Below are 115343 nucleotides of genomic sequence, written 5' to 3'. Positions count from 1 at the left end.
AGGCACACCTAACCCCAACAAAGGAAGTACTAAGTTTGAGGGAATATTGCCCTGAACAGCTGCGCCCAGAATGTCTATCGACTTCTGGCTAAAAAAGATTAGCATCAATACAAAAAGTATGGCTAACTGACTTTTCAGGGTTTCCCGTACCAAATATCTAATAATGATCACGCTTATTACGCCTGTGAAAACTTGTCTTTTGGGAAGAAAATGGCTAAGTTCGTTAAATGTCTGCCATTTACTAACATATACTCTGGTTTATTGTATGGCTAGAATGATATAAAAGCATTCTCTATACTGATTGAAATATCAGAACATGCTTAATATTCGTGAAACCAGATATACTTGCCATACTTCACGTTGTTTCGCGATAAACAGCATACAACGTGAGTTATTTCGCGTATAGATGGTTAGTTTAACATAAAGAGTTTATTCTCTATGAGGTAGATCATGCGAAACGCTAATTTTAGCGGGAGCATCGGCCTTTGTCTTTAAGATTCAGGAGAACGCATGGAGTTTAGTGTAAAAAGTGGTAGCCCGGAGAAACAACGCAGCGCATGTATCGTTGTCGGTGTCTTTGAACCACGCCGTCTGTCCCCAATTGCTGAACAGTTGGACAAAATCAGTGACGGATATATCAGCGCCCTGCTGCGCCGTGGCGAACTTGAAGGTAAAGTAGGTCAATCCCTGCTACTCCATCATGTGCCTAACGTTCTGTCTGAACGCATTCTACTTATCGGTTGCGGTAAAGAACGCGAGTTAGACGAGCGCCAATTTAAACAAATTATTCAGAAAACAATTAGTACTCTGAATGAAACAGGCTCAATGGAAGCTGTGTGCTTCCTAACTGAATTACATGTAAAAGGCCGCAATAACTACTGGAAAGTCCGTCAAGCCGTCGAAACTGCAAAAGAATCGCTGTATGTGTTTGATCAACTGAAAAGTAATAAAACAGAACATCGCCGTCCACTGCGTAAATTGGTGTTTAATGTACCAACTCGCCGTGAACTGACCAGCGGTGAGCGTGCAATTTCTCACGGTCTGGCTATCGCCTCGGGTGTTAAAGCCGCTAAAGACTTGAGCAATATGCCGCCAAACATCTGTAATGCGGGTTATTTAGCGTCTCAAGCACGCCAATTAGCAGACCTTTCAGACAGCAAACTGACCACTCGCGTGATCGGTGAAGAACAAATGAAAGAATTGGGTATGAATGCCTATCTCGCAGTGGGTCAAGGTTCACAGAATGAATCCCTGATGTCCATCATGGAGTATAAAGGCAATCCAGACCCAGAGAGCAAACCAATCGTTCTGTTAGGCAAAGGCTTAACCTTTGACTCAGGCGGTATTTCAATCAAACCTGCCGATGGCATGGATGAAATGAAATACGATATGTGTGGTGCCGCGTCTGTTTACGGTGTGATGCGCTTTATCACTGAGTTACAGTTGCCTATCAACGTGATTGGGGTACTGGCTGGCTGTGAAAACATGCCAGGTGGCCGTGCTTATCGCCCTGGTGATATTCTCACAACCATGTCAGGCCAAACAGTTGAGGTGTTAAATACCGATGCGGAAGGTCGTTTAGTGTTATGTGATGCGCTGACCTACGTTGAGCGTTTTGACCCAGAATTGGTTATCGATATCGCAACCCTAACAGGTGCGTGTGTGATTGCTTTAGGTAGCCACTACACCGGTTTGATGTCGAATCATAATCCTCTGGCGCATGAGCTGTTAAATGCCTCTGAGCAAGCAGGTGACAGAGCATGGCGCTTACCGTTAGCGGATGAGTATTTTGACCAAATCACGCCGAACTTTGCGGATTTAGCGAATACGGGTGGGCGTCCAGCGGGTGCGATCACTGCGGGCTGCTTCCTATCTCGTTTTGCGACCAAATATAACTGGGCGCACCTCGATATCGCAGGAACAGCATGGCGTTCAGGCGCAGCGAAAGGGGCAACAGGTCGCCCTGTTTCCATGTTAGCGCAGTTCTTATTGAACCGTGCTGGCTTAAATGGTGACGAATAATCCCGTTTAGGTGAAATCGCTGTACTTCGTCCATAAAAATATCCCGATGAGCAATAGCGATTCGGGATATTGTTTTTTTGGTTTTCGCTACACGCATAAAGCCATTTTGAGGCAGCCACAAAAAAGGATATAATTCAGCATAGATATCATCTTGCGCTAGGCGACTTAAAAAGTGTCGCCAACACCCCTACAAATTTAAGTATGGCATTTTTAGCTATACCCTAAATAATTGAATTTGTAGGTAGGCGGCAAGGGCTTGAGGCCTTAGGTGCAGACAAAAGACTGTGACTAAGGCGAAAGCGCGAAGCCAACACCCCTACAAATTTAAGTATGGCATTTTTAGCTATACCCTAAATAATTGAATTTGTAGGTAGGCGGCAAGGGCTTGAGGCCTTAGGAGCATACAAAAGTATGTGACTAAGGTGAAAGCGCGAAGCCAACACCCCTACAAATTTAAGTATGACGGGTATAACGGGTATTATGAAAAAAGGTACATTCTATCAACTTGACCAGCCCTCCCCACAAGCTGAATACGAAGCCCACGAATGGTTAGCGTGTGAGCTTGCCGCACAAATGTGGCGTCATGGGAAGCGGGTTTTGATTGCTTGTGAAACACAGCAGCAAGCCGAAAAGATTGATGAAGCTTTGTGGCAACGTGACCCTCATCAGTTTGTGCCGCATAATTTGGCTGGAGAAGGCCCTCGTTATGGTGCACCCATTGAAATTTGTTGGCCAACAAAGCGGGGTAATACGCCGCGGGATATTTTGATTAATTTGCAGTCGAAGTTCGCAGATTTTGCAACAGCTTTCCATGAAGTGATAGACTTCGTACCTATTGATGAAACTTTAAAACAGTTGGCGCGTGAACGGTATAAAACATACCGTAGCGTCGGCTTCAATTTGACTATGGCGACGCCGCCAACTTACTGAATATAAAGACGATGGAAAAGAAACCAGATAGCCCAATGAATGAGCCTTCGCTCGATAAAACCTATAACCCCGCAGAGATTGAGCAAAACTTGTATGCTCATTGGGAGAAAAGCGGTTATTTTAAACCTAATGGGGATACCACCCAGGACAGTTTCTGTGTCGTCATTCCACCACCGAACGTCACGGGTAGCCTGCACATGGGGCACGCTTTCCAACAAACTATCATGGATACCATGATCCGTTACCAGCGTATGCAAGGTAAAAATACCTTATGGCAAACGGGTACTGACCATGCGGGTATCGCAACCCAGATGGTGGTTGAGCGTAAAATCGCGGCAGAAGAAGGTAAAACTCGCTACGATTACGGTCGTGAGCCGTTCATCGACAAAATTTGGCAGTGGAAAGCAGAATCAGGCGGCACAATTTCCCAACAAATGCGCCGTTTAGGTGACTCTGTTGATTGGGATCGCGAGCGCTTCACCATGGACGAAGGTCTGTCCAAAGCGGTTAAAGAAGCTTTCGTACGCATGTACAAAGAAAACCTGATTTACCGTGGCAAACGTCTGGTTAACTGGGATCCCAAACTGCATACCGCGATTTCTGACCTTGAAGTCGAAAACCGTGAAATCAAAGGTTCCATGTGGCACCTGCGCTACCCTCTGGCTGATGGCGCAAAAACGGCTGAAGGCAAAGATTATTTAGTGGTTGCAACCACTCGCCCTGAAACCATGTTAGGGGATACGGGTGTTGCAGTTAACCCCGAAGATCCACGTTATAAAGATTTAATTGGTAAAGAAATCATTCTACCAATTATTAATCGCCGTATTCCAATTGTGGGTGACGAACACGCAGATATGGAAAAAGGCACAGGCTGCGTGAAAATCACCCCAGCTCATGACTTTAATGACTATGAAGTGGGTAAACGCCATCAGTTAACCATGATTAACATGATGGACTTAGACGGTAACGTTCGTCACGAAGCGGAAGTTTTTGATACTAACGGGCACCCATCTACCGCGTACAGCTGTGAAATTCCTGAAAACTACCGTGGAATGGAGCGTTTTGCTGCACGTAAAGCCATCGTTGCTGAATTCGATTCACTCGGCTTATTAGTTGAAGTTAAACCACACGATTTAACCGTACCTTATGGCGACCGCGGTGGTGTTGTTATCGAACCAATGCTAACTGACCAATGGTACGTGCGTACTGCACCTTTAGCGAAAGACGCTATCAAAGCCGTTGAAGATGGCCGAATTCAATTCGTCCCACGCCAATACGAAAACATGTATTTCTCTTGGATGCGCGATATTCAAGACTGGTGTATTTCTCGCCAATTATGGTGGGGTCACCGCATTCCTGCATGGTATGATGAAAAAGGCAATGTTTACGTCGGTCGCGATGAAGACGAAGTTCGCCGTGAAAATAATTTATCGGCAGATGTTGCACTGCGCCAAGACGAAGACGTGCTGGACACCTGGTTCTCATCAGGCCTATGGACGTTCTCGACACTCGGCTGGCCAGAAAATACCGATGCCCTGAAAACATTCCACCCAACAGATGTATTAGTCAGCGGCTTCGATATCATTTTCTTCTGGATTGCCCGTATGATCATGATGACCATGCATTTCATCAAAGATGAAAACGGCGAGCCACAAGTACCATTTAAAACCGTCTACATGACAGGTCTTATTCGTGATGAAGAAGGCCAAAAAATGTCGAAATCCAAAGGGAACGTGATTGACCCATTGGATATGATTGACGGGATTTCACTGGAAGACCTGCTAGAAAAACGTACGGGCAACATGATGCAGCCACAACTGGCTGAAAAAATTGCTAAACGTACTCGCAAAGAATACCCAGAAGGTATCGAAGCTCATGGTACTGACGCCCTGCGTTTCACCTTAGCGGCACTGGCTTCAACGGGTCGTGACATCAACTGGGATATGAAGCGGTTATCTGGCTACCGTAACTTCTGTAATAAGCTTTGGAACGCAAGCCGTTTCGTGCTGATGAACACAGAAAATCAAGATTGCGGCCAAAACGGGGGCGAAATGAGCTTCTCATTAGCCGATCGCTGGATCATGGCAGAGTTTAACCAAACGGTTAAAGCTTACCGTGAAGCGTTGGATACCTATCGTTATGATATCGCAGCGAATATCCTGTACGATTTCACATGGAACGAATTCTGTGACTGGTACTTAGAGCTGTCTAAACCTGCGGTTCATAAAGGTAACGAAGCCCAAGTTCGTGCAGCACGTTTCACGCTGATTGAAGTGCTTGAAGGCTTACTGCGCCTTGCACACCCTATCATTCCGTTTATCACTGAAACTATCTGGCAGCGGGTGAAAGTGGTTAAAGGCATCGAAGCCGATACCATTATGTTACAAGCGTTCCCTGAATTTGATGCGGCGAAAGTGGATGAGCTAGCGCTCAACGACCTTGAGTGGATCAAAGAAGCGATTATTGCAGTACGTAATATTCGTGCTGAAATGAATATCTCCCCAGGTAAACCACTGGATGTCATGCTGCGCGGCGCTTCAGCAGATGCACAACGTCGCGTTGAAGAGAACCAAAACTTTATCAAATCGATGGCTCGCCTTGCAACAATCCGTGTTTTAGCGGACGGTGAAGAGGCTCCTGTGTCTGTGACCAAACTGGTTAACGGTGCAGAGCTGTTGATCCCAATGGCGGGCTTAGTCGATAAAGACGCAGAATTAGCACGCTTAGATAAAGAGCTGGAAAAAGTCACGAAAGAAATCGACACTATCGAAAGCAAGCTGGCCAATGACGGTTTTGTCAGCCGCGCACCTGCTGCGGTTGTCGAAAAAGAACGTGAGCGCCTCGCTGCCAATATTGAAGCGAAAGCGAAAATTGAAGCGCAGAAAGTGACGATCGCCTCTTTATAATCATTGATTAATCAATCAGTTTGAAAGCCCTTATTCGTTCGCGGATAAGGGCTTTTTCTTGCTGACTAATTCGCGTATCATTAAAAGACTGCGTTCGCAGTTCTCAGATTGAAGTGCCCTTCAGGTTCTCTCTACACTGAGTTGTACACAATAATAATCAAGAGTTTCACATGACAACACAAAACTACAAAGTTCGTCTTATCGAGCAACAAGACAATGCAGGGATTGCCTCAGTAATCCGTGAGGTTTCTGCAGAACATGGTTTAACCGCGGACAAAGGCTTCGCAGTGGCTGATCCTATTTTAGACACCTTATTTGAAGTTTATAGCCAACCACGTAGCGCTTATTGGGTGGTGGAAATGGATGGGGAGATTGTCGGGGGTGGCGGCGTGTCACAACTGGCAGGCGGTGATGATAAAACAGCTGAACTACAAAAAATGTATTTGTCTTCGGTTCTACGTGGCAAAGGTTTAGCGAAGCAAATTGTGTTGATGTCATTAGAGTTTGCCAAATCACAAGGCTATACTCGCTGCTATTTGGAAACCACAAAAGAACTACAAGCAGCCATTAAGCTGTATGAAAAGTTAGGCTTTGAATTTATTGATGAAGCTCTCGGAAGCACAGGCCATAGCGACTGTGAAATTCGCATGTTGAAGGCGTTATAGTTCTATCATAAACAAAAAAGGATAGTTTTTAGCTATCCTTTTAAGTATTTGAACGATGTGACTAATAATTAATGAACGCGGTCTTCTGGTTCGATATCGTCACCGTCTTCATCATCATATTCGGCATCTGGATCTTCAAAATAAGTGCCCCAACCATCGTAGTTGACGCCCATTTTTTCAGCCAGTTTCATTAATTGCTCAACTTGTGCATCAATTAATTCTGCATTTAATGCACTTTCACTGATTACATCACAGCACATTAATGTTTCACCCGTTTCGATTTCGAGCTCTTCTGCGTCTGTCACTTCATAGCCCAGTTTGAACGCTTCAACCGCAGCTTTTTCTAATAACGCAAAGTTATCCGCTGAAAAGTGATGCTCAATGGCATACAATGCGTCAGGATCGCTGCCATCTTCCAGTAATTCTTCGATAATTAGACGAGTTTCTTCGTACTGCGCGTCGAGTTCCGCTTTATCAACCATATCCACACCCCTTATTCCATTATCGCTATTCTCTGCGCCATTCTCCCATAGGGTTAACAGTGAAACCATACTTTTCAGAATAATTCTTTTTCATTGGGGGTTGATTTTGAATTTTTATGAATATAAATTGAATATTAATTCAATCAAAAAAGGCTGCATTTTATGAATCCCCTCTATAGTAAGCATTTTCTAAGATTATTAGATTTCACCTCTAACGAAATTCATTCACTGTTAAAGCTTTCAGCATGGTTAAAATCAGAAAAAAAAGCAGGTACAGAGCAACCTCTGCTTGCGGGGAAAAATTTTGCTCTGATCTTTGAAAAAGACTCCACTCGTACCCGTTGTGCTTTCGAAGTCGGTGCCTTTGATCAAGGGGCTAGAGTCACCTATTTAGGGCCTTCAGGCAGCCAAATTGGCCACAAAGAAACCATGAAAGATACTGCAAGAGTCCTCGGTAGGATGTATGACGGTATCCAATATCGGGGCTTCGCACAAAGCACCGTTGACGTACTAGCCGCACACTCGGGAGTGCCTGTATGGAATGGACTAACTAACGAATTCCATCCCACACAGTTATTAGCCGACCTACTTACCGTACAAGAACACCGACCAAACACCCCATTTTCTGAAATCAAATTTGCATACTTAGGCGATGCACGCAATAACATGGGTAACTCTATGTTAGAAGCTGCCGCACTGACGGGGTTAGATTTACGTTTAGTGGCGCCTAAAAGCTGCTGGCCTGAGCAAGCGTTGATTGATACTTGCCTAGACGTTGCCAAAACCACAGGGGCAAAAATCACGCTCACGGAAGATGTTGCCGAAGGGGTTAAAGGTGCAGACTTTATTTACACGGATGTGTGGGTGTCGATGGGTGAAGCCAAGGAAGTTTGGGCGCAAAGAATTAACCTGTTAAAACCGTATCAGGTCAATATGGATGTAATTAAGTTAACAGGTAACCCGAATGTCAAATTCCTACATTGCTTACCTGCATTTCACAATGAAGACACCAAACTCGGCGCGCAATTGGCGAAAGAATTCAATATGTACGGCGGTTTAGAAGTCACCGAGGACGTGTTTGAATCCCCTTATAGCATTGTTTTCGACCAAGCAGAAAACCGTTTACACACGATTAAGGCCGTGATGGTAGCAACATTAGCACCTGAGTTACCTAATAATATTTTCTAAACTCCCCCCCCTCAACGCCAGCTATTGGGTTGAGGGGATAACAACAACCGCATTAGGTCAAAAATCCCCTCTAAAAAAACTATAAGGTTTTTGCATTCTATTTTAATATCGTTTTCAGTTTAAATAAATTAACACATTTAACTTATTTTAAATAACCCATGAAAATTAACCATAAAAGATAAAATAATACTTACGTAATTAAACGTGCAATTTAAAATTAAATTATTAAATTAAAAAAATATCATTAAGTACTTATGCTAGAAATTTAAACCAACTAATCTACTACAGTTTAAAAAAAGAATTTAACCTTGTATTGCTCATTAAACCAAAAATTATATCTTTATTTTCACTATCTCTCTTCAATAAAAATAATATATTGACTAAAATATTTAATCTTAATATTAATTAAAAGGAATTTTTTCATGAACTTGCTAAAAAAAAGTGGTTTAGCATTGCTTGTCTGTGTCTCTTTACCTGCTCTATCCGCTGTTCAAAATATGCCAATTAATATTAAAGGCACATTCTCTAATGTTACCCAACCTTGTACTGATGCTAAGCTTGAAAGTACCACTGCTTTCGGCGCGATTAACACGCTAGAAAAAGTGGGTGATGAAACATCCTACAGAAGCTCAGGATATTTAAACTTTACCTGCGAATTTCCTGCCAACGCAAAGTTAACGTTCAGTGCCAATAATGCACCAAATGCACCTGATGTATTTAAAACATCGAGTGATGCTTTTGGTGTTAAATTAAAATACAACAGCACTGAAGTAAAACCTGGTCAGTCTAATGATATTAAAATTAGTCAAGGTACTAACCATATTACTTTCCAGACAAGTATGAAACGCTTATCTGCCAACAGTCCAAATGATTTTGGTAACCATACTTTTGATATCATCGGTAATTTAGCTATTACTTACCAGTAATATATCATCTCTACATTTTGAACTGAGTAACATTATCACTCAGTTCAAAATGTTTGATACTAATAAATGAGTAATAACGCTTATTTTATTTGAGATATTTATAATGCATGCCATTAAATTAAAAATATTTATTCCATCTATATTATTATTCGGTATTACACCTTACTCTTTATCTGCAACACAAAATATGCCTATCCGTATTAATGGAACATTTTCAAATGCCCCATTATTGTGTCAAATTACCGATAACTCTTCTTTTTCAAATTTTACTCATGGGCCTATTTCCTCTAAAAAAATGGGGCAAGAAACTGGAACACACAAAATTCCGCTTTCGATTGACTGCAGAACAACAATGAGTGCGCAGTTATCATTTACAGCCCCTGCAAGTGTCCATTCTAGTCAGCTATTCCAGACTTCGAGTAAAGCGCACGCCGTCAAACTGAGTTGGCAGGGAGAGGCAATCCTACCAAATAAAAGCATTGCTATTACGATGACTCAAAACCAAAAAATTTATTATCTCGATGCAGCACTCGTGAGAATCGCTCCAAATACTGTTGGAGATTATGGCGAACACTCGTTTAACCTCGCAGGAAATTTGGCGATAGATTACCCATAAATAATTCCCCGACTATAACGACGGCGGAAATTTTTCCATCTTGCTGATTTTTAATTTTTTATCTGCTTGCTTAATTTTCAATCTAAAAACAAAAAATAAAAAAAATTTATTTTTCTTTATGCAAACGCTTGCGTCAGCGAGAGACATGCGTATAATGCGCCACAATTTGTCGGGAGAAACCATGAACGCTGCTGTTGTATTTTTTACACAGAACACCTCCAACGCACTGCCTTCGAGCGGTCTGGACAGCCTGTTTTTCCCCTCCGTATTCATAAAAAAGCCCCTCATTGAGGGGCTTTTTTTTGGCCTATAGACCTAACATGTCTTGCTGACAAAGGAGAACAACCATGCCGAATCCTTTATATCTTCGCGATATTATTTCGATTAACGATTTAGACCGCTCAGACCTTGAGCTTGTGCTCAACGTGGCTGCGTCATTAAAAAAACAGCCACAACCTGAATTTCTAAAACATAAAGTCGTTGCGAGTTGTTTCTTTGAAGCATCAACGAGGACCCGTTTATCATTTGAAACGGCGATCCACCGCTTAGGTGCTTCAGTCGTAGGGTTCTCTGATAGCACAAATACATCGTTGGGGAAAAAAGGCGAAACGTTAGCGGATACGATTTCGGTTATCAGCCAATATGTTGATGCAATCGTGATGCGTCATCCTCAAGAAGGTGCGGCACGTTTAGCTAGCCAGTTTGCTGGCAAAATCCCTGTTATCAATGCGGGCGATGGTTCTAACCAGCACCCCACACAAACGCTACTGGATTTATTTACTATCCAAGAAACACAAGGCCGCTTAGAAAACTTACAAGTGGCAATGGTCGGTGACCTAAAATATGGCAGAACAGTACACTCACTGACGCAGGCTTTATCTAAGTTTGAAGGCAATCACTTCTACTTTATCGCACCAGAAGCACTATCCATGCCAAACCATATCTTGCATATTTTGGAAGAAAAAGGGGCGACTTACAGCCTGCACAATAACATTGATGAAGTCATGCCAGAGTTAGATATTCTGTATATGACTCGCGTCCAAAAAGAGCGCCTCGACCCATCTGAATATGCCAATGTAAAAGCGCAATTTATCTTGCGTGCTGAAGACCTGCACTCGGCAAAATCGAATCTAAAAGTCTTGCACCCACTACCACGTATCGATGAAATCACAGTCGATGTTGATAGCACCCCTTATGCGTATTACTTCCAGCAAGCAGGTAACGGCATCTATGCACGCCAAGCGTTGCTATCACTGGTTTTAAATAAAGAATTGGCTATCTGAGGAGGACAACACCATGACACACGACCATAAACTACAAGTTGAAGCCATTAGCCACGGTACGGTTATCGACCATATTCCTGCTCAAATTGGTTTTAAGCTACTGAAATTATTTAAATTGACCAAAACAGATGAGCGCATAACTATTGGGCTAAATTTACCCTCTAGTAATCTGGGTAAAAAAGACATTATCAAAATTGAGAATACCTTTTTAACCCCTGAACAAGCCAACCAATTGGCGATGTACGCGCCTGAAGCGACCGTAAACCGTATTGAAGATTACCAAGTTGTTGAAAAATTAGAATTAACGTTGCCAGAGCATATTGATAACGTACTGGTATGCCCAAATAGCAACTGCATTAGCCACAATGAACCCGTTTCAAGCAGTTTCCGCGTGAAAAAAGTGGGCAAAGAAGTTGCTCTGACTTGCCGTTTCTGTGAAAAAGAGTTCGATAGAGACGCCGTGATCAATAATCAATAGGTTATTTCAGCGTAGACTTCGGTGTTGTCTGGGCGCAATCCGTGTTTTAATAGCGCCTAATAGCCATAAAAATGTGGCTCAGCCTAGGTTATATTAGGTGAGTCGCTTCTCTTACGTGATGAAACGGAGTAATTATGTCATACGAAATCAATACAGAAAACGCACCCGCAGCCATTGGCCCATACGTTCAAGGCGTTGATTTGGGTAGCATGGTTATCACTTCAGGCCAAATCCCTGTTGATCCAAAAACAGGGGAAGTGCCTGAAGATATCGCTGCACAGACTCGCCAATCACTGGCTAACGTCAAAGCAATCTTAGAAAAAGCAGGCTTAACCGCAGCAGATATCGTTAAAACCACTGTATTCGTTAAAGACTTAAATGACTTTGCAACAGTCAATGCAACCTATGAAGAATTCTTCAAACAACACAACGCACCATTCCCAGCACGTTCTTGTGTTGAAGTTGCTCGTCTGCCAAAAGACGTGAAAATTGAAATTGAAGCCATTGCCGTTCGCAAATAACGCTTAATTCAATATAGACACCCCATGATATCTGTGGGGTGTTGTTCTCCCCAATCCCCTTATTCCTGCTTATTGCCTTTCTCAAATACTACGTCACATCCATTAACCGCATCGAAACTTAAGTGAAACTTTTTTATTACCCACAAAATTATTTATTTTCAGCGCCGCTTTGGATATTCAGGTACTTAATTATTTTCTTTGTTTTGGATCAAACTAATGTCAGCTAAAAAAAAGCAATAACCTATATATTGTGCTTTAATTACCAACATAGACACAATATGTAGTATTTATTCACATTTTATCCACAGAAAAACGCTCAGTAGGAAGATAACGGATAACGCCGTTATCACTGTGGATAACTTAAAAAGGAGAGAGACAGTGGGAACGGTTGTCATTAAAAGAGATGGTTGTCAGGTCAATTTTGACCTTCCGAGGATTCAAGAAGCCGTAAAGCGCGCTGCCGCTGCGGTGGATGTTAAGGATGACGATTATTGTCTTCAAGTTGCCTCTATCGTCACTGAGCAACTTTGCAACCGTAGCCAAGTGGATATTGGGGAGATCCAAGACGCTGTCGAAAACCAACTGATGGCAGGGCCATACAAAGATTTAGCCCGTGCCTACATCGAATATCGCCATGATAGGGACAGTGAGCGTGAAAAACGCAGTCAACTAACCCATGATATTCGCGGATTGATTGAACAAAGTAATGTTTCCTTACTCAACGAAAATGCCAATAAAGACAGTAAAGTAATCCCAACTCAACGAGACTTACTCGCAGGGATTGTGGCAAAGCATTACGCCAAACAGCATATTTTACCTCGCGATGTCGTTCTAGCTCATGAAAGAGGCGAAATTCACTACCATGACCTCGATTATGCGCCATTTTTCCCCATGTTTAACTGTATGCTTATTGACCTAAAAGGTATGTTAACTGATGGATTTAAGATGGGAAATGCAGAAATTGAGCCTCCTAAATCTATTTCAACTGCAACAGCGGTAACAGCACAAATTATTGCTCAAGTTGCTAGCCATATTTATGGCGGTACAACCATCAATCGAATTGATGAAATTTTAGCCCCTTATGTGGCGATCAGTTACCAAAAACACTTAGAAGTCGCACAAGAGTGGGGAATTGCAGATGCAGAAGGTTACGCGCAAAGCCGTACCGATAAAGAATGCTACGATGCATTCCAGTCTTTAGAGTATGAAGTAAATACGCTACATACTGCTAATGGCCAAACGCCATTCGTTACATTTGGCTTTGGGTTGGGTACGTCAAAAGAAGCGCGTTTAATTCAGCAATCTATTCTAAAAAACCGTATTGCGGGCCTAGGTAAAAACCGCAAAACCGCCGTGTTCCCTAAACTGGTTTTCGCTATCAAAGATGGCCTAAACCACAAACTTAGCGATCCAAATTATGATATTAAGCAATTAGCATTAGAGTGTGCCAGCAAGCGCATGTACCCCGATATTCTCAATTATGATCGTGTTGTTGATGTCACTGGCTCATTTAAAACGCCAATGGGTTGCCGTAGCTTTTTAGGGATTTATGAAGAAAATGGCGAACAAATTCATGATGGCCGCAACAATTTAGGTGTCATTAGCCTGAACTTACCGCGTATCGCTATTGAAGCACAAGGTAGTGAAGATGCATTCTGGGCACTCTTAGATGAGCGCCTCGCTATCGCGAAAAAAGCCTTAATGACACGCATTGCCCGCTTAGAAACCGTAAAAGCCCGCGTAGCTCCTATCCTATATATGGAAGGTGCGTGTGGTGTAAGATTAAAAGCAGACGACAATGTCGCTGAGATTTTCAAAAATGGTCGAGCGTCAATTTCCTTAGGCTACATTGGGTTACATGAAACGATCAATGCACTATTCGGTTCAGAAACCCACGTGTATGACAACGAAAAGTTACGTGAAAAAGCAGTCGCTATTGTCGCTCGCTTACGCCAAGCAACCGATGAGTGGAAAGCACAAACAGGCTACGGCTTCAGCTTATATAGCACGCCGAGCGAAAACTTGTGTGACCGTTTTTGCCGCATCGATACCGCGGAATTCGGCGTCATTAATGGCGTCACAGATAAAGGCTACTACACCAATAGCTTCCATTTAGATGTTGAAAAACAAGTCAATCCGTACGACAAAATTGACTTTGAAGCGCCGTACCCTGCAATCGCGAATGGCGGTTTTATCTGTTACGGCGAATACCCGAACTTGCAACATAATGTCAGAGCGCTAGAAGACGTGTGGGATTATAGCTATCAACACGTTCCTTATTATGGCACCAACACACCGATAGATGAATGTTATGAATGTGGCTTTTCTGGCGAGTTTTCTTGTACCAGCAAAGGGTTTACCTGCCCAGCTTGCGGTAACCATGACACCAACCGCGTTTCAGTGATCCGCCGTGTATGTGGTTATTTAGGTAGCCCAGATGCACGCCCGTTTAATGCAGGTAAACAAGAAGAAGTAAAGCGCCGTATCAAGCATTTAGGCAATAGTCAAATAGGTTAATGGTATGAATTATCACCAATATTACCCTGTTGATGTGGTTAATGGCCCTGGTACCCGCTGCACACTGTTTGTCGCGGGGTGCGTCCACCAGTGCCGCGGTTGCTACAATCAAAGTACGTGGCGAGTGGATTCAGGTGTGCCATTCACTCAAGAAATGGAAGACCAAATCATTCAAGATTTGCAAGATACCCGCATCCGCCGACAAGGGCTCTCCCTTTCTGGCGGAGACCCTCTGCACCCAGCTAATTTGCCAGCGGTGCTCAAGTTAGTGAAGCGAGTGAAAGCGGTTTGCCCAGATAAAGACATTTGGTTATGGACAGGATACATATTGAGTGATTTGACGCTTGAACAACAAAAAGTGGTGAGTTTAGTTAATACCGTGATTGACGGTAAATTTGAGCAGGATTTACATGACCCGCGCTTAATTTGGCGCGGCAGTTCAAATCAGGTGATCCACAAACTACGTTAAATTTGCTGTTCCCAATATAGCTTGGTGCCAAAACCTAATTTATTATCGACCATTTTAATATTCTGCAAGTGAAGCTGCCAAACAGGCAGTTTCGCTACTAATGCCACAGGGAAACGACGCCAGTAAAAACCGCGGGCAAGCCGTTCTTCCTCACCTTCTAATATTTTAATTTCACCTGTAAATTGAATACCTTGTATTGCATTAACAGCTTTGGTCTGCGCTGATATTGTGCCAGCAACTTGCGGGTTAGCCACCATCAATTGCCCATGCCTTGAATTCGGGTCTGTCATTAAAATCAGACACATCGTTTTCGCATCAAATGCATAGTAACAACTGGCAGGCCAAATATCATTGTTATGATGAGTAAAAAGAGAGAAAACGTGTTGGCGGGCAATATAGCGTTGGATGTGTTTTAAAGTTTGTTCAGGCGTCATAGCGGTTTCCATATAAACCCGTTCAGAACAAGCTTTTGGGGGATTCCCCTTAAGCTTGCTTAAACTGTTCTGAACGTAGGCATAAAATTCGCTATTACTATACTCTAACTAGCTGAAATATTAACCTAAATATTTTTAGGTCTATACGCCAACTAAATTCGAGTATTTATTCTAAATAATTCGTGGTACAGCTAGGCGGCAAGTGAACGAGACGCTAGGAGCATACATAAGTATGTGACTAGTGCGAGTAAACGTAGCCAACAACGCTGTAACGTGAATTATGACGAATAAAATTATTTATAAATAGCTGCAGTACCACTCATAGAATTCTCACCGCCAGCAGAAATCACACGGAAAGAAGTTGCACCAGCTTCATCAGCTTTTTTGGCTAATTGTGCTGTTAGGTCATTTACGCTAACTGCACCAGTAACTGAGACATAACCCGCAGCTGGTTGACTAGAATGTTGAACTTCATCAGCCGCCATTGAACCAAATGATGCAGCACCCAAAGCTAAAGCAGCAGCAAATAATGTTGATTTTTTCATCGTATGTTCCTTTTTGTAAACTTGATTTTTAATCGGGGTTTTTACTGTCCCCCTGTGATATGGATCATATTATGCGCTTTAAATTAGAATGAAAATTAGCATATTTTGCTATAGTTGTTCAAATAAACTGAATGATAACCTATGTTGAGGTTACAGCTTTGTGACAACTTTATTGCCTTTTTTATTTATATATTAATGTGTTATAAATAACTCCCTTAACGAATATATTCGTCTTTAACCCATTGTTTTTAACTAAAAAAGCAGCACAAAATGACAAATATCACCTCAGAAAAAAGCGAGCTAAAGCAAAATAGCTGGTATATCTACCTAGTGCGAGAGAAAAATAACGCACTTTATTGTGGGATCACGACGGATGTGCAGCGCCGGTTTGAGCAACACAAAGCAGGAACGGGGGCAAAAGCATTGAGAGGGAAAATGCCATTAACATTAGCATTTTCATGTCTGATCGGTTCGCGTTCAGCCGCATCCCAAATGGAATATAAGGTGAAGCAACTGAGTAAAAAGACAAAAGAAAGGCTGGTCATCGACCAGCCCAGCGATTTGACCGCTTATTTAACTCAGGTCAAATTATCAAAATGTGAAGAATAGACCACATCACCTTGCTGCTCGCCTATCCCACCATTTTCTAACCCACAAATTAAAAAGTGAGCTTGTAGCTCTGGCCATTGGCAACGAATATGATGTTTAGAAGCAGGGACAAACCCAAAGCGTGAATAGTAACGTTCATCGCCAAGCACAACGACTGCAGCATAACCAAATTCATTCAGGCTATCTAACCCCTCATAAACCAGTTTCTCTGCAATGCCTTGCCCTTGATGAGCTTTATTAACAGCTAAAGGTGCCAACCCTACCCACTGTACATCTTCACCATTTAGGTCAACAGGCGTGAAACCAACATAACCTATCACTTCGCCATTATCATTCGTGGCAACAACCCCCAATGTCAGCAAACCATCTTCACGTAAATGCTGAACAAGGTTAGCCTCCGCTTCAGTTGGGAAGGTTTCACGCAGCAATCTATCAATGCCCATGGCATCAACAGGAATTTCAACCCGAATTAGCATGAGGTCAACACAGGCGTTTTATGCTCTGCGTCCTCGTTGTCTTGTACCGTTTTTATCACTCCAGCGAGTTGCAATAATGCAAACCGCAATGGCGCTGGCATATTTTCGAGCTCAAAAGCATCCATCAAGTTTTTCACGTATAACCCTAACTCGGTATCCCCTTCAATTACCAAACGGCGTTGAAAAAACAATGTATCTGGGTCTTCTTTGCGAGCCGCGATCAGTACTAAATCATTGGCATTACCGCTGACGCTGACATCTTCTTCTGCATGTTTCTTAACCACAAGCTGGCCGTCTTGCAAGCTGATAAACCACACCAACGCTAAATCGTAGATCTCGACTTTGAGCCATTTATCTTCTAGAAAATCAAGCTCCCCTTCTTTTACTGACTCACGAAACTGCCAACTTAACAGTTGTTCAAGTACCTGACGCTGCACAGCAAATGGGGTCACTTTTAAAGGCAATTTCAAAAGTGAAGGGCCTTTTGTGATGAGTTGAGAACGAATTTTACCTAACACAATACTGACTCCCGTATTCATTGTCTGCCCGTTTTCGTGTAACTACCTAATCAGAGTAGCAGCTCGAAGTAATTAGGGTAACATGTTGTCTATACACACAATTTAAAAAAATTCTAACAATCAATAATCACATTCATTGATATTATTGATGCGTTATTTGGGTTATGATAAGTATCTTGCCAAAAAATAGGGTCATGAGTCTGATCCTATATCAATTTTTGCCCATCTCGCCAATATTTATTTTTTATCTACCTGTTTTGCTATTTGCTTAACGAATACAAACATCCATTAACAATTTCTCTGCTCTAAATCAAAATCTATAACAGTTCCCTTGACTAAAATAGCGGCTATCAAAATTTATACAGGGATAGGTCAATGGAATTACTCTGCCCAGCAGGAAATTTACCTGCTTTAAAAGCCGCCGTGGATAATGGGGCTGATGCGGTGTATATCGGGCTAAAAAATGATACTAACGCACGCCATTTTGCAGGTTTAAATTTTACGCAAAAAAAACTGCATGAAGCAGAACGTTATATTCACAGCCGCAATCGCAAACTACATATCGCCATCAATACATTTGCTCACCCAGATGGCTACCAAAGGTGGCAAGATTCGGTAGATCTTGCCGCTGACCTTGGCGCTGATGCCCTGATTATCGCCGATATCGCGATGCTAGAGTACGCCGCCACTAAATATCCGCACATTGAAAGACATGTTTCTGTTCAAGCCTCTGCAACCAACACCGAAGCGATCCGCTTTTACCAACGCAACTTTGATGTTCACCGTGTGGTGCTGCCTCGCGTACTCTCGATTCATCAAGTTAAACAGCTGGCAAAAAATAGCCCTGTTCCCCTCGAAGTGTTTGCATTTGGCAGCCTGTGTATTATGGCTGAAGGGCGCTGTTATTTATCCTCTTATCTAACGGGAGAATCCCCAAATACCGTTGGAGCCTGTTCCCCTGCCCGCTTTGTGCGTTGGCAACAAACGGCTGATGGCATGGAATCACGCCTAAATAATGTACTTATCGACCGCTATAAAGCCGATGAAAACGCAGGTTACCCCACTTTGTGTAAAGGGCGCTATTTGGTGGATGAGCAGAAATACCATGTTCTCGAAGAGCCCACCAGCTTGAATACGATTGAATTATTACCTGAGCTAATGGCGGCGAATATTGCCTCCGTGAAAATTGAAGGTCGCCAACGTAGCCCCGCTTATGTTTCTGAAGTGGCACGTATTTGGCGCCAAGCCATTGACCGTTATAAAGCCAACCCCGATAACTTTGTCACCGATCCTAAATGGATGAAAGCGCTAGGAAAGCTTTCTGAAGGAAGTCAAACCACATTGGGTGCTTATCATCGCAAATGGCAATAATTAAAAGGTAAAACTATCATGCAGTACTCTTTAGGATCAGTGCTTTATTACTGGTCAAAACAGACATTAAACGACTTTTATCAACTCGCTATGCAAAGTGAAGCTGATATTATCTATCTCGGTGAAATGGTGTGTAGCAAGCGCCGTGAAATGAAACCCAATGATTGGATAGATCTTGCCCAGCAATTAGCTAAAAGTGGCAAGCAGATTGTATTGAGCTCCCTTGCTCTACTGCAAGCACCTTCAGAACTAAAAGAAATAACAAAATTAGTCGATAACGGCGAGTTTTTACTTGAAGCGCACGACTTTGGCGTGATTAACATGTTAGTGGATAGAAAACTGCCATTTGTGGCTGGGCATGGCCTCAACTGCTACAACGCCCAAGCGCTGAATATTCTACTGCGCCAAGGAATGACCCGTTGGTGCATGCCTGTTGAGCTCTCCCGTGATTGGCTGATTAACTTACTCAATCAATGTGAAGAAATCGGTATTCGTCATAAATTCGAGGTGGAGGTCATGAGTTACGGTCATCTTCCCCTTGCCTATTCTGCACGCTGCTTTACCGCACGTTCAGAAAACAAACAAAAAGATGATTGTGAAACCTGCTGTATTAATTACCCTCAAGGGCGCAAGGTGCTTTCCCAAGAGCAACAACAAGTGTTTACCTTAAATGGTATCCAAACACTCAGTGGTGACTGCTATAACCTCGGGAATGAGTTGGCATCGATGAAAGGTTTGGTGGATATTGTGCGCATTTCCCCTGAAAGCGTTGAGTCCTTAGATATACTTACTCAGTTTAAAGCCAATGAAGATGGCATGGTGCCATTGCGTATTGAAAACCAGAGCTGTAACGGCTACTGGCGACAAATTGCGGGCTTGTCTATGGTGTCTTAGTTAAATCATATTCGCACACATAAAAAGTAATGCACTTGCATTGCACAATGCATTTGCATTACACTCTTTGCAGAATGAAATGCGATGAGGTAAATAAAATGATTGATTTAAACCCAGCTACGGTATCGCTGCGTGCCAAATCCCGCCTGACCGAACGCAGCCAAACAACGATCCCCGCCGCTATACGTGATGCTCTACACTTAAAACCCGGTGAAACCATTGAATATTCGCTACTTGCGGATGGTAATGTCATTATGTCTCGCCAAACTGAGCCACAAGACGACCCAATTGTCTCTCAATTTTTGGCATTCCTTGAGAAAGACATGAGAGAAAACCCACGACATATCTACCCTGCCCCTGTAGCATTATGGAATAAGATCAATGAACTGACCGCTAATATAAATATTGATTTAGATGCGCCACTGACTGACGAGTAAGATGAGGTAACAGGGAAATGTTAGAAATTAATGGATGGAAAATTTTTTTTCACGCCTGTTTTTTAGAGCAGCTAGTGGCATTAGTCAGCACAGTTCAATCCTTAAAAATTGCCGATCCAGCAGGCTATAAAAAGAAAGCACCAACCAAATTATTGGCTGCAATCAATAAGGTCATTGAAGAGCGTATAGCCGTTAACCCACTCGACCCGATGTTTTACCAAGGAAACACGTTAGGTACAGAACATAAACATTGGTTTCGAGCTAAATTCTTACAGCAATTTCGCTTATTCTTCCGTTATAGTGAGAAGAATAACACTATCATCATTGGCTGGGTGAACGACTTCAGTACATTACGTGCTTATGGCTCAAAGAATGATGCCTACAAAGTCTTTTCCACCATGCTGAAAGCTGGGGATCCCCCCGATGACTGGGAAACATTAAGTAAAGAGGCTCAAATGGTGTCTCAAACCATCGAGCCTCACATTATGGCAGGCTTATTTTCGAATGAGTAGAAACCTAGCGGTGGTGCCGACGCCAGCGGTTAAACGAGTGAGTTAAATGACGTAACTCCCCATCACGCAGCATACCAATAAAGACCCCGATGACGGTATAAATCACGCCTAGCGTCAGCATCATCACAATATCCATAAGTACATCACTAAACGGTAAGCCCATTTGGTTAAGGCCAGCCATGGCATTTGTTGCCCATGTAGACGGCAGTGCAGAGGCTATCATTCGCACCCAATCGGGCATGGCTTGTAACGGCCAAATCGTACCTGACATATAAAACACGGGTGTAGTGATAAACGCCAATGTTAAGTAAATCATTTCCACACTGCGTAAGCATTCCGTGACCAACTTGCCAAGGCCAAGCACAGCTAACAAGAATGGGAAAGTAAACAACCAAATCACATACAGTGGCGCTTCTTGTCGGAACCCCAATACCCATGGCCAAAGGGCAAAAAATACCGTTGATAAAAACAGCCAAATCGGGATCAACGCCGATAATGCCCCTAAATAAACAGCTAACGGCGGTTTTCCTTTAGGTGTAGAACGAACAGCAATACTGACTCGCACGCAAGCAATCAACAAGGAGTGTTGTAACAGCATAACCAACAAACCTGGGAAAACAATCGCCGCAAAGCTAACACCTGGGTTATACAAGGGCTCTGTTTCACTACGCACAGGGGTAATAATGACCTTGGCTTGTTCTTGGCTATAACCCGCTTTGGTTAATAATTGCGTGTTATAGGCATTAAGCAATGTTTGGTACGCCTTAGAAAGCTCCTGCTGAATTTGCCCACTCGCCAAGCGGTTTGTTGCATCCCCATACACAGGCACGGTAATATTTTTACCACTTAATAAATGTTGTTGAAAATCTGTTGGAATGATAATTATCGCAAATAATTTTCGAGCAATCATATCTTGGCGAGCTTGCGCAAGATTATCATAACCGTGCAACTGCACTTTAGGGGTCGCATCTAAATCACGGATCAATTCACGGCTCGCCGTGCTGTGATCCATATCAATCACCGCAACGGGTAAGTCCCATAATACGGGTCTCGCATACACCAAACTCATCACACACAGTGAGACCAAAAGGAGCAGCCACATAGGTTTTTCTAGCATCCCAAGTAACACTTTCCGGAAGGTCGCAAAATACACAGTCATTATGCAGCGCCTCCTTGGGTTTCCAATCGTTTCACCAAACGCTTACGCACTAAAAAAGCGGTAACAACAGGGTAAATCAGTAAAAACAAACAGACTTCGACTATCCGACCAAACGAAATTTCTCGTAAGAAAATATCAAACATGGCATTAAGCGTATGAGTTAACGGCTCGATATTCGAAATAATCTGCGCAGGCAAAATCATCGCTAATTCAGGCACAGCCATCCCAGAGAAAGCTAATGCGATACTCACTAGCATCCCGATTAAGCTGTAAGCCATGATGGCGCTCGAGGTAAAGCTAAAGAGCAACAACCCGATACTTTGCGCCGCTATCACATAGAAGAAACCAACCACAATCATATACAGCGGGTTCCCTATCACTTTGGCGTCAAAAATTGTGACTAATGCTGCCAGTTCAATGGATAATAATGTACTGAAAAATAACGTATAAGGTGCCATTTTACCTAACAAAGCAGTGGCAAAAGGCTTGACACTCTGCAAAGTCGTACCGCGCGACATCGTGTAAATTGTCGCCGTTACTACAAACAGTTGGAGCATATGGATTGTCGCGGCAAACTGTTGATAATAAATATAACTGCCACTTGGATTGAACAAGCTGTCATAGGAAAGTGTCACTTGCGCTAACGGCGGCAAGGCTTTTCCCATCGACTTTGCCATTTCTTGACGGTATTTCGCATTGAGTTCTGCCACCAGCCCACTAAAGTCCTGAATAGCGTAACTCCCTGACGCGTAAAATAATGCATTGTAATACATCCGTAATTCAGGCTGACGCCCGCGAAGAACATCCTCTTCGAAATTATGGGGAATATACAATAATGCGTAGTCTTTTGAGCTCCCCAGCCTTTTAATGGAGGTACTGAGGTTATCGTCCACCGTTTTTACATCTGCATGAGGTCCCGCATTCAGATCGCGAATAATTTGCCGAGACACTGGGCTATGGTTATCATCCACCACCGAAACAGGCAGATCCATCAAAGTTCCCTCAGAAAAGTTAGCGCTAACTAACGTAAACAACATCAGCGGGAACAACCAGCTCAACCAATGAAAAACAGGGCTACGGATAGCCATTTGTGTTTCGCGGCTAAAAGCATGTTCAAAGCCGTGCCAAGCGAACTTTAATTTCATGGCAACACCTTTACTTATCCCAGTGCCATAACACACTCATACCAGGTCTTAACCCATCGATTGGCTCAACAGGATATAAACGAATTTCAAAGGTTTTTAAGTCAAAATCCCCTGTTGCACGCGTCGCTCGTTTCGTCGCATAATCCCCTTTTGGTGCAATATAACGAATTTCTGCCTCAACCATTTTATTACCTAAAGCGGGGATATCGAGCTGAACTTTATCGCCTTTTTTCACACCCACTAAAATATCTTCGCGCAGATTATAAATAAAATATGCTTGCGGTAGGCGGATCAGTGATACCAGCGGGCTCCCCGCATTGAATAACTCACCAATTTCGGCAGGAATGGGGCCAACTTCACCATCGACAGGGGCTTTGACCTGTAAATCATCAATTTGTACTTGGATCTCAGCCAGTTTTTGCTCTGCTTGCTGTAAAGCCGCCTCATATTGGTGACGCTGCTCAATACGGTCCCCATGTTGCCCTTCATCTAAACGGGCTTTTGCCCCTTGGACTTGTGAGAAAGCAACCTCTTTGGCTTTACGTGCATTATCCAGCTCATTTGCTGAAACATAGCCTTTGCTTTTTAAATTACTTAAACGCGCATATTCTCGGGATGCATTTTGGTATTGCGAATTGGCTTGCGCTAACGATGCTTGTAAGTCGCGAATAGTTTCCGCTCGTGTCCCATTTAGAGATTGGTCAAGTTGTGCTTTGGCTTGGTCTCTTGCTGCTTTGGCAGCTTCATACTGTGCTTGCAGTTCAGGGCTTTCAAGGGTTAACAATAATTGTCCCTGTTTAACATCATCGCCACGCTCTACATGCCGTTCCATCACACGTCCTTTGGCTTTTGAAGTCACAATCACTTCAGGCGCATCCACTTCTCCCTGTAACAATAAATATTGATTATGGGAATGAAACAACGCCGCTGCTGCAATTAAGATAAGCATCAGCAAAATCAGTACTATTGTTCTTTTTTTCATTATTTATGCGAACCTTAAATAATAACGGGGGAAACTATCATCCCTAGAGTATGACAAGAAAATTAGGTATAGCGTTAATATATTCGTGCGCAAGATCACGAAAAGGCAGGTCTTTGTCTAATATTGAATCGATTTTTTTCTTATGTCAAATAATGATGAAACACCCTAATTCAAATGTCGATTACTTAACCAATGACTTACGGTATAATTACGAAGAAAATAAATATTAAAAATAGATAGCCCAAGTGAATAATTCCACTCATACACAGCGCTAAAAAGTCTGTCGTGAAATCGCCGAATTATCCACTTACCACAATGCAAAATTTAACGAGCCATGCTCTAAATAGTTCGCATTGTGGGTAGGCGACCAGAGAGGATATCTTGGGAACATACACCAGCATGTGACCCAAGTAGCCGAGTGCGGTCAACACCCCCGCAATGTGAAACACGACGAGCCATGCTCTAAATAGTTCGCATTGTGGGTAGGCGACTAGAGAGGATATCTTGGGGAGCATACATCAGTATGTGACCCAAGTAGCCGAGTGCGGTCAACACCCCCGCAATGTGAAACACGACGAGCCATGCTCTAAATAGTTCGCATTGTGGGTAGGCGACCAGAGAGGATATCTTGGGGAGCATACATCAGTATGTGACCCAAGTAGCCGAGTGCGGTCAACACCCCCGCAATGTGAAATATGACGAGCATATGACAAGCATGTACGAATTTGATTTAATTTTACTATTACTCCAACAAATGTGCGTCTATCTGGTTATTGCTTGGGCCCTTAGCCGCACTCCGCTCGTCATTCCATTATTAAAGGTCACTATCCGCTTACCTCATAAGGTGATGTGTTACCTGATTTTCTCTGTGTTTTGTATTATTGGGACGTATTTCGGCCTGCATATCAATGACTCCATCGCTAACACTCGTGCTATTGGTGCGGTATTAGGCGGCTTACTTGGTGGCCCTGCTGTTGGATTTGCTGTCGGTTTTACAGGTGGGATCCACCGCTATTCATTAGGGGGAATGAGTGCATTTGCCTGTATGGTTTCAACGATTGTGGAAGGGCTAATTGGTGGGTTGGTGCATCGTTACTATATGAAACGCGGTGAAATTAATAAAATTTTTAACCCTGTTACCGCCAGTTGTGCCACGTTTGTTGCTGAAGTCCTTCAGATGCTCATTATCCTGTTATTGGCTCGCCCCTTCGATGAAGCGGTTGAACTGGTGAGAAGTATTGTTGCACCAATGCTGGTCGCGAATACCATTGGCGCTGCCATGTTTATTCGTATTCTGCTCGACAGACGTGCGATTGTGGAAAAATACACCACTGCCTTTTCTGCACAAGCCCTTAAAATCGCCTTAACCACTGAGGGTATTTTACGCAAAGGCTTCAATGCAGATAACAGTATGAAGGTCGCCAAAATTATTTATCAAGAACTCGAAATTGGCGCGGTTGCAATTACGGATCGAGAAAAAATACTCGCCTTTATTGGTATCGGTGCAGACCATCACCGACCTGGCACACCAATCTCATCCAATCAATCCAGACAAGCCATTGATAATAACGAAGTTGTTTATGCTGATGGCAATGAAACACCCTATAAGTGTTCTCTGTGCCCAACGTGTAAACTCGGTTCTGCTCTCGTCATCCCCTTGCGGGGTGAAAATGACCGAGTCATTGGCACCATAAAGCTTTATGAGGCCAAAAATAGCTTATTTAGCTCAATTAACCGTACATTAGGCGAAGGTATTGCCAGCTTGTTTTCTGCACAAATCTTAGCGGGTCAATACGAACGCAATAAACAGTCACTACTGCAATCGGAAGTGAAACTACTCCATGCCCAAGTGAATCCTCACTTTTTGTTTAATGTACTCAATACGTTGCAGGCCGTGATCCGCAAAGACAGCCAACAAGCGGGGCAGTTGGTTCAATATATTTCGACCTTTTTCCGTAATAACCTCAAACGTCCAGAACAAAGCGCTACCTTGGGTGAGGAAATCGAACATATCAATGCCTATTTGCAGATAGAAAAAGCGCGTTTTCAAGATAGCTTGCAAATCCATATTGAAATTCAAGAAGAAGCTAAACACGTCGAACTGCCCGCATTTACCTTGCAACCCCTTGTTGAGAATGCAATTAAACACGGCACCTCACAGTTATTAGAGACAGGATATATTACAATACGCAGCTATATCGGCAGTGAACATGTATATATCGAAATAGAGGACAATGCGGGGTTATATAAACCAGCAAAACAAAGTGATGGTCTTGGGATGGGCTTGGTCGATAGACGCCTGCGCTTAAAATATGGCGAACAATATGGCATTAACGTAGAACATGAACCAGAAAAATTTACCCGAATGAAAATCCGTCTGCCGTACTTGGCGGCACCCTAATAATGATAATGTAACCCTATGAATGTATTAATTGTTGATGATGAACCCCTTGCGCGGGAAAACGTCCGTTGCTTACTCGAAGAACACGATGATATTGACATTATTGGTGAATGCGCGAACGCCATCGAGGCAATAGGCATCATTCATAAAAAAAAGCCTGATGTGGTCTTTCTTGATATCCAAATGCCGCGACTAACAGGCTTAGAAATGGTGCGCATGTTGGATCCCGAAGACCGCCCTTATATTGTATTTCTGACCGCCTTCAATGAATTTGCCATCCAAGCATTCGAAGAACATGCGTTTGATTACCTGTTAAAACCCCTTGAACCTGAACGACTCGAAAAAACCTTAAATCGCTTACGCCAAGGTAAGCAAAAGCAGAACCTTGAACTTCTGGGCAACAATGAGCCGCTGAAATTTATCCCGTGTACAGGCCATAGCCGTATTTACTTGATGAAGCTTGATGAAGTTTTGTATGTCACATCGCGTATGAGCGGTGTTTATGTGATGAGCACACAAGGACAAGAAGGTTTTACTGAGCTGACACTACGCACATTAGAGATGCGTACCCCGCTGGTGCGCTGCCACCGACAATATTTGGTGAATATGACCCAACTGAATGAAATTTTGTTTGGTGATAGCGGGCAAGCCGAGTTGGTGCTCAGCTCTGGTGAACATATTCCTGTCAGCCGCCGCTACCTAAAGCCGCTAAAAGAGGCGCTGGGGTTGGTTTGAGTGACACTTCAACTTCCTACGCACAAACTTGGTGTATAAATTAATAATAAATTTGTACATCTAACTGATTTTTTCTATAATCAGAAATATAAGTTCAAAAAATACACAATACGTTATTCTGGGTTGTGTGTTCACTATTTATAGGAACAAAATATGTCTAATACAATGTCGCAAAAAGCAGCACGTGAAGGCCTTGGTAACCCTGAGCTCTTTAAGGGCGGCGTTTTTGTAACAAAAAATGGGCAATCTGAGCTGTTTATCCAAACAAGTGAAGAACGTGAAATAGAGCTAAAAGAAAGGGAAAGAGAGCGCCAAGCAAATGCGCTGCTAAAATTGGTGATGGCAGCAAAAGATGATGTTAAAAATAAAAGAACCTTATCACCAGAAGAAGCGCTAGAAAAATTACGTGCAGCAAGAAAATAATGAAAGGAAATTGTGATGGAACACCCCTATACGGTCACCCTCGCAGAAACTGCATTATGGTCACTACAGGATGTAGAATCGTTTAAAATCAATTTTATGAGCAGTGTTCAAGCAGCCGCGTTTGTTGATGAGCTACTTTTATCATCCGTTAGAGCAATATCAGAAGATCCTAAGTGTTATCGCCCAAATCAAATGTTAGCCGATAATGGTCTACTAATTCGGGAGCGAATCGATATAACTAGCCAGTATCGTTGTTTATATGAATTTGATATGCAAACAAATCACGTTGTTATCCTACTTTTTATCAGCACAGCACAAGATTTAGAAAAAACGCTTTATCGCTACTACATACTTAGGTAAAAATGGCTAACAAAAAACCCGCATTTCCAAGAAGTGCGGGTTTTCATTTTATTAGGGAATAACTTCCCTAAAACCTAGCAATTACGCGTTATGACTGCTGCTACGACGACGAGGTGCCGCATTCGGGCCATCTTGGCGTGGAGCGGAATTACCACGGTCACGGTTACCACCACCACGACGTTCACCACCACCACGGCGCTCACCGCCACGGTCATTACGACGACCTGCACCGAAACCACCTTCGCTACCACCTTCACGGCGTGGGCCACCACGACGCTCACCGCCACCGCGGCGTTCGAATGGCTGTGCATCACCGATCAGTTGCATTTGCGTTGGTTTATTCAAAATACGCGCACGGCTTAAGTGAGTTAGCACATCTGTTGGCATACCTTTTGGTAATTCAATTGTCGAGTGAGTTCCGTACAATTTGATATTACCGATATAACGGCTGCTGATATCCGCTTCGTTAGCAATCGCACCAACAATGTGACGAACTTCCACACCATCATCACGACCCACTTCGATACGGTACATTTCCATGTCACCAACATCACGACGCTCACGACGGCCACCACGTTCGCCACGCTCTGCACGGTCAAAACCATTGCCATTGCTATTACGGTCACGACGGTCACCACCACGGCGGTCATCACGGTCATTGAATTCACGACGTGGACGACGCGGTGCATCTGGTGGCAGGATTAGAGCACGTTCACCTTGAGCCATCTTCAATAATGCCGCAGCTAACGTTTCCATATCCACATCTTCTGATGGAGACATTTTCGCTAACAGTGAACGGTATTGGTCTAAATCACTACTTTCTAATTGCTGTTGAATTTTCTCAGCAAATTTCGCCTGACGACGTTGGCTCAGCAGATCAGCATCTGGCAGCTCAACCTCAGGAATAGTCAGCTTCATGGTACGTTCAACGTTACGCAGCAGACGGCGCTCACGGTTCTCAACGAACAGTAATGCACGACCTGCACGACCTGCACGGCCAGTACGACCGATGCGGTGAACGTAAGACTCTGCATCCATTGGGATGTCGTAGTTAACCACTAAGCTAATACGCTCAACGTCCAGACCACGCGCTGCAACGTCAGTCGCGATCAAGATATCCAAACGGCCATCTTTTAAGCGTTCTAAAGTTTGTTCACGCAGTGCTTGGTTCATGTCACCGTTTAGTGCCGCACTGTTGTAGCCATTGCGTTCTAACGCTTCAGCGACTTCTAATGTTGCATTTTTGGTACGCACGAAAATAATCGCTGCGTCAAAGTCTTCTGCTTCTAAGAAACGTACTAACGCTTCATTTTTACGCATGCCGTACACAGTCCAATAGCTTTGAGCAATATCTGGACGAGTTGTAATGCTAGCCTGAATACGAATTTCTTTCGGGTCTTTCATAAAACGACGTGTAATACGACGAATTGGCTCAGGCATTGTTGCAGAGAACAGCGCAGTTTGGTGTTCTGCTGGAATTTGGCTCATGATGTTTTCAACATCTTCAATGAAGCCCATACGCAGCATTTCATCAGCTTCGTCTAAGACTAAGCCTTTTAATTTAGATAAATCTAACGTGCCACGTTTCAGGTGATCAAGCAGACGACCTGGTGTACCCACAACAATTTGTGGCCCTTGGCGCAATGCACGTAATTGCACGTCATAACGTTGACCACCATACAGGGCAACAACGTTCACGCGGTTCATATGTTTAGAGAAATCGCTCATTGCTTCAGCAACTTGTACAGCCAACTCACGAGTTGGTGCAAGCACTAAAATTTGCGGAGCTTTCAAGTCTGGGTCAATGTTTTGCAGTAATGGCAAGCTAAATGCAGCGGTTTTACCACTACCTGTTTGTGCCATACCTAATACATCGTTGCCATCCATTAACAATGGAATACATTGTTGCTGGATTGGAGAGGGTTTTTCGTATCCCAGGTCGTTCAGTGCTGTCAAAATAGATGCTGATAAACCTAACTCAGCAAAAGAAATATCGGTCTCAGTAGTCATGTAAAGGTGCCTCATACATAGTGGCAGCCAGTTTACATAACCATCGGAAAATCATTTCGGTCATTTTCATTTAAAATGTGAACTGGCTCAAATTGTGTTTATTAAACGAACAAATAGGCCTTCACCCCGAGGGATGATGACTTAAAAATTTTTCAATGAAATGTTCGTCAGCTATTGCTGGCCCGATTCTAAAAGGTCGTCTTGTTCTTGGCCTAACAGCGCCAATTCCAACAATGCATAGCGGTGTTCAACAAAGCTGTGAGCGTTGTTAGCTACCGTCAGTTTGAATAACGCAAGTGCGCTATCCTTATCCCCCAGACTTAGGTAATGTTTACCTAAATAGAAGTTAGTTTCACTGAGATGCTCAGCGAGCGAAGTGTTATCCGTAGATGTTTCTTTCAAACGCGCCATCAATGTATTTTCATTGATATTGCCAAGATAGAATTCTACGATATTCCAGCCCCATTGCCCTTTCTCCGCTTGGTTGTAGCGGGCAGCAAGATTATCTTGCGCCATACGCGGGTCTATGTCTTTCTCGACGAGATAAAGCCACAGAGTACGAAAAGGATCATTTGGATCTATCTGATAATACGCCAGCAGATCATCCTGCGCTAGTTTGTACCGTTCACCGTAATATAATGCGATGCCACGATTCATCCGCGCGAAATTGTAAGTTGGATCAAGCTCTAAAACAGAATCAAACGCTTCATAGGCAGCATCATAATTGCCTGCCTGCGTAAAATATATCCCTAAAAAATTAAAAACTTCAGGAATATCAGGACGTATGGCTAACGCAGTCGAAAAATCGTTACGTGCCAGCGCCCTTAAACCGAGACTATCATACAACACACCGCGCTCATATAAAAGCTGTGCGTACTCATCATCGGTTAAAGATCGGCTCGCAAGGATTTGTTCCATACGAGCCAATATCACTTCTTGCTGTAATGAAGGTTGAAGAGGAACGGCAAATACCTCGTTCTTTCGCCAATCTTTGCTACTACATCCAATAATAACAAAAAAGATAAGCGCCAAGAGCACACGCGGGAGCGTGCGATAATCTCTCATCCGAAGACAGATACTGTTCAGCATACTCCGTCCTTACATTACCACGCTTTACAAATTATGGTTTCAGCCAATTGGCCGATAGCACCCTACAATGTAGGGTGCTGTTTTTTAGGTCAGCTTACTCTGCTGAGTCCTGTGGCTGTGCACCTGACTCTTCAGTTGGTGCAACGGCTTCTTTCATGCTCAGGCGAATACGGCCTTGACGGTCGATTTCTAATACCTTAACAGGAACTTCTTGACCCATTTGCAGGTAATCAGTCACTTTCTCTACGCGTTTATCCGCGATTTGAGAAATATGTACCAAACCTTCTTTACCGCCACCGATTGCAACAAATGCACCGAAATCAACGATACGCGTCACTTTACCTGGGTAAATGCGACCGACTTCAACTTCAGCGGTGATGTCTTCAATACGACGAATTGCTTCTTTCGCTTTCAGGCCATCAGTTGCTGCAATCTTCACAGTACCATCATCTTCGATTTCAATCGTTGTGCCAGTTTCTTCCGTTAATGCACGGATCACTGAACCACCTTTACCGATGACATCTTTGATTTTGTCTGCATTAATTTTGATTGTATAAATGCGTGGTGCAAATTCAGAGATTTCTTCACGTGGACCATTAATCGCTTGTTCCATTGTACCAAGAATGTGCAGACGCGCACCTTTTGCTTGGTTCAGAGCAACTTGCATGATTTCACGTGTGATACCTTCGATTTTGATGTCCATTTGCAGTGCACTGATACCTTCACGGCTACCTGCAACTTTAAAGTCCATATCACCTAGGTGGTCTTCGTCACCTAAGATGTCAGACAGAACAACGAAATCGTCACCTTCTTTCACCAGGCCCATTGCAATACCAGCAACAGCGGCTTTGATTGGTACACCTGCATCCATCAGTGCTAATGATGCACCACAAACAGACGCCATTGATGATGAACCATTGGATTCAGTAATTTCAGAAACAACACGGACTGTGTATGGGAAATCAGCGTGATCTGGCATCACCGCTAACACACCACGCTTCGCTAAACGACCATGACCGATTTCACGACGTTTAGGTGAACCTACCATGCCTGTTTCACCAACAGAGTATGGAGGGAAGTTGTAGTGGAACAAGAAGCGATCAGTGTATTCGCCCATTAATTGGTCGATAACTTGCGCATCACGTTCAGTACCCAGAGTTGCCGTTACCAGCGCCTGAGTTTCACCACGCGTAAACAGTGCGGAACCGTGAGTACGTGGTAAAACACCCGTACGAACGTCCAGTGCACGAACCATGTCTTTCTCACGACCATCGATACGCGGCTCACCACGGATAACACGAGTTCGAACAACTTGCTTTTCTAAGTTAGCTAAAATATCTGACACTTCAGATACATCAACGTTTTCGTCTTCCGCAACTAATACTGCAGTGACTTCTTCTTTGATTAAATCAACTTGTGCGTAACGTTCTTGTTTCTCAGTGATACGATAAGCATCACCCATGCGGCTTTCTGCTAATGCAGCCACGCGATCATGCAGGGCTTGGTTAACTGGCTCTGGCTGCCAATCCCATTTCTCTTTGCCCGCTTCTTTAACTAATTCATTGATGTTCTGAATAACAACTTGCTGTTGGTCATGGCCAAATACCACTGCACCTAACATTTGCTCTTCACTTAACAGCTCAGCTTCAGATTCAACCATCAATACTGCGTTGTCAGTACCTGCAACGACTAAATCTAAGCGGCTTTTTTTCAGTTCATCAGCCGTTGGGTTCAGAACATATTGGTCATCGATAAAACCAACACGCGCAGCACCGATTGGGCCATTGAATGGAACACCTGACAGTGCTAATACTGCAGATGCACCGATCATCGCAACGATATCTGGGTTAACTTGTGGATTAACAGACACAACGGTTGCAATAATTTGGATTTCGTTCAAGAAACCTTCTGGAAACAGAGGACGCAGTGGACGGTCAATCAAACGAGCGATTAACGTTTCACCTTCACCAGGACGACCTTCACGGCGGAAGAAACTCCCTGGGATACGGCCGGCAGCGTAAGTACGCTCTTGATAGTTAACCGTTAAAGGGAAGAAATCTTGGCCTTCTTTAACTTTTTTCTGTGCCACGGCAGTCACAAATACTGCGGTGTCATCCATGTTAACCATAACTGCGGCTGATGCTTGACGAGCAATCATGCCTGTTTCAATCGAGACGGTATGTTGACCGTACTGGAATTTACGAACAATAGGATTTAACACAATAATACCCTTTTTGTAAGGCTACCTGAGCATCTCGGGTAGCATTGGCTTATTCTTCCTACAGCCTCGCGACTAATGAGAAGATTGATATTCCAGTCATCAATGTTCTCATTAGCCGCGCGAATCGGATGTAGCGAAGAGGCATACTAAAACAGTTAATTACGACTTATAGCTTAACATTTAAGTTAAGTACAATTCGAGTATTACTTCAACTTTCAAAATAACTTTTAGAAGAAAAGGGGCCATTTGGCCCCTTTCCTCTGAAACTGACAAGATTAACGACGCAGACCCAGACGCTCGATCAGAGCTGTGTAGCGTGCGATATCTTTACCTTTCAAGTAAGCTTGTAAGCGACGACGCTGAGCAACCATACGCAGCAGACCACGACGGCTGTGGTGATCTTTTTTGTGCTCTGCAAAGTGGCTTTGCAGGTGGTTGATTTGTGCAGTCAGCAGAGCGATTTGAACTTCGCTTGAACCAGTGTCATTTTCACCGCGGCCGAACTCAGCAACGATTTTAGCTTTCGCTTCATTACTTAGAGACATAATAAACTCCAAAATGATTAATGTAAGTGATGAGAGCCAATCTCTAATTTAGCATCTCAAGATTAAGCGCCGCTATTCTACGCTGCTTAACGCCGCAAAGCAATAAGAGCCACTATGCGGATTGTTCATTTTCCACGACCAAACGCTTCGGTGCAAGGCGGCCATCTTCGCTGATAAGCGCAATACCAATAAACCGTTGCTCTTCACCACAGGTGACACGAATCATGCAACCAGCTTCAAGGCCTTGAACTGCAGCTCGCACAGGTTGCCCCTGCTTGAAATAAGCCGCTGTTTCCTCTGTAATATTCACCGCGGGAAAATGAACAACTGCGGTATCCATCGGTAGCAATAAGGCATCCAGCAAGGATTCAAATGACCCTTCTTCTGCATCCACTTTCGCTCTCAATGCCGCCAATTGTTCTAATGTCACCATGCGTTCGTAAGGGTAGTTCGCCACTTGTAATCGACGCAAATAAGTGACATGCGCACCACAACCTAACATCTCACCTAAATCATCAATGATAGTGCGAATATACGTGCCTTTCGAACAATGAACTTCAAGTTCTAACTCATTATTTTCTAAACGAATAAACAGTAATTCATAGACGGTAATTGGACGCGCTTCACGTTCGACAGTAATGCCTTTACGTGCATATTCATATAATGGACGACCTTGGTGTTTCAACGCCGAATACATTGAAGGAACTTGCAATGTATCACCACGGAAAAATTCTAAGGCATCATCCAGTTGCTGCTGTGTAAACTCTACGTTACGCTCACTGATAATTTCGCCGTGTGAATCCGACGTGTCAGTACGTTGCCCAAGACGAGCAATCACGCGATAACGCTTATCTGAATCGAGTAAAAATTGGGAAAATTTCGTTGCTTCACCAAGGCAAACAGGCAGCATACCTGTCGCAAGTGGGTCTAGTGCCCCCGTGTGTCCAGCCTTGTTAGCATTAAAAAAGCGCCGCACTTTTTGCAGCGCATCATTTGAAGAAATATCCGTGGGTTTATCCAGCAGCACTACGCCGTCAATATTACGGCCGCTACGACGACGCCCCATTATTTTTCCTCTTTATCACTAACATCCGCACGACGTTTTTCATCATCACGGATCACGTTTGACACTAAATTAGACATCCGCATGCCATCAACAAGGGAGTTGTCATATTCAAACGTTAATTCAGGAATAATACGTAAGCGCATTGCTTTCCCAATTAACGAACGAATAAAACCAGCGGCTTCATTTAATGCTTTAATACCATCTGCCACCATTTCCTCTTCGCTTTTATCATTAGCGATATTGAAGAAAGTGACAAAGACTTTACCGTATGCAAGGTCGCGAGATAATTCGACACCTGAAACGGTCGCCATGCCAATACGTGGGTCTTTAATCTCACGTTGTAAAATGATCGCAATTTCTTTTTGCATCTCTTGCGCAACGCGCTGAGAACGACTGAATTCTTTTGCCATCGTTATGTCTCCTGACAATAAAGGGGGCAATCGCCCCCTTATTAACACTATTTTGTAGTCACGATACTTCGTGGGCTCTCACAAAATTAACCGTCGATAGAACGTTTAACTTCAATGACTTCGAAGACTTCGATCATATCGCCGACGCGGACGTCGTTGTAGTTCTTAACGCCGATACCACATTCCATACCGTTACGAACCTCACTGACATCATCTTTAAAGCGACGCAGAGATTCTAACTCACCTTCGTAGATAACCACGTTATCACGCAGGACACGGATTGGGTTGTTACGTTTAATGGTACCTTCTGTAACCATACAACCAGCAACTGCACCAAACTTCGGTGATTTAAACACATCACGAACTTCTGCAAGTCCAATGATTTGCTGTTTGTATTCAGGCGCCAGCATACCGCTCATCGCTTGTTTGATTTCATCAATCAGACTATAGATGACGGAGTAGTAACGTAAATCAACGCTTTCACTTTCGATGACGCGACGAGCCGATGCATCTGCACGAACGTTAAAGCCAAGGATAATTGCATTAGATGCCGCAGCCAGTGTTGCATCTGTTTCGGTGATACCACCAACGCCAGAACCGATGATTTTCACTTTAACTTCATCTGTTGACAGTTTCATCAGAGAGTCAGTGATCGCTTCACACGTACCTTGAACATCCGTTTTCAGTACGATGTTCAGTTCAGAAACTTTACCATCTTCCATGTTAGCAAACATGTTTTCCAGTTTAGATTTCTGCTGACGTGCTAATTTAACATCACGGAATTTACCTTGACGATACAGAGCAACTTCACGCGCTTTTTTCTCGTCACGAACAACAGTCGCTTCGTCACCAGCAGAAGGAACGCTAGACAGACCTAAAATCTCAACAGGCATTGATGGACCTGCAGATTGAACATCTTTACCGAGTTCGTTGCGCATTGCACGAATACGGCCATATTCAAATCCACAAAGTACGATGTCACCTTTATTCAGAGTCCCTTCTTGAACAAGGATTGTTGCCACTGGGCCACGACCTTTGTCTAAGTATGACTCAACAACCACACCGCTTGCCATGCCTGTATAAACCGCTTTCAGCTCTAAAACTTCTGCTTGCAGTAACAGCGCATCAAGTAAATCGTCAATACCAGTACCCACTTTCGCAGAGACACCGATAAATTGAGTGTCGCCGCCCCACTCTTCAGAAATAACACCGTACTGAGACAGTTCATTTCTTACGCGGTCAATATCAGCTTCTGGCTTATCAATTTTGTTCACAGCAACAACGATCGGCACACCCGCTGCTTTCGCGTGTTGGATAGCTTCGATAGTTTGTGGCATTACGCCATCGTCCGCTGCAACAACCAGAACAACGATATCTGTTGCCTGAGCACCACGAGCACGCATAGATGTAAACGCGGCGTGACCTGGGGTGTCTAGGAAGGTAATCATACCTTTGTCAGTTTGAACGTGGTAAGCACCAATGTGCTGAGTAATACCACCCGCTTCACCTGATGCCACTTTCGTTGAACGAATGTAGTCAAGTAAAGAGGTTTTACCGTGGTCAACGTGACCCATGATGGTCACAACGGGTGCACGTGGTTCTTGTGCCGCAGAGCCAGTGTCACGGTCATTCATTACCGATTCTTCTAACTCGTTCTCACGACGCAGAATAACTTTATGACCCATTTCTTCTGCCACTAATTGTGCAGTTTCTTGGTCAATAACTTGGTTGATGGTTGCCATTGCACCCATCTTCATCATCGTTTTGATGACTTGAGAACCTTTAACCGCCATTTTGTTAGCCAATTCGCCAACAGTGATGGTTTCACCGATAATGACATCGCGGTTTACGGCAGCGGCTGGTTTAGTAAAGCTTTGCTGTAAAGAACTCCCTTTACGCTGTTTACCTTTCGTACGACCAGAACGACCTGCTGCACGCTCTTCTTCGCGATCAGCTTTCTCAGAAAGTTTGTTACCTTTTTTCTGACGAGGTGCTTTCGCTGTACGGTTACGTGAACGACGGCCTTCTTCTTTCTCATCACTTTCATCTTCTGCGGCACGAGCGTGCGTAGAGGTGGTTGTGTGATAATCACTGTCTTCTTCAGTTTTCGTTTCAGCCGTCCATTTTTCGCCGTTTTCTTCAGCCATTTTACGAGCTTCTTCAGCAACGCGGCGCGCTTCTGCTTCAACTTTACGCTGAGTTTCTTCTTCCGCTTTGCGTTTTAATTCCGCAGCTTCGGCTTCACGGCGTTGTTTGTCGGCATTGCTTTCTGGCGCTTTGCCTGCTTTTTGTTGATTTTCGCTTGGTTTCACTTTTTCTCTTTCCGCTACTTCGCGCGTCGCTTTATCTGCTGCTTCACGTTTTGCTTTCTCTTGGGCGTCACGTTTTGCCAATTCATCCGCTTCGCGTTTTGCAGTCTCTTCTGCTAAACGTTTAGCTTGTGCTTCACGTTGTGCCAGTTCTTCAGCTTCGCGCTGTGCCTGCTCTTCCGCTTCACGCTGCGCCTGTTCTTCCGCTTTAGCTTCTTCAGCATCACGGTTCACATAAGTGCGTTTTTTGCGGACTTCAACATTTACCGATTTGCTTTTGCCACCGGTGACGGGGACGCTCAGCGTACTACGAGTTTTACGCTGTAGTGTCAATTTGCTTGGCTGACCCGCTGCTCCGCCTTGTTCACGGTTTAAGTGGTTCAGTAAAGCTTCTTTTTCAGACTGACTAACAGAGTCATTCTCACTTTTTGTGATCCCTGCTTCAGCAAATTGCTGTACCAGGCGATCAGCAGTAGTTTGAATTTCCGTTGCCAATGATTTTACAGTTTCTGTCATGCCGTTCCTTCCTGCTACAGTGTTTACGCATCGTTACCGAACCAGCAAATATTACGTGCGGCCATAATGAGCGTACCTGCTTTCTCATTATCCAGACCTTCAATATCAATCAGGTCGTCGATGCCCTGCTCAGCAAGATCTTCCAGTGTACAGATACCACGAGTTGCCAAATTATAGGCCAGAGTACGATCCATACCTTCAAGATTCAACAATTCTTCTGCTGGCTGATTATCACCAAGACTCTCTTTTTGAGCCAATTCAATGGTGGTGAGGGCCGCTTTCGCTCTTTCACGTAGAACTTCAACGGTATCTTCATCAAGACCGTCAATTTCCAGAAGTTCATTAATAGGCACGTAAGCCAGTTCTTCTAACGTCGAGAAGCCTTCTTCAACAAGTGCAGTGGCGAACTCTTCATCAATATCAAGATGCTTGGTGAATGTGTCAATAGAAGCGTGTGCTTCTGCCTGATGTTTTGCTTGCAGCTCTTCTGCGGTCATGACGTTGAGTTCCCATTTGTCATCACCACGGTGTTTCTTCAGTAACTGAGCCGCTAAACGCACGTTTTGTCCGTTACGTCCAATTGCTTGGGCTAAGTTGCTGCTTTCTACGGCAACATCCATCGTACATTTGTCTTCATCGACTACGATAGATGCAACATCAGCCGGAGCCATTGCATTAATAACGAATTGAGCTGGGTTATCATCCCATAACACAATATCAATTCTCTCGCCGCCTAATTCACTTGAAACGGCTTGAACTCGCGCACCACGCATACCAACACAAGCACCCACTGGGTCAATACGCTTATCGTTGGTTTTTACTGCGATTTTGGCACGAGAACCTGGATCACGCGCGGCAGCTTTAATTTCAATAATTTCTTCGCCAATTTCTGGCACTTCAATACGGAATAATTCAACCAGCATTTCAGGGCGAGAACGCGTAACGAAAAGTTGTGCGCCACGAGCTTCAGGACGTACATCATACAGGACTCCGCGGATGCGGTCACCTGGACGGAAGTTTTCACGTGGCAACATATCTTCACGCAAAATAACCGCTTCAGCATTGTTACCTAAGTCTAATGTGATGTTTTCACGGTTAACTTTCTTCACTTGAGCGGTGATGATTTCACCTTGATGCTCACGGAATTGGTCAACAACCATCGCACGTTCTGCTTCACGTACTTTCTGTACGATAACTTGTTTTGCTGTTTGCGTCGTAATACGGTCGAACACAACAGATTCAATTTGATCTTCAACATAACCGCCTAATTGCAGTTCTGGATCTTCAAATTGTGCTGCCTCTAACGTGATTTCACGCGTTGGCATTGTCACTTCATCAACAATTAACCAACGACGGAAAGTGTCGAAATCACCTGATTTACGGTCAATTTCAACACGGACATCGATTTCTTGCTCGTATTTCTTTTTGGTCGCCGTCGCTAATGCAGTTTCCAGAGCCTCGAAGATTTTTTCACGAGGGAGGGATTTTTCGTTAGAAACCGCTTCTACAACAGCCAGAATTTCTTTATTCATCCTAGTTGCCTCATTGAACTTTATTAAAAGTGGGGTACCAAGTTAGCTTTCTGGATGTTGCCGAGGGCGAACACCTCATCCTTACCATCTACAGTAACCGTAATCATTTCACCGTCTACGGATTTGATAATACCTTGCCATCTACGGCGGTTCTGCATCGCTATACGTAAAGCCAGAGCAACCTCTTCACCGATAAAACGCTCATAGTGAGCAACGGTGAATAATGGGCGTTCAAGCCCTGGTGACGATATTTCCAGGTTATAAATCACGGAAATTGGGTCTTCGACGTCCAATACCGCACTCACCTGATGGCTGACATCAGCACAATCATCAACAGTGATGCCTTCTTCACTATCGATGAAGACACGCAGTGTCGATGTGCGACCACGGACAAACTCTAAGCCAACAAATTCAAAGCCTAGTGCCTCCACCGGTGCTGAAATCATCTCTGTTAATTTCTGTTCTAATGTGGACAAGCCCACCCCCAGACATAAAAAAAGGGCATATAGCCCAGTTAATTCGATTGTCAAATAACAAAAAACCCCGAAATTCGGGGCTTTTGTAACTGGACCCTGTAGTGCACGGGTTCACCATGTTCTTATTATACCTTTAAAGTCTAGAGAAATCGATGAGAAATTTGAGCGCTAGGTTTGATAATAAACCTTATTACTGCATGATGACTACATCGGATAACTGTTATTGACTATGATACTAACAAGGTATGTTAAATAAGAAATGGTTGCGGGAGCTGGATTTGAACCAACGACCTTCGGGTTATGAGCCCGACGAGCTACCAAGCTGCTCCATCCCGCGTTCGAAAACGTGACATATTCTACACAGATAACCTGTAAATCACAAGCTATCTAAAATAATGGTGCCGAGGACGGGACTTGAACCCGTACGCCCGTTTTGTAGGCACTACCACCTCAAGGTAGCGTGTATACCAATTTCACCACCTCGGCACTGAGGCGAGGTTACCAATGGGACATCAATAACCTCAAATTTTTAACTTCTTACTCATTTCTGAGTTTACTGCTTAATGATGGCATAATTGCCTTCATTCGGAATCTTTAACACTTAACGAGGAATGTCGCTCGTTGGTGTAGCTGGTGCTGCCGGAACGTCTGTTGGTTGCTCGACTTTTGTAGGTTCACTAATGTTTTCCCACTTACTACCACTACCAGTTCCATACTTATTCGCAGTCATGTTGCCAAGTATTAAACTGACGATGAAAAACACAGCAGCCAAGATTCCAGTCATACGGGTCATGAAGTTACCTGAACCCGATGAACCAAACAGTGTTGCAGAAGCGCCCGCACCGAATGATGCACCCATGTCAGCACCTTTACCTTGCTGTAACATAATCAGACTAATCAGGCTGATAGCTGCTATCAAGAGGATAATTAAAAGAGCTACGTACATTTGAGTTACCTATTCAGTTGCGGTGCATAGCCTTTGCTATGACCTCTATTACTGCACACCTACTCATTCACTGCGATAAAGGAAAGCCCTTACAGGATTGAGCAGGTGCGAATACTAACCAAAGCTGAGCCGACAAGCAAGTCTATTTTGAGCTCATTTGCTTATTTGCAGAAAAAAACAACAAATCAGTGAAATATTACTCAACCTAACTTAACCGCAATTAACCTGCCGCTTTTACCGCATCAGCAATACGATTTGCCATCGCAGTGACATCAGCTTCATTTTCGCCTTCAACCATGACGCGAATTAACGGTTCAGTTCCTGATTTTCTCAGCAATACACGGCCTTTGCCTGCCAATTGTTTTTCAACTTCTTCATTAGCAGCAACCACGGCATCACTTTGCAAAGGATCGTGCTTACCTTTAAAGCGTACGTTGACTAACACCTGTGGCAATAATTTCATACCGCTGCACAAGTCGTGAAGGCTCATATGATTGCGAACCATGGCGCTCAGCACCTGTAAACCCGCAACGATCCCGTCACCTGTAGTCGTTTTATCCAGCAAAATCACGTGGCCTGAGTTTTCAGCCCCCATGCGCCAGCCTTTTTCCTGTAGTTTTTCGAGTACATAGCGGTCACCCACTTTTGCACGTTCAAATGGAATGCCAAGCTGTTTCAGGGCGATTTCTAACCCCATATTACTCATTAAGGTTCCGACTACCCCACCTTTTAACTGGCCTTGGCGTAGTGCTTCACGAGCAACAATAAAGAGGATCTGGTCGCCATCAACTTTTTCGCCGAGGTGGTCAACCATAATAATACGGTCACCATCACCATCAAACGCTAAGCCAACATGGGCTTTTTCTTCTAACACTTTTTGTTGCAACTGGCGAACATCTGTTGCACCACATTCTTCGTTGATATTGATACCGTTTGGATCGCAACCAATCGTGATTACTTCAGCACCTAATTCGCGAAATACGTTTGGTGCAATATGGTAAGTCGCCCCATTTGCGCAGTCGATGACAATTTTTAAGCTAGAGAGACTTTGTTCGTTCGGGAACGTCCCTTTACAGAATTCGATGTAACGCCCCGCCGCATCCACGATACGGTTTGCACGGCCTAATTCGGCAGATTCAACACAAGTAATCGGTTTTTCCATTTCGGCTTCAATAGCTTCCTCTACTTCATCAGGAAGTTTTGTCCCATCAATAGAGAAAAATTTAATGCCATTATCATAATAAGGATTATGAGAAGCCGAAATAACAATCCCCGCTTCAGCGCGGAAAGTACGAGTCAAATAAGCAACAGCAGGGGTTGGCATTGGACCCGTAAAAGAGGCCGATAAACCCGCGGCAGCTAAACCTGCTTCTAAGGAAGACTCCAACATATAGCCAGAAATACGCGTATCTTTACCGATGATAATCTTACGTGAACCGTGACGAGCTAGCACTTTTCCTGCAGCCCAACCTAATTTTAAAACAAAATCAGGGGTAATTGGGCTGTCACCCACTTTGCCACGAATACCATCAGTACCAAAATATTTACGAGAGCTCATACGCTTATTTTTCCTTTTCTGACAGAGTCATCTGTACCACTTGCATCGCTTGTACGGTTTCTTTCACATCATGGACACGAATGATATGTGCCCCTTGCATTGCTGCAATCACTGCACAAGAGAGGCTGCCCGCGAGGCGTTCTTGCGGTGGAACATTCAATAATTGTCCAATCATAGATTTACGTGACATCCCTGCCAATAGCGGTAGTCCGAAATTATGAAATTGTTCTAAGTTTGCCAATAATTGGTAATTATGCGACAAGTTCTTCCCAAATCCAAAGCCTGGATCAAGGATTATTTGCTGCCGCTCAATTCCCGCGGCCATACAACGGGCAATTTCGCCTTCAAGATAGGTTTGTACTTCGTGTACCACATTTTCATAATTAGGTGCTTCTTGCATCGTTCTTGGCTGACCTTGCATATGCATAATGCACACGGGCAACCCCGTTTGCGCCGCCACGCGTAATGCGTCTGGTTCATGAAGTGAACGAATATCATTAATGATATGCATACCTGCTTTTGCTGCTTCAGCCATGACTTGCGCTTTCGAAGTATCAACAGAAATCCATACATCAAACTGCTTAGCAATGGCTTCCACAACAGGAACAACACGGTCTAATTCTTCATTCACTGATACCTCAGCGGCACCAGGGCGTGTTGATTCGCCACCGATATCGATAATCGTTGCACCTTCTTGTACCATTTTAGCAACATGCTCTAGCGCATCATGATAAAGATTATGGGTGCCACCATCTGAAAATGAATCAGGAGTAACATTCAAAATCCCCATCACTTGCACAGTAGATAAGTCAAGGAGGCGGCCTCTGGCTTTGATATGCATATTTATTTTTCCTTAACGAAAAAAACCCCAGCGAACTGGGGCTTTATGATTTATTTTAACGACAGCTTATTGTGGCTTGTTATCGTTATTATCTGATGGGTTTGATTCACCAGAATTATTACTTGGCTCTTCAGCACTGTTCTGTGGTTCTTCAGATTGAGGTTTTTCAGCTGTTTTCTCAACATTTGATGGACCTTTACCAAATGTTCCTGTCACATTGCTGACTTTTTTGTCCTCATCCCAACCCGCAGGTTCACGTACTGGACGACGATTCATTAAATCATCAATCATTGGCATATCGATAGTTTCATATTTCAGTAATGCATCTTTCGTTGCATGCAGAATATCAATATTGTCTTCCAATGTTTTGTATGCCAATTGGTAACAGTGATCTAAGATTTTCTTGATTTCTTCATCGACAATACGCGCTGTTTCATCAGAAATTCCTGAACCATTACCAGAAGAACGACCTAAGAATGCAGGACCTTCTTCTTTCGAGTATTGCATTGGGCCTAAACGGTCTGAGAAGCCCCACTGCGTGACCATGTTACGTGCTGTATTGGTGGCAAACTGAATATCGGAAGAAGCACCTGTGGTGACTTTTTCACGACCGTAAATCAGTTCTTCAGCAATACGACCTGCATAAGCTGTTGCAATCATACCTTCGAGTTTCAAGCGGCTACGGCTCACTTCATCACCTTCTGGTAAGAAGAATGCCACACCTAACGCTTGACCACGAGGAACGATAGTTACTTTATGAACAGGGTCATGTTCTGGCATCAAATGACCGATAATCATATGGCCACCTTCGTGGTAAGCCGTTGATTCTTTTTGCTCTTCGGTCATCATCAGAGAACGACGCTCTGCACCCATCCAAATTTTGTCACGCGCTTTTTCAAATTCAACCATGGAAACGACACGCATATTTGCACGAGCCGCAAACAGAGCTGCTTCGTTAACTAAGTTTGCTAATTCAGCACCAGAGAAACCTGGTGTTGCACGCGCAAGAATGAATGTGTCTACGCTTGGGTCGATAGGCACACGACGCATATGCACTTTCAGAATTTGTTCACGGCCACGTACGTCTGGTAAACCAACCACAACTTGACGGTCAAAACGACCTGGACGTAATAACGCTGGGTCAAGAACGTCTGCACGGTTAGTTGCCGCGATAACAATAATCCCTTCGTTGCCTTCGAAGCCGTCCATCTCAACCAGCATCTGGTTCAGGGTTTGTTCACGCTCATCGTGACCACCACCTAAACCAGCACCACGTTGACGACCCACGGCATCGATTTCATCAATAAAGATGATACAAGGCGCTGCTTTTTTCGCTTGTTCGAACATATCACGAACACGAGAAGCACCCACACCCACGAACATTTCGACGAAATCGGACCCCGAAATAGTGAAGAATGGCACTTTTGCTTCGCCTGCGATAGCTTTCGCAAGTAAGGTTTTACCTGTACCTGGAGGGCCTACCATCAGGACGCCTTTAGGAATTTTACCACCCAGTTTTTGGAAGCGAGCGGGTTCACGCAGGAACTCGACTATCTCACCCACTTCTTCTTTGGCTTCGTCACACCCAGCAACGTCTGCAAATGTTGTTTTGATCTGATCTTCTGTCAGCATGCGGGCTTTACTTTTGCCGAATGACATTGCCCCTTTGCCGCCGCCACCTTGCATTTGGCGCATAAAGAAAATCCAGACACCAATCAACAGAAGCATTGGGAACCAGGAAATGAAAATAGATGTCAGTAAGCTAGGTTCTTCTGGTGGTTCACCAACGACAGTCACATGCTTATTCAGCATGGTGTCTAACAGCTTCTCGTCCTGCATAGGAAGATAAGTTGTATAGCGGCTATTATCAGCCTTTCTGACGTTCAATTCACGACCTGTGATACGAACTTCACGTACCTGATCCTGGGCTAACTCATTGATAAACGTAGAATAATCAACTCTGCGACTATTCGAATCGCTTGGGCCAAAACTCTGGAACAAGGACATCAGAACAACTGCGATGACTAACCAGAGAATCAGGTTTTTCGCCATGTCACTCAAGGGATTAACCTCATATTACAACTGTGTTAACAAATAACGCTCAGGGTACTATAGTTTTAGTCCTGTCGCTACAATGTATACTTCACGCGATCGAGCCCGCGAAGATTCAGGTTTACGAACTTTTACTTTCGTAAACAGGGAACGGATATCCCTAAGGTAGTCATCAAAGCCTTCTCCCTGAAACACTTTGACAATGAAACTTCCTCCAGGTGCCAATACTGCACGGCACATATCCAATGCTAATTCAACTAGATACATAGAGCGAGGAATATCAACAGCCGGTGTCCCACTCATATTTGGCGCCATGTCAGACATGACCACCTGTACTTTTTTGTCGCCAACTCGTTCGAGCAAAGCGGCGAGCACTGCTTCGTCACGAAAATCCCCTTGAAGGAAATCCACGCCAACGATTGGGTCCATCGGTAATAAGTCACATGCAATCACTCGACCATTATGACCTATTTGACTAACAACGTATTGTGACCAACCCCCTGGGGCGGCACCTAAATCAACAACGGTCATACCTGGTTTAAAAATTTTATCACCTTGCTGGATTTCCTCCAGTTTAAACCATGCACGTGAGCGTAACCCTTTCTTTTGTGCTTGCTGAACATATTTATCACTAAAATGCTCTTGCAACCAGCGACTTGAGCTTGCCGAACGTTTTTTATTGGCCATTGTGCTTTCCAACTATACTAAAAGATCTACAACGATATTGCTGCTTCTTTACCATCGAACAGATATAATTGATGGTGATAGATATCAGATGGCGGTAGAATAAGCCATTTTCAATACTAACCAAGCAAAAAATCGATGAATCTTAATAAAAAACAAATTCAGCACCTTAAAAGTCTCGCTCACCACTTAAACCCTGTTGTTATGATTGGCAACAACGGATTAACCGAAGGTGTCTTGGCTGAGATTGAAATCTCACTAGCACATCATGAGCTTATCAAAGTCAAAATCGCAGGCGAAGATCGTGATACTAAAAATTTGATCGCTGATGCGATTGTTCGCGAAACTGGTGCAGTAAATGTACAAATTATCGGTAAAATTCTTGTTATCTATCGCCCGTCGGCAGATCGCAAAATCATTTTACCTAAATAATAACCCATCATTTATATAAAAATGCCATTGAAAGCACGTTTTATATGAAGAAAAAGGCCGCCTGCGGCCTTTTTCGTTAAATCAGGGAAATAATATAGCTAATTCAGGGAAATAGGAATCAGATATACTCAACTTTAAGAATTTCGAACTCAACGTCTCCGCCTGGGGTTTTGATTGAGACCACGTCATCGACCTCTTTCCCAACCAAACCACGCGCTATTGGTGAGTTAACAGAAATTAAATTCACTTTGATATCCGCTTCGTCATCACCCACAATACGATACGTCAGCTCTTCATCAGTATCAACATTCAATACCGTTACTGTTGCACCGAAAATTACACGGCCATTGTTGACCATTTTGGTCACATCAATGACTTGTGCGTGTGAAAGTTTCCCTTCGATTTCTTGAATACGGCCTTCACAAAAGCCTTGCTGCTCACGAGCTGCATGATATTCCGCATTTTCTTTTAAATCACCATGTTCACGCGCTTCAGCGATTGACGCAATGATTTCTGGACGGCGGACCGATTTCAGGAACTCAAGTTCCTCTCTTAGTTTGTCCGCACCAAATACCGTCATCGGGATCTGTTTCATTAATAAATACCTCGGTTTCAATCCTATCTAAAAACAAGTATCTTCCTGATTTTGTAACAACAGTACACCGAGCACCTCTGAATACCAGGGGGCTCCAAGTAAATAACTCAATCAGACTCATGTACTCATTTATCTTATCATAATGTACGTTATTTTAACTGAGACTTAATAACGGGTCATCGTTTACTTTATAAGGCATTACACTTTAGTATGTGCAGTATGTCCACTTTAATGCGTGAAATCTATGTCATTACTTAACTTAACCAGAAAATGGATACTCACTTTCGGGATTACCTTAGCCAGTAGTCAAGTTCTTGCTATCCCCATTGATGAGTACAAGCAACACCTGCCAGACGGCACTAACCTCGCTCTGGTTGCGCAGAAAGTGGGAAGTAACACCCCATTAATTGATTATAACGCACAACAAATGGCGCTCCCTGCAAGTACACAAAAAGTGGTTACTGCACTCGCCGCCTTATTGCAATTAGGGCCTGATTACCGTTTTGTCACCAATTTCGAAACCAGCGCCAAATTGAATAATAATACATTGTCGGGGGATTTAGTCATTCGCTTTAGTGGCGACCCAACACTGACCCGCCAACAAATTCGCAATATGGCGAATGCATTGAAACAAATTGGGATCCATAAAGTTGACGGGGACTTAATTGTCGATATTTCTGCATTCGCTAGCCACGATAAAGCACCTGGCTGGGTGTGGAATGATATGACTCAATGTTTTAGTGCTCCTCCAGCAGCCGCAATTATTGACCGAAACTGTTTTTCTGTTTCCCTTTACCCTGCTGAGCGTGCTGGCGATATGGCGTTTATCAAAACTGCCAATTTTTACCCTGTGAATATGTTTAGTGAGGTCAAAACGCTCGCTAAAGGCTCACCTGAGGCGCGCTACTGTGAGTTGGACGTCGTACCTGGGGAGTTAAACCGCTACACACTAACAGGCTGCCTGACTCAACGTAGTGAACCACTTCCCCTTGCTTTTGCCGTACAAAATGGGGCGAGCTATTCAGGGGCAATTGTCAAAAATGAATTAAAAACTGCGGGTATTGAACTGACTGGTAATGTGAAAAAACGCACGCAGCCAACCACACAGTCACAAGTGTTGGTTAAAACGGAATCTAAGCCTCTTCATGATTTACTCAAGGTGATGCTTAAAAAATCTGACAATATGATCGCCGATACTGTTTTTCGGACGATTGGTCGCGAATATTATGGCGTTCCAGGTACATGGCGATCAGGATCCGATGCGGTTAGACAAGTGTTAAAACAAAAGGCAGGGATCGACCTTGGTAATACAGTGATGGTGGATGGATCTGGGCTTTCGCGCCATAACTTGATCACGCCAGCAACGATGATGGAGATCCTTCAGTTTATAGCCAAAAATGATCAACAACTTGATTTCATTTCCATGCTCCCTCTCGCTGGACATGATGGCACATTACGCTACCGTGGAGGCTTCGATGAAGCAGGCGTAAATGGAAAAGTTTCAGCGAAAACAGGTGCATTACAAGGGGTGTATAACCTCGCAGGCTTTATTACCACCGCGAGCGGGCAACGCGTTGCATTTGTGCAGTTTATCTCTGCTTATGCGGTTCCACAAAGCCAGCAACGTAGCCGCCGAGTACCATTAGTTCGTTTCGAGAGCCGGTTATATAAAGACCTGTATAAAAACAACTAATTGCTAAGTTTCATTCATTAAAAAAGGCGCTTTTGCGCCTTTTTGTATTTCTAAGATAAATTATTTTTGGTAAATGATTTCGACACCTTCATCGTCATCTTCATCCCAATCATCATCCCAGTCATCGTCAACGTCTTCAGCACCTGAAAGTTGCTCTTTGTGGTAATCATCCCACATAAACTCGACTTTCTCTGGCTGTTGGACATCTTCAGTCGTTGCCATATCACGAGGTTGAGTATTCATAAATTCCATGATATCCCAGCACAGTGCTTTCACACCTTCATGGTTAACCGCTGAAATCATGTAGAATTTATCTTCCCAGCCCATTGCTTTGGCAATTTCGGCTGCACGTATTGCAGATTCTTCTTCGCCTAAGATATCAATCTTATTGAAGACTAACCAACGTGGTTTCGCTGCCAATTTTTCACTGTATTTTTCTAATTCGCTGATGATGATCTGCGCATTTTCAACAGGATCTGACTCATCGATCGGGCAAATATCGATCAGGTGCAGCAAGACGCGGCAACGTTCTAAATGTTTTAGGAATTGGATCCCAAGCCCTGCACCTTCCGCAGCGCCTTCGATCAACCCAGGAATATCCGCCACAACGAAGCTTTGTTCGTTGTCCATACGCACCACGCCTAGGCTTGGTACTAATGTGGTAAACGGATAATCTGCCACTTTTGGTTTTGCCGCGGAGACAGAACGAATGAATGTGGACTTCCCTGCATTAGGCATTCCCAACATCCCAACATCTGCTAACAGCATCAATTCTAACAGTATTTCGCGAGTCTCACCTTTCGTACCCATAGTACGTTGGCGTGGAGCACGGTTTACTGATGATTTAAAGCGAGTATTCCCAAGGCCATGGAAACCGCCCTTAGCGACCATGTGGCGCTGTTCATGGCGCGTCATATCACAAAGTACTTCATTAGTGCCAAGATCGCGTACACGCGTACCGACGGGCACCTTCACTGTGATATCTTGACCACGTTTACCTGTACATTCACGGCTTTGGCCATTTTGACCACGTTCTGCACGGAATGATTTTTCAAAACGGTAATCGATTAACGTGTTGAGGTTTTCGTCTGCTTGTAAGTAAACATCCCCACCATCGCCACCGTCACCACCGTCTGGCCCCCCTTTCGGGATATATTTTTCACGGCGGAAGCTGACACAACCATTGCCACCATCTCCTGCCACGACCAATATTTTGGCTTCATCTACAAATTTCATATTTCTCTCTCCGCTTCTGAGCCGCATAACGCTGGATGGCTGTTCTACTCAGAGATGGTGTATCTTTAATATGTGTGTAGTTCATTAAAGATCAAATATCTGAATATAAAAAGCCCCGCAAAAAGTTTTGCAGGGCTTTAAGTCTGAATTAAAGATCAGAAAACTTATTCAGCTTCGATGCTGATAAATTTACGATTGTTAGGACCTTTAACTTCAAATTTCACTTTACCATCCGCTAATGCGAACAGAGTGTGGTCACGGCCACAACCTACGTTGTTACCTGCGTGGAACTTAGTACCACGTTGACGAACGATGATGCTACCTGCTAATACAGCTTCACCACCAAAACGCTTAACACCTAAACGTTTTGCTTCTGAGTCACGACCGTTACGAGTCGAACCACCAGCCTTTTTGTGTGCCATTAATCTGCTCTCCTAAATCTTAAGCGATGACAGTGATCTTAACATCAGTGAACCACTGACGATGACCCTGTTGTTTACGGCTATGTTTACGACGACGGAATTTGACGATTTTTACTTTCTCGCCACGACCGTGTGCAACCACTTCCGCTTTCACTTTAACGCCTTCAACGACAGGAGCGCCGATTTGGATCTCATCGCCATTAGCAACCATTAAAACTTGATCAAATTCAACAGTTTCACCTGTTGCGATGTCCAGCTTTTCTAGGCGGACAGTTTGACCTTCGCTAACTCGGTGTTGTTTACCACCACTTTGGAAAACCGCGTACATATTAACTCCGCTTTCCGCGTACTCGCTAAATATTTCAATTCCAGAGCACGCTATAAAATATTCACAATAGGGCGCGAATTCTACGCAAAAAAGCATCAGAACACAAGCCAATAATGCGGTTAGATGACAAAAAATACGACTTTTTTCTCAACAACCTCTTTTTAGTACTGATTTGGTACTAATTACTCAAATTGTTACTTATTTAAACATTTTTTGCATCACACCTGATAATCTTATTATTAATAATGTTATGCTAATGGTATAAGTGTTCTATTCGGTCTCCCATTTTGTTATTCAGGGAATGAACCAAAAACTAATAATATGAATAAATTACGATGAATTTAGAATCTATTATTGAACTAACAACTGAGGATATGTCAGCAGTAAACAAAGCCATCCTCAGTCAATTGAATTCAGATGTTGCACTAATTAACCAGCTTGGTTATTACATTGTCAGTGGTGGAGGCAAAAGGATCCGCCCAATGATCGCGATACTGGCAGGAAGATCCTTAGGCTACGCGGGGCATAAACATACCCAAGTCGCGGCATTGATCGAGTTCATCCATACCGCAACATTATTGCATGATGATGTTGTTGATGAATCGGACATGCGTCGTGGAAAACAAACCGCAAATGCCGTGTTTGGTAACGCTGCAAGTGTATTGGTGGGTGACTTTATTTATACACGATCCTTCCAAATGATGACGGATCTTGATTCGATGCGAGTCCTTAAACTCATGTCCGAAGCCACTAACGTGATTGCAGAAGGTGAAGTTTTACAACTCATGAACTGCAATGATCCTAATATTACTGAAGAAAACTATATGCAGGTGATCTACAGCAAAACAGCACGTTTGTTTGAAGCAGCGGCTCATGCATCTGCTATTTTAGCGAATGCAACACCTGAGCAAGAAAAGGCATTACAAGATTATGGTCGTTATATCGGCACAGCCTTCCAGCTGATCGATGATTTACTGGATTACGATGCTAATAACGCCCAGTTAGGCAAAAATACAGGTGATGACCTTGATGAAGGTAAGCCCACGCTTCCTCTTCTTCACGCCATGCAAAATGGGAATGAAGAAGAATCAGCATTGATTCGCCAAGCGATAGAACAAGGTAACGGCCGCCATTTGTTAGAGACCGTTTTAGCAACGATGAAGCGCTGTGGCTCACTTGAGTACACTTATATTCGTGCACAAGAAGAAGTACAAAAAGCGATTAATGCGCTAAATGTCATTGATGATTCTATTTATAAAGAAGCTTTAATTGGACTTGCTCACATCGCCATCCAACGTCATTCCTAAAACTCGCTATAGGCTGTTTAAGAAAAGGGGAAAATTATTTTTCCCCTTTTTCGTCTTCAGCTATCTGTGCAAGTAGTGAAGATAGACCATAACGCAAAATGTATTTTACGATTTTATTACGTTCAGTCTCTGTCAGTTGATAATAAGCTTCTGACCAGATCTGTAATGCATCTGTTCTTTGGCTTTGATAAGGCACTGACGGCTCGCATAAGCTTAATTGGCCTTGGATCTCTCCTGGTAGGCTTTCAATATAATATTCAACAGCTTTACCTTGGACACCTCGCTTTCGCCGATGTTTCCAGCCCTCTCTTCTTGCCATCAGGTTAACACCCTGTGGCGAGGTTGGCAGTCCTTCTAGCCCTGCGAGCTCTTTCGCAGTGAACCACAATTTTTTCATATCTTCACTTTCACGCTTATATTATGAAACCTGCTATTGCAGCTTTACCGAATCGTCATCTGTTAAAAAAGATTTAGACTGAATATAATATTATTTTTATATAATTAATTATTCACAACTTAAGTATTTGTAAACGACTTTTTATTAATTAAATCAATTAGTGCTAAAGCCCCTTCCCGTATAATGAATGCCAAGATCACCTCACGCTCATCATTAGAGAGTTGGTTATAAGCTTCTTGCCAAATAAACGAATTGTCATTTCGTTTTACCTGATAGCTTGGCAATGCTTCGCTAACAAATTGACCGTCAAAAATATCTATCGATATCGAACTAATGTGGTATTCCAACGCTTTTCCTTGGATACCTTTCCTTTTGCGGCAAGTCCAATTTTCACGCCTAGCCATGGCATTAATACCCTGAGTCGTCATTGGAAGCCCTTGCAACCCAACTAACTCTTTTGCTGTTAGCCATTCCTTGTACATACTGACCCTCCTAGTCCTGATGACAACGCACTTTCAGTTGCTGAAAACTATCTATACTTTCTTAAAAACAGTTAAATCATTCATTTTATTAATAACAGGAAATAATAATATACAAATCATATATGTTATTTGCATTTTAATTTCTTTTAATAACAGACAATTAAATAATTTACTCGCTAATAATTTAAGTAATTTTGTTGAGTAATTTAGATATATTACCAATACAAGTAACGGGTAACAGTAAATACGCCATTCCCAATACTAACTCGAAAGAGTTAGTTTTATTTTCAAAGTTTTATCTTAATTCACAGTTATTAATTCTAACTTTCCATTTAATTTCACAAAAACCACGATAGTTTCATAAAATAGAATTTTTAGAAAAAACCAGAAATTATTTTGGAAAATTTCTGTTATTTTATTTCCAATAACAGGGAGATTGTATTGAATGTATCACAATATCCCGTTACTCGTACCATTAACTCTACATGATTCTGAATGAAAAAAGGACTAAAAAATGATTTTACGGAAGTCAGACTGGCACCCAGCAGACATCATCGCAGCATTACGTAAGCGTGGAACAACACTTGCTGCTATTTCACGTGAAGCAGGGCTGAGCTCTTCAACTCTCGCGAATGCCCTTTCACGTCCATGGCCTAAAGGAGAATGGATTATTGCCAATTTTTTAGGAATTCACCCATCTGAAATCTGGCCAAGCCGATATTACGACCCGATAACAGGTAATTTATTAGAAAGGAAAGTGAGAGAAAAAACACCAATGGAAGATTAAAATCGAATGAAAATAGTTATAAAGCCGTGAATAATAACTTTATTGATCCACGGCTTTATCTTTTTATCATTACTCAATAAAGAAAATATTATTTCATACGCGCAAAACCGTCAGACAGATCCTGCTTTAAATCATCCAGATTTTCTAAACCAATCTGAAGTCGCAGTGTTGGGCCACCTGGCTCCCAATGTGTGACTGTACGGTATTCAGCGCAATTAAATGGAATAATTAAGCTTTCAAAACCACCCCATGAGTAGCCCATACCAAAAATGGATAGCCCATCTAACATGTTCGCAATATCAGTCTGGGTGTATTTCGGGTCTAACACGATGGAAAATAACCCTGATGACCCTGTAAAGTCCCTTTTCCATATTTCATGCCCAGGACAATCAGGAAATGCGGGGTGTAAAATTCGAATAACTTCAGGGCGTTGCTGTAACCAGTGGGCAATATTTAGCGCTCTTTCTTGGGCTTCTTTTAAGCGAATAGGCAACGTTCTCATACCACGTAAAGCCAGAAAACAGTCTTCCGCTCCAGGCAACATCGCCATGTAGTCATAAGTTTCACGTAGTTTTGGCCACCATGCTTGATTTGCAGACACAATCCCCATCAGCAAATCAGAGTGGCCACCTAAATATTTTGTTCCTGCTTCGAGTGAAATATCACAGCCCAGTTCATGCGCTTTAAAAAACAACGGTGTTGCCCATGTGTTATCGATGATGGTGGCAATATTATGCCGTTTCGCAACATCAACAATCGCAGGAACATCTTGAATTTCAAAACTTTGAGAACCTGGAGACTCTAAAAAAATGGTGCTGGTATTTGGCTGCACAAGTGTTTCAATCTCTGTACCGATCATCGGATCGTAATAAGTGGTCTCAATCCCCATTTTATCCAATAACCCGTGGCAAAACTTACGGGTTGGCCGATAAACACTGTCTGGCATCAGTAAGTGATCACCCGATTTCAGTGTCGTTAACAAGGCTAGGACTATTGCTCCTAATCCTGACGGTGACAACACCGTCCCCTCTGCCCCTGCGAGAACAGACCACGCCTGTTCAAGTTGCTTAATGGTTGGCGTGCCCGCTGTACCGTAGTTAAATTCGGCTCTATCGTTGATTAAGGCATCAACCGTTGGGAACACCACCGTCGAACCACGATAAACTGGGGCATTCACGAACCCTGATTGCTTCGCAGGGTCTCTTCCAAGCTGGGTCACTTGTGTATCAACATGAAACTCAGAAACTGCTTTTTTCTTCATGAGATCCTCTCATCAACATCATTATTTATTCGAAAAACTTAAAGAATGGTGACAGACACAACAGCACACCAAAGAAAATGATAAACCACACTGTTGGGCCTTTAAATTTGTGCAGTGCTGGGACTTTGTAAACCAGATAACATGGGATCAAACAAGAAACGATACCAAACAATGGACCACCTAACTGCATAAAAAACAGGATTGAGAATCGTGTTGAAACCCAGAACCACAGTGCGATAATCACGCCTAAGCATACGCCATAGTGCAGTACCGTTTGGTTAATGCGCTCTTCAGGCATGAATCGAGTGAGAATATTCACCACAATGCCTTTTATCGCTTCTTGGAAGCCCAAGTAAATCCCTAAGAATGCCGTTAAGATTGCAAAAATATTCAATAATGCCGTCATCACTTTCACCACAGCACCTGGTATCACCTGCGCAGCAATCGCTAATGCAGAAATATTCTGCTCGAAAGCGGATACCGCTTGTTCATGGCTAATTGAAAAGGTAAACGAAAATGCAAAGAATAATACGGCGACGGCTAAAATAATATAGGCAACGCGGTTAGCCCGTATTGCACGGTAAGTCGCAATGCGTTTATCGCTTTCTAACTTACGATAAGCAATATTCATTGGGCTCAAAATTTGCACAAATAAAATAGAAAACAATGTAAATGGTAATGTTAAGAAAACATCTCGCATAAATGGGAGAAAATCAGGAAAGGCAGTGATATTCGCAAAGTTCCAATATGGCACCATGACAACACCAAGCAGCACAATAATCCCAAATTTCACAATAACCATTGGGCCTGACACTTTAAACAGTAGCCTCTCTCCTTGCGCCGCTATCGCGACCAATACGGAAATAATAATCAACCCATACCAAATAGAGTCAGATAATAACCCTTCGGTTAATCCAAAGGTTTTAATATACGAGGCGCTGTCAAAGGTCACGGCTAATGAATAAGAAAACATACCGTGCAATAGCATTAAAAAGTAAGCTATCCCTAATGCTATCCCCCAATTTTTACCCAAGTATTGCGTAATAACACTCGCATAATCATTACATTCTTCAGATTCAGATAGCGTTCTAAGATATAAATTTTGTAACCAATAAATGGCTGGATAAGAAAGCATGGTTGCGGCAATAAACACCCAGATGCCTTTAATACCAATTTGCACAGGCATAAATACAATTCCTGAGCCAATCGCCATCCCGATACATAAAATCACCCAACCTACATCATATTTTGTAAAAGGGATCTTTTTGGTATCAATAGGATTACCTGCACTTGCCTGAATACTATTAGACATAGTCTATTCCTCAACGTTATAGATTTAATTATTAAAAAAGTTAGGAACAACATTATTTGTAGGCGTTAATTTTTCATTATCGCCGTTTTTTAATACTGGTGTGGCTCGAGCAAACTGCGATAAATTCACAATTATAGTATGCTGGAATAAATGGGTTTGATAGGGCGGGACAATGCTAATAAATAAAAACACTTTTGCGTTCAAAGCAAAAATTGACAGCTACGCGATTTTTCGACATTTAGAGTTATTTATCAAAATCGTCGAATGTAATAGCTTTAGCCTAGCGGCGAAGAAGCTGAATGTAACGCCGTCATCCGTCAGCCGAGGGCTACAGCAGCTAGAAGATCAATTGGGTGTAGTCTTGCTAAAACGAACAACCCGAAATTTTATTTTGACCGATGCCGGGCGCTATTTATTGCAGAGATCGCAAAACTTATTGGCTGATCTTGATGACTCTCTGATCAATACCGCAAGTTTCTACCAACATGCTCAAGGGCAATTAAAGATCACCTGTTCCATTGCATTTGGTGTCTGCCATTTAATGCAAATCTACAGTGAATACCGCGAAACGAATCCCAAAGTCAGTTTATCCGTTGACCTTAATGATGAGCTAATTAATTTAAATGAAGTGGATTTTGATATTGCATTACGTATTACTAGTCACCCGCCTGAGAATTTTGCGCTACGAAAAATTTGCAACATTAACTGGGTATATTGTGGTAGTCGGACGTATTTTGAGCGTTATGGTATTCCTCAGTCCCCCGCCGATATTGCATTACATAATTGCTTAATTAACCCGAATATTCCTGACACATGGCGAATGACGGATAAAGATGGTAGCGCTTATCCTTTGGAAATTAATAATATGATTGAGGTGAATAGTAGCTTAGGTTTATTAGAAGCTGCACGTTGCCACCAGGGCATTGTTTGCTTACCCACATATATGTTAGGCAATTATATTGAAAATGGCGAGCTGATCCCTGTCTTGCTGGATTATGACCCCAAATCGACACCATTTGCACTGTATGCGTTATATCACCCAGCTCATACACACTCACCGAAAATCAGAACATTTATTGATTTTTTAGTGGAAAAAATACCGTCAGATCCACACTGGGATCATTGGATGCGACAGCATGCCTCGTAGTCGTCTCATAGAAATTAAAAAGGTTGAGTTCTATAAAAAGAAACTCAACCTTTTCGATTAGGAAAAATTAATTAGCATTAGCCATTAATGAATTTTTCACCTAATTCGATATCCGCTTTCAGGACATCTAACATGTCTTTCAGCGCTTTTTCTTCAAATGCGCTTAATTTGCCAATTGGCAGGTGTTTTTCGATACCGTTTTTACCTAAAACAACAGGTTGTGCGAAGAAACGTGCATGTTGGCCTTCACCTTCAGTGTAAACACACTCAACCACGTTGCTTTCACCTTGCAGACCACGAATTAAAGATAAACCTAAACGTGCTGCTGCTTGTCCCATAGACAGTGTCGCTGATCCGCCACCGGCTTTTGCTTCAACCACTTCAGTACCTGCATTTTGGATACGTTTAGTTAATGCTGCGATTTCGTCATCAGAGAAGCTTACACCTTCAATTTGTGATAACAGAGGCAGGATCGTCACGCCAGAGTGACCACCGATAACTGGAACTTCGATATCGTTGACGTTTTTGCCTTTTAATTCCGCAACAAAAGTATTAGAACGGATGATATCTAATGTTGTCACACCGAATAAACGGTTTTTGTCGTATACACCTGCTTTTTTCAGAACTTCGGCAGCGATTGCAACAGTTGTGTTCACTGGGTTAGTGATAATACCAATTAATGCTTTCGGGCAAGTTTCTGCGATTTGTTGAACAAGGTTACGAACGATGCCTGCGTTAATGTTAAACAGGTCTGAACGGTCCATGCCAGGTTTACGTGCAACACCCGCAGAGATAAGAACAATATCCGCACCTTTCAGTGCAGGTTTCGCATCTTCACCAGCAAAACCAGCCACTTTAACGTCTGTTGGGATGTGGCTTAAGTCAGCAGCAACACCTGGAGTAACCGGTGCGATGTCGTAGAGGGAGAGTTCTGAACCAGCTGGAAGCTGATTTTTGAGAAGAAGGGCGAGAGCCTGACCGATACCACCTGCTGCACCTAGGACTGCAACTTTCATTCTGAAACTCCTTAATTTGTACTTTAAAAAAATATGACTTTATTTGGTTATGCACTAAACGCATTACGTATAAAAAACAATTTCTTAACAGATAGAGAGAGAGTTTAACGCTAGAGAATTTGTTGACTAATTCCCCCTATTCTAAACAAATTCCTTATCTGTTAATGAGATAACGGGCACTTTTTTAACAAATAGTTTTTCTCACTATTGCTTTTCGCACAATAAGTTGTTTTTACTGTTCATTATTCAAGCACAAACCCTTTTATTAACAATAAACTTACAACTTTAATAAGCTAAATTCATTGATATATTATGCTAATTTTCCACACTAACAATTTAAGATAAATTGACTTTTAGCGCTGTAAATAAAACAACATAAAACCTAAAAGATTCCATTATCATTGATTATTAAATCATCATAACGCAATTTTGTTGCATAAAAATGCACTTTTACGGATAATACAACTTAGTTTAATGCCGATGAATGGGTTAATTATGCGTACTCCGTCTAAACAAGAAGACTTAGTTAAGGCTTTTAAAGCCCTACTCAAAGAAGAAAAATTTAGCTCTCAGGCTGAAATTGTCACGGCTTTGCAGGAAGAAGGCTACGAAAACATTAATCAATCTAAAATTTCCAGAATGCTCACCAAGTTTGGCGCTGTTCGCACTCGTAATGCGAAAATGGAAATGGTGTATTGCTTGCCAAGTGAGCCTGGTGTGCCAACCGCCACCAGTCCATTGAAAAACCTCGTTTTGGATATCGATTACAACCCATCAGTTGTGGTAATTAGAACTAGCCCAGGCGCAGCTCAATTAATTGCTCGCTTACTAGACTCATTAGGTAAAGCCGAAGGTATTTTAGGGAGTATTGCAGGGGATGATACGATTTTCTCTACACCAGCGAATAACTTCACGACGAAAGAGCTATACGAAGCGATTTTAGCGTTATTCGAGCAAGAGCTCTAATTGACATCAATCGTTTGATGCCAAACTAAGGGGGAAAGTATCGACTTTCCCTTTTTTATTTAAGCCAAAGATTAGGGGCTTTACCGTGCTATTCGAAGTTTTTCGCAATATTGTGCATTACGGCTTTCATTTTTTGATGCCAATTTTGTTCGCCTATCTATTTTGGCGAAAAAATTGGAAGTTAGCCGCATTGATTATGATTGCAACAATGGCTATCGATTTAGACCACTTATTAGCAGACCCTATTTTTGACCCTGATCGCTGTGGCATTGGCTTCCATCCCCTTCATTCCCTTTGGGCCGCGATTGCCTATGTCATTTTACTGTTTATGCCATCCTGGAAGCTTAAAGCTGTAGCTGTCGGGTGCTTATTCCATCTTTTTACCGATTCACTCGATTGCTATATGGGCAGCCTAAAAAAAGAAATGAATAACCCAGTAACATTAAGCTGGGTGATAGACCAATGCCCATTCGATACATCAGACATTAAAAAACCCCAGCAATCTTAATGAACACTGGGGTCTATCTAGACTATTATCAGTAGGCTTAATTACTCATCTACTTCAGTTTCCGCTTTCGCTTTCAAACCCGCTAGCAATTTCCCATGGATGCCCTCAAAGCCACCATTGCTCATGACAAGTATATGGTCACCAGGCTGTGCAGCTTCAATCACCATGTTCGTCAGTGTGTCAATATCCGCGCTCCAGCGAGCGGGCTGAACGCACTTTTCAGCGATGTCAGTGACCATCCACGGAATATTGGTTGGTTGGAATAAAAAGACTTCATCTGCACGGCCTAAAGCAGGCGCAATGTCATTTTTATTCACCCCCATTTTCATGGTATTTGAACGGGGCTCTAACACAGCAATAATTCGTGAAGTCCCACCCACTTTGCTACGCAACGCTTCGAGTGTTGCCAAAATTGCGGTTGGGTGATGCGCAAAATCATCATAAACGCTGACACCATTTTCCACACCACGCAATTCAAGGCGACGACGTGCATTGATAAATTTACTCAATGCAATACAAGCCTCTTTAGCAGGTACACCAACATGGTGAGCAGCTGCAATCGCCATCAAACCATTTTGGATATTGTGGTTACCCACTTGTGACCAAGAGACTTCGCCCACTTTTTCTTGCTGAAAATACACTTCAAAGTGGCTACCATCGTGGTTTAGCTTCACCCCTTGCCATTCGCCATGTTCACCGCCCACCAGCTCTTGCTCACTCCAACACCCCATGCCAATCACTTGTTTTAAATGATTGTCATTGTCTGGGGTAAAGATTTTTCCACTGGCAGGGACGATACGAACAAGGTGATGAAATTGTTTTTGAATTGCTTCGAGATTTTCGAAAATATCCGCATGGTCGAACTCAAGGTTATTCAAAACCAAGGTTTTTGGACTGTAATGCACAAATTTTGAGCGTTTATCGAAGAATGCACAATCATACTCATCGGCTTCAATCACAAAAAATGGGCTTTCGCCAAGTTTAGCGGACACATCAAAATTGCCTGGCACACCACCAATTAAGAAGCCTGGCTTATAACCGCAGTCTTCTAAGATCCACGCTAACATTCCTGCTGTCGTGGTTTTACCATGTGTTCCCGCCACAGCAAGTACCCAACGCTCAGGTAATACGTGGTCATGTAACCATTGAGGGCCTGAAGTATAAGGTAAACCTCGTTCTAATACAGCTTCAACACACGGGTTACCACGCGTCATGGCATTGCCAATCACCACCATATCTGGGATCGGTTCGAGCTGAGCAGGGTCATAACCTTGAATAAGCTCAATGCCTTGATTTTCAAGCAATGTGCTCATTGGTGGATAAACATTTGCATCTGATCCCGTCACTTTATGGCCTAAAGATCGCGCCAATATTGCTAAACTTCCCATAAAGGTACCGCATATACCTAAAATATGTATGTGCATTCTTTTTCATCCAATTAGCATGAGGTTTGTCACTATTCTACCCATCAATAGCAGGTTTATAAATGCATTAACCTATTAATCTTTTTTTTATTTAGTTAAACTCTCCCCCGCGCGGGGTATAATCGTCCCGCAAAACCTTTGTCAATTTTATTCAGGACCTTCGTCATGAAAACATTAGGCGAATTCATCGTCGAAAAGCAACAAGATTTTCCTCATGCAACAGGTGAGCTGACGTCACTGCTGTCAGCAATTAAACTGGGCGCTAAAATTATCCACCGTGATATTAACAAAGCTGGACTCGTCGATATTCTTGGCACTAATGGTGTTTCGAATATTCAAGGTGAAGTCCAGATGAAGCTTGACCTGTATGCAAACGAAAAACTGAAAGCGGCCCTAAAAGCACGCGGAGAAGTCGCTGGTATCGCCTCTGAAGAAGAAGACGAAATTGTCATTTTCGAAGGAGACCGTGCAGAAAACGCAAAATATGTCGTATTAATGGACCCACTAGATGGTTCTTCGAATATCGATGTAAACGTTTCCGTCGGGACAATTTTCTCAATTTACCACCGTATTACACCAATTGGCCAACCTGTGACTGAAGCAGACTTCCTGCAACCAGGTAACCGCCAAGTTGCTGCAGGTTACGTTGTTTACGGTTCATCAACCATGTTGGTTTATACCACAGGGGTTGGTGTGCATGCGTTTACTTACGACCCATCATTAGGCGTATTCTGCTTATCTCATGAGAAAGTCATGTTCCCATCGGAAGGCAAAATGTACTCCATTAACGAAGGTAACTATATCAAGTTCCCTATGGGTGTTAAAAAGTACATTAAATACTGCCAAGAAGAAGATAAAGCAACTAACCGCCCTTATACCACGCGCTATATTGGCTCTTTAGTGGCAGACTTCCACCGTAATTTGCTCAAAGGGGGTATCTATATCTACCCAAGCACAGCAAGTCACCCAAATGGAAAACTGCGCCTACTGTATGAGTGCAATCCAATTGCATTCTTAGCTGAACAAGCTGGCGGTAAAGCAAGCGATGGTGCGAACCGTATTTTAGATATTATTCCAAGTGAATTACACCAACGTGCTCCGTTCTTCGTCGGAACCGAATCTATGGTGGAAAAAGCTGAATCATTCATGCGTGAATTCCCAGACGCTGAATAATCTAATTCACTAATGCTCAGGCGGGATTTCCCGCCTTTTTTGTCCCTTTTTTTCGCCAACTAGTGAGTTTTTCCCCTTTTTGCGGCTATAATGTCCCCCACGCTATCTACCCGAAAATGTGAGCGACTTGAAAGTCGATAACTAACACTATTTAATCAGTACGTTAATAGTAAACGGGTAAATTCATTATTCACACAAAGGATACATTTAAATGGGCCTGAACAATGTACCGGCAGGTAAAGATCTGCCAGAAGATATCTACGTTATCATCGAAATTCCAGCTAACGCAGATCCTATCAAATACGAAGTTGATAAAGAATCTGGCGCGCTGTTTGTAGACCGTTTCATGTCAACAGCAATGTTCTATCCATGCAACTACGGTTATATCAACAACACACTGTCTTTAGATGGCGACCCAGTTGACGTGTTAGTCCCAACACCATACCCATTACAACCTGGTTCTGTTATTCGTTGTCGCCCAGTTGGCGTCCTGAAAATGACCGATGAATCAGGTGAAGATGCGAAATTAGTGGCTGTTCCACACACTAAACTGAGCAAAGAATACGACCACATTAAAGATGTGAACGATATCCCTGAGTTACTGAAAGCACAAATCACTCACTTCTTTGAACATTACAAAGATTTAGAAAAAGGTAAGTGGGTTAAAGTTGATGGTTGGGATAACGCAGAAGCTGCTAAAGCGGAAATTATCGCCTCTTTCGAGCGCGCTGCGAAAAAATAATTTTCCCCTTCAGGAAATATTATTGAAGGCTCTGGTTAACCCCAGAGCTTTTTTTATGCCTTTAAATGTAAAAACGCCGGCAATATTGCCGGCGTACTGCACATTGTCCACTCAACAAAATAGTGTGTGGTTATTTTTCTTCATCACGTTTGAGCCAGTCGCCGCTTTTAATTTGGCGCAGGCCATCAACCGAATGCTTATACAGATAAATCCAAGCGTTGCCATATGGCGTTGGGATCAACTCTCTTACATAATCCTGGGAGTTTTTCTTTAGCTCATCTAGCTCGGTCAAAATCGATGGGTTGATGCGGTACACTTCGCACTCAATGGCTCCATCGCCTTTCACCACAGCGGGATAAAATCCAAGATCATACAGTTCATAGCCTTCTAGCTTGTGCTCGCCTAACAATTGAGCATAAGTCATCCAGTGATGATTTCCTTGCTTTTGTCTTAAGCTGCCATAAACAATTACACGCATAATCTAAAACTCAAATTGGTAAAGGAGATCCAAGGCCTGGTTCACACCAGACACAGCTTCTAAATACAATTTTGGCATTAACCGATAGCGTAAGGTCAAGGTTGCCAATGAGTCAAAGATACCAACTCCATACTTCACTTGTAAATCATTGGTTATCTTACCGCTCACCACAACTTGGGAACCATCGCCCACACCTTGAGTATCGAGTGCCAGATCAGAAACCCCGAATGTTTCACCTATCTTACCTACCAGTTGCCCACTTTGAGCCACACCTAAGCCGATAATCATCGATGTCATTTGGGAGCCATTTGCGTCACCACTTTCTAAGCCTTCCCCTCTTAACAGATAGGAAAGCGCTTCTTGTTGTGTCTTGGCTGGCTCAGAGAATATCTCGACTTTCGGTTTGTCTGCAAGCCCTGTGACCTTAACACCTGCAATAACATCATCTGCCGTGTTCTCTGGATTACGAATCGCCTCTAAATTTAAGAACGGTTGATCCGCAGGTCCTGAGAACTGAATTTGCCCTTTACGGACAATTAAGTCCTGACCATAAGCACGGAAACGCCCCGCAGGAATGTCAATCTGCCCATTCAAGCTGAGCCCTTGCTTATTCTGCAATACCTTCAGTAAGCCCGTTAACCGCGCTTTTAGACCAAATGCATCTAGCTGTACATCATTACCAATTTTAATATCTAAATTGGTTTGAATCGGAATAGAAGGCGCTTTTTCTTCTATCGGCTGCAAGTTGTTATCCAACATCACCACATCAGAAGACGCACTAACTGCTGACTCAGGCAGCTCTTGAACCGTAATTCTTGCCCATGGAATAGTCACAGAACCACTTAACGTTAAGAGCGATGGCGAAGCATTAAACACAATATCAGGTTGCACATCAATTTTAATCATCGGTGGCATGGACACACGCAGGTTGTTCCCGCGCGCCATGACTTTCGCACGCCACGCATTGATATTTCGCCAATCCGCATCACCATCAATGTTCAGATACCCTTCAGGGGTATTGATCTGCCCATTCATTACCGAACTCGTGCCATTGAAATTAATGCCTAAATGACCGCTTTTAATATCAAACGGGATCATAGCAGATTTAATTTCTAAGCTAGAAAGTGATAAGTTCCCATTTAACAGCGGGTTATTCGCTGAACCACCTAAACGAAGGTTTGCATTTAAACGGCCATTCGCCACTTCTTTTTGACCAAGTAACGGTTTGATTAAATCCAAGGTAATCGAGTTGATTTCAACATTTCCCGATAACAAACGGCGTTTTTCAATATCTGAAACTTGCAAGTTTCCACGCATCTGCCCGTTATTGGCGAGGCCAAATAACCAATTAAGGTCTGCTTTACCATTTTTCAAGGCGGCGCTGAGAGTTAACGTATCGAATGCGATGGGTAAACGCGTCCCTTCAACAAACTGGGTCGCTTTCACATCATTGCCACGTAGATCGACCTGCACTTGCGGCATGCTACCATCCGCTTTCCAGCTCGCGTTCGCTTTACCACTGAACACACCGCTAACACGGGTATCTTTTGGCATAAACGGTTTTATCATTGCTAAGTCGAAACGCTCTAACACAATGTCCGCACTGCCGCTTTTTCCTGCTTTAATAGGTTTTGGCACACACAAACGCGCGTTTGGATTTACCCAGCAATGGCTGCCAATCGTCACTTCTTGCGTTTGGTTTGCATAATTGAGTGACATAGCTTGGTTTAAGCGCCATTCGCCAACCACCGTATCAAATAACGTATTTGATAACGTGCCTTTCCACACCTCAGTTTGGCGATCAAACCCACCCGCTAATGCTAACTGGCCAGAAACAGGTTCACCTTTCATATTTAATTTCAGGGTATGCTGTTTTTCGCTACCTTTGGCATCTAACGTCAAGTTGCTAACGACTAAATCCCCTTGTCTTAACTGACGTAAAACAACAGATAAATCCCCTTTGATTTGCTCACCAGTCGCAACATTACCTTTGATAGCAACATTTTCGATAGCGAGATCATTTTGCCATTTCACGCCTCGTGCAGTCAGGTCAACCAACGCTTCCGGCGTTTGTAAATTACCGCGTAATTTCACATCCCCTGCAATCACGCCACCAAGCCCTGGCAATAACCCGTTTAGTGCGGGCGCACTAATTTTGGCATCAAGGTTCCATTTCTCGGCAAGAGAGCCCTTAACGTCTACATTATTCTTGCCTAAAGCTAAATTAAAATGAGGGATATCCCATTGGCCTGCGGCATTACCTTTCGCCTGCCCACGGGCTTTGAGTAAGTTATTTTTAACATTACCATCGAGCATAATTTCAGGGATATCTAACTGCCAACTACCGCCGTATAAACTACCACGGGTAGCAATCTTACCGTCCACTTTTGCAGGCCATTCTGGATACTGTTTTGCTGTATTGATCCCAGACAAAGTCAGTATTGCATTCCAGCTAATGGCTTTGCTCCAATCAGCAACACCCGTGATATCCGCATTTCCTTGCAACGCGGCAAGGCGTAAACGCGTTAAATTGATTTGCGCTTCGTTACCTTTTGCATCTAGCATCAAGGTCGATGGGGGTAAATCTTGCCCCGTGATTGCAGAACGCAACGACAAATCATAAGCTGATGGACGACCGTTTAAACGCAGGCGCGTGCCATCTAATTGATATTGCGCATCCCCAACTAACGGCCACGCAAGTTTATCGCTTTCAAGGGTGAGTAAAATTGGCAAATCTGCTTGGGATAAGTCAGTTTCTGCATCAAGCGTAGCATTAATTGGCCCTTGTAAATTAAGTGCCAATTTCAATTCATCAATCAACCCACCTTTAAGGGATAAATCGACTTTCTGCCCATCCAAATCATCTAAACGACTTTCCCCAATAACCGACAATGAAACTGGCCATTTATCTTGCAGCGTTGCAGTACCCGATAACGACACATTGCCTTGCGGCGCATCCACTTTGAGCTGTTTAACCAATACTTGCTGCCCTTGATTGGATAAACTGAGGTGCAATTGGTTGATTTTAACGTCAGTACTGCCCGTTAATTGGAAATTCGAGGCATTAATCCCTTCCACATTTAAATCAACAGGGAGAATAACTTCTGGTAATTCGGCTAGTAATGGCTTCGAAAATAACGCCTTAAGCTCATCCGCAAGGGATTTTTGCTCATTGATTGGTGTCAAGTCTGGCTGTTTTTCTTCTTCAGGCTTCACATCCGAGCTTTCAGGAATATTAATTGCCAGATTAATAATATCCGTTGGAGCGAGGGTAATCGCCTTCCCTTCCCATGTTGCCCCAGTGGTAAATTTTGCTAAATCGATAGCCATGCCATCCACAATGACATGCGTTTCCACAAATGACAGCTGACTTAAACGGATAGTTAAAGGCGCTTTTAGCTCTGTCAACGGCTCAGAAGGCGGAGTCTCTTCCGATGGCGGAAGCTGTGAGGTATCAACGTTAACCGTGACATTTTCCGTACCTAATGTGTTAATACACAGTTCACGACTAGTCAAACACCCTAGTTTCACGGCCAAATGCAGTTTCCCTGCATTCACATCTATACCCGGCATTTGGTATTTCACACCCGTTAAGGTGAGGTCACGAATATCACCATCAATGCCATCAATAGTTAATTCAGGGACAAAGCGTGTTACCGAATTTAAGGCAAAGTGAAAACCTGATTTTGTGCCAATTACCCAGCTAAGCGCACCAATCACCAGAACCAGAATGAATAAAATGGCAAGACTGACCCATTTTAACCACTTCAACCACCTCATAATTCAGTCCCCAAGCCGATGTAAAACTGTATTTTGTCATTATTGGAGTCGCCAATCGGTGTTGCGAGGTCAAATTTAATCGGCCCAACAGGAGAAACCCAACGCACACCAACACCAGCCCCCGTTTTGAAGTCACTGGTTTTAATGTCATTGACGGCTTCGCCGCTATCCACGAAGGTCGCCCCCCACCAGTTTCCCGTAAAATTATATTGGTATTCAATTGACCCAACGACTAGCTTTGATGCCCCTGTGAGCTTACCGCGACTATCCTCTGGTGAGATTTTTTGGTAACCATAACCACGAACACTACCATCCCCCCCTGCGAAGAAACGTAAGTCAGGTGGCACTTTGTCAAAGTCATTGGTTTCAATCCAACCTACATTACCACGCACAACGAAACGGTGGCCCTCCCACGGCGTTCTGATCCACACATTTTTGGCTTGTAAAACTGCAAAGTCGATATCAGAACCCCAAATTTTATTTGAGTAATCAATGGAATAACGCTGGCTATCGCCCCACGTCGGCATAACACCACCCCGCTGACGAATGCGACTAACATAAGCGCCTGGATATAACAGCATGGTGGTATTAGTGACGTTAGCTTGAGTAAAGTTACTCAGCATCCAGCGCATATTCACGCCATACTGCCAACCCGATGAATACTCCCAGTTACGAGATACATTCAGCGTCGTTGTATTCGCTTGGGTATCATTCAAATCCGTACGTTTAAAGCCACCTTGCACTGCATAATATTGTTCAAGTGGATTGGCTTTTAAGGGAATTTTATAGCTAGCATCAATCAATTGCTCAGGCTGGGACAAGCTGATACTTGACGTTAAACTTTGGCCTCGTGAATTAACCCACGGTTTATTCCATGTCGCTTTCACGCGAGGCCCAACGTCCGTTGCATAGCCGCCACCAAGCTCGATAAAGTTCCTCGCTCGAGGCACCATAACCCCTTCCATTGGCAATACATCTGAACCATCATCGCGTGCTTTAGCAATATTTGGCGTCACAATCGCCGAAGAAAACCAACCTGTTTCCGCTAAGCGACGGTTAAACTCAGCAAGTTGCTCTGACGTGTAATATTCCCCTTCTTTAAAGGGTGCGAGGTTATTGAGGTAATCTGAGCGAATTTGCGAACCTTGATAAGAAATAGAGCCAAACCGATAACGTTCGCCACTATTAAAATCAAAATCCCAATATGCGGCATGGTGATCGAGGGAAATCCCTAGCTGGCTCTTTTCCATCACTGCGTCGAAATAGCCTTTACGAATCGCTAAACTACTAAAGCGGCCTTTAAAATCTTCATAGTGACCATCGTTTTGCACGATATCGAGCCTTGGTGTGAATTTCCACACCATCTCTTTAAAATCTGGATCTGTTTTTGCCCCACCTTGAAGTTCGACCTTCACGCCTTTCAGTAAGATAGGCTCACCTGGATTCACCTTTGCGGTTAATATCGAGCGTGCGGGCGGTGTTTTTTCTTCATAACTAAATTCAACAGTCGGTTCGTAATAACCCAGCGGCTTTAAACCTTCCTGAATTGCTTTCTCGACACGCGCTCGAAAACGGCCATTGGGCACCACTTCGTCTTGGGATATATTAGAAAGCTGTACTCGAACGTTTTGATTAAGTTGTCCTTCAAGTCCTTCTATATTAAGGCGAAGATTAGCTGCATATACCACTGGCACAGCCGCAGTTAAGCAGAGAAAACAGATTAGAGGGTATTTCGACACGCCTGCTCCTAAGGTGGTAAAAAGATTGACTAAAGGCTTCATATCAATTTATTTTGAGTAAAATTAGCGCGAGACACAAGTTTTTATCCTAATTTTTAGCTTATTTGTGTGGTCAAGACCAATAGGAATCATTATGCCTTTTAATAAATTTCACTCTGCAAATATTTCACAGCCTCTGCATGGCAGAACCAGCGCACTTTCTTATTCACCATATCACGCTGTTAGCCATCATTCGATTGAGATTATTCCTAAGAATATGGAAATAGCTTATTTTGCAATGGGTTGTTTTTGGGGAGTAGAACGATTATTTTGGCAGCAACCGGGGGTTTACACGACCTCTGCAGGCTATTGCGGGGGGGTGACACCTAACCCAACCTATGAAGAAGTTTGTTCAGGCCGAACAGGCCACGCAGAAGCTGTACGCGTTGTTTTTGATCCACAAGTTATCAGTTACGCTCAACTATTAACGCTATTTTGGGAAAACCACGACCCCGCCCAAGGCATGCGCCAAGGGGGCGATATCGGTAGCCAGTACCGTTCAGGCATTTATACATTAACAGAAGAACAAGACCAGCAAGCGATGAAAACGTTGCAGGCCTACCAAGAAGCCATGAAGGCACAAAACGATATTCGCCCAATCACTACAGAAATCACGCCATTGGAAACCTTTTATTTCGCTGAGGATTACCACCAGCAGTATCTGTATAAAAATCCAAATGGTTATTGTGGCTTAGGCGGTATCGGTGTTTGCATGCCACCGTCTTTAACTATTTAGTACATAACTGATCCTTCTTTTATTTAATTTTTTTATTCTTTAATTTAGGTTCCCACAATAAATATATATTCAAAATTATTCGTACTGTAGGTAGGCGGCAAACGAGGATAGCTTGGGGAGCATACACAAGTATGTGACCCGAGTAGCCGAGAGAAGCCAACACCCCTACAGCGCGAAGAATGAAGAATATTGACCCGAGTAGCTGAGAGAAGCCAACTCCCCCTACAGCGCGAAGAATGAAGAATATTGACCCGAGTAGCTGAGAGAAGCCAACTCCCCCTACAGCGCGAAGAATGAAGAATATTGACGAATATCTCGCCAGCCATCTATACTAACGACACATATCAACAATTTGCGCATGTCGCGCACCGTATATTTGCTTACTCAATATATTTTAATATTCGAGACTATGCCTTTAAAGATTTCTGAATTTTATAAATTCACCCTTTGAAAGGCTGGATAACTTATGCTCAACAGTTTACTGATCGTCCTTTTATTATGTGCTATTAGCGCATTTTTCTCTTTGTCAGAAATTTCACTGGCTGCTTCCCGCCGTATAAAACTCAAGTTAATGGCCGATGAAGGTAACATTAATGCGGCTCGTGTTCTGAAATTACAAGAAATGCCTGGTATGTTTTTTACCGTGGTGCAAATTGGCTTAAATGCGGTTGCCATCCTTGCTGGTATTGTTGGCGAGTCTGCATTTTCCCCTGCTTTATATGATGTTTTCATTCAGTTTTTATCCCCTGAGTGGGCACAAAAAATTGCCTTTGTCCTCTCATTTACTATCGTGACCAGCCTATTTATCTTAGTGGCTGATTTAACCCCAAAACGCGTTGGTATGGTGAAACCAGAAGCCATCGCAATCCGCATTGTTAATCCAATGCGCTTTTGTTTAGTGGTATTAAGCCCCCTTGTTTGGTTCTTTAATGGCCTAGCTAACCTATTTTTTAAACTATTCAAACTACCTATCGCACGCAATGAAGATATTACTTCTGATGATATTTTTGCGGTGGTAGAAGCGGGTGCCGTTGCAGGTGTTTTGCGTAAACAAGAGCATGAATTAATTGAAAATGTGTTCGAATTAGAATCGCGCACCGTACCATCGGCAATGACACCGCGTGAAAGCATTATTTACTTCGATAAAAACGAAACTGAAGACAGTATTAAACATAAAATTTCCACTCAGCCACATTCAAAGTTCCTCGTTTGTGAAGGGGATATTGACCATGTTATTGGTTATGTCGATTCCAAAGAGTTACTTAATCGTGTACTGAATGGGCAAAGTTTAAACTTAAATGATGGCGTACATATCCGTAGCACTCTGATGGTGCCAGATACACTCTCGCTATCAGATACACTAGAAGCCTTTAAAAATAACGGTGTCGATTTTGCTGTTATTCTCAACGAATATGCCTTAGTGATGGGGGTCATTACCATCAATGACGTTATGATTACCCTAATGGGGGATTTAGTCGGATCAGGACAGGAAGAACAAATCGTCGTTCGTGATGAAAACTCGTGGCTAGTCGATGGGGGAACCCCTATCGAAGATGTACAACGTATTTTAGATATTGATGATTTTCCAGACTTTAGTAATTATGAAACTATCGCTGGTTTTATGATGTACCGTTTGAGAAGAATGCCAAAACGTACGGATTACGTGAAATACGCAGGCTATAAGTTTGAAGTGGTGGATATCGACAACTACAAAATTGACCAGTTGCTTGTCACACGGATTACTTCTACCCCTTCCCCCGTCGTTGTACAGCCAGGAAAAAGTGCCATTGAAACGGCTGACGCAAAACAGCAAACAAAAAATACTGGCCACTAGTGCTTACTCGCGAAGCCGTTTCTTTCAATGCGCCACCTTCTGTGGCGCTTTGTTAATCAATAAACAATATTGATTAACCTATCCTAATTCAGCCTGTAGTAATAAAACGTGTTTGTTAACCTCACTCATCACACTGTAATGGCGTTTATCACTGACTTTTGGCGGTAAAATCTTCCCATAATTAAACTCGAATGCCCCAAAATCCTTTATATAGAGCCGACCACTGAAAAGTGTTTTAACATAAAGAGCAATTTTAGATGGGTTATAACGGTTAAAAATTTTCATTAGAACTTTTCCTCCCCTTTGTTCTTACGTACGGCATCTCATAATGCATACCGTACAATAATCATAGACCAGAAATTTCGACTTTGGTTCTAAAATTGCAGTTTTATTCAATTTGCTGACATAACATGACACTGTCAAATAACTGTTAAATCCCCTTTAAACGGTGTATTTATTCTGAATTTTAAAAAATTGTTAAATTTCACATTGAAACTCATCCGATGAGCTATGCTATAAATACACGAAGAAAAATAATCTTCGGGCTCAAACCACATTACAATTCAAGGGGCTTTTATGTTTAAAAACGTCTTCATTTCCATTTGCTTACTCAGCTTATCCACGCTAGCGGCAGCTGCTAATATTCAAATAAATCAATCTGTTCCTGCAGTTTCAGTCACAGATAAAGGCGAACTAATTCTTAATAAAGAAAACAAACTCGATTACCAGCCATGGAAAAGCCAGCAATTAGTGGGTAAAGTGCGCACTATTCAGCATATTGCTGGGCGTTCATCCGCAAAAGAACTCAACGCACCTCTCATCGAAGCCATTAAAAATGCTAGATTTCCGCACGATACCTATCAAACCACGACGATTATTAATACGGATGATGCAATTTTTGGAACGGGCGTTTTCGTTAAAAACAGTGTCGAAGACAGCAAAAAAGAGTTTCCCTATTCTCAATTTATTGTCGATAGCGATGGTGTAGTCAAAACAGCATGGGGATTAAAACCTGAAAGTTCTGCGATTATCCTATTGGATAACCAAGGAAAAGTGCTATTTTTCAAAGATGGTGAGTTAAATTCGCAAGAAATTGAGAAAGTCATTGGCTTACTCATTTCCGCTTTAAAATAGTCGCGCAATTAATCCCTTCACTCAGCCCAGATAAATGAAGGGATTAACTTATCATGGTATTTTTCAAAAATAGTGAGTTATTCTAAAATGCCCTTATAGTAAATATGCATAATTATTTTCATTTTGCTAATAATCAATCACTCTAACTAAGGGTATTTTAGTGTGCCCAACGAATTTTGACACAGAAACCACCCAGTTCACTATGGGTAAAAATAACGTGCAGATTATGCAGCTCAGCAATGCGCTTAACAATAGACAATCCCAGCCCGCTTCCTGTTTTTTCTTGCCCTGGCGGGCGATAAAAACGCTCCCCTAAACGCTGTAACACATCTGGGGTTACACCCTCGCCATCATCTTGGATTTCAAGGCGATCCGCATATAATGAAAGTTTAACTTCGCCTTTTTCTTTACCATAACGAATGGCATTATGAAGTAAATTGCGTAATAACACGCTCAGGAGCAGTGCTTGCCCTTGAAAAGGCTTTGGCGTTGAAACAACTGTTTGAATAATGTGAGTTTCGTGGCGCATCGCATCTGGCTCAATCTCTTTCACTGCCGCGTTAATTAATGCCTCCCACGTAAGTTCATTGGAATCTTCTAGCTGCGCAGAAGATTCTAATCGTGATAAGGTCAGCAATTGGTCGACAAGCCGAGTGGCTCTATCAATACCTTCCGTTAAATTTTCAACAGCATGACGACGTATTTCACGGTTATCTCCTGCAATTTGAACAACTTCTGCCTGTACTTTTAACGCAGCAAGAGGGCTACGTAACTCATGGGCTGCATCAGACGTAAATTGCCGTTCGCGCATAAACATTTGGTTAATGCGACCAAACAACCCATTCACTGAGTCGATAATAGGCCTCGCCTCACTGGGGATCCGTGTCACTTGTATTGGTGTTAGCTCATTGGGCTTTCGACGATGCAACTGGTTAGCAACATCTTTAAGCGGGCGCAAGGCACGAGTTAATAACCATAAAAATATCAATAACATCGCAGGTAATGCCACTAACCATGGCATAAATTGGGCAACCATAATATCTGTCGCCATCTCTTGGCGATATTCCCACTCTTGCCCTACTGCAATCACATATTGTCCATCCTGAGATTTTAACCAGACAAATCGCCAAGGGTCATCACTCCCCTTCATCATGCCATCTGAAAAACCTTCTCGTGTGAACTCAAAACTAATATCACGACCATTATCGCCATCATTGAGCACCTGTTCCCCTTCAGGAGTAAACACAGCAAACGCCAGCGCATCATCGTCTTGAGACCCGCGGTTCTTCCGTAATAATTTTTTTGTTTTGGTTAGTGAGGGTTTCGTTAACTCAAGATCTGAAGGCAATACCGATAACCGCTTGGCAAAAGCCATCTGCTGTGTATCAAATAACTCATTGATTGTTTTATAGGTTTGGTACCATGCTAACGAGCTGGCAACTCCCCACGTCAGCAACGCAAGAAATAATAATGTTAAGGTGAGTTTTAGCCGCAAACTAAACGTTTTCATTGTTCATTATCACCTAATCGATAACCGACACCGTGAATTGTTCGAATAAACTTATTCCCCAATTTGCGCCTTAAATGATGAATATGTACCTCGACGGAATTACTCGATACTTCCTCATCCCAGTTATAAAGCTTTTCTTCAATCAACGCGCGGGACAACACTTTGTTTGGATTGTGTAAAAAGAGGGACAATAACGCCAGTTCCTTGCCTTTGAGTTGAACGGATTCGCCATTCACCGTCACTGTCATCGCAACAGGGTCCATTTCAACCACACCATGGCTAAGTTTGGGAGTGAGTTGTCCACTTCTACGGCGGATCAATGCTTGCAAACGCGCCATCACCTCCATCAATGCGAAAGGTTTGCATAGGTAATCATCTGCACCTTGTTGCAAGCCTTGAATTCGTTGGTCAAGGGCATCTCGCGCGGTCAGAATTAACACGGGTTCATCCCGCCCTTCTGTACGCCAGTACTTTAAAATATCCATACCATCAATATTTGGTAGGGATAAATCCAGAACGACTGCATCATAAGGCGCATCAAATAACGCAAGTTGCCCCTGTTTACCGTCCATAAACCAGTCAACCGTAAACCCAAGCTGCGTTAAACCGACTTTTAGCCCGTCACCAATGAGTCTGTCATCTTCAATTAATAAAATACGCATAATTCCCCCATATCGGAATATTATTATATTTATCCCATACGCAATAAGATGACTAGCTATTATTAAGCAAATTAAAAATATAATACATTATGAGAATTTCTTAAGATCCTGTTAAGATTTACCTGCTTTAATACCCTCCATACGAACCAGTTAATGCTTTATTTGGAGATAACGACGATGAAAAAATTACCTTTAATTGCTTTAGTTGCCGCTCTTGCTTCTGCACCTGTTTTTGCTGCTAATGGCGGTTTTGATGGCCCAGGTGCTGTTGCCAATACAGCCACACAGAATACCCAAGCAGGTGGCTTTATTGGCCCAAATAGCGGGGAAATGACTGTCGCAAAAGCACTTGATATGTCAGATGATAGCTGGGTTATCCTACGCGGTAATATTGTTAAACAGCTTGATCATAAACATTATGAATTCACTGACGGTACAGGCACCATTAACCTTGAGATCAGCGAAAAACGCTGGAATGGCATTAATGTCACGCCAAAAGATAAAATCGAAATTCGCGGTAAAATCGATAAGGATTGGAACTCAAGGGAAGTTGAAGTTAAACAAATCCAGTTAATCAAATAATTGAGCTCACCAGTTATATCGCCAGCTTTCAGCCCTTAGCAAAAAGCTGGCTTTCCTCAAAATCTTATTTCTTGCTATTTTTAACAGTGCTAAATTAGCCTTAAATACAATTGTCGCTAAGGCTATACAATGACTGTTAAACAACCGAAACTGCGTAATATTCAAGAAAGACTCCTTTCAGATAATTGGTATATTTTAAAAAAATACACCTATGAATTACAAAGACGCGATGGAAGTTGGCAACAACAAGAACGCGAAGTGTATGACAGAGGAAACGGCGCCGTTATTTTGTTATACAACAAAATTAAAAACAGCATTATTCTCATCCGCCAATTCCGTATGCCGATGTATGTCAGTGGCTACCCGAAATTTTTAATCGAAGCTGCCGCAGGCTTACTTGAAAATGCCTCTCCAGAGGCACGTATTATTGCCGAAGCAGAAGAAGAAACGGGCTTTAAAGTTGATAAACTGGAAAAAGTCTTTGAAGCCTTTATGAGTCCAGGTTCTGTCACAGAAAAACTGCATTTTTATATCGCCGAGTATAACGATAATAACCGTAGCAATGCAGGCGGAGGGCTGGTAGAAGAAGGCGAAGATATTGAAGTATTAGAGTGGCCATTCCCTAAAGCACTCGAAGCTATCAAAACAGGAGAAATCGTCGATGGTAAGACAATTATGTTAATACAGCACCTCGCCTTAAATTCAATTCTTAAAAGCTAATTATTTTATCGACTCACTGTAATTGAACTACATTACGGTGAGTTTTATTTTATATTCTCTATTTTAACAACCTAATTATTTATTTCCTTCATTAAAAGAGGTATTTGGCTCACGCCAATCAATAAACGACAATCAAAACAAGATAAAAATAAACCTTATAATTCAATTAAATACAAACATACCATCTTTACTATAAATAAAGACACTTTAACTTTGACCTGCCACTTAAAAAACCTTAAATTAAAAACATTATATATTTTCGCCGTTTTAATATTGTCATTTTACGAACCCTAATTTTATCACTAATGAATCTAAATTAATTTCAAGTCATACCATTTTCATTAAGGAGCTAAATAAGATGATACGTTGTGTTCGTATGTGGACAGGTGAAGATGGAAATTCCCTGTTTGAAGAAGGCACACTGGAACTGGATAGTGTTGCCCGTGGAGATAGTCAAACCCCAGCCATTTCAGTCAGCGAACTGACTTTCCGTGAAACTGTCTCAGGTGGATCTTGGGATTGGCATAAAGATCCTGTCCCTCGTTATGTGATCACCCTCACTGGCACCTTAGAATTTGAAACCAAAGATGGTTCAAAATTTATCATTAATCCAGGTGATATTTTACTCGCACAGGATAATACTGGAACAGGCCATAAGTGGCGATTGATCGGTGACGACCCATGGCGACGTGCTTATGTTGTCTATCAAGAAGGCACTGATCTGTGCTTCACACCGACCAAAAAATAGAGGCTTTTTTATGACTAAACCTATAGCAGAAAACGTTGATATTGCGCTGATCGGTGCAGGGATTATGAGTGCGACACTCGGTACTTTATTAAAAGAACTCGACCCATCACTGACGGTTACGGTTTTTGAACGCTTAAATGATTGTGCACAAGAAAGTTCACATCCGTGGAATAACGCAGGAACAGGCCACGCTGCAAACTGTGAAATGAACTACACCCCGCCGAATCCTGATGGCACGGTCGATATCAGCAAAGCCCTTGAAGTTAATACAGAATTCGATTTATCTCGCCAGTTATGGTCATACCTTGTCACAAAAGGAAAAATTAAAAATCCACGCGATTTTATTCACCCTTGCCCCCATATGAGCTTTGTTTGGGGCGCCGACAATGTCAAATTTTTACAACAACGCTTTAAGCAAATGTCAGCTCACCACTGCTACCACAACATGGAATACAGTGATGACCCAAAACAAATTAATGATTGGGCACCGTTGTTGATGGAAGGTCGTGACGATGACAAAAATATTGCTGTCACCCGTGTAGTTACAGGGGCAGACGTCGATTATGGTGCATTGACGCATTTATTAATGGCACAACTCAGCGAACAGTCTGGTTTTACTCTTCACTATAAACATGAAGTCGTTGATGTCACTCAAACCTCTGATGGTCGCTGGAATGTGGAAGTCAAAAATTTATTGACCCATGAAAAACACGTCACATCCGCAAAATTTGTGTTTGTCGGTGCAGGAGGGCGTGCTATTGAATTACTGCAAAAATCAGGTATTCCTGAAGGAAAAGGCTATGGCGGCTTCCCTGTCAGTGGAATTTGGCTACGTTGCGATGATGAAAAAGTGGCTGCAAGGCACCATGCAAAAGTGTATGGCAAAGCAGACAAAGGTTCTCCACCGATGTCAGTTCCACATTTAGATACTCGTATTATTGGCGGCAAACGCTCCTTACTGTTTGGCCCATATGCAGGCTTTTCCAGTAAATTTTTAAAACACGGCTCTTATTTAGACCTGTTTGAATCCATTCGCCTCAATAATATTGAGCCGATGCTGGCTATCGCAAAAGATAATTGGTCGTTAGCTGAGTACCTTGTCGGGCAAGTGCTGCAAACCTCTGCACACCAATTTGCCACACTGCAAAAATTTTACCCAGATGCACAACATGAGGATTGGAAAGAAGTCGTTGCAGGCCAGCGGTGCAAATTATCAAACCTGATCATGATAAAAAAGGTATTTTAGAATTTGGTACCGAGCTGATTACCAGTGCAGATAAGTCATTTACTGTATTGATGGGAGCCTCGCCAGGGGCATCAACCGCCGCCTTTATTGCGCTAAATGTCCTAAAAGATTGTTTTGCCAATCAACTTAAAGCGGATGGCTGGGAAACTAAGTTAAAAGACATTATTCCAACTTATGGTATTGATTTAAAACAGGACGCAAAAGCGTGTTTAGATATTCGTACTGCAACCGCTAAAGTGCTGCAATTAGATAATTAGCTACAGATAAGGTTGGGAAATGACTTCCATGACTTCCCAACCTTATCTGATTATTAGAATAAAATCACTCGAAAGCCAGGGTTCAAAAATGACTCTCTCGGTGTATAGTCTAAAGTTTTTCCATTCCAATCAACCACTTTCGCACCTGCCCCAATCGCAATCGCATGACCCGCTGCAGTATCCCAAATATTCGTCGGTCCAAAACGTGGGTAAAGCTGCGCTTTTCCGTCCGCGACAAAGCAGAATTTCAGTGATGAACCAATTTCTACGGTCGTATGCTCCCCCATTTGCGCCAAGTAATCCATTAACTCGCTGTCTTGATGAGAACGGCTTATCACAATGACAGGAGGTTTTCCATCATACACATGGATTTGCTGCTTATGACCGCCTTCTTCTTTCCACGCTTGGTTTCCCTCTGCATAATAAAGCAACCCTTTTGCAGGAGCATACACGACCCCCATAACGGGTACCCCATTTTCAATTAACGCAATGTTAACGGTAAAATCCCCATTGCGGTTAATAAATTCTTTGGTGCCATCAAGAGGGTCAATCAACCAATAGCGTTGCCAGTGCTGTCTTACTGACCACTCCGGAGGATCTTCTTCAGAAAGTTGTGGAATATCAGGGGCAATGCGGGTGAGGCCAGCAGCAATAATATGGTGTGCGGCAATATCCGCCTCCGTGACAGGGGAGTTGTCACTTTTATGATCAACCCGCAACGGTTCTTGCGCATTGTAGGTTTCCATAATGGCATAACCCGCTTCTTGAGCAAGTTCGCAAATTTGTTGTAGCATGTTATTCACCTCTCTCCCGTTGACCTTTACAGCAAGAGTAGCAAGTGTGTAAAATTTACGCCATAAAAAATGCCTTAGTGAATAAAAACACCAAGGCATCAATTCAAATAGTGATTAAAACCGCTATTCTTATAAGATTTCTAACAGCTCAACTTCAAAAACGAGTGTGCTAAATGGTGGAATTGATGCACCTGCACCGCGCTCACCATAAGCTAATTCATGAGGGATATACAGCTCCCATTTCGAACCAACAGGCATCAGCGTTAATGCTTCAATCCAACCAGGGATCACGCCGCTAACTGGAAATTCAGCTGGCTGGCCACGTTGAACAGAGCTATCAAACACAGAACCATCAATTAAACGGCCAGTGTAATGAACACGGACACGATCAGAGCGAGATGGGATCGCACCTTCGCCTTGGTTGATCACAGAAAATTGCAAACCAGATTCAGTCGTTGAAACGCCTTCACGTTTTTGGTTTTCATCGAGGAATTTTTGGCCTTCTTCCGCCATTGCAGCTTGGCGAGCAACACGGACTTCATCTGCACGCTCATGAACTTCACGTAATGCTTTGTGCAGGGTTTCAACAGGCACTGATGGCATGTTGCCTTCTAAAGCATCAACCAGACCCGCTAAAATTGCGTTTGGTACTAAGCCTTCTAGCCCTGACTCTAATAATTGTTGGCCAACTTGTAGACCAATACCGTAACTCGCTTGAGCTTCTACTGAATCAAAATTTTGGTTTGCCATTAAAATACCCATATGGTTTTTGATAAAAACCAAGAATAACAGCCCCCCTGCTATGGGTAAACCCAAACCGTCAATCTAAATAATAAATTACCCCGATAGCGTATAAATTTGCTCAGTGTTCTCCGAAAAATCATATCAAGCACTTAAATTACCCAAAAACAGTGTTAGTATGCGTATAAATACGCCCAAGTTAATGCATTGCCTCATCAAGGAGGAGTGATGGTTAAACTGTCTAAATTTCATCGCTATGGTATCGCCGTATTAGCACTGATTGTTGTGGTTGCCCTGTTTTGGCCAACAGGCGATAAACCTTTGAATAATACGCCGCAAAATCAGCCTATTGTCATTCCCCCACCAACAACACCTGAGATCATTCCTGATCCTATTCAGACGCCATCTGGTCAAGAACCTGAAGGTAATATAGAGGAAATACCAACAGAACCTGAAATTGTGCCTGAGCCCATAGAACCTGTGCCAACAGAGCCACCACCAACAACACCAAAGACACAAGAGCCTCAGGTCACAAGCCCATCGGCAAATAAGTGGCAAAATTACCGCGTTCAAAAAGGGAAAACACTGGCGCAATTATTCCGTGATAATAATTTGCAGGCTAACGATGCCTTTATCATGGCTCGCGTTGAAGGGGTTGAAAAACCGCTAAGTAATTTACGTCAGGGGCAAAAAATTCGCTTAAAAGCAAATGAGAAAGGGGAAGTTCAGTTGCTGGAAACTACGGCTTCTGATGGAAAAACATATAGTTTTGCACGGTTAAGCGACGGCAGTTACTATCGTACACCTTAGGCGTTAATCATCGCTAAAATGGAATACTAGAAAACAAAAAACACCGGACTTAGCCGGTGTTTTTTATTGGTATTGCCAATAAGTCGACAATACCTACCATCATTATTGATTACTCAGCAACGATGATAACGTTCAGCTCTGCGAAAACATCACTGTGTAACTGGAAGTGAACTTCGTGGTCACCAGTAGTACGCAGAACGCCGTTTGGCAGGCGAACTTCGCTTTTCGCGATTTTAACGCCAGCTGCAGTTACTGCATCAGCGATGTCACGAGTACCGATTGAACCGAACAGTTTACCTTCGTCACCAGCTTTAGAAGCTAAAGTAACAGAACCCAGTGCAGTAACAGCTGCTGCACGAGCCTGTGCTGCTGCCAGAACGTCAGCTAATTTAGCTTCCAGTTCAGCGCGGCGAGCTTCGAAGAATTCGATGTTTTTCTTAGTTGCAGGAACAGCTTTACCCTGTGGAACTAAGAAGTTACGAGCATAGCCCGATTTAACGTTAACCTGATCACCCAGGCTACCTAGGTTAGCTACTTTATCAAGCAGAATAACTTGCATTACCTTATCCTCTTAAGTCGTTAATGGACTGTACCAATTACTGATGACGATCAGTATATGGTAACAGAGACAGGTAGCGAGCGCGCTTGATAGCACGAGCGAGCTGACGCTGATATTTTGCACGAGTACCGGTGATACGGCTTGGTACAATTTTACCACTTTCAGTGATATAGTTTTTCAGCGTTGCGATATCTTTATAGTCGATCTCTTGAACGCCTTCCGCTGTGAAACGGCAGAACTTGCGACGACGGAAATAACGTGCCATATGGCTAGTCTCCAGAATCTATCAAATCAATCTGCTCGGCATGGAGGACTATTTTGCTAATTCCATTGCGCCCTTGATGGGTACTAATGAAACCGCTAACTGTAATCCAACTGCCGACCGTTAAACTGTGAGTATGAGCTTGTAAGGTTTGTCCGCTAACAATAATGGGCATTCTGCACCATGCTTGCCTTGACAATCCCGCTTCCAGTTGTTGTGAACGATGTTCTAAAACAAACTGACAATGTGGAATGCCCGACGGACTCACTTTTCGAATCAATGCTTTACAGACTGTGCCTGTTAGCACCAAACGATTAGTGGACACCTGCGCAATTACTCTTCAGAATCCCCAGTTTCTTCTACTTCTTCATCCTGATATTCATCAGAAAGGTCACGGCCACGACGTTCGTCTTTAGCTTTAACCATTGGAGAAGCTTCTGTTACTGCGTGTTTTAAGCGCATAACCATGCTGCGGATAACGGCATCGTTGAAGCGGAAGTTAGTTTCCAGCTCATCAATCGCTTCCTGCGGTGCTTCTACGTTCAGCAGAACATAGTGAGCTTTGTGCAGTTTGTTGATTGGGTAAGCCAGTTGACGGCGGCCCCAGTCTTCCAGACGGTGAATCTGACCTTGTGCGTTAGTGATTACTGCACTGTAACGCTCGATCATGCCCGGAACCTGTTCGCTTTGGTCAGGATGGACCATAAAAACGATTTCGTAATGACGCATTAGTAGTTGCTCCTTACGGATTATTAGCCTCCTGTCTGGGTTAACCGCGGCCCGCGGAGGCAAGGAACTTGTTGAGTGCGGCTAAAAAATTGACGCGTAACTATACCCACCCCTGAGATAAAACTCAAGAGATGGATGCAGTTTTACACAAATATTATTTTTCACCTGAAACAGGTAAGCGCTGGCGTACGGCTTCAAACAAGCAAACCCCTGTCGCCACTGACACATTCAGAGAGGAGACTGAACCTGCCATCGGGATGCTGATTAATTCATCACAATGCTCGCGGGTTAAACGGCGCATGCCTTCACCTTCTGCGCCCATCACTAATGCGATAGAGCCTGTCAGTTTGCTTTGGTATAAATTATGGTCTGCTTCACCCGCCGTCCCCACAATCCATACGTTGTATTCTTGCAATAAGCGCAATGTCCTTGCTAGGTTCGTCACACGAATAAGGGGAATATTTTCTGCTGCACCGCAAGCTACTTTTTTTGCAGTTGCATTCAATTGCGCCGATTTGTCTTTCGGAACAATCACTGCATGCACACCTGCTGCATCTGCGCTACGCAAACAAGCCCCTAAATTGTGGGGATCCGTCACACCATCAAGTACCAGTAAAAATGGTGACGGTGTGCTTTCTAATAAATCGGGCAAATCACCTTCTTGGTATTGCTTACCTGGTAATACTTTCGCAATGATCCCTTGGTGAACAGCACCTTCAGTTTGGCTATCCATCCACTGGCGATTCGCGACTTGGACAACAACGCCTAGTGCTTCAATTTCATGCACGATAGGCATCAATCGGCGATCTTCACGCCCTTTTAGGATATACACTTCTTTAATGCGTTGCGGAGAACGCTCAAGCAAGGCTTTCACTGCGTGAATACCGTAAATAATTTCGCTCATAACAGTCTTATGTTTTAATCTAAATGAGGAAAGTGGCGCAAACACGCCACTTTCGTTAATTAACAAAGCACTACGCTAGCAAAAATATTAGCCCTCTTGTTTTGAGGATTTCTTCGCAACGCGTTTTGCTTTTAGTTTTGCTGTAATTTTCTTAGTTTTATCGGAAGGTTTTTTTCCCTTTCCTTTCCCTTTTGCATCAGCTTGTGCTTCGCTTTTTTTCCCTTTTTTCTCAGAACGGCGAAATGCAGAATCAGGCTCGAAGTTTTTATCTTTGCTCCCTTGCGCTTTACGGCGAGCTGGCCGCGTAGCATTTTTTACTTCTTGCTTCATTTTATCCCGTGCAGTTTTGCCTGGGGCTTTCGCTTTACGAGTTGTTGAAATTAACGCGAAATCAATGGTGCGTTCATCCATATGCACCGCTTCCACACGAATTTCCACTTCATCACCAAGTCGATAGGTCGTGCCTGATGATTCACCAATTAAGCGCTGGCCGACAGCATCATAACGGTAGTAATCGTTATCAAGGGTAGAAATATGTACTAAACCGTCAATAAACAAGTCATTGAGGCGAACAAAGAAGCCAAAGCCTGTCACACTGGTAATTAACCCCGTGAAAATTTGACCCACTTGGTCTTGCATAAAGTCACACTTCAACCAGTCAGCCACATCGCGCGTTGCTTCATCGGCACGACGCTCTGTCATCGAACAGTGTTCACCCAGTTGCAACATGCTGTCCATATCAGAGTGCCAGCCGCCTGTTTCTGTCCAGCGCTTATCTGAATGGCCATATTCTTTTGCCAACAAATATTTGATACCACGGTGCAACGTTAAGTCAGGATAACGACGAATTGGCGAGGTAAAGTGCGCATACGATTTCAGCCCTAGACCAAAGTGACCGCGGTTTTCAGGGTCATAAATCGCTTGTTTCATCGAACGCAAGATCATGGTTTGCAGCAATTCGTGATCAGGGCGCTCAGCCACTTCATTCATCACTTGTGCATAATCTTTTGGCTCTGGCTTCATACCACCAGGCAATGTGAGCCCTAACTCGCTAAATACTGAACGTAAATTCATTACGCTCTCTTCTTTTGGACGATCATGCACACGGTATAACGCAGGCTCTTCGTTTTTCTCCACAAATCTAGCCGCCGCAATGTTAGCTAAAATCATGCATTCTTCAATTAATTTGTGTGCATCATTTCGCTCGACAGGTTCAATACTTTCAATACGGCGCTCTGCATTAAAAATAAATTTCGCCTCTTCCGATTCAAAGGATATCGCCCCACGCTCAATTCGTGCCGCATCTAATGCTTTGTATAACTGATGTAAATGTTCAATATGTGGAACCAATGCTTTGTAATGTTCACGCAGTTCTTCATCACCTTCCAAGATTTTCCATACTTTTGTATAGGTCAACCTTGCATGGGAATTCATCACTGCTTCATAGAATTTATAGGAAGACAGCTTCCCTGAGGCCGATACCGTCATTTCGCACACCATACACAGGCGATCGACCCCTGGGTTCAATGAGCAAAGGCCATTAGAAAGAACTTCAGGCAACATCGGCACAACTTGAGATGGGAAATATACTGAGTTACCACGGCTACGCGCCTCAGTATCTAACGATGTTTGCGGGCGTACATAATAGCTAACATCCGCAATTGCGACCCATAAACGCCAGCCACCGCCTTTTTTCGGCGCACAATGAACAGCATCATCAAAATCGCGAGCATCTTCACCATCGATAGTAACCAATGGTAAATCACGCAAATCCATACGCCCTTTTTTCGCAGACTCAGGCACATGTTCACTTAAATCAGCGACTTGTTTTTCAACTTGTGGCGGCCATGAATGAGGAATTTCGTGAGTACGCAGCGCGATTTCAACCGCCATACCCGTTCCCATTGTTTCCCCAAGCACTTCGATAATATTCCCGACTGCTTGAGAACGGCGTTGTGGGCGAGTCACTAACTCAACCACCACCACGTTACCCATGCGAGCACCGCAAATACGGTCTTTCGGGATCAAGATATCAAAACTGAGACGACTATCATCTGGCACCACAAACCCCATGCCCGACTCAATAAAATAGCGGCCTACAATTTGGTTGTTTCTTGGCTCTAATACGCGAACCACGCGCACTTCAGTACGACCTTTACGGTCTTGCCCATATGGCTGTGCTAAAATCACGTCGCCGTGCAGCGCACGTTTCATCTCATCTTGAGATAAATAATAATCTTCTTTTTTACCCTCAACACGCAGAAAGCCGTAGCCATCGCGATGGCCAATAACCTTTCCTTTTAATAAATCTAAACGCTCTGGCAATGCATAACATTGACGGCGTGTGAACACGAGTTGACCATCACGTTCCATTGCTCTTAAACGGCGGCGTAAAGCTTCTAATTCATCTTCCGTAGAAAGATTGAGTAACTGGGCGATTTCTTCGCGATTAGCTGGGGCAGTACGTTTCGAGATTAAGTCGAGGATGAATTCTCGGCTTGGAATTGGGGATTCGTATTTTTCTGCTTCTCTTTCCTGAAAAGGATCTTGTGACATCGTTACCTCCGTTGTCATCAGAATTCATAACTACTGCGAATATTAATCAAGCAGTAATTGATAGAGCGGGGTGTTATCTTTCACCATGTCCGCCAGCGTATATTGATCAAGTTCTTGTAAAAACTGCTGTATTGCTTGGTGTAGCACACCTTTTAAACGACACGCAGGTGTTATGTGGCAAAACTCACCACTACAATTAACAAGGGTTAGGGGTTCTAATGCTCTAACAACATCCCCTATACGAATTGATTCTGCTGGTTGCCCTAGTGTAATCCCGCCATTTTTGCCACGAGTGGCTTTTATATAACCTAAATGACTGAGCTGATTGATAATTTTAACCATATGATTACGTGAAACGCCATAAACGTCCGTCACCTCTGTAATACTGGTCATCTTCCCTTCACCCAGAGAAGCCAGATAAATAAGCGCTCGTAATCCATAGTCGGTAAAACTCGTCAGTTGCACAATCACCTCAAAATTTTGGCTTTTACTTATACGACCAAAATGAGTTGGTCGAAAATTTTCTCACGTATTTTAATTGCAAATAACCTAATTTGAACCTAAATCCCACTTGGTTATGCACAAAATATAGCATGCAAATAAATTATGTGTTCATAAATACAGTTTAGCGTATTACGTATCGCAAATATGCATCTAATTGCACAGAATCTGCACACAAAAGTAACTTAGTTCAATCATTATGGGGAATTTTGACTGTTTTATCAAAGAAGTTGCATCGCGGAGGGAGGTAAAGCAGTAAAAAAACTGCGCCTGTATTAGGCGCAGTCAATGTTATTACTCAACGTCAAACGGGTCACGCAGGATCATTGTTTCAGAACGATCTGGACCAGTTGAAATAATATCAACAGGAATACCCGTTAATTCTTCAACACGTTTGATGTAGTTCAGCGCTGCTTGCGGCAGTAATTCTCTTTGCTTCACACCAAAAGTGGTTTCTTTCCAACCTGGCATGGATTCGTAAACTGGCTCTAAACCATCCCACTCATCCGCAGCTAAAGGCGTTGTTTCAAGCACTTTGCCATCTGGACGACGGTAGCCCACACAGATTTTCACTTCTTCTAAACCGTCTAAAACGTCCAGTTTAGTCATGCAGAAACCTGACAGTGAGTTGATTTGTACCGCGCGGTTGATTGCAACGATATCTAACCAACCAGTACGACGTTTACGACCCGTCGTTGCACCAAATTCTTGGCCTTTTTCACGCAGGAATTCGCCCACTTCGTCAAACAATTCGGTTGGGAATGGACCCGCACCAACACGTGTTGAGTAAGCTTTGATAATACCCAGTACGTAATTAACATAACGAGGGCCTAAACCAGAACCTGTTGCAACACCACCCGCGGTGGTATTTGAAGAGGTTACATACGGATAAGTACCGTGGTCAATGTCCAATAATGTGCCTTGTGCACCTTCAAACATCACAAATTCGTTGTTCTGGCTTGCTTTGTACAGCAGATCAGACACATCGATTACCATGCCTGTCAGGATATCGGCCACTGCCATGATATCATCCAGTGTTTTTTGGTAATCAACAGCAGGTTCTTTATAGTAATTAACGAGTTGGAAGTTATGGTATTCGACGATTTCTTTTAATTTTTCTGCGAAAGTTGCTTTATCGAATAAGTCACCAACACGTAAGCCGCGACGAGCAACTTTATCTTCGTAAGCAGGACCAATACCACGACCCGTTGTTCCAATCGCTTTGGAACCACGTGCTTTTTCACGGGCGTTATCTAATGCAACATGATAAGGCAGGATCAGTGGGCATGCTTCTGAAAGACGTAAGCGTTCGCGAACTGGAACACCGCGGTCTTCCAATTCTTTCATCTCTTTCATTAATGCGTCAGGCGCAAGAACAACGCCATTAGCGATAATACTGATGACATTTTCACGAAGAATACCGGATGGAATTAAGTGGAGAACGGTTTTTTCACCGTTTACAACAAGCGTATGGCCAGCATTATGGCCGCCCTGATAGCGAACTACATATTTAGCGCGCTCTGTCAGCAAGTCGACGATCTTGCCCTTCCCTTCGTCACCCCATTGGGTGCCCAGTACGACAACGTTCTTACCCATTTCGAAATACACTCGGTTGCTTAAAAATGAATTCTACCATCAAAAATGAACTGTTCCAGTGATATTTTGGCATTACTAAAATTTTTTTCTGGAAAGCAAGTTAAATGGTATTTTTATTTCTGCCGTAAACCCAAAATGAATGTAACCAGTTGAGCAGCTTAAATTTTCCCTGAAAAATCCTATACTTAAAACGACAGGCGAAAAAAAGCCCACCGAAGCGGGCTTTTCTTTAATAGATTAACAGTTATTTTGCTAGGTTGCACGCAACTTAGTCTGATTATTTATTAATCTGTTGCACGAAGCTTAGTTGGTGCTTTCATGAAGCGGAAGAAGTCTGTGTCTGGGCTTAATACCATCACGTCTTCACCACTCTTGAAGCTTTGCTCGTAAGCACGCAAGCTACGAATAAACGCATAGAACTCTGGATCTTGGTTGAATGCATCAGCAAACAGTTTTGTTGCCATTGCATCGCCTTCACCTCGGTAGGTCAGCGCGGTACGCTCTGCTTCTGCCAGTGTTTCAGTTACAGTTTTATCTGCAACCGCACGGATCTTAGTCGCTTCTTCTTGACCTTGTGAACGGTGCTGACGTGCAACCGCTTCACGCTCTGCACGCATACGTGCATAGATAGCTTCAGAAACTTCGTTTGGCAGTTCGATACGTTTAATACGCACGTCGACAACTTCGATACCTAACGCCGCCATACTGTTTGCATTCACAACCAGTGGCTTCAAGTTAGTTTCTTGTTCTACACGTTTTGCGGCATCCGCAATCGCTGCATCAGCTTCTTTTGTCGCATCATCAATTGCAGTACCTTTGTTCAAGGCATCACGTACATCAACGGTTAAACGACCACGTGAATCAGTAATGATATCTTTAACGCTTAAACGACCAAACTCAGAACGTAAACGGTCACTAAATTTACGTTTTAACAGGGTTTCTGCTTGATATGGGTTACCACCGCCAGTTGCTACATAGTAGCGACTGAAATCAGTAACACGCCATTTCAGGTAGGAGTCCACCATTAAATCTTTGTTTTCGCTTGTCAAATAACGGTCAGCTTGGATTTCCAATGTCTGAATACGTGCATCTAACATTTTCACAGTTTCAATAAATGGCACTTTGAAATGCAAACCTGGCTCATAAATGATCGGTTTGTTTTCAGAATCACGCAGAACCTTACCAAAACGCAATACAATGCCGCGGTCAGTTTGAGGAACAATAAAGATAGATGCGTATGCAACTGCCAAGATGGCAATAACGATAACAATTAGCGATTTACGCATGATTATTGTCTCCCTACTCTAACAGCATCACCACGAACAGCGCTGTTTGGCTGTGCAGGCGTTGCAGCAGATGATGACGAATTAATGCTTGGCGTCGCCATTCTTGCTGACGGATTAACTTTTGATGTTGAAGCCGCATCTGAATTTGTACCACGCATGATTTGGTCAAGCGGAAGCACTAACATGCTGTTGCTCTTATCATTCGCAATAACTTTACGTGTATTACTTAACACACGCTCCATCGTATCGATGTAAAGACGCTCACGAGTGATTTCTGGTGCTGCACGGTATTCAGGTAGCATTTTCGCAAAGCTTGCGACCTCACCCTCTGCTTTGAAGACCACACTCGCTTTATACGCTTCGGCTTCTTCAATCAGGCGTTGTGCGTTACCTTTTGCCAGTGGAAGAACTTCATTTCGATAAGCGTGCGCTTCACGAATAGTTTTTTGTTCTTCTTCCCTTGCTGAGATTACGTCATCAAATGCTGCTTTAACATCTTCAGGTGGACGCGCTGCTTGGAAGTTGACATCCAGCAGTGTGATACCCATTTTGTATGGTGCAATTGTCGCTTCAAGCTCTTTTTGTGTCACATCACGGATAAAGGCTCGATTCGTAGTCAATACTTGCTCCATAGCAGATTGACCAATAACACCACGCACAGCACTGTCTAACGCCTGACGCAGACTGTTGTCTGGGTTAGTCACGCTAAATAAATATTGCGCAGGGTCAGTCACACGGTATTGAACGTTCATTTCAACGCGGATCACGTTTTCATCTGACGTCAACATCATGCCGTTAGTCGCTTGCTCACGTACAGTTTCTACGTTGACAGGCACGACTCTATCAATGAATGTTGGCTTCCAGTTCAAACCTGGCCCAACAATACCACTGTATTCACCAAAACGTAACACTACGCCACGGTCACTTTCTTTGATGGTGTAGAAGCCTGAACCTGCCCAGACAACTACAATAGCAGCAAGTGCTAACATCCCTAAACGACCACTGATTTGTGAAGGCTGTTTGTTATCGCCATCACCACCGTTGCCGCCTTTGTTCCCACCTAGCTTGCTGCCTATTTTACGAAAGAGATCGTCGAGATCATAAGCCCCACGTTTTCGACCACCTTTGTTTCCGCCAGAGTTGCCGCCTTTATTGCCGCTTCCCCACGGATCGCGGTCTTGTCCGTCATTACCGGGCTGATTCCACGCCATGTTTTAGCTCCATTCTTTATGATTGATTTTCAGGGCTAAGAGCTCCGCTCAACACACTGGAAGTATGCTGAGTTTGTGTGTCTCTTAATATCAATTCCATTGCCTGGCTACGTTGTTAAACCACGTAGTCAGATAATTGCTGCTCTTGTTTACACAAACGTCGCCAATCCACCATTGGCATACGCACCTCAAGGCCGATTGAACCGTCTTCTTCCAACCATTCACGTTCGATTGACTGGAGTTGATAAAAACGGCTACGCAAACGACCTTCGTTTGGTGGTAAACGCAATTCATAATGTGCGATTTCACCAGAAAGGCGTTCCGTCAATGCTTGTAACAGCAATGGGATACCTTCACCTGTTTGCGCCGAAACCCAGACACGAACAGGGTTGTTATCCTCATCTCTGTCAATACGCGGGACAAAATCTTCCAGCATATCAACTTTGTTCATCACTAAAAGTGCTGGTATTTCATCCGCTTCAATTTCTTCCAACACGCTTTCAACCGCATGGATATTTTCATCCAAGCGAGCATCTGCTGCATCGATAACGTGCAGCAGTAACGTTGCTTCACGAGTTTCTTGCAGGGTTGCTTTAAATGCGGCAACCAAATCATGTGGTAAGTGGCGAATAAAACCCACGGTATCTGCTAAAACGACAACACCGACATCTTCGACATTAATACGGCGAAGCGTTGGGTCAAGTGTCGCAAATAGCTGATCTGCAGCATAAACATCTGCAGACGTCATACGGTTAAATAAACTCGATTTACCCGCATTGGTATAACCCACGAGAGAAATTGTCGGAATATCCGCTTTACTTCTCGCTTGACGCCCTTGTTCACGCTGTTTTTCTACCCGGCTAAGCCGCGATAAAATCTGTTTGATTTTATCCCTTAATAACCGACGGTCTGTTTCAAGTTGAGTTTCACCAGGACCACGCAAACCAATCCCGCCTTTTTGCCGCTCAAGGTGTGTCCATCCTCTCACTAAGCGAGTGGATAAATGACGTAACTGTGCCAATTCAACTTGAAGTTTACCTTCATGCGTACGCGCCCGTTGAGCAAATATATCTAAAATTACCCCTGTACGGTCAACCACCTTACATTGGCAAATCCTTTCGAGATTACGTTCTTGAGCAGGGCTTAGCGTGTGATTAAACAACACCACATCTGCGCCACTTTCCTCAACGGCTTGGGCTATCTCTTCAGCTTTTCCTTCCCCAACAAAAAACTTTGGGTGAGGTGCCTTACGACTGCCTGTGACTATTTGTACTGGCTTTACCCCAGCAGACGTCACGAGTGACTCAAACTCTGCCAGATTATCAACGTCTTTTTCTTGGGAAAAAAAGACATGGACTAACACAGCAAGCTCACCGCCTTCATACCTATCAAACAAGGTGCAACCTCTTAGGCTAAACAATAATTGCAAAGGAAAACACAGGTACAGTCTCCCTACCCATGCTTTCCTTGTCTTTTAGCGTACAAACTTACTCAGTTACTTCGCCATCCTGCGATGCAGGTGCACCCGAATGGTAATTACCATTACCTGCGCTACCACCTGTTGTGCCACTGTGGTGAGAAACAGGACGTGCAGGGACAACAGTAGAGATAGCGTGCTTATAAACCATCTGGCTAACTGTGTTTTTCAATAAAATGACAAATTGATCAAAAGATTCAATTTGCCCCTGCAATTTGATGCCATTAACGAGATAAATAGAGACCGGAACCCTTTCACGACGTAATGCGTTCAGGAACGGATCTTGCAAAGATTGCCCCTTAGCCATTCTATGTTTTCCTTATTTTGTTGTTTTTAAAAGAGAATCTTTATGATTCCAAAAGTAACTACTCAAAAATTGCGCTTAACGTTCTAATTGTACACAAACATCAGTCCTATGCACGTACTACCTGCATAACTGTGTCAAGCGCCTGCTGAGGTTGCTCACTATCTAACCACTGAACATTATCCCAGCTTCTTAACCAGGTAATCTGGCGTTTTGCCAATTGGCGTGTTGCACAAATTCCCCGATAAACCATTTCATCATGGCTAATTTCGCCGTCCAAGTATGACCACATTTGCCGATAGCCCACACAACGAATGGCGGGAAGATCAACATGTAAATCACCTCGGTGGTAAAGAGCACGGACTTCCTCTTCAAAACCCGCGTCTATCATCAGATGAAAGCGTTGTTCTATGCGTTCATGTAAAATTTTACGATCTTGTGGCGCAATAGCAAACTGAAACACATTATAAGGCAATTCTTCCCCTGCTGTTTGTGTCATTTCAGTCAAAGTTTGTCCTGAAATGAGATATACCTCTAAAGCACGGGATAATCTTTGTGGATCATTAGGATGGATCCTAGCCGCAGCAACAGGGTCGACCTCCGCTAAACGGCGATGGATTTCACTCCATCCATGTTCTTGCGCTATCTGTTCTATTTGGGTGCGCACATTTGCATCAGCAGAAGGTAATGGTGAAAGTCCTTCTAACAATGCTTTGAAATACAACATAGTACCGCCAACAAGTAACGGTATTTTACCCTGAGCAGTAATCTCACTCATTACTTTTAATGCGTCACGACGAAAATCAGCAGCAGAATAAGGTAGAGCTGGATCGAGAATATCAATCAAACGATGAGGGGCTTGGCTGAGTTCCTCGGCTGTTGGCTTTGCTGTACCAATATCCATTCCACGGTAAATTAACGCCGAATCGACACTAATAATTTCCACAGGCAAATGCTTGCGAAGTTCTATCGCTAAAGCGGTTTTACCTGAAGCAGTCGGCCCCATAAGGAATATTGCATCAGGTTTTTTCTGAGTTACTAAATCACTCATTTGTTAGTGTAGCTACCACGGATTGTAAATTAATTAATTGTAATAATGTTGGTGGGGGATTTTTTACCCACTGCGGACAAATCCGCTCAACATCAGCCAGCAACTGAACAGCCTGTGCTAAACTCCAACTTTCTTCTGTTTTCACCTGTGAAACCGCTTTGGCTAGCCATTGTGCGATATCTTGTTGTGTGATGCTTTCTTTTGTCGATAAAAAACCGATCAAATCTGAAAAAAGTTGCGATAAATTTTGTGTTCTTAATGGTAACGATACCGTATGAATTGTTACTTTTCCATGAAATATCGTGGCTTCGATACCAAATATTGCCAATTGTTCCTTGTACCGCTGTAAAACCTCTATTTCATCGTTTTTAAGTGACAATTTTAGCGGTATCAAAAGAGGTTGTGGCTTGAGGTTTTCACCCTCTGGCGACAATTGCGCTAATTTCAATAAATAATTAGCTTCCGTTAAGGATAACAGGATTAGTCCCAACGAAGACTCAATTAATGCAAAGTTTTTTGAGTAAATTGTCAATACTTTACCAAAAAGGTAGTTATCCGCATTTTTTGCTACAGGTTGTGAAGAAACTTGAGACGTATCCACAGGTTGGCGCTCAGGAAAAAGCGGTTTTTTCTCCGTTTCAGGAACTGGAATTGACATCAAGCTTTGGTAAAGGTCTCCCGCTTTTTTATCGTAGTTAGTGCCGTAGTTTTTCTGCTCTACATTCCCGACGAATTGTGATGCGGATTTGGGCAGGGAAGAACTCGATGTCGCCGTGGTTGCAGGCTTATAAGCGACCTGCGGTTCACGAGCGGTTCTCTCAGCCTGTGGCAATGATTCGGTATAATTTGGTTTCGAAGTTGATGTTGGGGAAGAAAAATAATTCCCTCCTGCTGAAGACCGGTTTTCGAGCTCAGCATGTACTGGCTCTATTCCTGGTAATTCACTTATTGATGCCGCTTCAAGGAGTACTGTACGTACGGCTTGATAAATAAAATCATGTACTAACCGCGCTTGGTGAAAACGTACCTCATGTTTCGCTGGATGGACGTTTACATCCACTTGTTTCGGATCAATGGTTAAATACAAGACATAAGCGGGCTGTTGATTGTCTTCTAAATAGCCTTCAAATGCTTGGCGGATAGCATGGTTAATTAACCGGTCGCGCATCATCCGTCCATTCACATAGCAATACTGAGTTTCACTCACAGGAGTATTCGATGGGGAAACCACCCAGCCTTTAATTGCCAGGTCGCTGTGCTCCCAAGATAACGCTAATGCGCCTTGCATAAAGCCAGTACCGCAAATAGTCCCAAGCCGCCTTTCTTGCTGCACTTCATCATGGGCAGCACGGTACTGTTTCACCAGTTTTCCGTTATGAGTCAAATTAATAGACACATCAGGGCGCGATAATGCAATGCGGCGAACCACTTCATCAATATGGCCAAATTCGGTTTTTTCAGTGCGCATAAATTTGCGCCTTGCAGGGGTATTATAAAAGAGATCGAGGACTTCAACCGTCGTACCATTAGGATGCGCTGCAGGCTTTACTGTGACTTCCATATCCCGCCCTTCAGCGTAAGACTGCCACGCTTCGGTTTGTTCCGCGGGTTTTGACGTCAACGTTAATCGTGAAACAGAGCTGATGCTCGCTAATGCTTCACCGCGAAAGCCCATACTCATAATGGCTTCAAGGTCATCGAGCGTCGCAATTTTACTGGTCGCATGGCGCGCAAGGGCGAGGATTAATTCATCTTTGTTAATCCCACAGCCATTATCACGAATACGGATCAGTTTCTCTCCACCACGCTCAATATCAATATCAATGCGTGTTGCCTTGGCATCAAGACTGTTCTCAACCAGCTCTTTTACGACAGATGCAGGCCTTTCGACCACCTCACCCGCCGCAATTTGGTTCGCTAATTGAGGAGAGAGAATATGTATTGCCATCGCTCAATTCCTTATTTAGGTGCAGCTTGAATCGGATTCGCAAGGAAATATTGGCGCAATCCTAAGTGAATGGCCTCAGCCACTGCATCTTGGAATTCATTGGATTTGAGCAGTTGCTCTTCCGCTGCATTACTGATGAAGCCTGTTTCAACCAAGATTGACGGAATGTCGGGAGAACGCAGAACCCCAAGGCTGGCATGCTCTGGCGTTTTTTTATGGATATTACCCACTTTTCTCAATTGCTGAATAACTTGAACAGCGACATCATAGCCCACGCGCTGAGAGTGGCCGAACTGCAAATCCAATACTGCTTGGCTTAAATACGGATCTGCACCACTGAGCGCATCCCCTGCACCGCCTAATAATTCAGATTGTTTTTCACGTTGTTCTAACCAGCTACCTAACTCACTATTTGCACGACGATTTGATAATACCCAAACAGAGGCACCTCGTGCGCTGCTGTTAGGGGCTGAGTCCGCATGGATGGATACCAACATGTTCGCGCCTTTTTTACGAGCAACATCGGAACGTCCACTAACAGAAATAAAGTAGTCGCCATCACGCGTCATAGCGGGTTTGAACATAGGGTCAGCTTCAAGACGCTGATAGAGTTTTTTCGCAACGCTCAGAGTCACATCTTTCTCTTTATAACCATTTTTCCCAATCGCGCCTGGGTCTTTACCACCATGCCCCGCATCAATAGCGATCACCACCTGTTTGCTGCCTTTAGGCATATTTTTGTATTTTACAGGGGCAGGCGTTGAAACAGGCGCTGGATTATTCATTTTTAACGGTTTGTCCTGTGTGTTATTGACCACAGGAGCAACATTATTATTGGTGCGATTAAATGACGTTGAACTGGTTGAGTTACCTGTTGAAATCGTCAGAACTAATTGATATTCGCCACCCACTTGCTTTAAAACAGCTTTGGTTTTTGCGACGCGGGATAGCTCCATCACCAGACGTTTATGTTGGTTATCAGAAGGTTGGCTTGAACGCACCACTTTTACCAAATCCCCTGCAGGCACTTTTAGTGGCAAGCCAAGGATTTCACCTCGTTGCTTTACATCAACAACCAGTCGCTCAGGTGAATGCAAGGGAAAATAAGAGTAATCAGGCTTACCGTCAATAAAGCTTAGTGTGACCTCAGCTTGTGATGGGCTATTATTCACTTGAATATTAGACAGTGTTGCGGCTTGTGCTTGCATAGCAAAAAGCCATGCGAATAAAAGCATAAAAAGGACAAAAGCCGCCAAAAAACCCTTTCTTGTTATTCTGTGCATTGATGCATTCAACATGAGCAATAAGTTCCTTAGAATTGGGGTAATGCTTCTAACAACGACTCCCCATTTGCAGACAAAGCAACGATGTGAGCCTGACGCCCCTCATCTTGATATGTGAGATGGAGCTCAAGATCCGCTTCAGGTAAAAAACCTTTACCTTGTTGCGGCCATTCAACCAAGCAGATCGAGTTTTCAGAAAAATAGTCACGAATACCCATAAATTCAAGTTCTTCAGGATCTGCTAGACGATAGAGATCAAAGTGAAAAACATAACGATCCGCTAATTCATAAGGTTCAACCAGTGTGTAAGTTGGACTTTTTACATGGCCTTGATGACCCAAAGCTTGTAAGAAACCACGACTAAACGTGGTTTTTCCCGCACCGAGATCACCATACAGGTGAATTACCACACCTTGATGGCAAGCACCTGCAATTGCGCGACCAAGCGCAACAGTTTGCGCTTCATCAGCAAGTTGTATTCTACGTTCTTTCATAGTGTTCTTTTGTGGCATTATTGATGGGCTGTGTCGCCAAATTATTGTCTAATGACTGTTATCAGTATCCGAGAGGAAGCCTGTTTCAGTTCTTCCAAATACCATTGACTATATTAACCTAAGCGCCGTCATTTTTCTTAATTAACATTGCTGAAACTATCAGATCAGAAATATCTTATAATAGATCTGAACACCGAAAGGCACTCTTTTCATCAATTTTGAGAAAAAACCGCTTCCATGGTAGAGTGCCAGCCGTTTTATTTTACTGTGACAGGATCTGATGGCAGCATTTCTCGATCTCAACCTTCTCGCTCAACTTATCAAACAATGGGGCATTGAAGCAGGCTTCCAACAGGTGGGGATCTGCGATACTGACCTGTCCGCGGAAGAACCCAAACTGCAGGCATGGCTCGACAAGCAATACCACGGTGAAATGGAATGGATGAACCGCCACGGAATGATGCGGGCACGTCCCCATGAGCTCCATCCTGGCACTTTACGGGCCATCAGTGTTCGCATGAACTATTTGCCTGCCAAAGCGGCGTTTGCCAGCACACTGAATAACCCTGAGCTCGGGTATGTTAGCCGCTACGCCCTTGGTCGCGACTATCATAAGCTATTAAAAAAACGCTTAAAAGCCCTTGCAGATCGTATTTTAGCTTACTGCCGTGAATTTGATGGGGCGCTCCTTGCGGATGGTACAACCGTTGAGGATCTTAATTTTCGTCCATTTGTTGACTCTGCACCTATCTTAGAGCGGCCTCTTGCCGTTAAAGCTGGCCTAGGGTGGACTGGAAAGCACTCATTGGTATTAAATCGTGAAGCAGGCTCGTGGTTTTTCCTTGGAGAACTGCTGATCAACCTACCTGTTCCTGTCGATAAACCCATTGAAGATGACTGCGGCCGCTGCGTTGCCTGTATGACAACCTGCCCAACAGGCGCCATTGTTGAGCCTTATACTGTTGATGCAAGACGCTGTATTTCCTATTTAACAATTGAACTTGATAGCGCGATACCTGAAGAATTTCGCCCATTAATGGGAAATCGAATTTATGGTTGTGATGATTGCCAGCTAATTTGTCCATGGAACCGTTTTTCACAGCTGACTGACGAAGAAGATTTTAGCCCAAGGCAAGCGCTGCATACGCCAGAGCTTCTTGAATTATTTTCGTGGGATGAAGACAGGTTTTTGAAGGTAACGGAAGGGTCTGCCATTCGTCGCATTGGTTATATTAAATGGTTAAGAAACATCAGTGTCGCACTGGGCAATGCGCCTTATCAAGATAGTATTGTGCTTGCATTACAAAATAGGTTGGGGATCAATGAAATGTTAGACGAGCACTTTCATTGGTCTATACAACAACAGCTTAGCCGACGTCTTGAGAACCAAGTGACAATTCAAACTTCACAACAAAAACGCCTTGTACGGGCGATTACTAAAGGTTTACCTCGCGACGCCTAAAAAAAGGCCTGCTATATAACCGAAATCTATAATTGTCAAATCGATGTGAATAAAATAAAAAATCGCTTTGCAGACAATAGGTAAAGAATTTGCAAGTTGTGCTTAGCACATTTTCAAAAAATAAATTCATCGACTATAAATCAATGAGTTACAGATAAGAGTTCTGATTATCTTTACCTGACAGTAAGAAAAGAATAGTGAAGTTAGCCTGTGGATAACTCTGTGCAATAAGTTATTTCAAATTGGCATATAGATGGGTCGCAACTCAACAAGCTGTGGATAACTTTTTGATACTGAATTGTGAAGAAAAATGCTGATTTTACGTTAACTACTCGAAAAAAGTTGCCAAAAAACTAGGTTAAAACGAAAATTTGCCTGAGTTAAATAAAAAACACATTTTTGTTTATTATTTAAACTTTTACCTTAAGGACATAAATACCTTTAGAATGCCCTATTACTGAGGGGTGGCTATTCTATGGTGACCCGAAGTTGAATGCAAGCAAAAATCCAAATTAGATCCAAGAAAGATCGGCGAAGGCGTGTGGATCCTAGCTTAGCAAGGGTACCAACAATAAAATTACGTACAAAAAACCGTTAGATGAAATTAGTAATTCCACTTAATGCTTTAATACTAAAATATCATTTGGATTAAAATTACAAAGAAAAAATTTAGATGATATAAACAAGAGATTGGAGCGGGAAACGAGACTCGAACTCGCGACCCCGACCTTGGCAAGGTCGTGCTCTACCAACTGAGCTATTCCCGCATTTGGTGGGTACTGCAATTTGACTAAAACACTAAGAAAGTTTGGAGCGGGAAACGAGACTCGAACTCGCGACCCCGACCTTGGCAAGGTCGTGCTCTACCAACTGAGCTATTCCCGCATCACGAAAATAGTGCTTTAGCTAAAACATCAAGAAAGCTTGGAGCGGGAAACGAGACTCGAACTCGCGACCCCGACCTTGGCAAGGTCGTGCTCTACCAACTGAGCTATTCCCGCATACCATTTCTGGATGTTTTCCGCGCCGATATTATTACAAAAACTTCATCGGTACGGGGAGCGCATTATACGAAAAATTCAGAGACTAGCAAGCCTTTGCACTCAAAATTTTTATTTTTTTGTTCGTTTGTCGACAAAATAGTCACAATGGTGATTTTATCAACACACGTTGTAAAAACCTGATTTCAATACATTAACATTGGTAACTTACTCAACGATAATATTTATATCAGCCTATGGGTCGCAGATTTATAAACCTTTTCATTTTCACTTTTACCAACTGCGACAACAAAAATAACAATTTCATCATCGATAACTTGGTACACAAGGCGAACCCCTGATGCCCTTAATTTGATTTTATAGCAATTCGATAACTCTCCGTGTAACCGCAAAGATTCTATGTAAGGGTTTAATTGTAATTTTTTTAACTTCTTTTTAAATTGTTCTCAGATACTGCAATCAAGCTTTTTCCATTCCCTTAAAGCACACCATCAAATGCAATATCAAATATCATCAATATTCACTCTTATTCGTTTAGCTGGTTTTTTTAAACGATTACGCACAACAGCTAAAATATCCTCATCTTCATCCGCCTCACTCACAACAATAGAAACCTCAGAAAACGGAAGCTTTTCATTCTCTGCAACATAACGGAGAAATAGCCTTAGCGCTTCGGATGGGGAAAAGTTTAATTTATTAAATGCTTGATACGCATCTTTTTTTAGCTGTTCATCAACTCTAATTTGTATAGTACTCATCATAATTTCCTTTCAGGATCTACTGTTAGGGTGATGTAATGACAAATGTAATGCAATGTGTAATGCAGTATCATATTTAAAGACAAAAAAAGCCGCCTCAAGGGCGGCACCTTCGTTAATTCAACATTTATTCTTTGATAAATGTTTCTCGATAATAAGCCAGCTCAGCGACTGATTCGCGAATATCATCAAGCGCTTGGTGGGTATTTTTCTTCGAAAAACCCGTTAAAATTTCAGGCTTCCAACGACGAGCAAGTTCTTTCAATGTGCTCACATCTAAATAACGATAATGAAAATAACTTTCTAATTCAGGCATATAACTAAATAAGAAGCGTCTATCTTGCCCAACGCTGTTACCACAAATTGGCGATGCACCTTTAGGCACCCATTTCTCAAGAAACTCAATCGTGGCTAGCTCAGCTTCACGTTCGCTTACTGTGCTTTTACGTACACGTTCAACTAAACCGCTTCCTGTATGCGTATTCACATTCCATTCGTCCATCAGAGCCAGTTGCTCATCCGTCTGATGAACTGCAATCACAGGGCCTTCTGCTAAAATATTAAGATGGCTATCTGTTACAATGGTCGCAATTTCAATAATGCGATCACGAACGGGATCGAGGCCAGTCATTTCTAAATCGATCCAAATTAAATTATTCTCATTCTTTTGCATGATATACCCTAACTGCATTCTGTGAAGTTAGGGTATGATAGCACTCTTCATGCCTTAATGCGTGAGTGATATTCCAACGACAGCCAATAGTGAAGAGAGGACAGGTGGCTAAACAGAAACTTTCGAAAGGCCAACAGCGCCGAGTTCAAGAAAATCATCAAAAAAGACTGAAAAAACAAAAAACAGTTGAAATCGATGATAGCCAATTAGGTGAAGCACAAGAAGGCTTAGTCATTAGCCGCTTTGGGCAACATGCTGATATTGAAGCGAACGACGGCACCATTCAACGCTGTAATTTGCGCAGAACTATTTCATCCCTCGTCACAGGGGATAACGTGGTGTGGCGCCCTGCGTTGAATACACAAACTGAGATCAAGGTTAATGGCATTGTCGAAGCTGTTCATGAGCGCCACTCTGTACTTACTCGCCCTGATTATTACGATGGTTTGAAACCAATCGCTGCAAACATCGACCAAATTGTCGTTGTTTCTGCAATTTTGCCAGAACTTTCGCTCAATATTATCGACCGCTATCTTGTCGCCTGCGAAACAATTGGCATTCAACCGATTATCGTCCTTAACAAAGTTGACCTACTTGATGACGAAAACCGTGAGTGGGTGAGCGACTTGATGACAATTTACAGCGAAATTGGCTACCAAGTGTTAGAAGTCTCCAGCCATACTAATGAAGGAATGGAAGCACTTACTAACGCGCTAGCAGGGAAAGTTTCAGTATTTGTGGGTCAATCAGGTGTCGGTAAGTCCAGCCTACTCAATGCATTGCTCCCGCATAACGAAGAAACCATTTTAGTTAACGATGTTTCAGATAACTCAGGTCTGGGGCAACATACCACAACGACTGCCCGCTTATACCACTTCCCACTCGGTGGCGATGTGATTGACTCCCCTGGCGTTCGTGAATTTGGTTTGTGGCATTTAACCACGGAACAAGTGACGAAAGGATTTGTCGAATTTAAAGATTACCTTGGCGGTTGTAAATTCCGTGACTGTAAACATTTAGATGACCCAGGTTGTTTGTTACGTGAAGCCGTAGAAACAAACAAAATTGCAGAATCGCGCTTTGAAAATTACCATCGCATCTTAGAAAGCATGGAACAAGTGAAGCCGCGCGGCAATTTCACTGGAAAAGAGAAATAAAGTTAGTAAGTACTTACAATTTTATTACTCAATTCTTTGCTCTAATTGACGCTAATTTGCGCTAAATAGTTCAAGCTATCGCTGGGTATTAGCCCCTAACGCGACAGTTTGAAATACAACGAGTAAACTGTGTACAATAGCGGCCTTTTCGCTAACATACCTTTAAAAATCAGAGGTTAACGTGCTAGACAAAATTAAAATTCGCTTGCAATATATGCTTCCAAAACAATGCCTTACTGAATTTGCAGGCTGGTTTGCAAGTCGCAATGCTGGGTTTATGACGCAATGGGCAATTAAACTATTTGCTAAAGCCTATAAAGTGAATATGAATGAAGCGCAAAAAAGCGAACTCACCGCATACGCAACCTTTAATGACTTCTTTATTCGTCTACTCAAAGAAGACGCTCGCCCAATTGTTGAAAAAGACAACCAACTAGCACAGCCAGCTGACGGCGCAGTGAGCCAATTAGGTTCTATTCATGATGACCAAATTTTCCAAGCAAAAGGCCATAACTATACCGTTGAAGCCTTACTGGCAGGTCAACACCAATTAGCAGAGCGTTTTCGTGGCGGTGAATTCATTACCACTTATCTTTCGCCAAGTGACTATCATCGCGTCCACATGCCTTGCGATGGCTTACTTAAAGAGATGATTTATGTTCCGGGTGATTTATTCTCTGTAAATCCATTAACGGCACAAAACGTCCCAAACCTGTTTGCCCGTAATGAGCGCTTAATTTGTGTCTTTGATACCCCTGTTGGTCTGATGGTGCAAATTTTAGTCGGTGCCACTATTGTGGGTAGCATTGAAACGGTTTGGAGTGGTTGTGTAAATACCTGCCGTGAAGGCGTAATCAAACGTTGGGTTTACCCTGAATTAAATTCTGAAGGCGCTGTTTTCCTGAAAAAAGGGGAAGAAATGGGCCTGTTTAAGTTAGGTTCTACCGTCATTAACTTGTTTGAACCAAACAAAGTGACCTTTAATTCATCACTCATCCCAGGCTATGCAACACGCATGGGTGAATTACTCGCCGAGACGGTTTCGGTTGAGACTCATAACGAATCTGTCGGCGTTTAATTTACGGTTATGTCCTTGAAGGAGCTCCTCACTGTGCGTTTGATTATCAGTTTTGTACTTAGCTTGTTAATCGCTTTTTCTTCTGTTGCGGCGCCCATAGCATCGCAGGATGAGGCACAGATTAAGCAGGAGCTCAAACAACTTGAATCGAGTACTAACCCAAAAGACGCGGAAATTGCGCAAGCATTGCAAGGTGCGCTCAATTGGATGAGCGAAACCCGCGATTCCGATGCCAAAGTAAAGTCTTACCAAGAAGCCATTGATAACTTCCCTAAAATTATCAAAGAAATACGCCAAAAATTACTTAATGAAAACGATGAACCTGCCCCTATCCCTGTTGGAATTAGCTTAAGTGAACTTGAGCAACGCATTATCCAACTAAGTAGCCAATTACTAGATCAAAGCCGTTTAACACAGCAGGAACAAGATAAAGGCCGTGAAATCAGTGAATCATTGAGCATTTTGCCTCAACAATTGTCTGAAGCAAGGCGCTTACTCACGGAAGCAACATCCCGCTTCCAGTCGTTAAGTACTGCATCAACACCTTTAGCTGATGCCCAATATACCTTGGCTCAAGCCGAAGTAAGTGCTCGCAAATCTACAGTAAACGAACTGGAAATGGCGCAGCTTTCCGCCAATAACCGCCAAGAAATTTCACGCCTGACGTTGGAGCTGTATAAAAAACGCTATCAACGCATGGAACTTGAGCTACAAAACCTACGTGATTTCCAGAATACTCAGCGCCAGCAAAAAGCAATTTTGGCGCTAGAACACACGGAAATGTTGGCTGCTCAAGGAGAGCTGACCCCCTTCTTAAAAGAAGAATTAGATATTAACCGCAAGATGTCTCAGGAGCTGACTCAGCAAGCTCAACGTATGAGTGCGATTAATACCAGTCAAACCGAAATGTCCACCAGCATTCGCGATGCACGCCAAGCGCTGACAACAATCCGTGAGCAAGCTCAGTGGATCAGCAGTTCAAGTACCCTTGGTGAAGCTCTAAGAACACAATTATCTCGCTTGCCAGATATTCCCAAAAGCCAACAGCTAGACCGCGAAATGGCAGATTTACGTGTTCAGCGCTTAAATTACGAAGATGCCCTTGATAGATTAGGTAAAATTGATACCACCGAGCAAGAAACTGAACATGCCCTCAACCCAGCGCAAGTTCAAGTATATCAATCGCTGATCAAAACTCGCCGAGAGCTCCTTACCTCATTGATTTCAGGCCTTGATGCCGAAATGTTGGAACTGACTAAGCTCAATGTGGCTACAGGGCAGCTCACTGATGCGCTTAAAGAAGTCAAAGATGCCTCAAACCGCTATCTATTCTGGGTGGCTGATGTCCCCCCTATTAATATTAAATATCCAGTCTTATTAGTTACTGATATTACACAGTTGCTATCACTGGATACGCTTTCCCAAGTCGCTGGTGCACTAAATGTGATGCTCACCACGCAAGATACCTTTTTGTATCTTTTGGGTTCTATCATTTTGGTTATCTTCAGCGTAAGTACACGCAAGCATTATCAAGCCTTTCTTGATCGCTCCAGTTTACGTATCGGTAAAGTGACGCAAGACCGCTTTTATTTGACTATCAGAACTATCTTTTGGTCAATTATCGTGGCTCTGCCATTACCCATGATGTGGTCTGCTATTGGTTATGGGCTACAGAGCGCATGGCAATATCCGATGGCAGCCGCCATTGGTTATGGTGTCAGCGCGACCACACCGCTATTATGGCTATTTATGATCAGTGAAACGTTCTCTCGTCCAACAGGTTTATTTATTGCGCATTTTGGCTGGGATAAAGACGCGGTAAAACGGGCGATGCGTTATTACCGTATGGCGATATTTGTCATTGTTCCATTGGTTATGTCAATTATTACCTTCGAACACTATAGCGACCGCGAGTTCGCTGCCAGTGTCGGCCGTTTCTGCTTTATTTTCCTCTGTATCGCTTTAAGCTTAATCACCAATAACTTACGCCGTTCTCAGATCCCACTCTATTTGGATAGGCACAGTTCAGGGGATAATGTTGTTAATAAAGGCCTATGGTGGATGATCTTGCTTGCCCCAATTGTGGCGGCATTTTTCTCTATCCTCGGCTATTTCTCCACATCACAAGCGTTACTTGCTCGCTTAGAAACCTCTGTAGCGATTTGGTTTGTGATTTTAATTGTCTATCACACCATTCGCCGTTGGATGTCGATGCAGCGCCGTAAACTGGCCTTTGAACGTGCGAAACAGCGCCGTGCTGAAATCCTCGCACAACGAGCAAAAGGGGAAGACGATAATGCGCAATCAAGCGGCAGTAGCGAAGGGAATATTGATATCGAGGAACAGGTTATCGACCTTGATACTATTAGTACCCAATCTGTTGGCCTAGTGCGCTCAATTTTAACCATGATAGCCTTGGTTTCCTTAATTTGGCTGTGGTCTGAATTGCATACGGCGTTTTCTTTCCTTGAAAATATTCGCCTCTGGGATGTGACCTCCACTGTCAACGGTGTGGACACCGTGCAGCCGATTACGATGGGATCCATTTTTATTGCGATTTTAACGATTATTGTCACCGCACAGTTGGTAAGAAACCTGCCTGCATTGCTTGAATTAGCCGTATTACAGCATTTGGACTTAACACCAGGTACTGGCTACGCCATTAGCACACTGACGAAATACACCATTACGATCATTGGCACGATTGTTGGTTTCTCAATGTTAGGGATCGAATGGTCAAAACTGCAATGGTTAGTTGCTGCGATGGGGGTTGGGCTTGGTTTTGGTTTACAAGAGATCTTCGCCAATATTATTTCAGGTTTGATGATCCTATTCGAAAAGCCTATCCGTATTGGCGATACCGTTACAATCCGCAACTTAACGGGTAGCATTACCAAGATCAACACCCGTGCGACGACCTTAACGGACTGGGATAGAAAAGAAATCATCGTGCCAAATAAAGCCTTTATCACTGAGCAGTTTATCAACTGGTCGCTCTCCGACACCGTCACTCGTATCGTGATGACTATCCCTGCGCCATCTGATGCAAATAGCGAACTAGTCACCAATACAATTTTGCGTGCGGCAAAACGCTCCACAATGATCTTAGACAACCCAGCTCCTGAGGTTTATTTGGTTGATTTGCAACAAGGTATTCAAATATTTGAATTGCGGGTGTATGCAGCAGAAATGGGGCACCGTTTACCCGCTCGCCATGAAATTCATCAAAATATCTTGGCTTCCTTCGCAGAACAAGGCATTACCTTGCCGTTTCCACCATTCCAAGCAAGGGTGGATGTACGCGATAACTCGCTGCAAAGTGCAACTAACAACCTTTCTGCGCGTAATCCTTCACGTAAATCTGGTGAGCTGTAAACCGTATTATGGCGCAAGGTTTAAATGATAAAGACGAAGGTATTATATTGCGGATCACTCAACTCGAACGGGTTGGGTCGATTCTCTTCTTTTTGATCCCATTAATTATCTTATTAATTATTGGAAAGGCATTCGCTTTCAACACTCTCTATCTCTGGCAAATCTATTGCCTGGTTTATATTGGGGTATTTCGAATGCTTGCAGCCAAGCTTTCATCAAAGCCATTGCAACTAGAGATCCGACGTGGGTGGGGATATAACCGCTTTTACCGATTGAGTTGGGGCTACCTTATTGTGTCCATAATCATCATGGCGGGAGCCCAGTTGTTCTCCCGCTAATCAATAAGAATTAACCCGCTTTATGCCCGTAAGACTTGATATAACCTTCTGCCAGTTTTTGTGCTTGCTCCAGTTCCGCTGAGCTTAATTGAGCGGCGATTTTATTTTGTAGGCGATGGCTTTCCGCATTACCGCTATACACCGCGGTTGACAGCCAAGCATAAGCTTGCGATAGGTTTTTTTTCACACCTCGACCTTCAGAATACATCACGCCAAGGCGGTCTTGAGATTTAGCATCTTGCTGTTTAGCCGCTTTGCGAAACCAGAACACGGCTTTTTCATCATCTAAATCAACACCACTACCAATTGAATACATTTGACCAATATGGAATTGTGCGATCACATTTCCACCTTGTGCTGCCTTTCTAAACCAAAATGCCGCTTTTTCTAAATTCTGCGTCACACCAAGGCCTTGCGCATACATCATTGCCATATTGGTTTCTGCACGTGTGTCGCCGTTATCTGCAGCTTGTTCATACCACAGCATCGCTTTGTCATAGTCGCGGCGAACGCCAAAACCATTCACAAACATGGTACCTAGCCGAAACTGAGCATCAGAGTTACCTTGGTTTCCAGCCTTAATAAACCACTCAGCAGCAATTTTAGAGTCTTGGGAAACACCTTGGCCTTTGAAATAACGTTCACCCAGTTGAAATTGAGCGTTTGGGTCACCTTTTTGCGCTAACTGTGTAATTTGCTCAAGGGTAGGCTGCTGTGTTGATGAAGCCGCTGTCGGAGCAACAACAGGCTTAGCCGTTAAAACAGAACTAAAACAAACAGAACCCAACAACAGTGCTAACGCAACTTTTTTCATCCTAAGGAACCCTCAACAGTGCAATCTGCTAACTGTGAACACAGTGCTATCCATTAATATCGACTCAAACACCCATTCCCCTAGTGTAAATTCAGTTTAAGTAGGAAAAAATAGGAAAAGTGACCTAATTTTCACAAAAAGCACGTTTCGCTGCATAACACACGGGTTATTCTGATTTTTAATCCAGAAATACAAAAAAACCAGACAAACATGGGGTCTATCTGGCTTATTTATATCATAAAAATAGATTGTTACTGATTAAGGTATTGATGTCTTAAATAACGTGCAACGGCGTCATCCGCATTTGAACCAATGACCTCCATTTGTGGTAAGGCATCTTTAAGTAATTGATGGGCATTTTGCATAATGCAGCCTTTTCCTGCGACAGTCAGCATCTCTTTGTCATTCATGCCATCGCCAAATGCAATACTGTCATTGGCCATTAAGCCATGCAGCGCCGCAACCTGCTTGAGAGCCTCTCCCTTAGAAACCGCTCCCGCCATGACTTCCAAGCAACTGCGTAGAGAAAACGTGACATTCACGCGGTCTTGCCAACGGTTTTGAATGCGCTGCTGTAAATCCACCAGCAAATCGTGATCTTCACTCGTGAAATAGACTTTGCAAACTTCAGATGTTGCAAAGTCATGGCGATCAAATAACTGGTAATTAAAAACTGACTCTTTAAAAAATTCTTTTTGTTCAGGGCTTTCTCGGTTAATAAACCAGTCATCACCGTGATAATAATTGGTGATAAGTTCTGGATTATCAAATTCCATCAAACAAAGTTCATGCGCAATTTCAGCATCCACATTATGCTCAAAAATTAAATCCCCATTGGTATTATGGATCCTTGCCCCATTCGAGGTAATCATATAGGCATCAATGCCTAACCCATCACGGATTTGTGCAACATCCACATGATGGCGACCCGTTGCAAACACAAAACGGACATCTTGTGTTGTAATGAGTTGTTTTAAGGTGTCTTTAGTATAAGACGTTAAATCATGGTTGGGCGATAACAGTGTCCCATCCAAATCGGAAGCCACTAACGGATATTTCATATTCGAACCCTAACTAATACTGGTCAAAAAAATCACAGATAGCATTGAGTGCCATGGCCCTTAATGCATCCACTTCAAATAGGATTTCATGGTGAGCCCCTTCGATAATGAGGGGTAATTTTTCTTCTCGTCCTATTTGCGCTTTTTGCCGACTTTGACAAAAAGCTTGTAGCTCTTTATTGCTGACCACTTTTTCTTCACTTGCTTCTAACACCATCAGTGGTACATCAATTTCTCCCGCTTTTGCAATTAGCGCATCACCAATCGCAAAACTTTCACGCAACCAGTGGTATGTGGGGCCACCAAGTCGCAATTCAGGGTAGTCCGCATAGTAACGTAAATAGCGCCGATAACGCTCTGAACTATGGGTTAATACGTTGATTAAATACGGTAAAGGTTGCCACTTGCCTGTTGAAGCGGCGTAATCATTACGGACACTCTCACGTGATTCGGCTCTATCAACGATAAAACTGGCCATCCAACGTGGCATCGGTAAATTGATACCAATCATTGGTGCACATAACGCGGCTGCATCAAAGGTCACATGGTCCCGCAGCAAATAACCCGCTAAAATGGCACTCCCCATTGAGTGCGCCAATGCATAACACTTCAGGTAGTGGCGATATCTGACTTCTAACTCAATAAACTTTTCAAAATCATCGATATAATCAGTAAATTTTTCGACATGGCCTTTTTGGGGATCCGCTAACATGCGCCCCGAGCGCCCCTGCCCACGATGATCAAGAATAAAAACATCATAACCTAAGTGATAAAAATCATACGCCACTTCAGGGTATTTCATGTAGCTTTCACTACGACCAGGAGAAATGACAATAGCTTTATGATGCTTCGGATGAATAAAACGAACATAGTGGATAGGAATATCATCGACGCCCTGAAAATGCAGTTCTTCACGACGCTGCCAGAAGTCTAAAAGCGGACCATTCGCAAAAGCTGAAAACTGAGTTTCTCGCGTTAACCAGCGCTTTTTTAGGCTTTCAGGCGTCATCCTACAGTTCCTTATTTATTCATTCATAACCTTCAAGGTGGTCTCGGATGAGAGTCATAAACGACTCGCCAAAACGCTCCAGTTTGCGTTCACCAACACCATTAATTAGCAACAATTCTGCGGAAGTTGTCGGAACATGTTCTGCCATTTCGATTAATGTAGCATCGTTAAAAACTACAAATGGCGGGATATTGTCCTCATCTGCTATCGACTTACGTAATTTTCGCAGTTTGGCAAACAGCTTCTTATCATAGTTGCCATGGTAAACTTTGTTTTGCTGATTACGGCTTTTTGTGACTAAAACCCGTGGTACGGCAAGCTGTAACGCAGATTCCCCGCGTAAAATGGGCCTTGCCGCTTCCGTTAACTGCAGCGCGGAAAAATGAGTAATGTTTTGAGTGATCATCCCTAAGTGGATCAATTGACGGATCACACTTATCCAATGTTCATTGCTTTGCTCTTTGCCGATACCATAAACAGGTAATTTATCATGGCCTAAATCACGAATGCGTTGGTTATTTGCCCCGCGCAATACTTCAACAATATAGCCGATACCAAAGCGCTGACCAACACGATAAATGCAAGAAAGTGCTTTTTGAGCATCAATTAACCCATCGTATTGCTTTGGTGGGTCTAAACAAATATCACAGTTACCACAAGGCTGCTGACGGTTTTCGCCAAAGTAGTTAAGTAGAACTAAGCGACGACAAGTTTGCGCTTCAGCAAAGGCAGCAATGGCATTAAGTTTGTGCCGTTCAATATCCTGTTGCATGCCTGCGGGTTTTTCTTCAAGACAACGACGCAGCCACGCCATATCCGCAGGGTCATAAAATAAGACAGCTTCAGCTTCAACACCATCGCGCCCTGCTCGCCCAGTCTCTTGGTAGTAAGCCTCGATATTACGTGGGATATCAAAGTGCGCCACAAAACGGACATTTGATTTGTTTATCCCCATACCAAATGCAACTGTCGCAACGACAATCTGTAAATTATCTTTTAAAAATGCATCCTGTACCCACTCACGCTGTTGGCTATCTAACCCTGCATGGTAAGCTGCAACACTTAATCCACGTTTTTGCAAACGTTCCGCGGTTTCTTCCACTTTGCTACGGCTATTACAATAAACAATACCTGCTTTGCCTTTTTGGCCTTTAATGAAAAACCAAAGCTGATCTAAAGGCTTATATTTTTCGACCAAGGTGTAACGGATATTCGGCCTATCAAAACTACTGATATGAACGAGTGGATCATGGAGTTCCAATAAGCGGATAATATCGGTTCGTGTGGTTTCATCGGCCGTTGCGGTTAGTGCCATAACAGGCACATTGGGTAACGCTTGGCGCAACTGCCCTAATGCACGATATTCAGGCCGAAAATCATGTCCCCATTGAGAAATGCAGTGAGCTTCATCCACCGCTAATAACGTGATGTCCCAGCTTGAAAGCTGATTGAGAAAATAATCAGTTAATAGCCGCTCAGGGGCAACATACAACAATTTGATCTCACCACTGCTGCATAACTCCATGATTTGACGCTGTTCTAACGGAGTTTGAGATGAGTTTAAACAGGCCGCATTCACACCATGCAAACGTAGTTGGTCAACCTGATCTTTCATCAAGGAAATAAGCGGTGAAACCACCAATGTCACGCCTTGCTTTACAAGCGCAGGGACTTGATAACACAAGGACTTTCCACCACCCGTTGGCATTAATACTAAACAATCACGGTTATCTAAAATAGCACCGATGACCGCATCTTGGCCTGGACGAAATGACTGATAACCAAACGTGCTATTAAGCACGTTTTCAGCCAGTGAAAGTTGGTTAATGACACAAGCAGTGGACACAAACTTCCTCTATTTCTAAAACAAGTCGCTGCCCATGTGAGCAGCGAAATTGTTGGTTTATGACACGGCAATTTAGCCTTGTCAGATAATATGGGGCGATGGGGAATCTAAACTACATCATATCGTTTAGCATAACACCAATACCAAAACGTGTTTGGCGATAATTGTAGTCTATCATTGACTCACCATAACCGCTAAATAACTGGGTATAAAATCGCACATGTTTACTGATTGGATAACTCCAACCTAATTCTGCACCACCATACCCTGTATTCCAATTATAACGACCAGTAGTAGTAAAGGCACTGTCCCCCAACGCATAGCCGACTTTTACACGGTAATATCCCATGTATTTTGTGATGTCTGAGTTATCATCACTGCCTTCACTTTCATGAATGCGATACCACGGTTTGAGATCAACCTGCCAATTTCCATTTTGCGCCATGGCTCGTGCATAAATACGGTTCCAACTGCGGGATGTAGGGTCAGAGCGACCATTGGATTCATGGTTAAAACCCGTTTCAAATTCACGTAGGGTCCAGCCTGCAAATTGATAATCAGTTAACCAACCGACAAATACTTGGGGCTCGTAATTAGTTTCCCTAAAAGGGGAGGATTCTTGTTTATTACTCAGCTGCCACCAAGAACGCTGAGTATACGAAACCGCTAAAATAGAGTCATCCCCAGCAATACCCGCCCAAAGTGGAAATGCTAAGCTTAATTGAAATTTAACTTCATCCTTTAACGCATCATCACCCCAGTTATAACTGGAGATTGCGTTTTTATTCATCGAAGAGGTATAGGTATAAATAATGTAATTAGATTCATAAGGATACAAAACAAATGGATTATCATAATTTTGCAATAAACCAGAAATAATGCTACCGCGAATTGGCGTGTTATCCTTTATATTCTGATCAGCTTGAACATCCGTATTTTCAGTAGCAAACAGTGAAGCAGACCAAAAACAGAGCACTGCACTTATCAACATCGGTAAAGCGCGCATTAGTCATTCCTATTTTCAGTGTCATAAAAATAAAGTTTGTCCTATTTTACACACAAAACTGCTTTGCTGTTGAAAGATTATTCATATGTTTGTTAGAGACATAGTTAATACATAATGTTAACGTTCTATTTACATGTTATTTAAGGGATGAAACCGATGAATGACCGTACTTATTCTTTAGAAGAAGCCAGTGAGCTAATGAGCCACGCATTTATCTATAAAATGCCTTTTAATCAGCTAATCGGTATTAAACTGGCACACATTAACGATGATTTTGTTCAACTCACCATTGAGAATCGCCAAGAGTTGATCGGCAATTTTACGCAAAATATTCTACATGGTGGCGTGATTGCTTCTATTTTGGATGTTGCTGGCGGGATGGTGTGCATTAACCGCATTTTACAGCGCATTAATCCGCTCACTCATTCTGAAATTGTCGATAAAATGTCTCGCATGGGCACCATTGATTTACGTGTCGATTATTTGCGCCCAGGTCGCGGAGAGGTATTTACAGCGAGTGCAAGCTTATTGCGGGATGGTAATAAGATTGCTGTCACGCGTTGTGAATTACATAATGAAAATAATCAACATATTGCAACGGCAACGGCAACTTATCTCGTAGGATAAACCAATCTTGTAAATAATTAGTTACCTAGTAAACTAATAGCTTGTAAAAAAACATGAGCAATGTCACATTAGAAGCATCAAAAATCGAGCCGCATGATCTGCATAATCTACGGCTCGTTATCTCTGTATAAGTTTCTTTTTTGTCTTTAATTCAATTTCAGAGCCAACAATGAGCCAGCAAAATACTACCAAAGGCGTGTTATGTGCCTTAGGCGCCTATTTTATTTGGGGTGTCGCCCCTATTTATTTTAAAAGCATCCAAGAAGTGCCCGCAGAAGAAATCCTGACTCATCGTATTATTTGGTCATTTTTCTTTATGCTTTTGTTATTAACTGTAACACGGCACTGGAGTTATCTACGCCAAGTTATCAAGCAACCAAAGAAAATATTAATTTTAGGTGTTACCGCAACCACGATTGCCTGTAACTGGCTGATCTATATTTGGGCTGTCAATAATGGTCATATGCTACAAGCCAGCCTTGGCTATTTTATTAACCCGCTCGTTAACGTCTTATTTGGGATGCTATTTCTACAAGAACGTTTCCGCCGCATGCAATGGATAGCCGTAGGTCTCGCTTTAACTGGCGTTTTAATCCAATTGTGGCAATTCGGTTCTGTTCCCGTGATTGGCTTAAGTCTTGCTGTAACCTTCGCAACTTATGGATTATTACGTAAAAAATTAGGGGTTGATGCACAAATTGGAATGACCTTTGAAACACTTTGGTTACTCCCTGTCGGCATTATCTTCCTGTTATTCTTTGCAGACAGTCCGACTAGCAATATGGCAATGAATGATTGGCATCTCAATGCATTATTAATTGCTGCTGGGGTTATTACTACGGTGCCATTACTGTTATTTACTGAAGCGGCTAATCATTTAAGACTATCAACATTAGGCTTCTTCCAATACATGGGGCCAAGTATTATGTTCTTATTGGCAGTGTTTATGTATGGCGAAGTCATGACATCTGAGTTGCTAATCACCTTTGGTTTTATCTGGGTTGCATTAATTTTATTTACATTAGATGCATTATATACTCAACAAAAACTGAGAAAAAAATAACGCTTATTGTATTTTTGTATCTCAATTAGCTGTTCATTAGCCCTAAACTCAAACACCAGCGTCCGTTTTATATTTAAATCGGTGTTGGTGTTTCATTATATGGAACCAAAACAATTAATTTAATTAATGAAAGAGATTTCATGAATTTAATTTTCAATGTCCTATGTCTTTTATTTTTAAATAACCGTAAATAAAATAGATTAATTATCATTAAATATCCTTACCTCTCTTCCGTAACCAACAATATGACATAAAAATCAAATAGTTAGACCCGACTAATTAAGCTTGATTTTCTTCTTAAAATGATAATTATTTAACTTATCTTAAATTCACTTCAATTAATATCTCATCTACTAAACAACTTATTGAAATAAAAGTAGTTGTTTATTTTTTTCAATTAATGATTGCTTAATAGGAACTTGGTAATTATATTGTACGCCGTTTGTATTCACCCCAGCGGATGGTGATGGTCCGATTCATCACTGACGTTTCATTAAAGTGCGCACGATGACATTCAATTTAAGATGTCCTGGTGCGAGGTTTTCTGAAATTGAATACAGCCGGCTCTAAAATTTAATTTAATACAATCATGTAGCGGTAAGGCTCTAAATAATTCG

The 115343-nt window shown here is 43.0% G+C and carries 109 protein-coding genes, 5 tRNA genes and 2 pseudogenes (1 of these 116 running past the window's edge); 45 read left to right on the top strand and 71 right to left on the bottom strand.

Annotated features, from left to right (window positions below; genetic code table 11):
- Positions 1 to 171: the start of an LPS export ABC transporter permease LptF gene (lptF, locus tag AABS66_RS06280; protein WP_206083280.1), read on the bottom strand. Its footprint begins 927 nt before the window's first position; 171 of the gene's 1098 nt are visible here — the first part of the coding sequence; the start codon lies at positions 169 to 171; the stop codon falls past the left edge of the window.
- 339 nt (positions 172 to 510) lie between these two features.
- On the opposite strand from lptF, the gene pepA reads away from it, so the two are divergent.
- The 4 genes from pepA to AABS66_RS06260 all read left to right on the top strand — a co-directional run bounded on the left by pepA (position 511) and on the right by AABS66_RS06260 (position 6523).
- A complete protein-coding gene (gene pepA / locus AABS66_RS06275) occupies positions 511 to 2022 on the top strand; it encodes a leucyl aminopeptidase (RefSeq protein WP_206083278.1) in 1512 nt (503 codons plus the stop codon).
- 480 nt (positions 2023 to 2502) lie between these two features.
- Positions 2503 to 2952 carry a DNA polymerase III subunit chi gene (locus tag AABS66_RS06270; protein WP_206083276.1) on the top strand — a complete coding sequence of 150 codons (450 nt, stop codon included), beginning with the start codon at positions 2503 to 2505 and terminating at the stop codon, positions 2950 to 2952.
- A 35-nt stretch (positions 2953 to 2987) separates the two neighbouring features.
- The gene (locus AABS66_RS06265; RefSeq protein WP_206083783.1) at positions 2988 to 5858 is read left to right on the top strand and encodes a valine--tRNA ligase; all 2871 of its coding nucleotides are present in this window, start codon (positions 2988 to 2990) and stop codon (positions 5856 to 5858) included.
- A gap of 170 nt (positions 5859 to 6028) precedes the next feature.
- Positions 6029 to 6523 carry a GNAT family N-acetyltransferase gene (locus AABS66_RS06260; protein WP_206083274.1) on the top strand — a complete coding sequence of 165 codons (495 nt, stop codon included), beginning with the start codon at positions 6029 to 6031 and terminating at the stop codon, positions 6521 to 6523.
- 68 nt (positions 6524 to 6591) lie between these two features.
- Here the strand turns inward: AABS66_RS06260 and rraB are convergent, their stop codons facing one another.
- Positions 6592 to 7005 carry a ribonuclease E inhibitor RraB gene (rraB, locus tag AABS66_RS06255; RefSeq protein WP_042845698.1) on the bottom strand — a complete coding sequence of 138 codons (414 nt, stop codon included), beginning with the start codon at positions 7003 to 7005 and terminating at the stop codon, positions 6592 to 6594.
- A 162-nt stretch (positions 7006 to 7167) separates the two neighbouring features.
- Here rraB and argF point away from each other — a divergent pair, with 162 nt between their 5' ends.
- The 3 genes from argF (at position 7168) to AABS66_RS06240 (ending at position 9735) form a co-directional block, all read left to right on the top strand.
- Positions 7168 to 8193, top strand: coding sequence for an ornithine carbamoyltransferase (gene argF / locus AABS66_RS06250; protein WP_206083272.1), 1026 nt, complete (start codon positions 7168 to 7170; stop codon positions 8191 to 8193).
- 422 nt (positions 8194 to 8615) lie between these two features.
- Complete coding sequence (locus AABS66_RS06245; RefSeq protein ID WP_206083270.1) at positions 8616 to 9119, top strand: fimbrial protein; 504 nt, start codon at positions 8616 to 8618, stop codon at positions 9117 to 9119.
- Positions 9120 to 9222: 103 nt separating this feature from the next.
- Positions 9223 to 9735: a hypothetical protein gene (locus tag AABS66_RS06240; protein ID WP_430224698.1), complete on the top strand. Its 513-nt coding sequence runs from the start codon at positions 9223 to 9225 to the stop codon at positions 9733 to 9735.
- A gap of 12 nt (positions 9736 to 9747) precedes the next feature.
- Here the strand turns inward: AABS66_RS06240 and AABS66_RS06235 are convergent, their stop codons facing one another.
- A complete protein-coding gene (locus tag AABS66_RS06235) occupies positions 9748 to 10008 on the bottom strand; it encodes a hypothetical protein (RefSeq protein ID WP_206083266.1) in 261 nt (86 codons plus the stop codon).
- A 74-nt stretch (positions 10009 to 10082) separates the two neighbouring features.
- On the opposite strand from AABS66_RS06235, the gene pyrB reads away from it, so the two are divergent.
- From pyrB to nrdG, 5 genes are all read left to right on the top strand, one after another.
- Entirely contained in the window at positions 10083 to 11018 is a 936-nt protein-coding gene (gene pyrB, locus AABS66_RS06230) for an aspartate carbamoyltransferase (RefSeq protein WP_206083264.1), read from the top strand.
- A gap of 13 nt (positions 11019 to 11031) precedes the next feature.
- On the top strand, positions 11032 to 11496 hold the full coding sequence (gene pyrI / locus AABS66_RS06225) for an aspartate carbamoyltransferase regulatory subunit (protein ID WP_206083263.1): 465 nt from the start codon (positions 11032 to 11034) through the stop codon (positions 11494 to 11496).
- Positions 11497 to 11630: 134 nt separating this feature from the next.
- A complete protein-coding gene (gene ridA / locus AABS66_RS06220) occupies positions 11631 to 12017 on the top strand; it encodes a RidA family protein (RefSeq protein ID WP_206083262.1) in 387 nt (128 codons plus the stop codon).
- Positions 12018 to 12395: 378 nt separating this feature from the next.
- Complete coding sequence (nrdD, locus tag AABS66_RS06215; protein WP_430224697.1) at positions 12396 to 14534, top strand: anaerobic ribonucleoside-triphosphate reductase; 2139 nt, start codon at positions 12396 to 12398, stop codon at positions 14532 to 14534.
- Positions 14535 to 14538: 4 nt separating this feature from the next.
- Positions 14539 to 15003, top strand: coding sequence for an anaerobic ribonucleoside-triphosphate reductase-activating protein (nrdG, locus tag AABS66_RS06210; protein ID WP_004907505.1), 465 nt, complete (start codon positions 14539 to 14541; stop codon positions 15001 to 15003).
- Here nrdG and AABS66_RS06205 read toward each other — a convergent pair.
- Together AABS66_RS06205 and AABS66_RS06200 are read right to left on the bottom strand one after the other, a co-directional pair.
- Positions 15000 to 15437 (bottom strand): YhbP family protein, encoded by a 438-nt coding sequence (locus AABS66_RS06205; protein ID WP_241016800.1) that lies wholly within the window; start codon positions 15435 to 15437, stop codon positions 15000 to 15002. The genes nrdG and AABS66_RS06205 overlap by 4 nt on opposite strands.
- Positions 15438 to 15730: 293 nt before the next feature.
- Positions 15731 to 15982, bottom strand: a complete 252-nt coding sequence (locus AABS66_RS06200) for a DUF1471 domain-containing protein (protein ID WP_272539527.1) — start codon at positions 15980 to 15982, stop codon at positions 15731 to 15733.
- A gap of 270 nt (positions 15983 to 16252) precedes the next feature.
- Between AABS66_RS06200 and AABS66_RS06195 the strand changes: the two genes are divergently transcribed.
- Positions 16253 to 16591 carry a GIY-YIG nuclease family protein gene (locus AABS66_RS06195; RefSeq protein ID WP_206083258.1) on the top strand — a complete coding sequence of 113 codons (339 nt, stop codon included), beginning with the start codon at positions 16253 to 16255 and terminating at the stop codon, positions 16589 to 16591.
- Here AABS66_RS06195 and AABS66_RS06190 read toward each other — a convergent pair.
- Both AABS66_RS06190 and ubiT read right to left on the bottom strand, forming a co-directional pair.
- Entirely contained in the window at positions 16561 to 17067 is a 507-nt protein-coding gene (locus tag AABS66_RS06190; protein WP_206083256.1) for a GNAT family N-acetyltransferase, read from the bottom strand. The genes AABS66_RS06195 and AABS66_RS06190 overlap by 31 nt on opposite strands.
- Entirely contained in the window at positions 17061 to 17585 is a 525-nt protein-coding gene (ubiT, locus tag AABS66_RS06185) for a ubiquinone anaerobic biosynthesis accessory factor UbiT (protein ID WP_206083782.1), read from the bottom strand. The genes AABS66_RS06190 and ubiT overlap by 7 nt, the downstream gene beginning before the upstream one ends.
- Positions 17586 to 17960: 375 nt before the next feature.
- On the opposite strand from ubiT, the gene ubiU reads away from it, so the two are divergent.
- The 4 genes from ubiU to AABS66_RS06165 all read left to right on the top strand — a co-directional run bounded on the left by ubiU (position 17961) and on the right by AABS66_RS06165 (position 20799).
- Complete coding sequence (ubiU, locus tag AABS66_RS06180) at positions 17961 to 18956, top strand: ubiquinone anaerobic biosynthesis protein UbiU (protein WP_206083254.1); 996 nt, start codon at positions 17961 to 17963, stop codon at positions 18954 to 18956.
- An 18-nt stretch (positions 18957 to 18974) separates the two neighbouring features.
- Entirely contained in the window at positions 18975 to 19850 is an 876-nt protein-coding gene (locus AABS66_RS06175) for a U32 family peptidase (protein WP_272539528.1), read from the top strand.
- 98 nt (positions 19851 to 19948) lie between these two features.
- Entirely contained in the window at positions 19949 to 20287 is a 339-nt protein-coding gene (locus AABS66_RS06170) for a type II toxin-antitoxin system PrlF family antitoxin (protein WP_349415472.1), read from the top strand.
- Positions 20288 to 20304: 17 nt separating this feature from the next.
- The gene (locus AABS66_RS06165; RefSeq protein ID WP_272539530.1) at positions 20305 to 20799 is read left to right on the top strand and encodes a type II toxin-antitoxin system YhaV family toxin; all 495 of its coding nucleotides are present in this window, start codon (positions 20305 to 20307) and stop codon (positions 20797 to 20799) included.
- Positions 20800 to 20803: 4 nt separating this feature from the next.
- On the opposite strand, the gene AABS66_RS06160 is transcribed toward AABS66_RS06165, so the two are convergent.
- From AABS66_RS06160 to AABS66_RS06150, 3 genes are read right to left on the bottom strand one after another with little or no spacing between them, the layout of a single operon-like run.
- Positions 20804 to 21958, bottom strand: coding sequence for an ABC transporter permease (locus AABS66_RS06160; protein WP_272539531.1), 1155 nt, complete (start codon positions 21956 to 21958; stop codon positions 20804 to 20806).
- Positions 21958 to 23103 carry an ABC transporter permease gene (locus AABS66_RS06155; RefSeq protein ID WP_206083244.1) on the bottom strand — a complete coding sequence of 382 codons (1146 nt, stop codon included), beginning with the start codon at positions 23101 to 23103 and terminating at the stop codon, positions 21958 to 21960. Before AABS66_RS06155 ends, AABS66_RS06160 begins: the two co-directional genes overlap by 1 nt.
- A gap of 10 nt (positions 23104 to 23113) precedes the next feature.
- On the bottom strand, positions 23114 to 24085 hold the full coding sequence (locus AABS66_RS06150) for an HlyD family secretion protein (protein ID WP_206083242.1): 972 nt from the start codon (positions 24083 to 24085) through the stop codon (positions 23114 to 23116).
- Positions 24086 to 24800: 715 nt separating this feature from the next.
- Between AABS66_RS06150 and AABS66_RS06145 the strand changes: the two genes are divergently transcribed.
- The 4 genes from AABS66_RS06145 to AABS66_RS06130 all read left to right on the top strand — a co-directional run bounded on the left by AABS66_RS06145 (position 24801) and on the right by AABS66_RS06130 (position 28004).
- The gene (locus tag AABS66_RS06145; RefSeq protein ID WP_206083781.1) at positions 24801 to 26486 is read left to right on the top strand and encodes a sensor histidine kinase; all 1686 of its coding nucleotides are present in this window, start codon (positions 24801 to 24803) and stop codon (positions 26484 to 26486) included.
- Between the two features lie 18 nt (positions 26487 to 26504).
- Positions 26505 to 27221, top strand: coding sequence for a two-component system response regulator BtsR (gene btsR / locus AABS66_RS06140; RefSeq protein ID WP_206083240.1), 717 nt, complete (start codon positions 26505 to 26507; stop codon positions 27219 to 27221).
- A 153-nt stretch (positions 27222 to 27374) separates the two neighbouring features.
- Positions 27375 to 27644: a hypothetical protein gene (locus tag AABS66_RS06135; RefSeq protein WP_094961647.1), complete on the top strand. Its 270-nt coding sequence runs from the start codon at positions 27375 to 27377 to the stop codon at positions 27642 to 27644.
- Positions 27645 to 27659: 15 nt separating this feature from the next.
- Positions 27660 to 28004, top strand: a complete 345-nt coding sequence (locus tag AABS66_RS06130; RefSeq protein ID WP_272539533.1) for a type II toxin-antitoxin system RelE/ParE family toxin — start codon at positions 27660 to 27662, stop codon at positions 28002 to 28004.
- An 81-nt stretch (positions 28005 to 28085) separates the two neighbouring features.
- Here the strand turns inward: AABS66_RS06130 and AABS66_RS06125 are convergent, their stop codons facing one another.
- The 16 genes from AABS66_RS06125 to rlmE all read right to left on the bottom strand — a co-directional run bounded on the left by AABS66_RS06125 (position 28086) and on the right by rlmE (position 46262).
- On the bottom strand, positions 28086 to 30014 hold the full coding sequence (locus AABS66_RS06125) for a DEAD/DEAH family ATP-dependent RNA helicase (protein ID WP_206083237.1): 1929 nt from the start codon (positions 30012 to 30014) through the stop codon (positions 28086 to 28088).
- A gap of 171 nt (positions 30015 to 30185) precedes the next feature.
- Positions 30186 to 31079 carry a lipoprotein NlpI gene (gene nlpI / locus AABS66_RS06120; protein WP_430224747.1) on the bottom strand — a complete coding sequence of 298 codons (894 nt, stop codon included), beginning with the start codon at positions 31077 to 31079 and terminating at the stop codon, positions 30186 to 30188.
- A 118-nt stretch (positions 31080 to 31197) separates the two neighbouring features.
- Positions 31198 to 33324: a polyribonucleotide nucleotidyltransferase gene (gene pnp / locus AABS66_RS06115; RefSeq protein ID WP_206083235.1), complete on the bottom strand. Its 2127-nt coding sequence runs from the start codon at positions 33322 to 33324 to the stop codon at positions 31198 to 31200.
- Between the two features lie 275 nt (positions 33325 to 33599).
- Positions 33600 to 33869, bottom strand: a complete 270-nt coding sequence (gene rpsO / locus AABS66_RS06110) for a 30S ribosomal protein S15 (RefSeq protein WP_004905890.1) — start codon at positions 33867 to 33869, stop codon at positions 33600 to 33602.
- 112 nt (positions 33870 to 33981) lie between these two features.
- The gene (gene truB / locus AABS66_RS06105) at positions 33982 to 34935 is read right to left on the bottom strand and encodes a tRNA pseudouridine(55) synthase TruB (RefSeq protein ID WP_206083233.1); all 954 of its coding nucleotides are present in this window, start codon (positions 34933 to 34935) and stop codon (positions 33982 to 33984) included.
- Entirely contained in the window at positions 34935 to 35345 is a 411-nt protein-coding gene (gene rbfA / locus AABS66_RS06100; protein WP_047755882.1) for a 30S ribosome-binding factor RbfA, read from the bottom strand. Before rbfA ends, truB begins: the two co-directional genes overlap by 1 nt.
- 86 nt (positions 35346 to 35431) lie before the next feature.
- The gene (gene infB / locus AABS66_RS06095) at positions 35432 to 38170 is read right to left on the bottom strand and encodes a translation initiation factor IF-2 (RefSeq protein ID WP_206083231.1); all 2739 of its coding nucleotides are present in this window, start codon (positions 38168 to 38170) and stop codon (positions 35432 to 35434) included.
- A gap of 23 nt (positions 38171 to 38193) precedes the next feature.
- Positions 38194 to 39702 carry a transcription termination factor NusA gene (gene nusA / locus AABS66_RS06090; protein ID WP_206083229.1) on the bottom strand — a complete coding sequence of 503 codons (1509 nt, stop codon included), beginning with the start codon at positions 39700 to 39702 and terminating at the stop codon, positions 38194 to 38196.
- Positions 39703 to 39725: 23 nt separating this feature from the next.
- Positions 39726 to 40178 (bottom strand): ribosome maturation factor RimP, encoded by a 453-nt coding sequence (gene rimP / locus AABS66_RS06085; protein ID WP_206083228.1) that lies wholly within the window; start codon positions 40176 to 40178, stop codon positions 39726 to 39728.
- A 260-nt stretch (positions 40179 to 40438) separates the two neighbouring features.
- Positions 40439 to 40515: transfer RNA gene (locus tag AABS66_RS06080), tRNA-Met, on the bottom strand.
- A gap of 59 nt (positions 40516 to 40574) precedes the next feature.
- Positions 40575 to 40664: transfer RNA gene (locus AABS66_RS06075), tRNA-Leu, on the bottom strand.
- 115 nt (positions 40665 to 40779) lie between these two features.
- A complete protein-coding gene (secG, locus tag AABS66_RS06070) occupies positions 40780 to 41124 on the bottom strand; it encodes a preprotein translocase subunit SecG (protein ID WP_206083227.1) in 345 nt (114 codons plus the stop codon).
- 220 nt (positions 41125 to 41344) lie between these two features.
- Complete coding sequence (gene glmM, locus AABS66_RS06065; protein WP_206083226.1) at positions 41345 to 42682, bottom strand: phosphoglucosamine mutase; 1338 nt, start codon at positions 42680 to 42682, stop codon at positions 41345 to 41347.
- Between the two features lie 4 nt (positions 42683 to 42686).
- Positions 42687 to 43523, bottom strand: a complete 837-nt coding sequence (gene folP / locus AABS66_RS06060; RefSeq protein ID WP_206083225.1) for a dihydropteroate synthase — start codon at positions 43521 to 43523, stop codon at positions 42687 to 42689.
- A gap of 66 nt (positions 43524 to 43589) precedes the next feature.
- Complete coding sequence (ftsH, locus tag AABS66_RS06055; RefSeq protein ID WP_206083779.1) at positions 43590 to 45575, bottom strand: ATP-dependent zinc metalloprotease FtsH; 1986 nt, start codon at positions 45573 to 45575, stop codon at positions 43590 to 43592.
- Positions 45576 to 45632: 57 nt separating this feature from the next.
- A complete protein-coding gene (rlmE, locus tag AABS66_RS06050; RefSeq protein WP_004905912.1) occupies positions 45633 to 46262 on the bottom strand; it encodes a 23S rRNA (uridine(2552)-2'-O)-methyltransferase RlmE in 630 nt (209 codons plus the stop codon).
- Between the two features lie 135 nt (positions 46263 to 46397).
- Here rlmE and yhbY point away from each other — a divergent pair, with 135 nt between their 5' ends.
- Positions 46398 to 46691, top strand: coding sequence for a ribosome assembly RNA-binding protein YhbY (gene yhbY, locus AABS66_RS06045; protein WP_047755891.1), 294 nt, complete (start codon positions 46398 to 46400; stop codon positions 46689 to 46691).
- Between the two features lie 118 nt (positions 46692 to 46809).
- Here the strand turns inward: yhbY and greA are convergent, their stop codons facing one another.
- Entirely contained in the window at positions 46810 to 47286 is a 477-nt protein-coding gene (greA, locus tag AABS66_RS06040; protein ID WP_206083224.1) for a transcription elongation factor GreA, read from the bottom strand.
- A 244-nt stretch (positions 47287 to 47530) separates the two neighbouring features.
- On the opposite strand from greA, the gene dacB reads away from it, so the two are divergent.
- On the top strand, positions 47531 to 48979 hold the full coding sequence (gene dacB / locus AABS66_RS06035) for a serine-type D-Ala-D-Ala carboxypeptidase (RefSeq protein WP_206083223.1): 1449 nt from the start codon (positions 47531 to 47533) through the stop codon (positions 48977 to 48979).
- 60 nt (positions 48980 to 49039) lie between these two features.
- On the opposite strand, the gene cgtA is transcribed toward dacB, so the two are convergent.
- The 3 genes from cgtA to rplU all read right to left on the bottom strand — a co-directional run bounded on the left by cgtA (position 49040) and on the right by rplU (position 50965).
- Positions 49040 to 50215 carry an Obg family GTPase CgtA gene (cgtA, locus tag AABS66_RS06030; RefSeq protein WP_206083221.1) on the bottom strand — a complete coding sequence of 392 codons (1176 nt, stop codon included), beginning with the start codon at positions 50213 to 50215 and terminating at the stop codon, positions 49040 to 49042.
- 164 nt (positions 50216 to 50379) lie between these two features.
- Positions 50380 to 50637 (bottom strand): 50S ribosomal protein L27, encoded by a 258-nt coding sequence (gene rpmA / locus AABS66_RS06025; protein WP_004905922.1) that lies wholly within the window; start codon positions 50635 to 50637, stop codon positions 50380 to 50382.
- A gap of 19 nt (positions 50638 to 50656) precedes the next feature.
- Positions 50657 to 50965: a 50S ribosomal protein L21 gene (rplU, locus tag AABS66_RS06020; RefSeq protein ID WP_004905925.1), complete on the bottom strand. Its 309-nt coding sequence runs from the start codon at positions 50963 to 50965 to the stop codon at positions 50657 to 50659.
- Between the two features lie 335 nt (positions 50966 to 51300).
- Between rplU and ispB the strand changes: the two genes are divergently transcribed.
- Positions 51301 to 52272 (top strand): octaprenyl diphosphate synthase, encoded by a 972-nt coding sequence (gene ispB / locus AABS66_RS06015; RefSeq protein ID WP_206083219.1) that lies wholly within the window; start codon positions 51301 to 51303, stop codon positions 52270 to 52272.
- Positions 52273 to 52306: 34 nt separating this feature from the next.
- Here ispB and AABS66_RS06010 read toward each other — a convergent pair whose 3' ends face one another.
- A complete protein-coding gene (locus tag AABS66_RS06010; RefSeq protein WP_206083217.1) occupies positions 52307 to 52669 on the bottom strand; it encodes a DNA-binding protein in 363 nt (120 codons plus the stop codon).
- A 119-nt stretch (positions 52670 to 52788) separates the two neighbouring features.
- Complete coding sequence (locus AABS66_RS06005; RefSeq protein WP_206083215.1) at positions 52789 to 53151, bottom strand: DNA-binding protein; 363 nt, start codon at positions 53149 to 53151, stop codon at positions 52789 to 52791.
- A gap of 514 nt (positions 53152 to 53665) precedes the next feature.
- On the opposite strand from AABS66_RS06005, the gene AABS66_RS06000 reads away from it, so the two are divergent.
- Positions 53666 to 53938, top strand: coding sequence for a helix-turn-helix domain-containing protein (locus AABS66_RS06000; RefSeq protein WP_206083213.1), 273 nt, complete (start codon positions 53666 to 53668; stop codon positions 53936 to 53938).
- A gap of 88 nt (positions 53939 to 54026) precedes the next feature.
- Here the strand turns inward: AABS66_RS06000 and metC are convergent, their stop codons facing one another.
- Together metC and AABS66_RS05990 are read right to left on the bottom strand one after the other, a co-directional pair.
- Positions 54027 to 55199, bottom strand: coding sequence for a cystathionine beta-lyase (gene metC / locus AABS66_RS05995; protein WP_206083211.1), 1173 nt, complete (start codon positions 55197 to 55199; stop codon positions 54027 to 54029).
- A 25-nt stretch (positions 55200 to 55224) separates the two neighbouring features.
- Positions 55225 to 56511: an amino acid permease gene (locus tag AABS66_RS05990; protein ID WP_206083209.1), complete on the bottom strand. Its 1287-nt coding sequence runs from the start codon at positions 56509 to 56511 to the stop codon at positions 55225 to 55227.
- 172 nt (positions 56512 to 56683) lie between these two features.
- Between AABS66_RS05990 and AABS66_RS05985 the strand changes: the two genes are divergently transcribed.
- The gene (locus AABS66_RS05985; RefSeq protein WP_206083207.1) at positions 56684 to 57658 is read left to right on the top strand and encodes a LysR family transcriptional regulator; all 975 of its coding nucleotides are present in this window, start codon (positions 56684 to 56686) and stop codon (positions 57656 to 57658) included.
- A gap of 77 nt (positions 57659 to 57735) precedes the next feature.
- On the opposite strand, the gene mdh is transcribed toward AABS66_RS05985, so the two are convergent.
- A complete protein-coding gene (gene mdh / locus AABS66_RS05980) occupies positions 57736 to 58674 on the bottom strand; it encodes a malate dehydrogenase (protein WP_047756324.1) in 939 nt (312 codons plus the stop codon).
- Between the two features lie 495 nt (positions 58675 to 59169).
- Between mdh and argR the strand changes: the two genes are divergently transcribed.
- Both argR and AABS66_RS05970 read left to right on the top strand, forming a co-directional pair.
- The gene (gene argR / locus AABS66_RS05975) at positions 59170 to 59640 is read left to right on the top strand and encodes a transcriptional regulator ArgR (RefSeq protein WP_225820573.1); all 471 of its coding nucleotides are present in this window, start codon (positions 59170 to 59172) and stop codon (positions 59638 to 59640) included.
- Between the two features lie 85 nt (positions 59641 to 59725).
- Entirely contained in the window at positions 59726 to 60148 is a 423-nt protein-coding gene (locus AABS66_RS05970; RefSeq protein ID WP_206083203.1) for a DUF6122 family protein, read from the top strand.
- A 41-nt stretch (positions 60149 to 60189) separates the two neighbouring features.
- Here AABS66_RS05970 and mpl read toward each other — a convergent pair whose 3' ends face one another.
- Complete coding sequence (gene mpl / locus AABS66_RS05965; protein WP_430224696.1) at positions 60190 to 61572, bottom strand: UDP-N-acetylmuramate:L-alanyl-gamma-D-glutamyl-meso-diaminopimelate ligase; 1383 nt, start codon at positions 61570 to 61572, stop codon at positions 60190 to 60192.
- A gap of 165 nt (positions 61573 to 61737) precedes the next feature.
- Here mpl and fbp point away from each other — a divergent pair, with 165 nt between their 5' ends.
- Together fbp and ppa are read left to right on the top strand one after the other, a co-directional pair.
- A complete protein-coding gene (gene fbp / locus AABS66_RS05960; RefSeq protein ID WP_047756321.1) occupies positions 61738 to 62745 on the top strand; it encodes a class 1 fructose-bisphosphatase in 1008 nt (335 codons plus the stop codon).
- A 211-nt stretch (positions 62746 to 62956) separates the two neighbouring features.
- Positions 62957 to 63487: an inorganic diphosphatase gene (ppa, locus tag AABS66_RS05955; RefSeq protein ID WP_206083201.1), complete on the top strand. Its 531-nt coding sequence runs from the start codon at positions 62957 to 62959 to the stop codon at positions 63485 to 63487.
- Between the two features lie 130 nt (positions 63488 to 63617).
- On the opposite strand, the gene AABS66_RS05950 is transcribed toward ppa, so the two are convergent.
- From AABS66_RS05950 to tamA, 3 genes are read right to left on the bottom strand one after another with little or no spacing between them, the layout of a single operon-like run.
- Positions 63618 to 63965, bottom strand: coding sequence for a gamma-glutamylcyclotransferase family protein (locus tag AABS66_RS05950; RefSeq protein WP_206083200.1), 348 nt, complete (start codon positions 63963 to 63965; stop codon positions 63618 to 63620).
- Positions 63966 to 63968: 3 nt separating this feature from the next.
- On the bottom strand, positions 63969 to 67745 hold the full coding sequence (gene tamB, locus AABS66_RS05945; RefSeq protein WP_206083199.1) for an autotransporter assembly complex protein TamB: 3777 nt from the start codon (positions 67743 to 67745) through the stop codon (positions 63969 to 63971).
- On the bottom strand, positions 67742 to 69484 hold the full coding sequence (tamA, locus tag AABS66_RS05940; RefSeq protein WP_206083198.1) for an autotransporter assembly complex protein TamA: 1743 nt from the start codon (positions 69482 to 69484) through the stop codon (positions 67742 to 67744). Before tamA ends, tamB begins: the two co-directional genes overlap by 4 nt.
- Before the next feature lie 133 nt (positions 69485 to 69617).
- Between tamA and msrA the strand changes: the two genes are divergently transcribed.
- Together msrA and AABS66_RS05930 are read left to right on the top strand one after the other, a co-directional pair.
- Complete coding sequence (gene msrA, locus AABS66_RS05935; protein ID WP_206083197.1) at positions 69618 to 70259, top strand: peptide-methionine (S)-S-oxide reductase MsrA; 642 nt, start codon at positions 69618 to 69620, stop codon at positions 70257 to 70259.
- A 466-nt stretch (positions 70260 to 70725) separates the two neighbouring features.
- On the top strand, positions 70726 to 72093 hold the full coding sequence (locus AABS66_RS05930; RefSeq protein WP_206083195.1) for a hemolysin family protein: 1368 nt from the start codon (positions 70726 to 70728) through the stop codon (positions 72091 to 72093).
- 78 nt (positions 72094 to 72171) lie between these two features.
- Here the strand turns inward: AABS66_RS05930 and AABS66_RS05925 are convergent, their stop codons facing one another.
- A complete protein-coding gene (locus AABS66_RS05925; protein ID WP_047756348.1) occupies positions 72172 to 72378 on the bottom strand; it encodes a DUF1107 domain-containing protein in 207 nt (68 codons plus the stop codon).
- 291 nt (positions 72379 to 72669) lie between these two features.
- On the opposite strand from AABS66_RS05925, the gene AABS66_RS05920 reads away from it, so the two are divergent.
- Positions 72670 to 73227, top strand: a complete 558-nt coding sequence (locus tag AABS66_RS05920) for a YtfJ family protein (protein WP_206083193.1) — start codon at positions 72670 to 72672, stop codon at positions 73225 to 73227.
- A gap of 157 nt (positions 73228 to 73384) precedes the next feature.
- Here AABS66_RS05920 and qseC read toward each other — a convergent pair whose 3' ends face one another.
- Both qseC and qseB read right to left on the bottom strand, forming a co-directional pair.
- Complete coding sequence (gene qseC / locus AABS66_RS05915; RefSeq protein ID WP_430224695.1) at positions 73385 to 74737, bottom strand: quorum sensing histidine kinase QseC; 1353 nt, start codon at positions 74735 to 74737, stop codon at positions 73385 to 73387.
- The gene (qseB, locus tag AABS66_RS05910) at positions 74734 to 75399 is read right to left on the bottom strand and encodes a quorum sensing response regulator transcription factor QseB (protein ID WP_206083189.1); all 666 of its coding nucleotides are present in this window, start codon (positions 75397 to 75399) and stop codon (positions 74734 to 74736) included. Before qseB ends, qseC begins: the two co-directional genes overlap by 4 nt.
- A gap of 177 nt (positions 75400 to 75576) precedes the next feature.
- On the opposite strand from qseB, the gene AABS66_RS05905 reads away from it, so the two are divergent.
- The 4 genes and pseudogenes from AABS66_RS05905 (at position 75577) to mqo (ending at position 78952) form a co-directional block, all read left to right on the top strand.
- Complete coding sequence (locus AABS66_RS05905; RefSeq protein ID WP_206083187.1) at positions 75577 to 75981, top strand: YgiW/YdeI family stress tolerance OB fold protein; 405 nt, start codon at positions 75577 to 75579, stop codon at positions 75979 to 75981.
- 129 nt (positions 75982 to 76110) lie between these two features.
- A complete protein-coding gene (locus AABS66_RS05900; RefSeq protein ID WP_430224694.1) occupies positions 76111 to 76701 on the top strand; it encodes a GDP-mannose pyrophosphatase in 591 nt (196 codons plus the stop codon).
- Between the two features lie 358 nt (positions 76702 to 77059).
- On the top strand, positions 77060 to 77449 hold the full coding sequence (locus AABS66_RS05895; RefSeq protein WP_272573907.1) for a hypothetical protein: 390 nt from the start codon (positions 77060 to 77062) through the stop codon (positions 77447 to 77449).
- A gap of 10 nt (positions 77450 to 77459) precedes the next feature.
- Positions 77460 to 78952: pseudogene (gene mqo / locus AABS66_RS05890) on the top strand (malate dehydrogenase (quinone)).
- Positions 78953 to 79005: 53 nt separating this feature from the next.
- Here the strand turns inward: mqo and cysQ are convergent.
- Both cysQ and AABS66_RS05880 read right to left on the bottom strand, forming a co-directional pair.
- Positions 79006 to 79746, bottom strand: a complete 741-nt coding sequence (cysQ, locus tag AABS66_RS05885) for a 3'(2'),5'-bisphosphate nucleotidase CysQ (RefSeq protein ID WP_206083179.1) — start codon at positions 79744 to 79746, stop codon at positions 79006 to 79008.
- A gap of 129 nt (positions 79747 to 79875) precedes the next feature.
- Positions 79876 to 80496, bottom strand: coding sequence for a peptidylprolyl isomerase (locus AABS66_RS05880; protein ID WP_206083177.1), 621 nt, complete (start codon positions 80494 to 80496; stop codon positions 79876 to 79878).
- A gap of 219 nt (positions 80497 to 80715) precedes the next feature.
- On the opposite strand from AABS66_RS05880, the gene AABS66_RS05875 reads away from it, so the two are divergent.
- Positions 80716 to 81297 carry a LysM-like peptidoglycan-binding domain-containing protein gene (locus AABS66_RS05875; RefSeq protein WP_272573906.1) on the top strand — a complete coding sequence of 194 codons (582 nt, stop codon included), beginning with the start codon at positions 80716 to 80718 and terminating at the stop codon, positions 81295 to 81297.
- 109 nt (positions 81298 to 81406) lie between these two features.
- Here AABS66_RS05875 and rplI read toward each other — a convergent pair whose 3' ends face one another.
- From rplI to tsaE, 16 genes are all read right to left on the bottom strand, one after another.
- Positions 81407 to 81856, bottom strand: coding sequence for a 50S ribosomal protein L9 (rplI, locus tag AABS66_RS05870; protein ID WP_206083173.1), 450 nt, complete (start codon positions 81854 to 81856; stop codon positions 81407 to 81409).
- Positions 81857 to 81893: 37 nt separating this feature from the next.
- Positions 81894 to 82121 carry a 30S ribosomal protein S18 gene (gene rpsR / locus AABS66_RS05865; protein WP_000135199.1) on the bottom strand — a complete coding sequence of 76 codons (228 nt, stop codon included), beginning with the start codon at positions 82119 to 82121 and terminating at the stop codon, positions 81894 to 81896.
- A gap of 4 nt (positions 82122 to 82125) precedes the next feature.
- Positions 82126 to 82443 carry a primosomal replication protein N gene (priB, locus tag AABS66_RS05860; protein ID WP_206083171.1) on the bottom strand — a complete coding sequence of 106 codons (318 nt, stop codon included), beginning with the start codon at positions 82441 to 82443 and terminating at the stop codon, positions 82126 to 82128.
- Between the two features lie 8 nt (positions 82444 to 82451).
- Positions 82452 to 82847, bottom strand: coding sequence for a 30S ribosomal protein S6 (gene rpsF / locus AABS66_RS05855; RefSeq protein WP_206083778.1), 396 nt, complete (start codon positions 82845 to 82847; stop codon positions 82452 to 82454).
- A gap of 154 nt (positions 82848 to 83001) precedes the next feature.
- Positions 83002 to 83751: a 23S rRNA (guanosine(2251)-2'-O)-methyltransferase RlmB gene (gene rlmB / locus AABS66_RS05850; protein ID WP_430224693.1), complete on the bottom strand. Its 750-nt coding sequence runs from the start codon at positions 83749 to 83751 to the stop codon at positions 83002 to 83004.
- An 87-nt stretch (positions 83752 to 83838) separates the two neighbouring features.
- On the bottom strand, positions 83839 to 86307 hold the full coding sequence (rnr, locus tag AABS66_RS05845) for a ribonuclease R (RefSeq protein WP_206083167.1): 2469 nt from the start codon (positions 86305 to 86307) through the stop codon (positions 83839 to 83841).
- Between the two features lie 42 nt (positions 86308 to 86349).
- Positions 86350 to 86772 carry a nitric oxide-sensing transcriptional repressor NsrR gene (gene nsrR, locus AABS66_RS05840; protein WP_206083165.1) on the bottom strand — a complete coding sequence of 141 codons (423 nt, stop codon included), beginning with the start codon at positions 86770 to 86772 and terminating at the stop codon, positions 86350 to 86352.
- A 330-nt stretch (positions 86773 to 87102) separates the two neighbouring features.
- Entirely contained in the window at positions 87103 to 88404 is a 1302-nt protein-coding gene (locus AABS66_RS05835; protein ID WP_206083163.1) for an adenylosuccinate synthase, read from the bottom strand.
- Between the two features lie 284 nt (positions 88405 to 88688).
- The gene (gene hflC, locus AABS66_RS05830) at positions 88689 to 89690 is read right to left on the bottom strand and encodes a protease modulator HflC (protein ID WP_206083161.1); all 1002 of its coding nucleotides are present in this window, start codon (positions 89688 to 89690) and stop codon (positions 88689 to 88691) included.
- Positions 89691 to 89692: 2 nt separating this feature from the next.
- The gene (hflK, locus tag AABS66_RS05825; protein WP_206083160.1) at positions 89693 to 90901 is read right to left on the bottom strand and encodes an FtsH protease activity modulator HflK; all 1209 of its coding nucleotides are present in this window, start codon (positions 90899 to 90901) and stop codon (positions 89693 to 89695) included.
- A 115-nt stretch (positions 90902 to 91016) separates the two neighbouring features.
- Positions 91017 to 92297, bottom strand: a complete 1281-nt coding sequence (gene hflX / locus AABS66_RS05820) for a ribosome rescue GTPase HflX (RefSeq protein WP_349415467.1) — start codon at positions 92295 to 92297, stop codon at positions 91017 to 91019.
- 91 nt (positions 92298 to 92388) lie between these two features.
- On the bottom strand, positions 92389 to 92685 hold the full coding sequence (gene hfq, locus AABS66_RS05815) for an RNA chaperone Hfq (protein WP_206083158.1): 297 nt from the start codon (positions 92683 to 92685) through the stop codon (positions 92389 to 92391).
- 106 nt (positions 92686 to 92791) lie between these two features.
- On the bottom strand, positions 92792 to 93733 hold the full coding sequence (gene miaA / locus AABS66_RS05810; RefSeq protein WP_206083157.1) for a tRNA (adenosine(37)-N6)-dimethylallyltransferase MiaA: 942 nt from the start codon (positions 93731 to 93733) through the stop codon (positions 92792 to 92794).
- On the bottom strand, positions 93726 to 95681 hold the full coding sequence (mutL, locus tag AABS66_RS05805; protein ID WP_206083156.1) for a DNA mismatch repair endonuclease MutL: 1956 nt from the start codon (positions 95679 to 95681) through the stop codon (positions 93726 to 93728). Before mutL ends, miaA begins: the two co-directional genes overlap by 8 nt.
- Positions 95682 to 95692: 11 nt before the next feature.
- Complete coding sequence (gene amiB, locus AABS66_RS05800; RefSeq protein WP_430224692.1) at positions 95693 to 96979, bottom strand: N-acetylmuramoyl-L-alanine amidase AmiB; 1287 nt, start codon at positions 96977 to 96979, stop codon at positions 95693 to 95695.
- Between the two features lie 14 nt (positions 96980 to 96993).
- Complete coding sequence (tsaE, locus tag AABS66_RS05795; RefSeq protein ID WP_206083153.1) at positions 96994 to 97458, bottom strand: tRNA (adenosine(37)-N6)-threonylcarbamoyltransferase complex ATPase subunit type 1 TsaE; 465 nt, start codon at positions 97456 to 97458, stop codon at positions 96994 to 96996.
- 280 nt (positions 97459 to 97738) lie between these two features.
- On the opposite strand from tsaE, the gene queG reads away from it, so the two are divergent.
- The gene (queG, locus tag AABS66_RS05790) at positions 97739 to 98920 is read left to right on the top strand and encodes a tRNA epoxyqueuosine(34) reductase QueG (protein ID WP_206083151.1); all 1182 of its coding nucleotides are present in this window, start codon (positions 97739 to 97741) and stop codon (positions 98918 to 98920) included.
- A 691-nt stretch (positions 98921 to 99611) separates the two neighbouring features.
- Here the strand turns inward: queG and AABS66_RS05785 are convergent.
- From AABS66_RS05785 to orn, 6 genes and pseudogenes are all read right to left on the bottom strand, one after another.
- A tRNA-Gly gene (locus AABS66_RS05785) sits at positions 99612 to 99687 on the bottom strand.
- A gap of 42 nt (positions 99688 to 99729) precedes the next feature.
- Positions 99730 to 99805: transfer RNA gene (locus tag AABS66_RS05780), tRNA-Gly, on the bottom strand.
- 40 nt (positions 99806 to 99845) lie between these two features.
- Positions 99846 to 99921 (bottom strand) — tRNA-Gly (locus AABS66_RS05775).
- A gap of 224 nt (positions 99922 to 100145) precedes the next feature.
- Positions 100146 to 100435: pseudogene (locus AABS66_RS05770) on the bottom strand (type II toxin-antitoxin system RelE family toxin).
- Positions 100425 to 100679 carry a type II toxin-antitoxin system RelB/DinJ family antitoxin gene (locus AABS66_RS05765; protein WP_430224691.1) on the bottom strand — a complete coding sequence of 85 codons (255 nt, stop codon included), beginning with the start codon at positions 100677 to 100679 and terminating at the stop codon, positions 100425 to 100427. The pseudogene AABS66_RS05770 and the gene AABS66_RS05765 overlap by 11 nt, the downstream one beginning before the upstream one ends.
- Positions 100680 to 100806: 127 nt before the next feature.
- The gene (gene orn / locus AABS66_RS05760; protein WP_206083149.1) at positions 100807 to 101352 is read right to left on the bottom strand and encodes an oligoribonuclease; all 546 of its coding nucleotides are present in this window, start codon (positions 101350 to 101352) and stop codon (positions 100807 to 100809) included.
- A gap of 104 nt (positions 101353 to 101456) precedes the next feature.
- Here orn and rsgA point away from each other — a divergent pair, with 104 nt between their 5' ends.
- The 4 genes from rsgA to AABS66_RS05740 all read left to right on the top strand — a co-directional run bounded on the left by rsgA (position 101457) and on the right by AABS66_RS05740 (position 107300).
- A complete protein-coding gene (rsgA, locus tag AABS66_RS05755) occupies positions 101457 to 102509 on the top strand; it encodes a small ribosomal subunit biogenesis GTPase RsgA (protein WP_206083148.1) in 1053 nt (350 codons plus the stop codon).
- A gap of 181 nt (positions 102510 to 102690) precedes the next feature.
- Positions 102691 to 103587: an archaetidylserine decarboxylase gene (gene asd / locus AABS66_RS05750; protein WP_206083146.1), complete on the top strand. Its 897-nt coding sequence runs from the start codon at positions 102691 to 102693 to the stop codon at positions 103585 to 103587.
- Between the two features lie 33 nt (positions 103588 to 103620).
- A complete protein-coding gene (gene mscM / locus AABS66_RS05745) occupies positions 103621 to 106962 on the top strand; it encodes a miniconductance mechanosensitive channel MscM (protein WP_206083144.1) in 3342 nt (1113 codons plus the stop codon).
- Positions 106963 to 106970: 8 nt separating this feature from the next.
- Positions 106971 to 107300, top strand: a complete 330-nt coding sequence (locus tag AABS66_RS05740; RefSeq protein ID WP_206083142.1) for a hypothetical protein — start codon at positions 106971 to 106973, stop codon at positions 107298 to 107300.
- 10 nt (positions 107301 to 107310) lie between these two features.
- On the opposite strand, the gene AABS66_RS05735 is transcribed toward AABS66_RS05740, so the two are convergent.
- The 5 genes from AABS66_RS05735 to pldA form a co-directional block, all read right to left on the bottom strand.
- The gene (locus tag AABS66_RS05735; protein WP_206083140.1) at positions 107311 to 108114 is read right to left on the bottom strand and encodes a tetratricopeptide repeat protein; all 804 of its coding nucleotides are present in this window, start codon (positions 108112 to 108114) and stop codon (positions 107311 to 107313) included.
- 251 nt (positions 108115 to 108365) lie between these two features.
- Positions 108366 to 109175: a sugar/pyridoxal phosphate phosphatase YigL gene (gene yigL / locus AABS66_RS05730; RefSeq protein ID WP_206083138.1), complete on the bottom strand. Its 810-nt coding sequence runs from the start codon at positions 109173 to 109175 to the stop codon at positions 108366 to 108368.
- 13 nt (positions 109176 to 109188) lie between these two features.
- Positions 109189 to 110184: a lysophospholipase L2 gene (pldB, locus tag AABS66_RS05725; protein ID WP_206083136.1), complete on the bottom strand. Its 996-nt coding sequence runs from the start codon at positions 110182 to 110184 to the stop codon at positions 109189 to 109191.
- A 19-nt stretch (positions 110185 to 110203) separates the two neighbouring features.
- Complete coding sequence (gene recQ / locus AABS66_RS05720; protein ID WP_272539547.1) at positions 110204 to 112030, bottom strand: ATP-dependent DNA helicase RecQ; 1827 nt, start codon at positions 112028 to 112030, stop codon at positions 110204 to 110206.
- Positions 112031 to 112142: 112 nt separating this feature from the next.
- Positions 112143 to 113036: a phospholipase A gene (gene pldA / locus AABS66_RS05715; protein WP_430224690.1), complete on the bottom strand. Its 894-nt coding sequence runs from the start codon at positions 113034 to 113036 to the stop codon at positions 112143 to 112145.
- A gap of 156 nt (positions 113037 to 113192) precedes the next feature.
- Here pldA and AABS66_RS05710 point away from each other — a divergent pair, with 156 nt between their 5' ends.
- Complete coding sequence (locus AABS66_RS05710) at positions 113193 to 113663, top strand: thioesterase family protein (protein ID WP_206083130.1); 471 nt, start codon at positions 113193 to 113195, stop codon at positions 113661 to 113663.
- Between the two features lie 169 nt (positions 113664 to 113832).
- Positions 113833 to 114726, top strand: coding sequence for an EamA family transporter RarD (gene rarD / locus AABS66_RS05705; protein WP_206083128.1), 894 nt, complete (start codon positions 113833 to 113835; stop codon positions 114724 to 114726).
- Positions 114727 to 115343: the final 617 nt, after the last annotated feature.

Origin of the sequence: Providencia sp. SP181 (assembly GCF_050446505.1) — a bacterium.
Lineage (GTDB): Bacteria > Pseudomonadota > Gammaproteobacteria > Enterobacterales > Enterobacteriaceae > Providencia > Providencia vermicola.
The sequence above is the reverse complement of the archived record's forward strand: the minus strand, read 5'-3'. Positions and strand labels throughout refer to the sequence as shown.

Bases quoted from the DNA above. Each gene is read 5' to 3' on its own strand.
- nusA (WP_206083229.1), bottom strand. From the start codon at position 39,702: ATGAATAAAGAAATTCTGGCTGTTGTAGAAGCGGTTTCTAACGAAAAA.
- AABS66_RS06205 (WP_241016800.1), bottom strand. From the start codon at position 15,437: ATGACGCCTGAACAAACTTTAAAACACATCCAACGCTATATTGCCCGC.
- AABS66_RS06135 (WP_094961647.1), top strand. From the start codon at position 27,375: ATGTCTAATACAATGTCGCAAAAAGCAGCACGTGAAGGCCTTGGTAAC.
- rraB (WP_042845698.1), bottom strand. From the start codon at position 7,005: ATGGTTGATAAAGCGGAACTCGACGCGCAGTACGAAGAAACTCGTCTA.
- AABS66_RS06010 (WP_206083217.1), bottom strand. From the start codon at position 52,669: ATGAAAAAATTGTGGTTCACTGCGAAAGAGCTCGCAGGGCTAGAAGGA.
- rlmB (WP_430224693.1), bottom strand. From the start codon at position 83,751: ATGAGCGAAATTATTTACGGTATTCACGCAGTGAAAGCCTTGCTTGAG.
- AABS66_RS06005 (WP_206083215.1), bottom strand. From the start codon at position 53,151: ATGTACAAGGAATGGCTAACAGCAAAAGAGTTAGTTGGGTTGCAAGGG.
- infB (WP_206083231.1), bottom strand. From the start codon at position 38,170: ATGACAGAAACTGTAAAATCATTGGCAACGGAAATTCAAACTACTGCT.
- tsaE (WP_206083153.1), bottom strand. From the start codon at position 97,458: ATGAAAGAACGTAGAATACAACTTGCTGATGAAGCGCAAACTGTTGCG.
- pepA (WP_206083278.1), top strand. From the start codon at position 511: ATGGAGTTTAGTGTAAAAAGTGGTAGCCCGGAGAAACAACGCAGCGCA.
- dacB (WP_206083223.1), top strand. From the start codon at position 47,531: ATGTCATTACTTAACTTAACCAGAAAATGGATACTCACTTTCGGGATT.
- fbp (WP_047756321.1), top strand. From the start codon at position 61,738: ATGAAAACATTAGGCGAATTCATCGTCGAAAAGCAACAAGATTTTCCT.
- msrA (WP_206083197.1), top strand. From the start codon at position 69,618: ATGCCTTTTAATAAATTTCACTCTGCAAATATTTCACAGCCTCTGCAT.
- AABS66_RS06170 (WP_349415472.1), top strand. From the start codon at position 19,949: ATGATTGATTTAAACCCAGCTACGGTATCGCTGCGTGCCAAATCCCGC.
- rpmA (WP_004905922.1), bottom strand. From the start codon at position 50,637: ATGGCACACAAAAAGGCTGGTGGTTCGACTCGTAACGGTCGTGACTCA.
- AABS66_RS06240 (WP_430224698.1), top strand. From the start codon at position 9,223: ATGCATGCCATTAAATTAAAAATATTTATTCCATCTATATTATTATTC.
- pldA (WP_430224690.1), bottom strand. From the start codon at position 113,036: ATGCGCGCTTTACCGATGTTGATAAGTGCAGTGCTCTGTTTTTGGTCT.
- pyrI (WP_206083263.1), top strand. From the start codon at position 11,032: ATGACACACGACCATAAACTACAAGTTGAAGCCATTAGCCACGGTACG.
- ppa (WP_206083201.1), top strand. From the start codon at position 62,957: ATGGGCCTGAACAATGTACCGGCAGGTAAAGATCTGCCAGAAGATATC.
- orn (WP_206083149.1), bottom strand. From the start codon at position 101,352: ATGCAAAAGAATGAGAATAATTTAATTTGGATCGATTTAGAAATGACT.
- AABS66_RS06155 (WP_206083244.1), bottom strand. From the start codon at position 23,103: ATGAAATTAAAGTTCGCTTGGCACGGCTTTGAACATGCTTTTAGCCGC.
- truB (WP_206083233.1), bottom strand. From the start codon at position 34,935: ATGGGGCGTCGTCGTAGCGGCCGTAATATTGACGGCGTAGTGCTGCTG.
- AABS66_RS05765 (WP_430224691.1), bottom strand. From the start codon at position 100,679: ATGAGTACTATACAAATTAGAGTTGATGAACAGCTAAAAAAAGATGCG.
- AABS66_RS05875 (WP_272573906.1), top strand. From the start codon at position 80,716: ATGGTTAAACTGTCTAAATTTCATCGCTATGGTATCGCCGTATTAGCA.
- AABS66_RS05895 (WP_272573907.1), top strand. From the start codon at position 77,060: ATGATACGTTGTGTTCGTATGTGGACAGGTGAAGATGGAAATTCCCTG.
- qseC (WP_430224695.1), bottom strand. From the start codon at position 74,737: ATGAAAACGTTTAGTTTGCGGCTAAAACTCACCTTAACATTATTATTT.
- AABS66_RS05930 (WP_206083195.1), top strand. From the start codon at position 70,726: ATGCTCAACAGTTTACTGATCGTCCTTTTATTATGTGCTATTAGCGCA.
- ispB (WP_206083219.1), top strand. From the start codon at position 51,301: ATGAATTTAGAATCTATTATTGAACTAACAACTGAGGATATGTCAGCA.
- mutL (WP_206083156.1), bottom strand. From the start codon at position 95,681: ATGGCAATACATATTCTCTCTCCTCAATTAGCGAACCAAATTGCGGCG.
- AABS66_RS06235 (WP_206083266.1), bottom strand. From the start codon at position 10,008: ATGAATACGGAGGGGAAAAACAGGCTGTCCAGACCGCTCGAAGGCAGT.
- AABS66_RS05920 (WP_206083193.1), top strand. From the start codon at position 72,670: ATGTTTAAAAACGTCTTCATTTCCATTTGCTTACTCAGCTTATCCACG.
- cysQ (WP_206083179.1), bottom strand. From the start codon at position 79,746: ATGCTACAACAAATTTGCGAACTTGCTCAAGAAGCGGGTTATGCCATT.
- AABS66_RS05740 (WP_206083142.1), top strand. From the start codon at position 106,971: ATGGCGCAAGGTTTAAATGATAAAGACGAAGGTATTATATTGCGGATC.
- AABS66_RS06000 (WP_206083213.1), top strand. From the start codon at position 53,666: ATGATTTTACGGAAGTCAGACTGGCACCCAGCAGACATCATCGCAGCA.
- AABS66_RS05900 (WP_430224694.1), top strand. From the start codon at position 76,111: ATGACTGTTAAACAACCGAAACTGCGTAATATTCAAGAAAGACTCCTT.
- AABS66_RS06245 (WP_206083270.1), top strand. From the start codon at position 8,616: ATGAACTTGCTAAAAAAAAGTGGTTTAGCATTGCTTGTCTGTGTCTCT.
- pldB (WP_206083136.1), bottom strand. From the start codon at position 110,184: ATGACGCCTGAAAGCCTAAAAAAGCGCTGGTTAACGCGAGAAACTCAG.
- nrdG (WP_004907505.1), top strand. From the start codon at position 14,539: ATGAATTATCACCAATATTACCCTGTTGATGTGGTTAATGGCCCTGGT.
- AABS66_RS05735 (WP_206083140.1), bottom strand. From the start codon at position 108,114: ATGAAAAAAGTTGCGTTAGCACTGTTGTTGGGTTCTGTTTGTTTTAGT.
- AABS66_RS06145 (WP_206083781.1), top strand. From the start codon at position 24,801: ATGTACGAATTTGATTTAATTTTACTATTACTCCAACAAATGTGCGTC.
- secG (WP_206083227.1), bottom strand. From the start codon at position 41,124: ATGTACGTAGCTCTTTTAATTATCCTCTTGATAGCAGCTATCAGCCTG.
- hflC (WP_206083161.1), bottom strand. From the start codon at position 89,690: ATGCGTAAATCGCTAATTGTTATCGTTATTGCCATCTTGGCAGTTGCA.
- metC (WP_206083211.1), bottom strand. From the start codon at position 55,199: ATGAAGAAAAAAGCAGTTTCTGAGTTTCATGTTGATACACAAGTGACC.
- cgtA (WP_206083221.1), bottom strand. From the start codon at position 50,215: ATGAAATTTGTAGATGAAGCCAAAATATTGGTCGTGGCAGGAGATGGT.
- miaA (WP_206083157.1), bottom strand. From the start codon at position 93,733: ATGAGTGATTTAGTAACTCAGAAAAAACCTGATGCAATATTCCTTATG.
- AABS66_RS06130 (WP_272539533.1), top strand. From the start codon at position 27,660: ATGGAACACCCCTATACGGTCACCCTCGCAGAAACTGCATTATGGTCA.
- AABS66_RS05905 (WP_206083187.1), top strand. From the start codon at position 75,577: ATGAAAAAATTACCTTTAATTGCTTTAGTTGCCGCTCTTGCTTCTGCA.
- rplI (WP_206083173.1), bottom strand. From the start codon at position 81,856: ATGCAAGTTATTCTGCTTGATAAAGTAGCTAACCTAGGTAGCCTGGGT.
- amiB (WP_430224692.1), bottom strand. From the start codon at position 96,979: ATGTTGAATGCATCAATGCACAGAATAACAAGAAAGGGTTTTTTGGCG.
- pyrB (WP_206083264.1), top strand. From the start codon at position 10,083: ATGCCGAATCCTTTATATCTTCGCGATATTATTTCGATTAACGATTTA.
- yigL (WP_206083138.1), bottom strand. From the start codon at position 109,175: ATGAAATATCCGTTAGTGGCTTCCGATTTGGATGGGACACTGTTATCG.
- AABS66_RS06160 (WP_272539531.1), bottom strand. From the start codon at position 21,958: ATGACTGTGTATTTTGCGACCTTCCGGAAAGTGTTACTTGGGATGCTA.
- AABS66_RS06125 (WP_206083237.1), bottom strand. From the start codon at position 30,014: ATGACTACTGAGACCGATATTTCTTTTGCTGAGTTAGGTTTATCAGCA.
- AABS66_RS06150 (WP_206083242.1), bottom strand. From the start codon at position 24,085: ATGAAAAAAAGAACAATAGTACTGATTTTGCTGATGCTTATCTTAATT.
- AABS66_RS06175 (WP_272539528.1), top strand. From the start codon at position 18,975: ATGCAGTACTCTTTAGGATCAGTGCTTTATTACTGGTCAAAACAGACA.
- rpsR (WP_000135199.1), bottom strand. From the start codon at position 82,121: ATGGCACGTTATTTCCGTCGTCGCAAGTTCTGCCGTTTCACAGCGGAA.
- AABS66_RS06270 (WP_206083276.1), top strand. From the start codon at position 2,503: ATGAAAAAAGGTACATTCTATCAACTTGACCAGCCCTCCCCACAAGCT.
- greA (WP_206083224.1), bottom strand. From the start codon at position 47,286: ATGAAACAGATCCCGATGACGGTATTTGGTGCGGACAAACTAAGAGAG.
- rplU (WP_004905925.1), bottom strand. From the start codon at position 50,965: ATGTACGCGGTTTTCCAAAGTGGTGGTAAACAACACCGAGTTAGCGAA.
- rpsF (WP_206083778.1), bottom strand. From the start codon at position 82,847: ATGCGTCATTACGAAATCGTTTTTATGGTCCATCCTGACCAAAGCGAA.
- AABS66_RS05710 (WP_206083130.1), top strand. From the start codon at position 113,193: ATGAATGACCGTACTTATTCTTTAGAAGAAGCCAGTGAGCTAATGAGC.
- tamB (WP_206083199.1), bottom strand. From the start codon at position 67,745: ATGAGGTGGTTGAAGTGGTTAAAATGGGTCAGTCTTGCCATTTTATTC.
- nlpI (WP_430224747.1), bottom strand. From the start codon at position 31,079: ATGAGAGATTATCGCACGCTCCCGCGTGTGCTCTTGGCGCTTATCTTT.
- rbfA (WP_047755882.1), bottom strand. From the start codon at position 35,345: ATGGCAAAAGAATTCAGTCGTTCTCAGCGCGTTGCGCAAGAGATGCAA.
- hfq (WP_206083158.1), bottom strand. From the start codon at position 92,685: ATGGCTAAGGGGCAATCTTTGCAAGATCCGTTCCTGAACGCATTACGT.
- btsR (WP_206083240.1), top strand. From the start codon at position 26,505: ATGAATGTATTAATTGTTGATGATGAACCCCTTGCGCGGGAAAACGTC.
- rlmE (WP_004905912.1), bottom strand. From the start codon at position 46,262: ATGGCCAATAAAAAACGTTCGGCAAGCTCAAGTCGCTGGTTGCAAGAG.
- qseB (WP_206083189.1), bottom strand. From the start codon at position 75,399: ATGCGTATTTTATTAATTGAAGATGACAGACTCATTGGTGACGGGCTA.
- AABS66_RS06195 (WP_206083258.1), top strand. From the start codon at position 16,253: ATGACAAATATCACCTCAGAAAAAAGCGAGCTAAAGCAAAATAGCTGG.
- AABS66_RS05925 (WP_047756348.1), bottom strand. From the start codon at position 72,378: ATGAAAATTTTTAACCGTTATAACCCATCTAAAATTGCTCTTTATGTT.
- AABS66_RS06200 (WP_272539527.1), bottom strand. From the start codon at position 15,982: ATGAAAAAATCAACATTATTTGCTGCTGCTTTAGCTTTGGGTGCTGCA.
- ubiU (WP_206083254.1), top strand. From the start codon at position 17,961: ATGGAATTACTCTGCCCAGCAGGAAATTTACCTGCTTTAAAAGCCGCC.
- AABS66_RS06165 (WP_272539530.1), top strand. From the start codon at position 20,305: ATGTTAGAAATTAATGGATGGAAAATTTTTTTTCACGCCTGTTTTTTA.
- rnr (WP_206083167.1), bottom strand. From the start codon at position 86,307: ATGTCACAAGATCCTTTTCAGGAAAGAGAAGCAGAAAAATACGAATCC.
- yhbY (WP_047755891.1), top strand. From the start codon at position 46,398: ATGAATCTTAATAAAAAACAAATTCAGCACCTTAAAAGTCTCGCTCAC.
- argR (WP_225820573.1), top strand. From the start codon at position 59,170: ATGCGTACTCCGTCTAAACAAGAAGACTTAGTTAAGGCTTTTAAAGCC.
- argF (WP_206083272.1), top strand. From the start codon at position 7,168: ATGAATCCCCTCTATAGTAAGCATTTTCTAAGATTATTAGATTTCACC.
- ridA (WP_206083262.1), top strand. From the start codon at position 11,631: ATGTCATACGAAATCAATACAGAAAACGCACCCGCAGCCATTGGCCCA.
- mpl (WP_430224696.1), bottom strand. From the start codon at position 61,572: ATGCACATACATATTTTAGGTATATGCGGTACCTTTATGGGAAGTTTA.
- queG (WP_206083151.1), top strand. From the start codon at position 97,739: ATGGCAGCATTTCTCGATCTCAACCTTCTCGCTCAACTTATCAAACAA.
- rpsO (WP_004905890.1), bottom strand. From the start codon at position 33,869: ATGTCTCTAAGTAATGAAGCGAAAGCTAAAATCGTTGCTGAGTTCGGC.
- AABS66_RS05835 (WP_206083163.1), bottom strand. From the start codon at position 88,404: ATGGGTAAGAACGTTGTCGTACTGGGCACCCAATGGGGTGACGAAGGG.
- AABS66_RS06190 (WP_206083256.1), bottom strand. From the start codon at position 17,067: ATGCTAATTCGGGTTGAAATTCCTGTTGATGCCATGGGCATTGATAGA.
- hflK (WP_206083160.1), bottom strand. From the start codon at position 90,901: ATGGCGTGGAATCAGCCCGGTAATGACGGACAAGACCGCGATCCGTGG.
- folP (WP_206083225.1), bottom strand. From the start codon at position 43,523: ATGCATATCAAAGCCAGAGGCCGCCTCCTTGACTTATCTACTGTGCAA.
- AABS66_RS05990 (WP_206083209.1), bottom strand. From the start codon at position 56,511: ATGTCTAATAGTATTCAGGCAAGTGCAGGTAATCCTATTGATACCAAA.
- glmM (WP_206083226.1), bottom strand. From the start codon at position 42,682: ATGAGCTCTCGTAAATATTTTGGTACTGATGGTATTCGTGGCAAAGTG.
- AABS66_RS06260 (WP_206083274.1), top strand. From the start codon at position 6,029: ATGACAACACAAAACTACAAAGTTCGTCTTATCGAGCAACAAGACAAT.
- AABS66_RS05880 (WP_206083177.1), bottom strand. From the start codon at position 80,496: ATGGCAAACCAAAATTTTGATTCAGTAGAAGCTCAAGCGAGTTACGGT.
- AABS66_RS05950 (WP_206083200.1), bottom strand. From the start codon at position 63,965: ATGCGTGTAATTGTTTATGGCAGCTTAAGACAAAAGCAAGGAAATCAT.
- mdh (WP_047756324.1), bottom strand. From the start codon at position 58,674: ATGAAAGTTGCAGTCCTAGGTGCAGCAGGTGGTATCGGTCAGGCTCTC.
- ftsH (WP_206083779.1), bottom strand. From the start codon at position 45,575: ATGGCGAAAAACCTGATTCTCTGGTTAGTCATCGCAGTTGTTCTGATG.
- AABS66_RS06265 (WP_206083783.1), top strand. From the start codon at position 2,988: ATGAATGAGCCTTCGCTCGATAAAACCTATAACCCCGCAGAGATTGAG.
- AABS66_RS05985 (WP_206083207.1), top strand. From the start codon at position 56,684: ATGCTAATAAATAAAAACACTTTTGCGTTCAAAGCAAAAATTGACAGC.
- rarD (WP_206083128.1), top strand. From the start codon at position 113,833: ATGAGCCAGCAAAATACTACCAAAGGCGTGTTATGTGCCTTAGGCGCC.